We start from the raw sequence: 113,938 nt of genomic DNA, 5'->3' as shown, positions 1-113,938 counted from the left end.
GTGTGATACGGCGCAGGCGAGGGCACGCTCCATTCCAGGCCCTCGGCGCCATCCCAGGGCTTGGCCGGTGCCGGCGTACCCCCACGGATGCACTTGATGACAATGAACAGGAAGAAGATCTGTGTGGCGCCGAACATAAAGGCACCAATGGACGAAACCATGTTGAAGTCGGCGAATTGCAGGTTGTAGTCCGGCACCCGCCGCGGCATACCCGCCAGCCCTACAAAGTGCATGGGGAAGAACGCCATGTTCATGCCCACGAAAGACAGCCAGAAATGCAACTTGCCCAGGGTTTCGTCGTACATGTGGCCGGTCCATTTCGGCAGCCAGTAGTAGGCCGAGGCGAAGATCCCGAAGATCGCGCCGGGCACCAGTACGTAATGGAAGTGCGCCACCACAAAGTAGGTGTCGTGGTACTGGAAGTCCGCTGGGGCAATCGCCAGCATCAGCCCGGAGAAGCCGCCAATGGTGAACAGGATCACGAAGGCCACCGCAAACAGCATCGGCGTCTCGAACGTCAGCGAGCCCTGCCACATGGTGCTGACCCAGTTGAATACCTTCACCCCCGTGGGCACGGCGATCAGCAGGGTGGCATACATGAAGAACAACTCACCCACCAGCGGAATGCCCACCACGAACATGTGGTGCGCCCAGACGATGAACGACAGGAACGCGATGCTCGCCGTGGCGTAGACCATCGAGGTGTAGCCAAACAGCGGCTTGCGCGAGAAGGTCGGGATGATCGAGCTGACGGCGCCAAACGCCGGCAGGATCATGATGTACACCTCGGGATGGCCAAAGAACCAGAACACATGCTGGAACAGCACCGGATCACCGCCACCGGCCGCGCTGAAGAAGCTGGTACCGAAGTGGATATCCATCAGCATCATGGTCACGCAGCCCGCCAGCACCGGCATCACCGCGATCAGCAGGAACGCAGTAATCAGCCAGGTCCACACGAACAGCGGCATCTTCATCAAGGTCATGCCGGGGGCACGCAGATTGAGGATGGTGGCGACCACGTTGATCGCGCCCATGATCGAACTGATGCCCATCAGGTGGATGGCAAAGATAAAGAACGTCACGCTTTCCGGCGCATAGGTGGTGGAAAGCGGCGCATAGAAAGTCCAACCGAAGTTCGGCCCGCCACCGGGGCTGAACAAGGTGGAGACCAGCAGCAGGAACGCCGCCGGCAGCAGCCAGAAGCTGAAATTGTTCATGCGCGGCAGGGCCATGTCCGGCGCGCCGATCATCAGCGGGATCATCCAGTTGGCCAGCCCGACGAAGGCCGGCATCACCGCGCCGAACACCATGATCAGGCCGTGCATGGTGGTCATCTGGTTGAAGAACGCCGGCTGCACGATCTGCAGGCCTGGCTGAAACAGCTCGGCGCGGATCACCATGGCAAACGAGCCACCGAGCAGGAACATGGTGAAGGCAAACCACAGGTACATCGTGCCGATGTCTTTGTGGTTGGTGGTCAGCACCCAGCGCATCAAGCCTTTGGCGGGGCCGTGGGCATGGTCGGCATGACCGTGGTCGATCACAGTGCTCATGGCCGTTCTCCTGCAAGCGAGTGAGCGGGGCGATTCAGGGTATTGGCGTTGAAAGTAGTCATTTGCTTTCGGCCTGTTTCAAAGCCAGCACGTCTTTGGGCGTGACCATGTCGCCTTTGTTATTGCCCCAGGCGTTACGCTCGTAAGTCACCACGGCGGCGATATCCACTTCCGAGAGTTGTTTGCCGAAGGCTGCCATCGCGGTGCCGGGCTTACCGTGGAAGACGATGCCCAGGTGATCGGCGGCGGGGCCGGTGGCGATTTTCGAGCCCTTGAGCGCCGGGAACATCGGCGGCAAACCTTGGCCCTCAGCCTGGTGACAGGCAACGCAGGTGGTGTGATAGACCTTGTCGCCACGGGCCACCAGTTCGTCCAGCGTCCACTCTTTGGAGGTCAGCTCCTTGAGCTTGGCCGCTTCTTCCTTGCGCTCGCCGAGCCAGGTGTCGTAGTCGGCCCGGGACTTGACCTCGACCACGATGGGCATGAAGCCGTGGTCTTTGCCGCAAAGTTCGGCGCACTGGCCGCGGTAGATGCCGGGTTTCTCGACACGGGTCCAAGCCTCGTTGACGAAGCCCGGGATGGCATCGCGCTTGACCGCAAAGGCCGGCACCCACCAGGAGTGGATCACGTCGGCGGCGGTCACCAGAAAGCGCACCTTGGCACCCACCGGCAACACCAGCGGCTGGTCGACTTCCAACAGGTAATGTTCGCCCTTGGTGGCCTGGTTATGAATCTGCTCGGCGGGCGTGGCCAGGTTGCTGAAGAACTCCACATCCTGGCCCAGGTATTTGTAGTGCCACTTCCACTGGTAGCCGGTGACCTGGATATCGATATCCGACTCACTGCTGTCGTAGATGTTGATCAGGGTCTTGGTCGCCGGAATCGCCATGGCCACCAGGATCAGCAGGGGCACGACCGTCCAGAGAATTTCCACCGTGGTGCTCTCGTGGAACTTGGCCGCGACCTGGCCCGTGGATCGCCGGTGCAAAATCATCGACCAGAACATAGCGCCAAACACGACGATGCCGATCACCACACAGATCCAGAAAATGGTCATGTGCAGGTCAAACACGGCGTGACTGACTTCAGTAGCCCCTGGCGCCATATTCGTTGTCCAGGCGGCGTGCGCCTGGCCGAATACCGACCACAACAGGAGGCCCATCCATACGTGTGGATGTCGCGTCATTGCGGGTTCCCCTTTATGTTTCTTGTTATCCCGCCGGTTTGCACCTGCGGCCAAGGGAGCGGCTTCCATACTGCTTACAACCGCCAAGCCTTGCCTGCGCCATGCAGTTGGGCGTCATCAGCTAATTGCGTACAAAATCGAGTATAGACAGCCCTAGCAACCCCGCAATGTGTGGGGGCAAATGAATAGAAACAGACAGACGGACCCCGTAAAATGGGCGGCGGAATCGTTTATCCGACGAACGATGGCATTTCGATATAACGCCTGCGTATAACCATGAAATAATTATGACAAATGCGTCTTAGGCGCTCGTATAAACGAACTACCTTATCCTCTCCCTTTTCCTACGCCTGTTTCACTGGAGCCTTCATGAACACCGCCGCATTGCGCGAGCAGATTTCCCGTGCCCATCAACACGAAGCCAGCACCGGCCAACTTGCCACTCAGTTGGGACAACAATTGCCGCACCTGCACTCGGCCATTTCCCTGGCTGACGGTGATCGCAACATCGTTATGACGCGCTTTGTCACCGCTTACATCGACCTGGTTCCCGATTTGCTGGACGCTGCCAATGACGTGGCCCGCGAGGCCGGAATTGAAAGCCAGATCAAGCCGGTGCTGAAAATCGCCGAACACTTCTTCCTGCAACCCCCCGCGATCCTGGCCGGCCACGAAGGTCTGGACGGCCTGCTGGACGAAGCTTACCTGGCCCATCGCTTGGTGGAGGAGGTCAACGATCTGTATATCAAGCATTTCGGCCAGCCGTTGATTCCGGCGGATACCACCGTGGCCAACGTGATTGCCCATCAATTGATCGGCGAAACATTCGCCAACCAATTGGATGAAGCCGTACACCACGCAGTGGATGAAATGCTCAACGAAGACAGTTTTGCGCTGGAGTCGGTCGAGGCGTACCGCGAGACCCTGAAGAGCCCGAGCACCGAAGCGGCATGGAAGCGCTGGCCGTGCCTGTCGCGCCAGCTTGGGGTTGAACTGGCGCTGGATCAGCCTGCATAAAACTGCCATTTTACGGCGATCAAATGTGGGAGGGGGCTTGCTCCCGATTGGGGTGTATCAGCCAAAGAGATTTTGACTGGTCCACCGCTATCGGGAGCAAGCCCCCTCCCACATTTTATGATCGGGTTTCGTCAGGTAACAGGCGGCGCCGAACCTATCCCCACCGTCGTACGCACTCGGCCTTCCAGCCGGCGCTTCAATCCCCGTGCCTCGATCACCAGCGTCGAGCCCTTGGCCGCATTGGCCCGTCCCCACTCCTCCAGCAATTCCAGACAAGAGTGGTCGATGTAACTCAAGTTACTCAGCGGCACATGCAACGTGGTCCCCGCAGGCACCGCCGACAGCACCTGAGTCAGCGCCGGCACTTTCAGAAAGGTCGCCGCACCCGTCAAGCGCAGCTCCATCTCCCCCTCTTGAGGCAGGTCGATCAAGCTGACTTTCAGCCGCGAAGCCTTGAAGGCCAGTTTGAGCAGCGTAAGTCCGAAGCCCACCAGCACACCGGTCAGCAAGTCGGTGAAGATGATCGCCAGTGCCGTGGCCGCATAGGTGAACATCGGCATCCGCCCGTAACGCCCCAGCGCCTTGAACGCCTTGACGTCCACCAGCTTGATCCCGGTGTACACCAGCACACCCGCCAGGCTCGCGACCGGAATGCTTTGCAGCACGCTCGACAGCAAGAGCACGAAGCCGAGCAACCACAGGCCATGGAACATCGCCGACAAGCGAGTGGTAGCCCCGGCCTGGACGTTGGCCGAGCTGCGCACGATCACGCCGGTCATCGGCAGGGCACCCACCAGGCCGCAGAGCATGTTGCCGACACCTTGGGCAGACAATTCCTTATCGAAATCGGAACGCTGGCCGCTGTGCATACGATCCACCGCTGCGGCAGACAGCAGGGTTTCAGCGCTGGCGATAAACGCTACGGCGAAAGCTGCGATCAACAGCTGTGGGTCAGCCAGGTTGAGCAGATCGCTGGGGCGCAGCCAGTCAATGGCATCCGCGAGATTTTCCGGGACCTCCACGCGCTTGACCTGCAGGGCCAGCACCAGGCTGGTGACGGTCGCCAGCCCCACCCCCAGCAGGGCGCCCGGCACAAAACGCAATTGCCGCGGGCGGAATTTGTCCCACAGGTACATGACCAACATGGTCGACAGACCGAGCAGGCCGGCCTGCCACCCGAGCCCGCCACCCAAGGTCGGAAGCGCTTCAGCCACCGCCGCCGGGAAGCCTGCCAGGTTATCCAGCCCGGATGGCTTGGGCGCCCCATCAAGCATCACATGGATCTGCGAAAGCACAATCAACACGCCGATCCCCGCCAACATGCCGTAGACAACCGCCGGCGCCGTGACACGAAACCAGCAACCCAGGCGCAAACGCCCGGCCACCAGCTGCAGGAAGCCGGCCAGCAGCAGGATCGGCCCCAGCATCATCATGCCGTGTTGGCGCACCAGTTCGAACACCAGTACCGCCAAACCCGCCGCCGGGCCGCTGACTTGCAGCGGCGACCCCGCCAACCAGCCCACCACCAGGCCACCGATGATCCCGGTGATCAGCCCCTTGGCCGGCGGCATACCGGATGCGATCGCAATGCCCATGCACAGCGGCAAGGCAACCAGAAAAACAACCACCGAGGCGAGCAGCTCTCGTGGCAAAACAGCTTTCAATTGAGCAGCACGCATGATGACTCTCCCGAGGCATTCGCCGGGCGCGGTAAAGCCTGGCTGCGTCCATGGCAGCCACCGCGTTACCCGGCAGGGAAGTGTTTTAGAAGCGCGCTTTAGGCGTCGCTGAAGGGATCGGCTCGGTGCCGTTCAGCGGTCGGAACGCCGCTTTGTCCGCATCGTAGGCCCGAATTTCGCTGGTCTCGATGTTGTAGATCCAGCCATGGATAAACAAATGACCATTGGCCATGCGCGAAGCCACGGAAGGGTGGGTGCGCAAATGTTGCAGTTGGGCGATAACGTTCTCTTCGGTCAGCACCGCCATGCTCTCGCCTTCGTTGGCGCAGTCGCAGTTGTCATGGACCATGGTCTTGGCGACCTCGGCGTGACGCAGCCATGCCTTGACCGTCGGCATCTTTTCCAGGCTGTCTGGGTTGAGTACCGCGCGCATCGCGCCGCAGTCGGAGTGCCCGCACACAATGATGTGCTGTACACCAAGGGCAAGCACCGCATACTCGATGGCCGTGGAGACACCACCGTTCATTTGGCCGTAGGGAGGCACCACGTTACCGACGTTACGGGTCACGAACAGGTCGCCCGGGGAGCTTTGGGTAATCAGCTCGGGCACGATGCGCGAGTCGGCGCAGGTAATGAACATTGCCCGCGGGCTCTGGGCCGTGGCAAGTTTCTTGAAGAGTTCTTCCTGCTGAGGGAAGACGTCGTGATGGAAATGCAAAAAACCGTCAACGATGTGTTGCAGCGCTGCATCGGCGGACTCCGCCACAGGGGCTGAAGCCGACGCAGCCAACGGCTGTTTATCCTTGTCACTCATGATTCATCCTCTTGATCAATGCAGGGGAGGGTTCAGGTCAGTTCGACGCCAGGGCAGTGAAATAGTTGTAAAACCACCGCAGAACAGGGCACCGACTCGTCAGTCACTCGCTGAACAAGGTAACCGCTGAAACTTAACTCAAACTGAATGAAACGCTCTAGATCGCGGGTTTCAGTGATGTCAAAAGGCGACTATTCCTACGGTAAATTCACCGCCATCTTCTTCAGTTTACAACAATGTCATCTGTCTGCCCGGTGGGCAGAATGCGGTGCAATCCAGGTTGAATCCTTCGCGTCGGTTCAGCCCCAAACGCTTGATCGCCTTGCTGAAGCGTTGAGCCAGCAAATCGGCAAAGGGCCCTTCACCCCGCATGCGCACACCGAAGCGGCTGTCATACACCTCACCACCGCGTACCTGACGCACCAGGCTCATCACATGAGCCGCACGCTGCGGGTAGTGTGCCGCCAGCCACTCCTCGAACAGCGGCGCCACTTCCAACGGCAGGCGCAGCATCATGTACGCCGCGCTTTGCGCACCGGCCGCATGAGCCTCGGTCAGCAGGTTTTCCAGCTCACTGTCGTTGATCATCGGAATCATCGGCGAGCACAACACACCCACCGCAATACCCGCGTCGCGCATCACCCGAATGGCCCGCAACCGCGCCTTCGGCGCCGCCGTGCGTGGCTCCAGGATGCGCTTGAGCTCGTCATCCAGGCTGGTCAGGCTGATCATCACCGCCACCAGGCGCTGACGGGCCAACTCGGTGAGCAGGTCCAGATCACGCAGGATCAGCGAGCCCTTGGTGATGATCGTCACCGGGTGACGGTAGCGTAGCAGCACTTCAAGGGTTTGCCGCGTGATCCTGTATTCGCGTTCGATAGGCTGGTACGGATCGGTGTTAGAGCCCAGGTTGATCGGCGCGCACACATAGCCAGGCTTGGACAGCTGCTGCTCCAGCACATCGGCCGCATTGCTCTTGGCAATCAGCCGGGTCTCGAAGTCGAGCCCCGGGGACATGTCCCAATAGGCATGGCTGGGCCGTGCATAACAATAGATGCACCCATGCTCACAGCCGCGGTAAGGGTTGATCGAGCGATCGAACGGCAAGTCCGGCGAGTTGTTGCGGGTGATGATGGTCTTGGCCGTTTCGATACGCACTTCGGTGCCTTGAGTGGGCGGCACCTCCTGGTACCAGCCATCGTCCTCGGCCACGCTGACCGTAGGTGCAAACCGGTTGTGCAGGTTGGTGGCCGTGCCCCGACCCCGGGGCGGCAGCGCAGTAGTCATGAAAACGCCTCGATACTGTTTTTATATACAGTATCGAGGCGCGGGGTTGCTGACCAGTGCCGTTGGGCGGCTAGAGTGGGATCAGTGCTTTTGCGTCACCTGCCCCAGATCATCGCCCGACGTGGTGCGCATATCGCTTTTGCGCAGGCCTGCCACATCGCTGGCGTTTACCGGCGCACCTTGGTTGCCCCAGCTGCCACGGATAAAACTGACCACATCGGCCACTTCCTGGTCCGACAGCCGCCAGGCGAATGCCGGCATGGTGAAGGTGGACGGCGCGGTATGCGTCGCCGGCAAGGTACCGCCGTTCAACACAATGTTGATCAACGACGTGGCGTCCGCCGTCTGCACTACAGGGTTACCCGCCAGCGCCGGGAACACCCGCGTATAGCCATGGCCATCGGTGCGGTGGCAGGCCGCGCAGTTGTCGATATACACCGAGGCGCCCGGCTTGCTGTCATCACCTTTCCAAAGCGCCTCGGCCACCTGCTTGTCGTACTGGTGCGGCTGATCCTTAGGGTCCACCGCCGGCAGGCTCTTGAGGTAACGGGCGATAGCGGTCAAGTCATCTTCTGACATGTACTGCATGCTGTGGACGACAACATCGCTCATACCACCGAACACCGCACTGCGGTCACTGCGACCGGTCTTGAGAAACTGCACCAGTTGCTCTTCGCTCCAGCTGCCGAGGCCGTCCTTGTGGTCGCCACGCAGGCTTTTCGCAATCCAGCCCTCCAACGGCGCGCTGCCGGACAGGAAGTCGTTGCCGTCAGTGGCGCTCAGGGCTTTTTCCTGCATGGTCAGGGCACGCGGCGTATGGCAGGCGCCGCAGTGTCCCAGGCCTTCCACCAAGTACGCGCCACGGCTGATCACCGGATCCGCTGCGGCTGGTGACGGTTGCGTCTCGACCGCCGGCGCAAACATCCAGCGCCACGCGGCCAGCGGCCAACGCATACTCAAAGGCCAGGGGATATCGCTGTCCTTGTTCTCTTGGGCGACCGGCTCGACGCCCTTCATGAAATACGCATACAGCGCTTGCATATCGCTATCGCTGACACGCGCGTAGGACGGATAGGGCATCGCCGGGTAAAGCGTACTGCCGTTCTTGGCGACGCCATGGCGCACGGCCTTGTCGAAGTCTTCGAAGCTGTAGTCGCCCAGGCCGGTCTTGTCCGGGGTGATGTTGGTGGAATAGATCACGCCGATGGGCGTTTCCATCGGCAGGCCACCGGCGAAGGGTTTGCCGCCTTTGGCGGTGTGGCAAGCCACGCAGTCGCCGGCACGTGCCAGGTATTCACCCTGCTTGATCAAGTCAGATTCCGCAGCGCTCACCGAGCAGCTGCTGAAGAGCGCCAGGGAGGCGATAACGAGTGCTTTCATGGTCATCGCTCCTTATGCCTGAACCAGTGGGCCGGGGTTTTTCAGGTACTGCTCGCGGATTGCTCGAGCTGACCAATAGGTCAAAGCTGCCACCAGGCCGGTAGGGTTATAGCCCAAGCCCTGTGGGAAAGCAGACGCGCCCGGGACGAACACGTTGTGCACATCCCAACACTGCAGGTAGCGGTTCAACGCACTGGTTTTCGGGTCGGTGCCCATGATGGCGCCGCCGTTGAGGTGGGTGGTCTGGTAAGAGGCGGTATTGAAGTGATCACCGACTTTTTTACCCAACACGGCGATGGCCTTGGGGTTCATCGCCTGTGCGACCTTGCCCATTTTCTCGACCATGAAGCGGTTCATCTTGATGTCGTTTTCCTGCCAGTCGAACGTCATGCGCAGCAGCGGCAGGCCGTAGGCATCGCGGTAAACCGGATCCAGATCCAGATAGTTACTCCGGTAGGATTGATGGGCACCGTGGGCATCCATCGACACCTGGTGGGTGTAGTAATCGGCGGTGGCACGCTTCCAGGCGCTGCCCCAGGCCGGCGTGCCCGGCGGGTTGGAAGTACCGGCAATCGGCCGGCTGCCCGCCTGGTTGACCCACATCGGCGAGCCCCCCACGAAGCCGTGGGGGCCGTGGTCGAAGTTGTCGGCGTTGAAGTCGTCGATGGCCACGCCATTGCCGCCCGCGCCGATGAAGTTGTTGGTGTGGGTGTCCTTATCAAAGAACGCCTTGATGGTGCCCATATTCTGGTAGGCGAAGTTGCGGCCCACCACGCCCTCATTGGTAATCGGGTCGTAGGGTTTGCCGATGCCCGACAGCAACATCAGGCGCACGTTATGGAACTGGAACGCGCCCAGAATCACCAGGTCTGCCGGCTGCTCGCATTCGCGGCCCTGGGCATCGATATAGGTCACGCCGGTGGCTTTTTTCTTGGTGCTGTCGAGGTTGACCTTGAGTACGTGGGAATTGGGCCGCAACTCGAAGTTGGGCACCTGGCGCAGGGCCGGCAGGATGTTCACGTTCGGCGACGCTTTGGAATACATGTAGCACACGTAGCCACTGCAAAAGCCGCAGAAATTGCACGGTCCCATCTGCGCGCCGTAGGGGTTGGTGTATGGCCCCGACGTATTGGCCGACGGCAGGTTGTAAGGCTTGTAACCCACCTCCGTCGCTGCTTTCTGAAACAGTTGTGCGGAGACCGTATTCTTCTGCGCCTCCAACGGGAACGGGTTGGAGCGATCCGGCGCGTAAGGGTTGCCCCCACGGCCTTCGCCTACCAACTGACCTTTGACCGTCCAGGCCTGCCCGGAGGTACCGAAGACTTTTTCCGCATAGTCGAAAAACGGCTCCAGCTCTTCATAGCTGACGCCGAAATCCTGGATGGTCATGTCCTTGGGAATGAAGTTCTTCCCGTAGCGTTCCTCGTAATGGCTGCGCATACGCAACTCGATCGGATCGACACGAAAATGCACGCCCGACCAGTGCAGCCCCGCGCCGCCCACGCCGTTACCCGGCAGGAACGCACCGAGTTGACGGTTGGGCAGGGCCACATCATTCACACTATGGCGAATGGTTACTGTCTCTTTGGAAATGTCCTGGAACAGCTTCTTACGCACGCTGTAGGTCAATTCGTCGATGACCTGGGGATAGTTGCCGTCCGGATAAGTGTCCTGCATCGGGCCGCGCTCCAGCGCTACCACGTTGAGGCCTGCTTCCGTCAGCTCCTTGGCCATGATCGCGCCGGTCCAGCCAAAGCCTACAATCACCGCATCCACTTTCTTCATGATGGTCGCCACGTTTATGCCCTCTCGCCGCGAATGGAAACAGCCGGGAAGGGGTATTGCTCGTTGCGTTCCACCCAATCCATGAAGTCGGCGCGGGCGCCGGGGAAGCCGATCATGGTCCAGCCGACCATGCCTTTATTGCCGCCATGGATCGGGTCGCAGAAGAAACCTTCCTTGGTGTTTTGCAGCAACAGGTTAAAGAACATCTTTGGCGGCACGGCGTCGAAGTGCGCGGCAACTTCGCTGCCGCCAGCCTCCAGACGGCGTAGCATGTCGTCTCGGGTAGCGCTGTCTTGCGCAGCAAAAGCCTTGCCGTTGAACGCTTTCGACCAAGCGTCCGTTGCAGCGATACCCAGGCGATAGATTTCCTTGGGTACCAATTTGCTCTGCCAGCCCATTTCCGGCGGCGCATCGGCGTTGAAGGGACCTTGCATGAACCACAGGGCGCCGCTGGCGTAAGGGGTGTTCATCTGGCGGTCGATATATTCCGGCGCGCCAGCTTCCAGTGCGCCAGGGCCTTGGGCATCAGCCGGAATCAAGCGCTCGACGGCGGCGTTGATGAACGCCCATTCCTCGGCCGTGAAATAGCTCGGCTCATAGGCTTTATCGCTCGTCGCAGGTTTGGCCGGCGCCGCTTGGGCAGGCTCCGGCGTGGCCATCAGCATCGAACCACCCAGGCCGGTGCTGGCAACCGTGACCACCGGGATCAAGGTCAAGGATTTGCGTAGAAAGTCACGCCGGGGGTTGTCTTGATCTTGATCAGACATGGGTATACCTCATCATGTGGGCACGGGTTTGGCAGCCGCTTCTGTGAACGGCTTGTCTTTTTTTAGCGGCATATTGGATACAACCGATCCAATGAGATAGATCGCAGCCGCAATCAATAGTTACAAATGATAGCAGGCTAAGGATGCCGAGGAGAGATTCAGCGACCTAAGTCGCATAAATGGGCGCAAAACAGTGGGAGGGAGCTTGCTCCCGATGGCGGTGTATCAGTAACCAATCAGTTGGCTGACACACTGCTATCGGGAGCAAGCCCCCTCCCACTTTTGGTACGCGTAAGGGTTGTCAGTCTTTTTTTAGCTTGGGATTGGGGAAGAACTGCACCGCCTGCACTTTTGAATCCGCCGGCGCTTTCAATGCCGATGTATTGACCCGCGTGCCCAACTCCTTGGGCACCGAAAGCCCCTGATCATTCAACGTATCGGTATACCCGCAGGCCACGCATTCGCGGTGCGGCACGCTGTCTTCGGTCCACATTTTCAACTTGTCCGGCTCACTGCACGCCGGGCAGACCGCCCCGGCGATAAATTGCTTTTTGGTAATCACAGGCGCTTCACTCATGCTGCCGCGTCCTCACTCAGGCCGCTGTGGCGCAAGAGTGCGTCAATCGACGGCGCCCGTCCGCGGAAGTCGACGAACAGCACCATCGGCGCCTGGGAACCGCCACGCGCCAGGATCGCTTCGCGAAACGCACGCCCGGTCTGGGCATTGAGCACACCGTCTTCTTCGAACTTGGAGAAGGCATCGGCCGAAAGCACTTCGGCCCATTTGTAGCTGTAGTAACCCGCCGCATAACCACCGGCGAAGATGTGCGCGAAGCTGTTGGGGAAGCGGTTGTAGGCCGGCGGACGCATCACCGAGACTTCATCACGTACACCTTCAAGCACCTGCGCCACGCTGCGGCCATCGCCATGAGTGGCGTGCAGCTCAAAGTCGAACAACGAGAACTCCAGCTGACGCACCATCATCAGGCCGGACTGGAAATTCTTCGCCGCGAGCATTTTTTCCAGCAGATCCTGGGGCAGGGGCTCGCCGGTTTCATAGTGGCCGGAGATCAGCGCCAGGCCCTCGGGCTCCCAGCACCAGTTCTCCATGAATTGGCTCGGCAATTCCACCGCATCCCACGCCACGCCGTTGATCCCGGATACACCGGCGTGCTCGACGCGAGTCAGCAGGTGATGCAGGCCGTGGCCGAATTCGTGGAACAGGGTGGTGACTTCATCGTGGGTGAGCAGCGCAGGCTTGCCGCTGTCGGCTGGCGTGAAGTTGCACACCAGGTTGGCGACCGGGCTTTGCAGCACGCCATCGACGGTGCGACGACGATCGCGGGCACCGTCCATCCAGGCACCGCCACGCTTGTTGGCGCGGGCATACAGGTCGAAGAAGAAGCGCCCGACGTGCTCGCCATTTTCTTTGATTTCAAACAGGCGAACGTCCGGGTGCCAGGTGTCGAAGCCCTTCTGTTCGGCAATCTCGATGCCGTACAGGCGTTGCACAATGGCAAACAGGCCGCCCAACACCTTGTCGATCGGGAAGTAAGCACGCAGGGCTTCCTGGGACACGCTGTAGCGCTGCTCACGCAATTTTTCGCCATAGAAACCGCTGTCCCAGCTTTGCAGGTCGGCGCAGCCTTGTTCGGCGGCGTAAGCCTTGAGCTGTTGCAGATCCTGTGTGGCGAACGGCTTGCTGCGTTTGGCCAGGTCCCGCAGGAAGCTCAGCACCTGGTCGCTGGAGTCGGCCATCTTGGTCGCCAGGCTCAGCTCGGCGAAGGACGCGTAACCCAACAATTGGGCCAGTTCCTGACGCAGGTCGAGAATCTGTTCCATCACCGGGCCGTTATCGTTCTGACCGGCATTCGGGCCCTGGTCCGACGCACGGGTGCAGTAGGCCGCGTAGACCTCTTCACGCAGGGCGCGGTCCTGGGCATAGGTCATCACGGCGTAATAGCTGGGGAATTCCAGGGTGATCAGCCAGCCGTCGAGGCCCTTGGCCTGGGCGGCGGCAGCCATTTGCGCCTTGGCCGAGTCGGTCAGGCCGGCGAGGGTGGCTTCATCGGTGACGTGCTTGGTCCAGGCCTGGGTAGCGTCCAGCAACTGGTTGGAGAATTTGCTGCCCAGCTCGGAAAGCTTGCTTTGCACTTCGGCGTAGCGCTTTTGCTGCTCCGGCGGCAGGTCGATACCCGACAGGCGGAAATCGCGCAGGGAGTGTTCCAGAATGGTTTTTTGCGCCACGTCGAAACCGGCGGCCTCGGGGCTGTTGGCCAAGGCGTCGAAAGCCTGGAACAGTTCACGGTTCTGGCCCATCTCGGTGGAGTAGGCACTCAAGGCGGGCAGGCAAGCCTCGTAGGCTTCACGCAACTCGGCGCTGTTGCACACTGCATTGAGGTGGCTGACCGGGCTCCAGGCAGCGCCAAGGCGGTCGTTCAGTTCATCCATGGCCAGGACCAGACCGGCCCATGTCGGATTTTTGCCCTGGCTTTGCAGGATGTCTGCGATAGCCACACGGTTGTCGGCGAGGATCTGTTCGATGGCCGGCTGGACGTGCTCGGCACGGATCGCCGAGAACGGCGGCAGGTCGTAGGACTGCAAAAGAGGGTTGTTCGCGCTCACGGTTGGCACCTTGGCTGAAGAAACATGTAAGAACAAAGATGGGGCCATCTTAATTACAATCAACACCCACCGCAGCTATCAGCAGAAGAGAGAGAGGCTATCGTGACCCTTCGCACCTATCAGAACCACACGCCAACCCTGGGCGCCGGGGCTTTTGTCGATATTTCGGCGGTGGTGATCGGCGATGTCGAAATCGGCCCCGACAGCTCGGTTTGGCCGCTGACCGTGATTCGCGGCGACATGCACCGCATCCGCATCGGCGCACGCACCAGTGTGCAGGACGGCTGCGTGTTGCACATTACCCATGCAGGGCCGTTCAATCCTGATGGTTTCCCGCTGCTGATCGGCGACGACGTGACCATCGCCCACAAAGTCATGCTGCATGGTTGCACGGTGGGCAACCGCGTCTTGATCGGCATGAGCAGCATCGTGATGGACGGCGCCGTGGTCGAGGACGACGTGATCATCGGCGCCGGCAGCCTGGTGCCACCCGGCAAGAAACTCGACAGTGGTTTTTTGTATGTGGGCAGCCCGGTTAAACAGGTCCGCGCGCTGACTGACAAGGAGCGCGCCTTTTTCACCTACAGCGCTGCGAACTACGTGAAGCTCAAGGACCTGCACCTGGCAGAAGGATTCGATCAATGACCCTCAACCACCCAACGGTCCTCTTCGACCTGGACGGCACGCTCACCGATCCGCGTGAGGGCATCACCCGTTCGATCCAGTACGCCCTTGGCAAATTGGGCATCGACGAACCTGACCTGACCAAGCTTGAACACTTCATCGGCCCGCCTCTGCTGCAAGCGTTCATGCACTTCTACGGTTTCGACGAGGCCAAGGCCTGGGAAGCGGTGAATTTCTACCGCGAGCGCTTCAAGGTCACCGGGCTGTATGAAAACCGCGTGTTCGACGGCGTGATGCCATTGCTGGAGGAACTCAACAGCCAAGGGCGCCAACTGTACGTGGCCACCTCCAAGCCATGGGAATTTGCCCGCGAGATTGCGCGGCATTTCGACTTTGCCAAGCACTTCAAGGTGATTTACGGCAGCGAACTGGACGGCACGCGTACCAACAAGGTCGAGTTGATCGCCCACTTGATCCGTGAGGAAGGGCTGGACCCGGCCACAACCTTGATGATCGGTGATCGCAAGCATGACCTGATCGGCGCACGCAGCAATGGGTTGGATTCGGCGGCGGTAGGGTATGGGTTCGGCAGTTTTGAAGAGTTGAGTGCCGAAGCGCCGACCTGGCACTTCGAGACGTTGGCACAGATGCACCAGGCATTTTTGCAGCGCTCTTGAAACCGCTTTCGCGAGCAAGCCCGCTCCCACACTTGAATGTGTTCACATATCAAAATGTGGGAGGGGGCTTGCCCCCGATGAGGCCCTAACGGCCAACCCCTTCCAACTGCCTCAACGCCGCCTTGCGCTGCGCCACCGGCAACCCGCCCAACCTCTCCACCGTCTTATAAAACCTCACCCAATCCCCACCCTCCTGCGCAAACAACGCCGCAAACGCCGGCACCCACCGGTCATACAGCCCGAATGGCAACAGTCGCGCATTGTTCATCGGCTGGTTGATCCAAGCGTCATAGCGCTTGTCGCCACCCCATTGGCTATCACGCATCTGCCGGTATTCAGTGCGCAAGCGCTCGAACTGCGCGGCCTTGGCCTGCCGCATCACCTGCGCCGCCAACGGCTGCGCATACAACGCCTCCAGGCGTTTGCGGGTATCGAGAATCAGCCGGATGAATTGATCGCGTTGCTTCAACGCCGCATCGCTGACAGGCGCCAGGCCCCGTGCCGCCCGCCACTGACGGGTGCCTTCCTGCTCGACGAACGTGGCGAATGACTCGTTGAACTCGGTGTCATCCTTCACGTAGAAACGCTGGTGGGCCAGTTCGTGGAAGATCAGAGTCGCGAGGCGCTCATCACCCCAACTCATCATCGAACTCATGATCGGGTCGTTGAACCACCCCAGGGTGGAATAGGCTTCGACGCCACCGATCGACACGTCCATGCCTTGTTGCCGCAACAGCGCCGCCTCGCCACGCGCCGCGCCTTGGTTGTAGTAGCCGCGATAGGCAACGCAACCGGCGATGGGAAAGCAGTGGTTTTCAGGAGCCAGAGAAAATTCCTGCGTGGCGAAGACATTCCAGACCACATAGGGCCGGCCGATATCGGCGTATAACCGGTAGCTTTGATTATCAGGCAGATGCAAGTGCTCACTGGCAAAGGTGCGAGCTTTTTGCGATTGCACGAGATGCTCGCGCAATAGTTGAGGGCGAGTCTGGTCGGCGATAACTTCGGCAACCGGCTCACTGGCCCGCAATAACTGCCACTGACCGCTCGCCAACTGACTGTAATAACTGACGCTGGAACAACCGCTGAGTAGCACAACCATCAACCCTGGAAGAAAACACCTGATCATGCACCGACTGCTCCTGGGTGATTTATTCGCCAGACTATCGCGCTTGAACGGGATTTTTCCATGGCGCGGCATGTTTATACTCAAGGCTCTTCTCGCGTTGAGTACCTGCCATGCGTCAGTTTCCATTGCCCGTTGCCGCCCTCCTGCTCAGCGCTTGCACTTCGGCCCCCATCCCGCCTGTCGACCCGCAACAGGCCTGGGTGGATTTCACCACGCCGACGCCGGGCTCCAAATTGGTCATGGCTCAGCGCCTGGACGGGAAAAACCTCAACGACGGGCGCTTCTTCCAAATGCCTCCCGGCCCTCACGAGCTGATGGTGCGCTTTGACTTTGAAGTGCCCGCCGGCGGCGGTTTGGGGGGCCTTAGCCAGATGATGTATCGCACCTGTTTCATGACCCTGCAGTACGACCATTTCCAGGCCGGCCAACGCTATGTGCTCGAAGGTCGCTCGCTCGCGTTCACGCCCAACATCCGGCTGTATGACTCAGCGCGCCAGTTGCTGGCCGAAGAACGCAGCGTCAACTGCATCTGAGTCAGTCATTGTTTTTCTGATAGATGATGCGCTTGGTACCGTTTTCGCACGAACCGACGATCATGGCGCTGTCATGGTTCTCGGCTTCTTCGGCAGTGATGATTTCCAGGGTGTAGGACGGAATCGCCTTGGCCTGGATCTTCACTTCGATTTCTTTCCTGAGCTCTTCACAATCTTTTGGCGCGGCCACGGCCGAAGTGGCCAATACACCGCAGATGATTGCCAAGGCAAAACGTTTCATGTGTGTAGCTCCCTGAATGCGCTGCGCACGAGTGTGCGCCTAGGCTGCATGGGCTATTCGACCACATTTTACAAACACGAGTTCTGATTTAACGCACAACTGAAAATGTGGGAGCGGGCTTGCTCGCGAATACGGAGTGTCAGTCCCCGAGATATCGGCTGATCCACCGCATTCGCGAGCAAGCCCGCTCCCACACAAGAGTACTGCTGTGTCAGTTGACCAGCGTGGCATCCAAGGTGATGGTTGCATTCAGCACTTTGGACACCGGGCACCCTTCCTTGGCTTTTTTGCTCAGTTCATCGAACTGCGCCTGGCTCGCGCCCGGGATCTTGGCTTTAAGGATCAGGTGCACGGCAGTGATCGCGAATCCGCCCTCGACCTGGTCCAGGGTCACTTCGGCCTGGGTATCAATGCTGTCAGCCTTGAGCCCGGCATCGCCGAGAATCATGGAAAACGCCATGGAGAAACAGCCGGCGTGAGCTGCGCCGATAAGCTCTTCAGGGTTGGTGCCCTTGCCGCCTTCGAAACGGGCCTTGAAGCCGTAGGGCGCTTCGCGCAGCACGCCGGTTTCAGTGGATATGGAACCCAGGCCTGTCTTCAGATCACCTTCCCAATGCGCGGATGCCTTTTTAACGATACTCATAGCTTTCTCCTCGAACGGTGGTTTTGCGTCAGTAAGGGTTCTGAGGATAGACCCGTGGGCAAAGTTCACCTTGTCGGAGAAACCTAGCAATACAGTAGGAAATTTCGGAGCCACCTATTGAATCTCGGGTATATGCCCTCATTGCATAGAGTATGCACATGCAGCGGCAGGTTTTAGCTCGTTTAAAAAAGCCTGTACGCCCTATTGGAGAAGCAGGCTGATGAAATCGCTGTCCGACGTAAAGTTTTCGACCCTCGACCTGGTGCCCGTGCGTGCCAATGGCAGCCCGGCGCAATCGCTGCGCAATTCCCTGGACTTGGCCCAACACGTGGAAAAGTTCGGCTACAACCGCTTCTGGGTGGCTGAGCACCACAATATGGACGGCATCGCCAGTTCTGCCACTTCAGTATTGCTCGGCTATCTGGCTGGCGGCACCTCGACCATTCGTGTCGGTTCTGGCGGCGTCATGCTGCCTAACCACGCGCCCTTGGTGATTGCCGAACAGTTCGGCACTCTGGAAAGCCTCTACCCCGGCCGTATCGACCTGGGCCTGGGCCGCGCGCCCGGTTCTGACCAGATGACCGCTCGCGCCCTGCGCCGTGAACGTTCCGGCAGTGCCGATGACTTCCCCGAAGACGTAGCCGAACTCATGGCCTACCTGGGCCCGCGTACGCCCGACCAACGGGTGATCGCCGTACCGGGCACGGGCACCAATGTGCCAGTGTGGCTGTTGGGTTCGAGCCTGTTCAGCGCGCAATTGGCCGGTGAGCGTGGCTTGCCCTACGCCTTCGCCTCCCACTTCGCACCGCGCCTGATGCATGAGGCGATTCGTGTGTACCGCAATCACTTCAAGCCTTCGGCGGTACTGGACAAGCCCTACGTGATGCTCGGCATTCCACTGGTGGCAGCCGATACCGACGAACAGGCCGATTACCTGGCCACCTCGGTGTACCAACGCATCCTCGCGCTGATGCGCGGCCAGAGCCTGGTGCAGCGCCCACCGGTAAAAACCATGGACGGCTTGTGGCTGCCCCATGAAAAAGACGCGGTGGGTAGCTTCCTTGGCCTGGCCATGGTGGGTAGCCCGGCGAAGATTCGCGCCAAGCTGGAGGTGTTGATCGAGCAGACCGGCGCCGATGAGCTGATTTTTACCAGTGACCTTTATGAGCACGCCGACCGGATTCATTCCTACGAGCTGCTGGCACAGGTGATGAAGGGCTGAAATCCAAGCGAAAAAAACCGACGCACTTGCGTCGGTTTTTATGTCTGGAGCACGGAATCAACCGCGCTTGTAGACAATTTCCTTGGTGTCGCCGCCGCACGTCCCTACGACGTCACCACCCGCTGCGGCACCTTTATCTACGATTTCCAAAGAGTAATGCGGTACGCCCTTGGCATCGATTTTCGCTGCGATCTCGCTTTTCAGCTCCTCACAGTCCTTGGCTGCCATCGCCGTACCCGCAATGCTCAACAAACCCACCGCCAACAGAAACTTCTTCATCCGTTACTTTCCTTGCGCTGATCAAAAAGAGCGTGCCAACGCTCATCGCATCGGCACGCATTCGTTGTAGCGCAGGTTATGGCAATCGGCCAGCGGGCAAAGTTCAACTGAGCGGATTAACTACTCGCAATTCGGAACCCCACTTTCAGCGTGACCTGGAAGTGCGCGGCCTTGCCATCCTTGATGTGACCACGGGTTTCAGTCACCTCGAACCACTCCAGGTGCTTGATGCTTTTGTTGGCTTCAGCCAGAGCATTGTTGATTGCGTCTTCGATGCTGGTGGTGGAAGAGCCCACCAGTTCGACTTTCTTGTAGGTGTGATGATCACTCATGGCGTTTCTCCTATAGGTCGTCAATCAAGACTAGCAGCGAATGTGCTTACTGCTTCTGGCGACCGCTGGGAGGTGAAAGTTCAGAATTACTGCACTTTCTGAAACCGGCGCAGTCGGTATCTACACACGCCACTCAATCACTTCAGGAGATGTCCACATGGCCAACACTTCTTTACGCAAAGCGTCGCTGGAAAGCATGGAAGCCGAGATTTCGAGCCTGCTCAAATCTTTGGAGAGCCTCAAGGACGACGCGTCCGATGAGTCGCGCAAAACGCTGAAGGCCCTGAAAAGCAATGCCGAGAACGCCCTCAAGCACTCTCGCCACCTGATCAGCGACGCCTATGAAGAAAGCAAAGTCAAAATTCGTGAAACCAGTGCTGCCACCCGTGACTATGCACAAGAGCACCCATGGACTACCGCCGGCGTTGCCGTAGGTGCACTGGGCTTGCTGGCAGCCTACCTGCTGTGCAAGCGCGGTGACTGATTGACCGGTTACACCGGTTGACGCAACAGCTCAGCCTTGAGCCATTGCGCCAACTGCCCGGCGCGCCCGTCTGCGGCGCGCTTGGGTAGCCACAACGCCAGGTGCGCCGGGGTTTCGCTGAAGCCCCACGGCGCCACCAGGCGACCCGCTTGCAGGTCCTCTGCCACCAGTGGTTCTGGCGCAATCGCCACTCCCAATCCTGCTACTGCCGCTTCCAGCAAATAATACAAGTGCTCAAACCCCTGGCCGAGTTTCAACGCGCCGGGCTCGATGCCGTGTTGCCGCGCCCAACTGGGCCAGGCCTGGGGTCGTGAGGTGGTGTGCAACAACGCTTCGCTTACCAATGCCGTTGCTGGAGCCTGACGCAACTGTTCAAAACCTGCGAAACGAGGGCTCAACACCGGGCCGATGCGCTCGCTGGCCAGCTCGTACACCTGCATGTCGGCCGGCCACGGCGGCTCGGCGAATAGCAGCAAGGCGTCCAGGCCTGGCCGCCGGGGGTCCAGATCGCCTTCGCCCGCCGACAGGTGCAGGCGCAAATCTGGCAAGTCCGCATTCAAGCGCCCCAGCCGGGGGATAAACCAGCGCGCCAGCAAACTGCCCGAACAGCCGAGCACGAAGGGCGCGTCGACGCCGCTTTGGGAGAGTTCGGCGCACGCGTCCCGCAGCCGCTCGAAAGCCTCCACGCTGGCATCCCGAAGCCGTACGCCTGCATCTGTGAGTTTAAGGCCACGTCCATCCTTGACGAACAGGCTCACACCCAAATGTTCTTCCAGTACTTTCAACTGCCGGCTGACCGCACCGTGGGTCACGTGCAGTTGCTCAGCGGCTTGGCTGACGCTACTGAAGCGGGCGGTGGCTTCAAAAGCACGCAAGGCATTGAGGGGTGGTAGGTCGCGGCTCATCTGTGAGTTTTCCTGACAGGTTACGGCGATCTTATCGGTTTTCAGGCCAAAGCGTCAGGGGTAGAGTGGCCGTCATTGCCTCTCAACACACATTCATTCCTGGAGCGCCCCATGACCCAGTCCCAGACCGATCTACGCAACGGCCCTGACGCCAACGGCCTGTTTGGTGCGTTCGGCGGCCGCTACGTGGCTGAAACGCTGATGCCGTTGATCCTCGACCTGGCCCGTGAATACGAAGCGGCCAAAGTGGATCCAGCGTTCAATGAAGAGTTGGCCTACTTCCAGCGCGATTACGTCGGACGCCCAAGCCCGCTGTACTTCGCCGAACGCCTGACGGAGTTCTGTGGCGGCGCCAAGATCTATCTCAAGCGCGAAGAGCTGAACCACACCGGCGCGCACAAGATCAACAACTGCATCGGCCAGATCCTGCTGGCACGGCGCATGGGCAAGAAACGCATCATCGCCGAGACCGGTGCCGGTATGCACGGCGTAGCCACCGCTACGGTTGCCGCACGCTTCGGCCTGCAATGCGTGATCTACATGGGCACCACCGATATCGAGCGCCAGCAGGCCAACGTGTTTCGCATGAAGCTGCTGGGTGCCGAAGTGATCCCGGTGGTCGCCGGCACCGGCACCCTCAAAGACGCCATGAACGAAGCCCTGCGTGACTGGGTGACCAACGTCGACAGCACCTTCTACCTGATCGGCACCGTGGCCGGCCCGCATCCTTACCCGGCCATGGTGCGCGACTTTCAGGCCGTGATCGGCAAGGAAACCCGCACCCAACTGCAAGCCCAGGAAGGCCGCCTGCCGGACAGCCTGGTGGCGTGCATCGGCGGTGGCTCCAACGCCATGGGCTTGTTCCACCCGTTCCTGGATGACACCAGCGTCGAAATCATCGGCGTCGAAGCAGCGGGCCATGGCATCGAAACCGGCAAGCACGCCGCCAGCCTCAACGGCGGCGTACCCGGCGTGCTGCACGGCAACCGCACCTTCCTGCTGCAGGACGACGACGGCCAGATCATCGACGCCCATTCGATTTCCGCCGGCCTCGACTACCCCGGCATCGGCCCTGAGCACGCCTGGTTGCATGACATCGGCCGCGTCCAGTACACCTCGGTAACTGATGACGAAGCCCTGGATGCATTCCACAAATGCTGCCGCCTGGAAGGGATAATTCCTGCGCTGGAAAGCGCCCACGCCCTGGCTGAAGTGTTCAAGCGCGCACCCACCCTGCCCAAGGATCATCTGATGGTGGTCAATCTCTCGGGCCGTGGCGACAAAGATATGCAGACCGTGATGCATCACATGGAACAGTCCAAGCAGGAGAAACACTAAATGAGCCGCCTGCAAACCCGCTTTGCGCAACTCAAGGAACAAAACCGCGCCGCCCTGGTGACCTTCGTCACCGCTGGCGACCCGGGTTATGACGCCTCGCTGGCGATCCTCAAGGGCTTGCCGGCCGCCGGCGCCGACGTGATCGAGCTGGGCATGCCCTTCACCGATCCGATGGCAGACGGCCCGGCGATTCAACTGGCTAATATCCGTGCGCTGGACGCCAAGCAAAACCTGGCGAAAACCCTGCAAATGGTCCGCGAGTTCCGCACCGACGACAGCGACACCCCCCTGGTGTTGATGGGCTACTTCAACCCCATTCACAAATACGGTGTGCCGCAGTTTATCGCCGATGCGAAGGCAGCCGGCGTCGACGGCCTGATCGTGGTCGACATGCCACCTGAGCACAACGGCGAGTTGTGCGACCCGGCTCAGGCCGCGGGCATCGACTTTATCCGCCTGACCACGCCGACCACCGATGACGTACGCCTGCCGACGGTGCTCAACGGCAGTTCCGGGTTTGTGTATTACGTGTCGGTAGCAGGCGTGACCGGTGCCGGCGCCGCCACGCTGGAACACGTCGAAGAAGCGGTCACGCGTCTGCGTCGCCACACCGACCTGCCGATCAGCATCGGTTTCGGTATTCGTACACCGGAACAAGCTGCGGCCATTGCGCGCCTGGCCGACGGTGTGGTGGTGGGTTCGGCACTGATCGATCACATCGCCAATGCCGGCAGCGACCAGCAAGCGATCGATGGCGTGCTGAGTCATTGCGCGGCGCTGTCGGCAGGTGTGCGCAACGCACGCAAGTAAGCACCTGCGTTTTGATACTTGCGCTACGCTGAGGGGTGACACCACGTCACCCCAACGCACTTCCATGCCTATTGCCGTCTAACCACCCTCGCAAGCCCCCCGCATTTCTTGCTTCCCGGTCGTTAAGTTAGTTGCATCAGAAGTCATCCCTGGCTCTCAGGAGTACATCATGGCCTTTGATCTCATTACCTCTTCAGACTCCCGTCACTCAACCTTGCAAAAGGGCTTCAACCTGCGCTGGCCGTTGGGCAATGTGCAGGGTCAGTCTTCGCAAAATGGCGCCAACCTGATCTACCTCTGCCGCAGCCCACAAGACATCATTGACGCCGCCGCGCAGGCATTGGCCCTTCCCGAGGGGCGCATCACCGTACGCAGTGGTGGTCATTGCTACGAAGGCTTTGTCGCCAACAAGATGCCCGACAGTCCACTTGAGGTACTGTCGATTCTGGATATCAGTGCGTTGAACCAGGTGGTCTACGACGCCAGCGGGCAAATCGGCTCCGAGCTGGACCCCAGCGCTGCTGAACGCTATAGCTTTCGCCTGGAAGCCGGCGGACAAAACTGGGATGCCTATGTCGCGTTATACAAGCTGGCCAACAAAACCCTGCCCGGTGGTTCGTGTTATTCAGTGGGCCTTGGCGGACATATTTGCGGAGGCGGCTATGGGCTGCTGTCGCGCAAATATGGACTGGTATGTGACTGGCTCAGCGGTGTGGATATCCTGGTGCCCGACAGCCTTGGCAAAGGCCTCGAACCGCGCCACGTTTCTCGCGACAGCACCAATCAGGACGAACTGGACCTGTTCGCCGCGTGTTGCGGTGCCGGTGGCGGACAGTTCGGCATCATCACCAGCTATTACTTCAAAGACCTGCCACCGGCACCGAAAGAGGTACTGTGGCTGGTGTTGGAATGGGACTGGTCCGTACTGACCAAGCCTGCACTCGATAACCTGCTGGCGGCCTATCAATCATGGTTCGCCAGCAATCAAAGCAACACGGACACTTGGGGCCTGGCGACCAAGCTGGAGATGCGCCACCAGCACACAGGCAATGTGACCCTGGGTATTCACTATGTGGACAAGGATGGCGAACTGAACGAGCGAGCCCCTTTCGATGATTTTGTCGACAAGATGCTGACAGCCATCGGGCTACCTGCTACCGAGTCACTGGTGCCGTTTCACGTCATCCATCAGCCGCGTGGTAGCTGCGCGGGACGCACCATCAATTCATTGGAATCCGCCGAGGAAGCTACCCAACGCCTGGATTGGCTGGTATGCCAACAGACATTGAATGGCTCGGGGGACAACCAGCGTGGGCGTTATAAGTCGGCTTATCAGAAGGGCGTGTTCAGCCCTCAAGTGCTGGACGCCATCTGGACCACATTGACCTGGCCAGACCCTGATAACCACCTGACACAAAGCCTCATTCAGATTCAGTCTTTCGGTGGCCAGATCAATGCCGCCAGCGAGCCAGTGCGCAGGGAGTCGTCAGCCGCTCAGCGCTCGTCATACCTCAAGTGGCAACCGCAATGTTACTGGCGCGGCGATAGCGCCGCCTCGGATCAAGCCCATGCCGACTGGATCCGAGGGTTGTACTTCAACGCGTTCGCCGATGATCAGGGCGTACCGGTCAACGACGAGTTTGAAGGTTGTTACATCAATTACCCCGACCTCGATATGACCTACATCGGTGGCAATCCGGCCAATGGCAAAAACCCACAGTGGTACAAGATCTTCTTTCCCGACCTGATCATCGAAAGCCGCCTGCGGCGTACCAAGCAGCGCTGGGACCCACACAACATTTTCCATAACGAAATGTCGGTGCCGTAATCGCGAAAGAAGGGCGACTCCAAGGTCGCCCTTTTTTACAGCTCGATCCGCTCGACTTTACCTACAAGCAATATGTAGGAAAGTGCTCCCAGCAACGCCAGCACCGCGATGTAAGTAATCGCCGGCGCAAACGACGAACCACTGGCCAGAAAGCCAATCACGATGGGCGTAGCGATTGCCGACAGGTTACCGATGAAGTTGAACACGCCTCCGGTCAGCCCAAGCAACCGCGCAGGCGCCAAGGTCGAAACCAGCGACCAGGTGATCGACGCCAGGCCATTGCCGAAAAATGCCACCGCCAGAAACGCGATGACCCACGCCGTGGAGTCCACGTAATTGGCACCGATGATCGCCGTGGAAATCAGCAGCCCACTGATGATCGGCAACTTGCGGGCAAAGCCTACCGAGGCACCACGACGGATCAACCAATCGGAAAACACCCCCGAACACAGCACGCCCACAAAAGCGGCCAGGAACGGCAACGACGCCAACAAACCTGACTGGATAAAGTCCATGCCGCGATATTTCACCAGGTACGTCGGGAACCAGGTCAGGAAGAACCATAGCGTAGAGTTCAGGCAAAACTGCCCCAGGTAGATGCCCCAGAGTTTGCGCTTGCTCAGCACGATACCGAGGTCGACCCAACTGAAGGGTGCCTTGGCCGTTTGCGCCTGCATGTCCACCAGCCCACCACCGTCACGGATCAACTGGATTTCAGCCTCATTGGCGCCTTTGAAATCTTTGGGCTCGCGATACACCGCGTACCAGATCGCGGCCCACAGGATGCCGACGCCACCGGTAACGACAAACACCATGTGCCAGCCGTACTGGTGTTGCAGCCAAGCCAGTACCGGCGTGAGGAACGCCAGGCCGACAAATTGCCCGGAGGTGTAGACGCCGATAGCCGTGGCGCGCTCGCGCTCGGGAAACCAGGTGGTGACCACACGGCTGTTGATGGGATAGGCCGGTGCCTCCAACGCGCCAACGGCCATGCGCAACACGAACAACGCGATAAAGCTGGCGGCGAAACCGAGCATCACGGTGGCAATCGACCACAGCAGCAGGGCGGCCGTATACAGAATGCGCGGCGGCACCCGGTCTACCAGCCAGCCGCCGGGGATTTGCATGGCCGCGTAAGTCCAGCCGAAAGCGGAAAAAATAAGCCCGACCTGCACCGGGTCGATACCCAGCTCGCTGGTCAGCGCAGGCGCGGCAATCGACAGGTTGCTGCGGTCCAGGTAGTTGATCACCACGGTGATGAACAGCAGCACCATGATGAAGAAGCGCTTTCGGCTAGGCGTGACTAAAGAAGCCTGCCCGGTGTGGGATTCAGGGTGCATGGGGTGCCTCTTTTTATGTTTGTTGAGGACAAAACGTGCTGAAGGAACGCGGTCAATGTGGGAGCGCATTCCTTCAGATAAAAATCACCACTCGGCAAAACTGCCGTCGGCGTGGCGCCAGATCGGATTGCGCCAGCGATGGCCGATAGCCGCGCGCTCAATCACGTATTCCTCGTTGATCTCGATGCCCAGGCCCGGGCCGTTGGGGATCTTCACAAAGCCCTGGTCATAGTCGAACACGCCCGGGTCGCGCACGTAGTCGAGCAGGTCGTTGCTTTCGTTATAGTGGATACCCAGGCTTTGCTCCTGGATAAATGCGTTGTAGCAAGCCGCATCCAGTTGCAGGCACGCTGCCAGGGCAATCGGGCCCAGCGGACAGTGCAGGGCCAGGGCCACGTCGTAGGCTTCGGCCATGTTGGCGATCTTGCGGGTTTCGGTAATCCCGCCTGCGTGGGAGGCGTCCGGCTGGATGATGTCGACGTAGCCTTCGCTGAGCACACGCTTGAAATCCCAACGCGAAAACAGGCGCTCGCCCAGGGCAATCGGCGTACTGGTCAGCGGCGCCAGTTCTTTCAATGCTTCGTAGTTTTCGCTGAGCACCGGTTCTTCAATGAACATCAGTTTGTAAGGATCAAGCTCTTTCATCAGCACCTTGGCCATGGGCTTGTGCACGCGGCCATGGAAGTCGACGCCGATACCGACGTTAGGGCCCACCGCATCGCGCACGGCAGCGACATTGGCCAGTGCCAGGTCGACTTTGTCAAAGCTGTCGAGGAACTGCAGTTCTTCGGTGCCGTTCATTTTCACCGCAGTGAAGCCACGAGCCACGGCCTCTTTGGCTGCACGGGCAGTGTCGGCGGGGCGGTCGCCACCGATCCACGAGTACACGCGAATCTTGTCACGCACCTGGCCGCCCAGCAGATCGCTGACCGAGACGCCCAGCGCCTTGCCCTTGATGTCCCACAACGCCTGGTCGATACCGGCGAGGGCGCTCATGTGCACGGCACCGCCGCGATAGAACCCGCCGCGATAGAGCACCGTCCAGATATCTTCAATATTGCGTGGGTCTTTGCCGATCAGGTAGTCGGACAGTTCTTCGACGGCGGCGGCCACTGTGTGAGCGCGGCCTTCGACCACGGGCTCACCCCAGCCAGTCACGCCCTGGTCGGTTTCGACCTTGAGGAAGCACCAGCGCGGCGGGACGATAAAGGTCGTCAATTTGGTGATTTTCATCTCTTGTCTCTCTTATGGATGCAGCGCCTGCGGGCGCGGAACTTGCTATCAGCTCAGGGCTTTCCAGGCGGCGACATAAGCCTGGGCACGGCTCGCGACCTGATCCACTGTCATTCCCGGCTTGAACAACCCGGAGCCCAACCCGAACCCTTTTGCGCCGGCGTCGATAAACACCTGCATGTTGTCCGGCGTAACACCGCCTACCGGCAGCAGCAGCGTGCCCGCCGGCAATACCGCCAGCCACGCCTTGATCACCGAAGGACCGATCTGCTCGGCCGGGAACAGCTTCAATACGTCGGCGCCTTCGGCCAGTGCGGCAAACGCCTCGGTTGGCGTCGCCACGCCAGGCGACAAGTACAGGCCTGCGGCCTTGGCGGCGCGCAGTACTTTGGCATCGCTATGGGGCATGACAATCACCTGTCCACCAGCCGCCTTCACCTGCTCGACCTGTTCAGGCGTCAACACCGTGCCGGCGCCGATCAGGCAATCGGCGGGCAGGCTGTCGCGCAGGGTGCGAATGCTGGTGTACGGCTCCGGCGAATTGAGCGGGACTTCGATCACACGAAAACCCGCGTCGTACAACACCTGGCCGATGGCCTGGGCTTCGTCCGGGCGTATGCCACGCAGGATTGCGATCAAACCGTTTTGCGCGAGTGCTTGCTTGAGCATGTCAGGCCTCCGTTACAGGTTGAGTGAGCCCAGCCGCCACGGCCAATTGCCACAGGCCGCGCTCGGTGGCTTCCTGCGCCAGGCTGACGTGGGCGAAGCCGCAAAGGGCCAGAGCGCGTTGATAGCGGGCGCAGAGTGGGGCGGCGCCAACCAGGATGATCGGCTTGGTTTTGGCGCTGTCTGGCAAACCGGCGAGTTCGTGGCCGATCAACAGGCCGGACAGGTAGTCGGGCTGCTGGTTGGGTGCAAGCTCAGCCGTCAGGCCCAGGGTACGGGCACTGAACAAGGTCGACAGCACGCCACGCCTGCCATCCTTTGAAAGCGCCACGTGCACGCCACGATCAAAGGCCTCGGCCTGGAATTGTTCGCTCGGCTGCTGAGTGCGGCCCAGGATGCTGTGCTTGCTCAATACCGCGAACAGTTCGCCGGTCATGAAGGTGTCGAAATGCGTAATGCAGCCTTCACTCACCTCGACCCATTTGGAGTGGCTGCCGGGCAACCCGATCAGCACTTGGGCCCCAAGCCCCTGCAGCACGCCGAGCACCTGGGTTTCTTCGCCGCGCATCACATTGGGTAAACCCGCTTGCTCAATCACCCCCGGCACAATATGCACATCCACCCCACGCAGGCTGCGCACGCGGTGCAACGCCAAGCCCAGGCTGGCGACATCCACAGGCGTGGCGCAATAAGCCGCCTCGCTCCAACCCTGCGCGCTGCCAACCATACCGCAGGCAATCACTGGCAATTCAGGCTGGGCGTCGAGCCAATCGCCGCAGGCGCTATCGAACGCCAACTCGAAGCCGTCAGTGCAATGAATACCGTTGATGTCCCGTGGCTCGCTGGGCAAATGCATGATGCCCCAGGCTTGCGCGCGCTGTTCCAGCACAACGCCCGCCGAGCCGAGTTTGTAAGCACGAAGGGAGCTGGTCCCCCAATCGAGCGCGATCAATTGCGCCTGCATCGCTTCACCTGAAATGAGTGGGTGCTGAAAAAAGCAGATGGGCGAATATAAACCTACGCGCCGGAATATCTCAATATATAAATATCGATCCCACATAATGAGACGAAGCAAGATTAATCCTACACCGTTCCCTGTTTTTACTTAGGGAAAGGCAAGGCGTTATCTGATAAGGAAAGTTAAAAAACCGACAGATCTAGCTCGCGCATCGCACCCATCCAGATCGCGTAGTCGGTGTGGTCCTTCAGGTCATCGCCGGTTTCAGGGTGCAGGAAGACCACCAGGCCATCGCGGTGCAGCGCCAGCCACGGCAACACCACGCCGATGTATTCCGGCTCGAATGCCAGCTGGCAGCTCCAATCCGGATGCGGGCCCACCGGCCGCTCATGCACACGGCCCATGCGCAACGGGAACAGCCTGGCGGCGTCCTCACACAGCGTGCGCGCCTGGTCGATGGTGCTGGCGTCGAAGTAGATATGGGCGTGATAGCCCTTGATACGTTGCATGACGGACTCCGGATCCACGATGTGCCGATCCTAGACCGCAATCGAAGGCAGGGCCAGCCCGGTCAACGACTGCGCACTGCTGGCCTGTTCCGCCATCAGCCATTGGACAAAACGCTCAACCAACTGCCCGCGGCGTTTGCGCTGGGGTTGCACCACGTAATAACCGAAACGCGAGGTCACCGTGGGGCTGATCGGTCGGCACAGCCAGTTCTGTTCCAGCAGGTTATCCACCAGATGGCGCCAGCCGATGGCAACGCCCTGGCCGGCAATCGCAGCCTGAATCAGCAAGGTGTAGTTGTCGAAGCGCAATTGCCCGGGAGTTGGCGCAGCGGATATACCCAATTGGCGGAACACCCCGCTCCAGTCGAACCATTGGCTGTTGTTTTCCTGACGCAGGTGCAGCAACGGGTACTCGGGCAAGGATTGCACCGTCATCGGCGCGGCCTGAGCCTTGAGCCACTGCGGGCTGCATACCGGGAACACTTCCTCATTGAACAACCACAGGCTGTCGCCCTGCTTGAAACGGCCATCGCCGAACAGCACCGCCACATCGATATCGCTGCGCAAGCTGGCGTGGTTGCGCTCACTGGTAACCAGGCTCACATCCACCTGCGGGTTGGCCTGGTGAAAGCGATGCAGGCGCGGCATCAGCCAATAGGCGGCGAAGGCGAAGTCGGTAGCCACTTGCAGTACTTCGTGCTGGTCCTGTTGGGTGATGGTGCTGAGCCCTTGATTGATGCTTTGCAGGGCGCCCTGTACGTGCTCGAACAACAGCACGCCGGCGTCGGTCAGTTCGATACCGCGATAGATGCGGTCAAACAGGCGGATTGCCAGTTGTTCTTCAAGACGCTTGATCTGCTGGCTGACCGCCGGCTGGGTGGTGCCAAGCTCCATCGCCGCGGCGGTAAAACTGCGGTGGCGCGCCGCCGCTTCGAAGGCTCGCAGCAGATCGAGAGAGAGGTTACCCAGCGCTTCATACATAAGCTGTCGTTATCCTAGGCATTGCTTGTCATGGGCTTTACCCTGATTTCCATGGGCCGCATTCTCATTGGCATAAACACTTACTATGGAATGCCGAGAAACCATGAAGCGCAAGAACATTCTTTTCATCATGGCCGATCAAATGGCCGCTCCCATGCTGCCGTTCTACGGGCCTTCCTCGATCAAGCTGCCCAACCTCAGCCGCCTCGCCGCCCAAGGCGTGGTATTCGAGGCCGCCTATTGCAACAGTCCGTTGTGTGCGCCTTCGCGCTTCACTCTGGTCAGCGGCCAGTTGCCGAGCAAGATCGGCGCCTACGACAACGCTGCCGATTTCCCCGCCGATGTGCCGACCTATGCCCACTACCTGCGTCGCCTCGGCTACCGCACCGCGTTGTCGGGCAAGATGCATTTCTGCGGCCCCGACCAGTTGCACGGCTATGAAGAACGCCTGACCAGCGATATCTACCCCGCGGACTATGGCTGGGCGGTGAATTGGGATGAGCCCGACGTACGCCCCACCTGGTACCACAACATGTCTTCGGTGCTGCAAGCGGGCCCGTGCGTGCGCACCAACCAGCTGGACTTCGACGAGGAGGTGGTGTTCAAGGCGCAGCAATACCTGTTCGATCATATCCGCGAGGACGGTGATCGGCCCTTCTGCCTGACCGTATCGATGACCCATCCCCACGACCCTTACACCATTCCCAAGCCGTTCTGGGACCTGTACGACGACGCCGACATCCCTTTGCCTGCAACGCCGGCGCAAGCAGAGCTGGACCCACACTCCCAGCGTCTGCTCAAGGTCTATGACTTGTGGGATAAACCGCTGCCTGTGGACAAGATCCGCGATGCCCGTCGCGCCTACTTCGGTGCGTGCAGTTACATCGACAGCAATGTCGGCAAACTCCTGCAAACCCTGGAAGACACCGGCCTGGCTGACGACACCCTGATCATCTTCTCCGGCGACCACGGTGACATGCTCGGCGAGCGCGGCCTCTGGTACAAAATGCACTGGTTTGAAATGGCCGCCCGCGTGCCGCTGCTGATCAGTGCGCCGGGCCAATTTGCGGCTGGGCGGGTCACTCAGGCCGTGTCCACCGCCGACCTGCTGCCGACCCTGGTGGAGCTGGCCGGCGGCGAGCTGGACCCACACTTGCCGCTGGACGGTCGCTCTCTGGTCCCGCACCTGCAAGGGCAGGGCGGGCATGACGAAGTGTTTGGCGAATACATGGCCGAAGGCACCATCAGCCCATTGATGATGATTCGCCGGGGCGCCTACAAATTTATCTACAGCGAAGACGACCCTTGCCTACTGTTTGATGTGCGCAACGACCCGCACGAGCGGGAGAACCTCAGCCTGTCAGCAGAACATCGCTCGCTGTTCGAGGCCTTTTTGCATGAGGCGCGGGCCAAATGGGACATCCCGGCGATCCATCAGCAAGTGCTTGCCAGCCAGCGTCGCCGCCGCCTGGTGTTTGAGGCACTGACTCAAGGCACGCTCAAGAGCTGGGACCACCAGCCACAGGTGGATGCCAGTCAGCAGTACATGCGCAACCATATCGACCTCGACGACCTGGAGCGCAAGGCACGTTATCCACAACCCTGCCAAAACCAATAAACAGACAGAGGGAAGGCCATGCAAAAGTTGACCGTGGTACTGAGCATATTGGCGCTGGGCAGCGCCAACGTGTACGCAGACGCTCGCTGTGAAACGGTAAAGATGGCCGATCCAGGCTGGAGCGACATTGCCGCCACCAATGCCATTACCGGCTTTTTGCTGACGGGCATGGGCTACAAAGCCAAGGTCGATACCCTGGCGGTGCCGATCACCTTTGGCGGGCTCAAGGACGGCCAGGTGGATGTGTTTCTCGGCAACTGGATGCCGGCGCAACAAGGTTTTTATGACAAGTTCGTGGCCAACGGCGATGTGGTGCAACTGGCGAAGAACCTCGACGGCACCGAGTTCACCCTCGCGGTGCCGGACTACGTATGGGACGCCGGCGTACGTGACTTTGCCGACCTGAACAAGTTTGCCGACAAGTTCGACAAGAAGATCTACGGCATCGGCTCCGGCGCGCCGGCAAATATCTCGTTGCAGGAGATCATCAAAAAGAATGACTTCGACCTGGGCCAGTGGAAGCTGATCGAATCCAGCGAGCAGGCGATGCTCGCCGAGGTGTCGCGAGCGGTGAAGAAACAGCGCTTCGTCACCTTCCTCGGCTGGACGCCGCACCCGATGAACGTGCAGTTGAAGATGCATTACCTCAAGGGCGGCGAGCAGTATTTTGGCGCCACCGGTAGCGTGTATACCTTGACCCGCAAGGGTTACGCCCAAGCCTGCCCGAATGTCGCCAAACTGCTGACCAACCTGAGTTTCACCCAGGAGATGGAGAACGGCATCATGGCGCAGGTGGCCAACAACAAGGTCAGCAATGCCGAGGCGGCCAAAGCGTGGATCAAGGCCAACCCCGCGGTGCTGGACAAGTGGCTCGACGGCGTGAAAACCCTGGATGGCCAGGATGCGTTGCCCGCGGTCAAAGCCCAACTCTAAGATGCGCCTGGATCCAAATGTGGGAGGGGGCTTGCCCCCGATGACGGCCTATCAGCTATGAATGTATTGGCTGAAACACCGCTATCGGGAGCAAGCCCCCTCCCACAGGGAGCCGGTGTGTACTGATACTCTAAGCCAAACCTTCTACCCGAGCCTGCGATGCCCCGGCCCAACCGCCACACACTCTTCCCCTTCCTCAGCTGGCTCCCGCGCCAAACCCGCGCCAGCGTCGGCCGGGATGCGATCGTCGGCCTCAGTGGCGCCGTACTGGCCCTGCCACAGTCGATTGCCTACGCACTGATCGCCGGCCTGCCACCGGAATACGGGCTCTACGCGGCGATCATCCCGGTCTTGATCGCTTGCCTGTGGGGCTCTTCCTGGCACCTGATCTGTGGGCCCACGGCGGCGATTTCCATCGTGCTTTACGCCAGTATCAGCCCATTGGCCGTGCCAGGTTCCCAGGACTACATCACCCTCATCCTGTTGCTGACCTTCCTCGCCGGGGTGTTCCAGTGGTTGCTCGGCCTTCTGCGCTTTGGCGCGCTGGTGAATTTTGTCTCCCATTCGGTGGTGCTGGGTTTCACCCTGGGCGCCGCGGTGGTGATTGCCCTGGGGCAGTTGCCGAACCTGCTGGGGCTGGACTTGCCGAGCCAGGCCACCGCCCTCAACAGCCTGCTGGCGCTGGTCGACCATGGCGGTGAGTGGGATCGTGCGTCCCTGATCCTCGGGCTCGGCACTTTGCTGGTGGGCGCGCTGCTCAAGTCTCTGGTGCCACGCTGGCCGACGCTGTTGATCGCTTTAGTCCTGGGTAGCCTGACGGCATGGCTGTGGCCGACGATGTTCGGGCATGTGGCGCTGGTCAGTTCGTTTATCGGCCAGTTGCCGCCGTTCAGTCCATTGCCGATGGACCTGGACCTGGTACTGCGCCTGTTGCCCAGCGCGGTGGCGGTGGGGATGCTGGGGTTGGTGACCAGCCTGTCGATTGCGCGCTCACTGTCGGCTCGCTCGCAACAATTACTCGACGCCAACCAGGAAGTGCGCGCCCAGGGTTTATCCAACATCGTTGGCGGATTTTTCTCCGGCTACCTGTCAGCGGGTTCGTTCACCCGTTCGGGCCTCAGTTACGAGGCGGGTGCTTGTTCGCCCCTGGCTGGGGTGTTTTCGGCGCTGTGGGTGGCGTTATTTGCGTTGTTCGGCGCGACGTTGATCGCGCATATTCCCATCCCCAGCATGGCCGCCAGCATCCTGCTGATTTGCTGGGGTTTGGTGGATCATCGAGGGATTCGTGCTTTGTTTCGTGTCAGCCGCGCCGAATTCGTGGTGATGGGCCTGACGTGTGTCGCCACCTTGCTGCTGGAGCTACAAACGGCGATTTATGCCGGGGTGTTGGCATCGCTGTTTTTCTACCTCAAGCGCACTTCGCAACCACGGGTTCAGCAATGGCGCGATGGGGACGAGGATGTATTACGCGTGGGTGGCTCGATCTTTTTTGGCGCCAGCCATTACCTGCAAGTACGCCTGCAAAGTCTGCAGGGCACGCGGGTGGTGATCGAAGCGCAGCAGATCAATTTTATCGACTACTCCGGGGTGGAGATGCTGCATCAGGAGGCGCGACGGTTGGCGCGGTTGGGGCGTAGCCTGACCTTGCGTGGGGCCAGGCCGCAAGTAATCGAAGAGTTAAGAAAACTGGAAGGGGCCAAGAGTTGCCCCCTCCATTTCCAAGATTGAACACGATCAGGCCAATTGACGGCGTAGTTCGGCTAACACCGGCGCTGAATCAGGGCGCACACCACGCCACAGGAAGAAGGCTTCCGCTGCCTGCTCCACCAGCATCCCCAAACCATCCATCGCCACCACAGCGCCGTGTTCCGCAGCCCAGCGGCAGAACGCGGTAGGTTCCTTGGCGTACATCATGTCGTAGCAGAACGTCTTGCCCGGCTCGATCAGGCTGCCGGCAATCGGCGGTACATCGCCTGACAGGCTGGCGGACGTGGCATTGATGATCACGTCCACCGGCTCACGTAGCCAGTCGAAACCACTGGCAGACACCGGGCCCAGGTCGTCGAACAGCTCAGCCAGCAGCTCGGCCTTTTCCACGGTGCGGTTGGCGATGATCAACGAAGAGGGTTGCTGTGCCAGCAACGGCTCAAGTGCACCGCGCACCGCGCCACCGGCTCCCAACAACAGGATGCGTTTGCCTTGCAGGTTCAGCCCGGCGTTGACCGTCAGGTCGCGCACCAGGCCGGCGCCGTCGGTGTTGTCTCCCAACAACGTACCGTCCGCCAGTTTGCTCAGGGTGTTCACGGCTCCAGCGCGCTGGGCACGTTCAGTCAAGGTATCGGCCAAACGATAGGCGTCTTCCTTGAACGGCACGGTCACGTTGGCGCCACGGCCCTGGCGAAAAAACTCACGGGCGCAGTGGGTGAAATCCTCCAACGGCGCGAGCAACGTGCTGTAGTCCAGTTGTTCGCCGGTCTGCTCGGCGAACATACGGTGGATCAGCGGCGATTTACTGTGGCCGATGGGGTTGCCGAACACGACATAACGGTCCATCACACCGCCGCCTTGGCTGCAACGACGCCGAGCCAGTCGCGGTCTTGCAGGAAATAATCGGTGAGGCGCGCCTCTTCGCTACCGGCCTCGGCCTTCCAGTCGTAGCTCCAACGGACCTGGGGCGGCAGCGACATCAGGATCGACTCTGTACGCCCGCCCGACTGCAAACCGAACAGGGTGCCACGGTCATAGACCAGGTTGAATTCGACGTAGCGGCCCCGGCGGAACTCCTGGAACTGACGCTGCTGCTCGGTATACGCCATGGCCTTGCGACGTTGCACAATCGGCAGGTAGGCATCGATATAGGCATCGCCGATGGCACGGATAAAGGCGAAACAGGTGTCGAAGCCCCATTCGTTCAAGTCATCGAAGAACAGGCCACCGATACCGCGAGGTTCATTGCGATGCTTGATGTGGAAATAGGCGTCGCACCAGGCTTTATAGCGTGCGTACACGTCCGGGCCAAAGGGCGCACAAGCTTGCTCGGCCACACGGTGCCAGTGGACGCAGTCTTCTTCGTTGCCGTAATACGGGGTCAAGTCAAAGCCGCCACCGAACCACCACACCGGCTCTTCGCCTTCTTTTTCAGCGATGAAAAAGCGCACATTGGCGTGGGATGTCGGCACATGGGGATTATGCGGATGAATCACCAGTGACACGCCCAAGGCTTCAAACCCCCGACCAGCCAGCTCAGGCCGATGGGCACTGGCGGACGGTGGCAAACCGCTGCCAAACACGTGGGAAAAGTTAACACCGCCTTTTTCGATCACCGAACCGTTCTCGATCACACGGGTGCGACCGCCACCACCGGCAGGCCGGGTCCAGGCGTCTTCGATAAAGCGAGTATCCGTCTCGAAGGTTTCCAGGGCGTTGCAAATGCGATCTTGCAGGTCAAGCAGGTAGGCTTTAACGGCCTCGGTGCGGGTAGTCATGGCATCACCTTGAATCGGGCAAAGCTACGCGAGGCCATCGGGCGTCGGCGGCAAATGGGCGCACAGGATACCACTGCGCCCACATGCCACTGCACTTAGGTGCGCGGCAGTTGACGAAGATCAAGCTTAGGAGTCCGATAGGGGGCTACGCAGATTCGAACCTAAGGAGAAGTGCAGATGGCCAAACGTATCCAGTTCAGCGCCCACGGCGGCCCCGAAGTACTTGAGTATGTGGACTACACGCCAGCGGAGCCTGGCCCACAACAGGTGCGGGTGCGTAACGAGGCCATCGGTCTGAACTTCATCGACACCTATTTTCGCAGTGGCCTCTACGCACCGCCCGCGCTGCCATCGGGCCTGGGCGCAGAAGGCGCTGGTGTAGTCGATGCCGTGGGCAGTGAAGTCACCCAGTTCAAAGTCGGCGACCGCGTGGCCTACGGCAGCGGCCCGCTGGGTGCCTACAGCGAGTTGCATGTGTTGCCCGCCGCCAACCTGGTGCACCTGCCGGATGACATCAGTTTCGAGCAGGCCGCAGGGGCCATGCTCAAGGGCCTGACCGTGCAATACCTGTTGCGCCAGACCTACGAATTGAAAGGCGGCGAAATCATCCTGTTCCACGCCGCTGCCGGTGGCGTGGGCTCCCTGGCCTGCCAGTGGGCCAAGGCCTTGGGCGTGAAGCTGATCGGCACCGTGAGTTCGCCGGAAAAGGCCGCCCTGGCTAAATCGCTCGGCGCCTGGGAAACCATCGACTACAGCAAGGAGAATGTCGCACAACGTGTGCTGGAATTGACTGACGGTAAAAAGGTGCCGGTGGTGTACGACGGCGTCGGCAAGGACACCTGGCTGACCTCTCTGGACAGCGTGGCGCCACGGGGTTTGGTCGTGAGCTTTGGCAACGCGTCGGGCGCGGTGGACGGGGTGAACCTGGGCATTCTGTCGGCCAAGGGCTCGCTGTACGTGACCCGCCCGACGCTGGCGACCTACGCCAACAATCCGGCGAACTTGCAGGCGATGGCGGACGATCTGTTTTCGATGATCAAGAGCGGCAAGGTGCGCATTGATATCAACCAGCGCTACCCGCTGGCGGATGCGGCCAAAGCGCAGACCGAGTTGTCGGCGCGACGCACGACTGGCTCAACCATTCTGTTGCCTTGAGTGCGTCATCGCAGGCAAGCCAGCTCCCACATTTGACCGCGATGACTGATCAAATGTGGGAGCCGGGCTTGCCCGCGATGGCCGTGCCTCGATCTCAGGAGGGGCGCACAACCTCACCTGTCACCAGGTCCCGAATCAGGCTTGGGTTCTTGCGCCCACCCAGCGCGCCACCCAACACCAAGTCCACTTGCCCGCGGAAATACTGCTCCACGCGAATACGCGTGCGTGCCGCCGGGCGCCCCTGAGGGTTGGCCGACGTGGAGATCAACGGCCCGACCTGAGCGCACAAATCCCTCACCAACGGGTGATCAGTGACCCGCAACGCCACGGTGTCATGCATACCCGTGACCCATTCGGGCAACAAGTCCTGGTGGGGCACCAGCCAGGTATTCGGCCCGGGCCAGGTGCTGGCCATGCGATCGATCCAGGTGTCCGGGAAGTCTTCGAACAGGAAGTCGAATTGACGAATGTTGTCCGCTACCAGAATCAGGCCCTTGTCCACCGAGCGGTTCTTGATCGCCAATAGCCGATCCACCGCTTCTTCATTCCACGGGTCGCAACCCAGGCCCCAGACCGCCTCGGTCGGATAGGCAATCACCGCGCCTGCGCGAATTTCCCGTGCGGCTTGCAGCACACGCCACCTGTTGACCATTATTTAATCTCCGGACTAAAGCTCTGGGCAGTTTACCGATCTTCGTTACAAAACCCAGCGCCAAAAACCGGCAGCACCTAAACCTGGCAACGCGCCAGCCAGCGCCCGCTTTCGCAGATGACCTGGCCTTCCAGCTCCAGCTCCGTAAGAGTCGCCAGCACCTGGGACAACGGCCGACCACTGGCAATCGCCAGGGCTTCACTTGTATGCGGCGCAGCATGCAGCAGTGCCACCAGTGGGTGGGTGATCGGCACCGGCGCAGGGCGCGATAACGCCTGCCAACCGCGCAGCGCCTCAAGGATGTGTTCGATGGTTTCCACCAGCACCGCGCCATCACGGATCAGTTGATGGCAACCCTTGGCACCGGGATGGTGAATGGAGCCCGGGATCGCATACACCTCGCGCCCTTGCTCTGCGGCCAACCGTGCGGTGATCAGCGAACCGCTGGCCATGCTGGCTTCCACCACCAGAACCCCCAGCGAGAGCCCGCTGATAATCCGATTGCGCCGTGGAAAATTACCGGCCTGGGGCCCCGCGTCCAACGGAAACTCAGAAACCACCGCGCTGCCTTGGGCAATCATCGCGGCAGCGAGCTTGCGGTGGCGCTGTGGATAAAAATTTTCCAGCCCGGTGCCAAGCACCCCGACTGTACGACCGCCCACCCCCAGCGCTGCCTGGTGTGCTGCGCCGTCAATGCCCAGCGCCAAACCACTGGTGATGACAAAACCGGCGCTCGCCAGGCTGCGGGAAAACGCGGCGGCCGTGTCCATGCCGGGGCGGGAAGCACGCCGGCTACCGACCATGGCCAACTGTGGTTTTTCCAGAATGCCCGGGTCGCCCGCAACGAATAACAGCGGCGGTGCGTCGTCGATCTGAGCAAGCAAGGCCGGGTACTCAGGTTGGTCCCACATCAGCAAATGCTGGGCCGGACGCTCTAACCAGGCCAATGCCGTACTGGCGCCATCACGGATTTGCGGGCTACGCCGGGCATCGGCGCTGATGGCGGGCAACCCGAGGGAACGCCAGGCACTGGCGGGGGCACTGAGGGCCTTGGAGGCGCAGCCGAACGCTTGAATCAATACGTGAAAACGCTTGGGACCCAGTTCTGGCAGCCTGTGCAAGCGTAGTCGGGCTTCCAGCTCTGCCGGAGAAATTTCGCTACTGTTTATCGGATTCATTTGATCATCCTTGACCGGAACAAGCTGTGGATAACTCTGTTGGTAACTTATTTAGCAGGCTATTTATTGCGCTTGTTGGCGGGTCTCGAAACGATCCTTTACAGCCAGCGCGCGTGAAGCACTGAGCACCAAGGCGTAGCTGAGTTTTTCATAGGTGCGAAACACCAGAAGAGTGCCGGCCCGTTCTTCCGGGAGTTGTGTTGGCGTGCCGGTAAGGACGTCTCGCACCGTGGCACCCGCCTTGATCACCGTCAGTAACTGGCCTTCGATCAATCCATCGCGGCGGCCCTTGTTCAGGGTCACGGCGTCCAGCACACCAATCTGCGTGACGCCCCTGGGGATGTCGATGATGTGCCCTGCGATGAATGCCGTTGATTTGGCTGACGCCAGGGTGTTCAGCGCGATCGGAGGTTGGGCACCAAGCAAGCGGTCACCTGGACGGATTTCCTGGGTAACCCGCTGCACCGCCAGGGTGGTGAGGTCGTCGGCGAGCACAAAGCGTGCGGTGCCGATATCGTCGGCATTGATGCCCAGTAGCTCCTGGGTGCCTGGGTCGGTGTAGACCTTGCCTCGACGAAAGATTCCGTAGCTTGGCTGGGCCGGGTCCAGCTGACCGCGAGCATGCACGCGCTCACCGTTGGCCCCCAGCACGCGACCGCCTTGCGCTGCGACGATATAAGGCGCGTTGTCCAGGTCCTGGGGCGTATCGACAATCCGGTTATGCAGTAAAAAGTGCTGGATGGCCTGTTGCGTCGCGTGATCCAGGCGTTCAGTGGGCTTGGGAATCAACGCCATGGCGACGGGGGCCCACAGCAGCAAGACGAGTAGCGATTTCCTCATGGGGTGAATCTCCTTTATTATGTGCGTTCGCGTGAAATGCCTTGGCCCTCGTGGCTTCTGAGCACTTCACACCGGCCGTGTGGGTCCATCCCACCGCCGATTGGTCTTTACCTCACATGTGCAGCAATTACGCTTATGGCTATTTTGAACATCCTCGAATTTCCCGACTCGCGCCTGCGCACGATCGCCAAACCGGTGGCCGTAGTGGACGACAAGGTTCGTCAGTTGGTCGATGACATGTTTGAAACAATGTATGAAGCTCCGGGCATTGGCCTTGCCGCTACCCAGGTCAACGTGCATCTGCGTGTCGTGGTCATGGACCTGTCGGAAGATCGCAGCGAACCCCGGGTGTACATCAACCCCGAGTTCGAACCGCTGACCGATGAGATGGGCGAATACCAGGAAGGCTGCCTGTCGGTGCCGGAGTTCTACGAGAACGTCGAACGCCCGTTGCGCGTGAAGATCAAGGCCCTGGACCGTGATGGCAAACCGTTTGAGCTGATTGCCGAAGGTCTGTTGGCAGTGTGCATCCAACATGAATGCGACCACCTTAACGGCAAGCTGTTTGTCGATTACCTGTCCACGCTCAAGCGGGACCGGATCAAGAAGAAGCTGGAAAAAAAGCATCGCCAGCAAGCTTGATGCCCTTCTTCCAAAGGCTTGCTGCGGCAAGCCTTTTTCTTTTGTGACTGTTTTTAACCGAGAACTCCCATGACCGAGCCATTGCGCATTGTTTTTGCCGGCACCCCTGAATTCGCCGCCGAACACCTCAAGGCGCTGCTTGCCAGCCCTTATGACATCGTCGCGGTGTACACCCAGCCGGATCGCCCGGCCGGTCGCGGGCAAAAACTGATGCCGAGCCCGGTCAAGCTATTGGCGCTTGAACACAACATAGCGGTGCTGCAACCGCCGACCCTGCGTAACGCCGAAGCCCAGGCCGAACTGGCCGCGCTGAAACCGGACCTGCTGGTGGTGGTGGCCTACGGTTTGATCCTGCCCCAGGCGGTGCTGGATATCCCGCGCCTGGGTTGCATCAACAGCCATGCTTCGCTGCTGCCTCGCTGGCGTGGTGCGGCGCCGATCCAGCGCGCCGTGGAGGCGGGCGACAGCGAAAGCGGCGTGACCGTGATGCGCATGGAGGCGGGCCTGGACACCGGACCGATGCTGCTCAAAGTCACCACCCCGATCACCGCGCAAGACACCGGTGGCAGCCTGCACGACCGCCTTGCCGAAATGGGCCCACCTGCCGTAATCCAGGCCATCGCCGGCCTCGCAGCAGGCACCCTGGAAGGCGAGGTACAGGACGACAGCCTGGCCACCTACGCGCACAAATTGAACAAAGACGAAGCGCGCATCGACTGGAGCCGCCCGGCCGTGGAGCTGGAGCGCCTGGTACGTGCCTTCAACCCATGGCCAATTTGCCATAGCACCCTGAACGGCGAAGCCTTGAAGGTGTTGAACGCGACCCTGGCCGACGGCAAAGGCGCCCCCGGCGAGATTATCGGCGCCAGCAAAGACGGGCTGTTGGTCGCTTGCGGTGAGCAGGCGCTGTGCCTGACACGTCTGCAATTGCCCGGCGGCAAAGCGCTGAACTTCAGCGATTTGTTCAATAGCCGCCGTGAGAAATTTGCCTTGGGCACGATCCTCGGGGTGGCCACTCAATGAACCCACGTCTGGCCGCCGCCAAGGCTCTCGCTGCCGTGCTCAACGGCAAGGCTTCGCTGAACAGTTCATTGCCCACGCAATTGGACAAGGTCGAAGACCGGGATCGCGGTTTCACCCAAGACCTGGCCTTTGGCACCGCCCGCTGGCAGCCAAGGTTGTCGGCACTGGCAGCCAAGCTGCTGCAAAAACCGTTCAAGGCGGCAGACGCTGATGTCGAGGCGCTGTTGCTGGTGGGCCTCTATCAATTGCTCTACACCCGCGTACCGGCCCACGCCGCCATCGGTGAAACCGTCGGTTGCGCCGACAAGCTGAAAAAGCCCTGGGCCAAGGCCCTGCTCAATGCCGTACTGCGCCGGGCCCAGCGTGAAAGCGAAGCACTGCTGGCCGAGCTGGAACATGATCCGGTGGTGCGCACCGCCCACCCGCGCTGGCTGCAAAAATCCCTGAAAGCCTTCTGGCCCGAGCAATGGGAGGCTATCTGCGCGGCCAACAATGCGCACCCGCCGATGATCCTGCGGGTCAACCGTCGCCACCATAGTCGTGATGCGTATCTGCAATTACTGGCCGACGCCGCCATCAACGCCACCCCGTGCGTGTACAGCACCGACGGCATCGTGCTCGAAGCCGCCACTGATGTGCGCAGCCTGCCGGGCTTTGCCGAAGGCTGGATCAGCGTGCAGGACGAGGCCGCGCAATTGGCGGCCGACCTGCTCGATTTGGCCCCCGGCCAGCGCGTACTCGACGCCTGCTGCGCGCCAGGCGGTAAGACCTGTCACATCCTTGAGGTTGAAAAAGACCTGGCCGGTGTAGTGGCTGTGGATCTTGAAGCCAAACGCCTGGTGCGCGTGCGGGAAAACCTTGCACGCCTGGGCCTCAGCGCCGACCTGATCGCCGCCGACGGCCGCGACACAGCGACCTGGTGGGACGGCAAGCCATTCCAGCGCATCCTGCTGGACGCACCTTGCTCTGCCACCGGCGTGATCCGTCGGCACCCGGACATCAAGCTGACCCGCCAGCCCGACGACATCGCCGCCCTCGCGGTGCTGCAAGGCGAATTGCTTGACGCCCTGTGGCCAACCCTGGAAGTCGGCGGCATCCTGCTGTACGCCACCTGCTCCACGCTACCCACCGAAAATACCGAGGTCATCCAAGCCTTCCTCGCCCGCACCAGCGGCGCGCGCGAACTGGACCTCGCTACCAGCGCCGGCATCAAGCAGCCCCACGGCCGCCAACTGCTCGCGCAGGAAGGCGGGCACGATGGCTTCTACTACGCCAAACTGATCAAGATCGCCGCCGCACGCGGCTGAATGGGTTTAAGGGAGTGACCGGATGAAAATCATCATCCTTGGGGCAGGGCAGGTCGGAGGCACGCTGGCCGAACACTTGGCCGGCGAAGCCAACGACATCACCGTGGTCGACACCGATGCCGAGCGCCTGCGCAACCTGGGCGACCGCCTGGACATCCGCACGGTACAAGGCCGGGCGTCGTTTCCAACGGTGCTGCGTCAGGCGGGTGCCGACGATGCCGACATGCTTGTGGCGGTGACCAACAGCGACGAGACCAACATGGTCGCGTGCCAGGTCGCTCATACGTTGTTCCACACCCCAACCAAGATCGCCCGGGTGCGCGAAGCGGCCTACCTGACTCGCGCCGGCCTGTTCGATAATGACGCCATTCCGGTGGACGTATTGATCAGCCCGGAACAGGTGGTCACCCACTACATCAAGCGCCTGATCGAAATCCCTGGCGCCTTGCAGGTGATCGACTTCGCCGAGGGCAAGGCGCAACTGGTGGCGGTAAAGGCGTACTACGGCGGGCCGTTGGTTGGCCAACAACTGCGCCAGCTGCGTGAGCACATGCCAAACGTGGAAACCCGCGTGGCCGCGATTTTCCGTCGTGACCGGCCGATCCTGCCCCAAGGCGACACGGTGATCGAGGCCGACGACGAAGTGTTTTTCATCGCCGCCAAGGCGAATATTCGTGCGGTCATGAGCGAAATGCGCAGGCTCGACGAGAGTTACAAACGCATCGTCATCGCCGGCGGCGGGCAGATCGGCGAGCGGTTGGCCGAGGCCATCGAAAGCCGCTACCAGGTGAAGATCATCGAGATGAGCCCGACGCGTTGCAGGCATTTGTCCGACACCCTCGACAGCACTGTCGTACTGCAAGGCAGCGCCTCGGACCGCGACCTGCTGATGGAAGAAAACATCGCCGACGCCGATATCTTCCTCGCCCTGACCAACGATGACGAAGCCAACATCATGTCGTCGTTGCTGGCCAAGCGGCTGGGGGCGAAGAAGGTGATGACCATCATCAACAACCCGGCCTATGTGGACCTGATCCAGGGCGGCGATATCGACATCGCCATCAGCCCCCAACTGGCGACCATCGGTACCTTGCTCGCCCACGTGCGGCGTGGCGATATTGTCAGCGTGCACTCCCTGCGCCGGGGTGCGGCGGAAGCCATCGAGGCGATTGCCCACGGTGATTCGAAGTCGAGCAAGGTGATTGGCAAGGCCATCCGCGATATCGGCCTGCCGCCGGGTACCACCATTGGTGCAATCATCCGCGATGAAGAAGTGATCATCGCCCACGACGACACGGTGATCGCCACTGGAGACCATGTGATTTTGTTCCTTGTGGATAAAAAACATATCCGCGATGTAGAGAAGCTGTTCCACGTGGGCTTGAGCTTTTTCTGATCAAACGGAGTGACCGACATGCTCGAATCCCTGGAAAAAATGCTCGCCAAGGGTGTGGATAATTCGCTGCTGCGCTTCGGCTTGGGCAAGGGTTATCTGGACTTGAAGGACAACGCCAAAGCCGCCGAGCATCTGGGCAAGTGTGTCGAGTTCGATCCGAAGTATTCGGCGGCGTGGAAGCTGTTGGGCAAGGCGCACCAGGCGCAGGGTGACAGTGCCTCAGCACGACAGGCGTGGGAAAAAGGCATTGAAGCGGCCCAGGCCCACGGCGACAAGCAGGCCGAAAAAGAGATGACCGTGTTCCTGAAGAAACTCGATCGCCAGGCTTGATACAGGACTAAATGTGGGAGGGGGCTTGCTCCCGATGGCAGTGTGTCAGCCAATGCATATTTGACTGAACCACCGCTATCGGGAGCAAGCCCCCTCCCACATTGTTTCTATATCGGTCTTGAGTCAGGTGTGAATCAGTACCACCGCGCCTCACCCGGCGGGCGCTTCTTGAAGCGCTTCATGCTCCACATGTACTGGCTCGGGTAGGCGCCCACATAGCGCTCCACCACTTTGCTCATCGCCGCGCAGGAGGTGGCGGTGTCGGTGCTGTACATGTCTTCCGGCGCCGCTTCCAGGATCACTTTGTAGCCTGAGCCGTCCGGCAGGCGCAACGCGTGCAGGAATACGCCAACAGCCTTGTGGCCCGCGAGCATGTTCGGCACGAATTTGCTGGTGAGGGCCTGGGTGGCGAAAAACGGGACGAAGATGCCGGCGGATTCGGCTGGTTCCGGGTCGGCAGGAATGCCTACCTGGCCGCCTTTGCGCACTTCCTTGATCACGCTGAGAATGCCTTCCTTGGTCGACGCCGCCACGCGGTTGCCCAATTGCACGCGTTGTTTGCGCAGCAGTTCGTCCACCGCCTTGAGCTTGGGCGGGCGATAGAAAATGATCGGTTTGCACTGGCTGCAATAGAAGTGGTTCAGCACTTCCCAGTTGCCCAGGTGACTGGTGATACCCACCACGCCTTTGCCCGAGGCCAGGGCTTGGTGCAACACTTCCAGGCCCTCGACTTCCCGCACCAGGTCGATGGAGCGCTGGGCTGGCCAGATCCACGCGCAAGCACTTTCGGTCAGGGACTTGCCGATGTCCATCAGGCTGCGGCCCACCAGGCGCTCGCGCTCGGCCGGGTCCATATCCGGGAAGCATTTGGAGAGGTTGATCCGCACGGTGTCGCGGGAGCGGTTGGGGGTTTTCCACATGATCCAGCCGATGCCCGTGCCGACGGCTTGTACGGCGCGCCAGGGCAGCAGGGCAAACAACCGGAGAGCGCCTACCAGCAAGGCGCCTTTAAACTTTTCCACAGGTCACTCCTGATCGTGTGTGGTGCGCAAAACCGGCATTCTAACCGGCGTTGACCAAGTCCGCGTAACGGTCACAGTCCTGAGTGTGGTCCATGACCATGCCCGAGGCCTGCATGAAGGCGTAGCAGATGGTCGGCCCGACGAAGGTGAAACCGGCTTTCTTCAAGGCGCGGCTCATGGCTTCAGCCTCGGGTGTAATGGCCGGGACGTCGCTGCGATCCTTGAAGTGATTGACCTTGGGTTTACCGCCGACAAATGACCACAGCAACCCCACCGGGTCTTCCAGCGCCAGCCAGGCCGCGGCGTTGCGCCGGGTAGCATTGAGCTTCAAGCGATTGCGCACGATGCCCGGATCCTGCATCAGCGCCTCGATTTCTTCATCGCTTAACCGCGCCAGACGCTGCGCATCAAAGCCGAACAAGACCTTTCGATAATGCTCGCGTTTGCGTAAAACGGTGATCCAGGACAGGCCCGCCTGGAACCCTTCGAGCAAAAGCAACTCGAACAAACCCTGCGCATCGCGCAGCGGCGTTCCCCACTCTTGATCGTGATAAGCCATGTACAGCGGATCTTCAGAACACCAAAAGCAGCGTGGCATAAGGCTCCAGGGAGTGGTGGCGGGGCCGAATCGGGTATACTCCCGCTCTTTAAATCGCAGCCCAAGTAACAGGTGAATTTCGTGAGCCAGCCTACGCCAGCCGTGCGTACCTTCCAAGACTTGATCCTCGCCCTCCAGCAATACTGGGCCGAGCAAGGTTGTGTGGTACTTCAGCCCTACGATATGGAAGTAGGCGCCGGCACTTTCCACACCGCTACATTCCTGCGGGCCATCGGCCCGGAAACCTGGAACGCCGCTTATGTGCAGCCCAGTCGTCGCCCGACTGACGGCCGCTACGGCGAAAACCCGAACCGTCTGCAGCACTACTACCAGTTCCAGGTGGTATTGAAGCCCAACCCGGATAATTTCCAGGAGCTGTACCTGGGCTCGCTGAAACACGTCGGCCTCGACCCACTGGTGCACGACATCCGTTTTGTCGAAGACAACTGGGAATCGCCAACCCTGGGCGCCTGGGGCCTGGGCTGGGAAGTCTGGCTCAATGGCATGGAAGTGACGCAGTTCACTTACTTCCAGCAAGCCGGCGGCATCGAGTGCTACCCGGTGACCGGCGAGATCACCTACGGCCTCGAGCGCCTGGCCATGTACCTGCAGGGCGTGGACTCGGTCTACGACCTGGTATGGGCTGACGGCCCGTTCGGCAAAGTGACCTACGGCGATGTGTTCCACCAGAACGAAGTGGAGCAGTCCACCTACAACTTCGAACACGCCAACGTCGAGAAGCTGTTCGAACTGTTCGACTTCTATGAAAGCGAAGCCAAGCGCCTGATCGAACTCGACCAGCCGCTGCCGTTGCCAAGCTATGAAATGGTGTTGAAGGCGTCCCATACCTTCAACCTGCTGGACGCCCGCCGTGCCATCTCGGTAACTGCGCGCCAGCAATACATCCTGCGTGTGCGCACGCTGGCACGTTCCGTCGCCCAAGCCTATTTGCTGGCTCGCGCCAAGCTGGGCTTCCCGATGGCAACCCCTGACCTGCGTGATGAAGTGTTGGCTAAGCTGGAGGCTGCACAATGAGTGCTCAAGATTTCCTGGTTGAACTGGGCACCGAAGAGCTGCCACCCAAGGCACTCAATACCCTGGCCGATGCATTCCTGGCCGGTATCGAAAAAGGCCTGCAGACTGCCGGCCTGAAGTTTGAAGCCAAAAAAGTCTACGCCGCGCCGCGCCGCCTGGCTGTGCTGCTGACCGCGCTGGAAACCCAGCAGCCGGACCGCAACATCAACCTGGACGGCCCACCGCGCCAGGCAGCTTTCGATGCCGAAGGCAACCCGACACAAGCCGCCCTTGGCTTTGCCAAGAAATGTGGCGTAGAGCTGAGCGAGATCGACCAGAGCGGCCCGAAACTGCGTTTCAGCCAGGTCATCACCGGCAAGCCGACCGCCAGCCTGCTGCCGACCATCGTTGAAGACTCCCTGAACGACCTGCCTATCCCCAAGCGCATGCGCTGGGGTGCGCGCAAGGAAGAGTTCGTACGTCCGACCCAATGGCTGGTAATGCTGCTCGGTGACCAGGTCATTGATTGCACCATCCTCGCCCAGAAGGCTGGTCGTGATTCCCGTGGTCACCGCTTCCATCATCCCGAAAGCGTGCGCATCACTTCGCCGGCCAACTACCTCAACGACCTGCGCGCCGCTTACGTATTGGCCGATGCCAATGAGCGTCGCGAGCTGATCAGCAAGCGCACCGAAGAATTGGCCCGCCTGCAGGAAGGCACCGCCATCGTGCCGCCAAGCCTGCTGGACGAAGTGACCGCCCTGGTGGAATGGCCGGTGCCGCTGGTGTGCTCGTTCGAAGAGCGTTTCCTCGACGTGCCGCAAGAAGCGTTGATCACCACCATGCAGGACAACCAGAAGTATTTCTGCCTGCTGGACGCAGACGGTAAGTTGCTCCCGCGCTTTATCACCGTGGCCAACATCGAAAGCAAGGACCCGCAGCAGATCATCGCCGGTAACGAGAAAGTCGTTCGCCCGCGCCTGACCGATGCCGAGTTCTTCTTCAAGCAAGATAAGAAACAGAAGCTCGAAGACTTCAACCTGCGCCTGCAAAACGTGGTGTTCCAGGAAAAACTCGGCAGTGTCTACGACAAGGCCGTGCGGGTTTCCAAGCTGGCGGCCTACATTGCGCCACGCATCGGCGGCGACGCAGCCTGGGCCGCCCGTGCCGGCTTGCTGTCCAAGTGCGACCTGGCCACCGAGATGGTTGGCGAGTTCCCTGAGATGCAAGGTGTCGCCGGTTACTACTACGCCCTCAACGACGGCGAGCCGGACGACGTCGCCCTGGCCCTGAACGAGCAGTACATGCCACGCGGTGCCGGTGCAGAATTGCCGACCACCCTGACGGGTGCGGCCGTGGCCATCGCCGACAAGCTCGATACGCTGGTGGGTATCTTCGGTATCGGTATGTTGCCCACCGGTAGCAAAGACCCGTATGCCCTGCGCCGTGCGGCATTGGGCGTGCTGCGGATCCTGATCGACAAGAAGCTGGATCTCGACCTGACCCAGGCCGTGGTGTTCGCGGTCGGCCAGTTCGGGACCAAGGTCAAGCAAGCCGGCCTGGCCGAGCAAGTGCTGGAGTTCGTGTTCGACCGCCTGCGTGCGCGTTACGAAGACGAAGGCGTGGACGTTTCCGTCTACCTGTCGGTACGTGCCCTGCAACCGGGTTCGGCACTGGACTTCGACCAGCGCGTACAAGCCGTACAAGCGTTCCGCAAGCTGCCGGAAGCCGATGCCCTGGCGGCCGTGAACAAGCGTGTGTCGAACCTGCTGAGCAAGGCCGACAACCTCGGCAATGCCGACGTTGACCCAAGCCTGTTTGCCGATGCCAAAGAGTTCTCGCTGAACTCCGCCATCGCCAAGGCCGAGAACGCTGTGAAACCGCTGATAGCGGAGCGTAACTACGCTGAAGCGTTGGCGCGCCTGGCGTCTCTGCGTGAGCCGGTAGACGCGTTCTTCGAAGCGGTGATGATCAATGCCGACGATGCCGGCGTGCGGAAAAACCGTTACGCCATGCTCGCGCGTTTGCGTGGCCTGTTCATCAATATCGCTGACATTTCCGTATTGGGTTGATCATGTTGAAACTGCTGATTCTCGATCGGGACGGGGTGATCAACTACGACTCCGACGCTTACATCAAGTCGGTACAGGAGTGGATCCCCTTGCCCGGCTCGATCGAGGCCATCGCGCAGTTGAGCAAAGCCGGCTGGACGGTGGCCATCGCCACCAACCAGTCCGGCATCGCCCGCGGTTACTACGACATCGCCACCCTGGACGCCATGCACGCGCGCTTGCGCACGTTGGTGGCCGAACAGGGAGGTGAGGTGGGGCTGGTGGTTTACTGCCCTCACGGGCCGGATGAGGGCTGCGATTGCCGCAAGCCCAAGCCTGGCATGTTGAAAACTATTGCAGAACATTACAAGGTGCCCTTGGCTGGGATATGGTTCGTCGGGGACAGCCTCGGTGACCTGGAGGCGGCCAAAGCCGTCGACTCTCAGCCAGTTTTGGTAAAGACCGGAAAAGGCGAAAAGACCCAGGCGAAAAACCTGCCGGTAGGCACTTTGATTTTTGACGATCTGGCGGCGGTTGCCGCAGAACTTATTAACAACTAGCCGCCCTCGACTTCCTGACCAAGGATTGTTCGGGAGTGCGCTTTTAACAGGCGGGCCGTGTCCCGCAACGGTAAATGCCGCCATGTCGATCTTGCAGGCCATCAGAACCTTTTTCTTTTACCTGCTGCTGGGCACCAGTTCGTTTCTCTGGTGCACCCTGAGCTTTTTTATTGCCCCCTTCCTGCCGTTCAAGGCGCGTTATCGCTTCATCAACGTTTATTGGTGCCGTTGCGCGTTGTGGCTGAGCAAGGTGTTCCTGAACATCCGTTTTGAGGTCAAGGGCGCAGAAAACGTCCCGGACCAACCCTGCGTGATTTTGTCGAACCACCAAAGCACTTGGGAAACCTTCTTTCTTTCCGCGTACTTCTCGCCCCTGAGCCAGGTGCTTAAGCGTGAACTGTTGTACGTACCGTTCTTTGGCTGGGCCATGGCCATGTTGCGCCCGATCGCCATTGACCGTGACAACCCCAAGGCGGCGCTCAAGCACGTGGCCAAGAAGGGCGACGAGTTGCTCAAGGACGGCGTCTGGGTACTGATCTTCCCCGAAGGTACGCGTGTGCCCTACGGCACCGTAGGCAAGTTCTCACGGGGCGGTACGGCATTGGCGGTCAACGCCAACCTGCCGGTGCTGCCCATTGCCCACAATGCCGGCAAGTTCTGGCCGAAGACCGGCTGGGCCAAACGCGCTGGCACCATCACCGTGGTTATAGGCGAGCCGATGTACGCAGAAGGCGAGGGGCCGCGTGCGATTGCTGCACTGAACGACCGCGCCGCTGCATGGAATGAAGCACAGCAGCGAGCCATGGGTTCCCTGCCTCCTGAGCCCTTGGTAGTCGAGACCCCGGCGATTTGAGGATCTGTGGATAACCTGTGCACGCTTTGTTGGCGAATTGGCTTTTTTGATTCATAACCTTCTGATTTAGCTGCATATTTCTGAAGGTCATAAAATCTCGAAAAACGTGCATAAGTTTTTTCTTCATAAAAAAACCGGTCCTTGTGACCGGTTTTTTATGCACAGCAGAAAAGTCGGTTTTTTAGTCTTCCAACTGCGGCAATAACAGGATGAATGTCGAGCCCTTGCCCAGCTCACTTTCACAAACGATGCGTCCACCGTGCCGTTCCACCACGGCCTTAACCATCGTCAGCCCCAGTCCAAGACCATCACTGCCCTGGGCCGAATCGAAACGCCGGTATTGGCTGAACAGTTCCGGTAAATCCTCGGGGGCAATCCCCGGCCCCTGATCGCTGATGCGGCATTCCAACCAACCCTGTGCACTGCCGTGCCTCAACCTGACGGTAGTGCCGGATGGGGAATATTTGATCGCATTCTCCAGCACGTTGAACAACGCACGGGTAAGCAATGATTGATCGGCATGGATCATGGCTTCATCCGCCTCATCCAGGTCGTTGACCAGATGGATGCCCTTGAGCTGCGCAATCACCGCAACCTGATCAAAGGCGTCCATCACCAGCATGGCGAACAAGGTAGGCTGGAACTGGTAACCGTCAGCCTCGGCCTTGGCCAATTGCACAAAGGATTCGGTAAGGCTCAATGCCCGTCGGACCTGTTGTTCGACCTGGGCAAAGACTGGCGATTCGCCGTTATGCACATCCAGCAGGGCGAGGATCGCCGAATGGGGTGCGCGTAGGTCGTGGGAGAGGAAACGCAGCATGGTCTCGCGATGCTGCTGGGCTTCTCGCTCCTTGCTCAGGTCCGTCAGGCTCAACAGCCATCCGAGGGCGAAGTCACCTTCGGCCGGAAGCAAGGGCGCAAGCTCCATCCGCAGACTGCGCTGGTGGATATCGCGGAACTCAACCAATTCCAGTGCTGACAGGGCAGGGCGTACGCCGTTATGCAGCGGGGGATAACCCAGATCGGCGAGTTGTTCGATGAGGTTTGAATTGACCAGGTCGTTACCAAACACATCACGGGCTACACGGTTGGCCAACAGAATATTGCCCTGTGGGTCGGTTATCAGCGTAGCCACCGGCAGGCACTCCAACCCGTCAGCCATAAAGCGCCGCGTATCACGCGTACGACTGACTGCCTGCTCAAGGGCAAAGATCCGCCCCTGCAACACATCACCCTTGCTGGCGGGCGCACGACGACGCTCCGGCAGCACCTTGGGCTCGTTATCCAGCCGCGCCAGTTCCCAACCAAAGTAGGCCAGGATGACGCTCAGGCGCCGCCAGTTCCAGATGAGATAGCTGAGTAACAGCCCGATCAAACACGCGGCGGGAGACCACCAATGCCCAAGGCGCAGCAATGCCCATGAGCCCACCAGCGCCGCGGTCATGCCACCCAGGGTCATCCACAGGGCGTAGCGAGGGCGATACAGCAGAAGGCCCAGCAGCAAGGTCACCAGGGATGTCGCCAACAGGGCAGCAAGCCATCCGGGCAGGTCGACAATGCTGCGTCCCTGCAACAGACCATTGAGGATATCGGCCTGGATCTCCACTCCTGCGGTCGTGCCGACGGTGGAGGAGAGCGGTGTCACAAAACGATCGGCCATTCCATACGCCGTGGCACCTATCAGAATCAGCCGGCCGCGCAGTGTCTCGGGAGCTACCTCGCCGCGTAATACGCTGAGGTAGGACACGCTGGGAAAGTGGTCATCTTCCGAGGTGAAAGGCACGCGGATTTCATGCTCCTGATGCCACTGCTGGCTGCTGGGCTCCTGGGTCAGGCCCGGCATTACCGGTGCTTGCTCACTCAGCGCAAACGCCAACCATGCCAATTGAGGGAGCGTGCTTCCCGGCGGGCCTTCACGCAGATACACGCTGCGTACGATGCCGTCGCTATCCGCTTCGACGTTGATATGCCCCACGCCCTTGGCGCACTTGAGCAACGGTGACAGCGGCTCTCCTGGCAGGCTGGGACTTACGCTGCTATCACCGACGATGGGCAGCAGTACATTGCCAGCATTGCAGACCGCATCAGCCAACCGTCGTCCATCGGCCCCCTTGCTAGGTTCGCTGAAGACTACGTCAAACAGAATGCCTGCCGGCTGGGCGGCGCTAAGGCGTTCAATCAGATCTGCATGCACACTGCGCGGCCACGGCCATGGGCCGAGTATTTCCAGGCTGGGCGCATCAATGGTGACCAGCAGAATCCGTGGATCCACCGGTAAAGGTGTCAGGCGGCGCAGGCTGTCGTAGAGAGGGTTATTCAGTGCCAGGCCCGGGCTCAAGGACAGGTAAACGGTAAAGGGCAGTAACACCAGACCGATCAGCAGCCATTCACGGACCAACCCGTGGAACAACAGCTGTGCCTGGGTGGGTTGGCGTTTCTCGGCTCTGCGCCATAGTTTCACAGGGCTACCACCGAAAGTATGCGAAGGCATTGATGGTCATCGGGTAAAGGTGCCATAGGCCCGCTCCCTCTCCATGTGGTGACGTTCAACAGTGTTCTGAAACAAGTGAAGCTTATTTCGGTCTCAGTTGAGGACTTTACCCAGAACCGTGCAACAAACCATACCTCACCTTGTTGCAGGGCAGGGTATGAGCGAGTCCTTTTCCTCACAGACAGGAGCCGGTATCTTTGCTTTGAGCATCACGGGATCTTATCAGCGTATCGAGAGATACAAGGATCGTAGAATCCGCCCATAATTGTTCAGATTCAGAGGCTGGCTTTGCACAGTCGCCTCTCATTAAAGCAGTCGTATTTTTTGTAGGAAGGACCCCCATGCGAGTCGCAATACTGGATGACGAGCCCGCCGAGTTGCGACGGGTGGAACAGACACTGCGACAGATTCCCAGCACTGCGGAACAGCCATGGTCGCTGCATTTCTTTGAGCGCGGCGAAGACCTGCTGCGCCAACTGCGGCGGGAAACCTTTGACCTGCTGATCCTGGACTGGCAACTGCCGGATATCTCGGGCATTGCCTTGTTGCGCTGGACCCGCGAACACATGGAATCGCCCCCCGCGGTCATCATGCTCACCAGTCGCGATGCCGAAAGCGATATCGTCACCGCATTGAACAGCGGCGCAGATGATTACGTCAGCAAACCCTTTCGCCCCAACGAGCTCAAAGCACGCGTCAGCGCCGTCCTGCGACGTCACGGCTTGCAGAAGTCGGCTACCCAGGAAGTACAGAGCTTTAATGATCTAACCTTCGACGATGCCGAACTGACCGTCACCCGCGCCGGCAAACCCATTAACCTGACAGAGCGGGAATACCGCCTGGCCAGTTGCCTGTTTGCCAACCTGGCCCGGCCGCTGTCTCGCGAGTACCTGTATGAGCGGTTTTGGAGCCATGAGGAAATGGTCTCGTCACGGCCTTTGGATACCCATATCTACCGTCTGCGTAACAAGCTCGGGCTGACGGCGGATCGCGGCTGGCAGCTGTTGACGATCTATGGATATGGGTATCGTTTGGAGAGTGTGGCGACAACGGCGCAAAGTTGAAATCTTGATGTTCCACGTGGAGCATTTTAAAACGCTTAACCATCACCCAATAAAAAAGGCCAACGCTAAGCGTTGGCCTTTTTGTTCAAGCAGGTTTACCTGATCAGAAATCCAGGTTAGACACCGCCAAGGCGTTGCTCTCGATGAAGTCACGACGAGGCTCGACCGCATCACCCATCAGGGTGTTGAAGATCTGGTCTGCGCCAATGGCGTCTTCGATGGTCACACGCAACATACGACGCTGAGCCGGGTCCATGGTGGTTTCCCACAGCTGATCCGGGTTCATCTCGCCAAGACCTTTGTATCGCTGGATGGTATGGCGCTTGGTGCTTTCAGCCATCAGCCAGTCCAGGGCTTCCTTGAACTCTTTGACCGCTTTCTTGCGCTCGCCACGCTGAATGTAAGCACCATCGTCCAGCAGGGTGCTCAGTTGCGCGCCGAGGGTGACGACCGTTTTGTAATCGTTGCTGCCGAAGAAGTCGCGGTTGAAGGTGACGTAGTTCGACAAACCGTGGGAGATCAGTTCGACCTCCGGCAGCCACACGTTACGTTCGCGGTCTTCGCGCAGGCTGGCTTTGTACACCAGGCCAGACTTCTCAACGGTACGCAGACGCACTTCGTACTGGGCCAGCCAATCCTGCATGGCGGCGTGATCGCCCAACTGCTCCAGGCTCACGGCCGGCAGGTAGATGAAGTGCTCGGTCAACTCCTGAGGATACAAGCGCGACAAACGCTTGAGCGTCTTCATGACCATACGGAAGTCGTTGACCAGACGCTCCAGCGCCTCACCGGAGATGCCCGGGGCTTCGTCGTTCAGGTGCAGGCTGGCATCTTCCAGGGCCGACTGCGTCATGTACTCTTCCATGGCGTCGTCGTCTTTGATGTATTGCTCTTGCTTGCCTTTTTTCACCTTGTACAACGGCGGCTGGGCAATGTAGATGTAGCCACGCTCGATCAGCTCTGGCAACTGACGGAAGAAGAACGTCAGGAGCAGGGTACGGATGTGCGAACCGTCGACGTCAGCATCGGTCATGATGATGATGTTGTGGTAACGCAGCTTGTCGATGTTGTACTCATCACGGCCAATACCGCAGCCGAGTGCAGTGATCAAGGTGCCGACTTCCTGAGAGGAAATCATCTTGTCGAAGCGCGCCTTCTCAACGTTGAGGATCTTGCCCTTCAACGGCAGGATGGCCTGGGTGCGACGGTTACGACCCTGCTTGGCGGAACCGCCAGCAGAGTCACCTTCCACCAGGTACAGTTCGGAGAGGGCAGGGTCCTTCTCCTGGCAGTCAGCCAGTTTGCCAGGCAAGCCGGCGATATCCAGCGCGCCTTTACGACGGGTCATCTCACGGGCTTTACGCGCGGCTTCACGGGCGCGGGCAGCATCGATCATCTTGCCGACAACCAGCTTGGCCTCGTTGGGGTTTTCCAACAGGAAGTCGGAGAAGTACTTGCCCATTTCCTGTTCAACCGCGGTCTTCACTTCGGAAGACACCAGCTTGTCTTTGGTCTGGGAGCTGAACTTCGGATCCGGAACCTTGACCGAGATAATCGCCGTCAGACCTTCACGAGCATCGTCACCGGTGGTGGCGACTTTATGCTTCTTCGCCAAACCTTCCGCTTCGATGTAGGTGTTCAGGTTACGCGTCAACGCAGAACGGAAACCCACCAGGTGAGTACCGCCATCGCGCTGGGGAATGTTGTTGGTGAAGCACAACAGGTTCTCGTTGAAGCTGTCGTTCCACTGCAGGGCGATTTCCACGCCGATGCCGTCTTCACGCTGGATGTTGAAGTGGAACACCTGGTTGACCGCAGTCTTGTTGGTGTTCAGGTATTCAACAAACGCACGCAGGCCGCCTTCGTACTTGAACAACTCTTCCTTGCCGCTGCGCTCATCCTTGAGGACGATGCCAACACCGGAGTTGAGGAAGGACAGTTCACGAATCCGCTTGGCCAGGATGTCCCAGCTGAAGTGGATGTTCTTGAAGGTCTCAGCCGATGGCTTGAAGTGGATCTGGGTACCGGTGGTTTCACTGTCACCAACGATTTTCATCGGTTCCTGTGGCACACCGTGGACGTAAGTCTGTTCCCAGATCTTGCCGCTACGGCGAACGGTGAGAATCAACTCTTCGGACAGAGCGTTCACTACCGACACACCTACACCGTGCAAACCGCCGGATACTTTATAGGAGTTGTCGTCGAATTTACCGCCGGCGTGGAGCACGGTCATGATGACCTCTGCCGCCGAAACGCCTTCTTCTTTGTGCACGTCTACCGGGATGCCACGACCGTTGTCACGCACGGTAATGGACTCATCCGGGTGGATGATAATGCTGATGTCGTCGCAGTGACCGGCCAGAGCTTCGTCGATGGAGTTATCGACCACCTCGAACACCATGTGGTGCAGACCGCTACCATCATCGGTGTCGCCAATGTACATACCGGGACGTTTGCGTACGGCATCCAAACCTTTCAGCACTTTAATGCTGGTCGAGTCGTACGTGTTTTCTTCGCTCATGCCTTCACTCCCGATGGTCGTGGGTCTGGGTGATACGGCCTTGTTCCACGTGGAACAAAGCGACTGGCGTTTCCGTCTGCCAGCCTTCCCTCAATAATTCGTGGTCTACACAGGTAATGAATACCTGGCAGCGTAAGTCTTCCAACAAGCGGCATAGCGAACGGCGGTGCTGCTCGTCGAGCTCCGACGGCAAGTCATCCACCAGATAAATACACTGACCGCGCCTTGCCTGGCTAACCAAGTGCCCTTGCGCAATACGCAGCGCACACACCACCAACTTCTGCTGGCCGCGGGACAAAATATCCGCAGCATTATGTGCACCTAATCTAAGGCGCAAATCAGCGCGTTGGGGGCCGGCCTGGGTGTGTCCGATTTGCTGATCCCGCTGCAGGGACGTCGCAAGCACAGCACTGAGCTCACGGTCTTTATCCCAACCTCGGTAGTAACTCAGCGTCAGCCCCTCGAGGTCCAACAACTCGCTCAAGGTCTGCTCAAAGACTGGTTTCAAGGCTTTGATATAGGCACGACGGTACTCATCTATTTCGTCGCTGGCCAGGCATAGCTCTCGGTCCCAGGCTGCTTGCGAAGCGGCGTCAAGTGTACCATGCCGCAGCCATGAGTTCCGCTGCCGCAGGGCCTTCTGCAGGCGCTGCCAAGTGGCCATGAAGCGGGGTTCCACGTGGAACACACCCCAGTCCAGAAATTGGCGGCGGATTTTCGGTGCACCTTCCAACAGACGGAAGCTGTCGGGGTTGATCAACTGCAACGGCAGAATTTCTGCCAGTTGTGCGGCACTGCGCGCATTTTGCCCGTCGATACGAATCTGAAACTCCCCGCCGCGATCGCGGGATATCCCCAGTGCACTCTGACCACCTTCCGCCAACTCGACTTGGCCAAACACTGTACACGCCAACTGTTCGTACTGAATCACCGGCAACAGGCGGGCACTGCGGAAGGAACGGGCCAGCCCCAACAAGTGGATAGCTTCCAGCACACTGGTTTTGCCACTGCCGTTGGCGCCATGGAGGATATTGATGCGGGGGGAAGGGGAGAAGGTCACCGGGTGCAGATTACGCACCGCGGTGACAGAGACGCGACTAAGGGACATCTAGCTTCTGCTGAGCATGATTACAGGCGCATCGGCATGACAACGTAAGCCGAGTCGTCGTTATCGGATTCTTGCACCAGGGCGCTGCTGTTGGAGTCCGACAGGATCAGGCGAACCTGTTCGGTAGTCATGACGCCCAGCACGTCCAACAGGTAGCTCACGTTAAAGCCGATTTCCAGAGAGCCGCCGTTGTAGTCGACGCCAACTTCTTCTTCTGCCTCTTCCTGCTCCGGGTTGTTGGCCTGGATTTTCAATTGCCCGTTGGCCAATTGCAGGCGAATACCACGGTACTTTTCGTTAGACAGAATCGCAGTACGGCTGAACGCTTCACGCAAGGCCTGGCGATCGCCAATCACCAGCTTGTCGCCACCTTTAGGCAACACACGCTCGTAATCCGGGAACTTGCCGTCAACCAATTTGGAGGTGAAGGTGAACTCACCAGTGGTCGCGCGGATATGGTGCTGACCCAACACGATGCTGACATTGCCGTCCGGCTCGGTGAGCAAGCGCGCCAACTCAAGGATACCTTTGCGCGGAACGATCACCTGGTGACGATCAGGCTGGCCGATATCGGCACGCATCGAGCACATCGCCAGACGGTGACCGTCAGTGGCAACCGCACGAATGATGCCTTCGGATACTTCCAGCAACATGCCGTTAAGGTAGTAGCGCACGTCCTGCTGGGCCATGGCGAAGCTGGTGCGCTCGATCAAGCGACGCAGCTTGCTTTGCTCCAGGCTGCACGTCAGCGAGCCTGGCCCTTCTTCCACGGTTGGGAAGTCATTGGCCGGCAAGGTCGACAGAGTGAACCGGCTACGGCCAGCCTTGACCACCAATTTTTGCTCATCGACCTTGATGTCAATCAGCGCATCGTTGGGCAGGCTTTTGCAGATGTCCATCAGCTTGCGCGCCGGCACAGTGATTTCGCCGGGTTCGGCGGGCTCTTCAAGCTGCACACGACCAACCAGCTCGACTTCCAGGTCGGTACCGGTCAAGGACAACTGCTGGCCTTCGACCACCAGTAATACGTTGGAGAGCACCGGCAAGGTCTGTCGGCGCTCGACGACGCCTGCGACCAGTTGCAGGGGTTTCAACAGGGCTTCGCGTTGAATGGTGAAATGCATGGTCTAGTCCCTTGCCTTAATAAGCTGCGCTGGTGTCATCACGTAGTCAGTGTACGCAGCAGGTTCTTGTAGTCCTCGCGAATATCCGCGTCGGATTCCTTAAGTTCGTTGATTTTGCGGCAGGCGTGCAAGACCGTGGTGTGGTCGCGACCGCCAAACACATCGCCGATTTCCGGCAGGCTGTGGTTGGTCAGCTCCTTGGAGAGAGCCATAGCCACCTGACGCGGGCGTGCAACCGAGCGCGAACGGCGCTTGGACAGCAGGTCGGAAATCTTGATCTTGTAGTACTCGGCCACGGTGCGCTGGATGTTATCCACACTCACCAACTTGTCCTGCAGGGCCAACAAGTCTTTCAGGGATTCGCGAATCAACTCGATGGTGATATCACGGCCCATGAAGTGCGAGTGAGCGATGACCCGCTTGAGCGCGCCCTCCAGCTCACGCACGTTGGAGCGAATGCGTTGGGCAATAAAGAAGGCAGCGTCGTGAGGCAGATCAACCTTTGCCTGATCGGCCTTCTTCATCAGGATCGCAACCCGGGTTTCCAGCTCCGGCGGTTCCACCGCAACGGTCAGGCCCCAGCCGAAACGCGACTTCAGGCGCTCTTCCAAGCCTTCAATTTCTTTCGGGTAACGGTCACTGGTCAAGATGACCTGCTGGCCACCTTCGAGCAGGGCGTTGAAGGTGTGGAAAAACTCTTCCTGGGAACGTTCCTTGCGAGCGAAGAACTGAATGTCATCGATCAGCAAAGCATCAACGGAGCGGTAGAAACGCTTGAACTCGTTGATCGCATTGAGCTGCAGGGCCTTGACCATGTCAGCCACGAAGCGCTCCGAATGCAGGTACACGACCTTGGCGTTCGGGTTCTTCTTTAGTAGGTGGTTACCTACGGCGTGCATCAAGTGCGTCTTACCCAAGCCAACGCCACCATAAAGGAAGAGCGGGTTGTAACCGTGCTTGGGGTTATCGGCGACTTGCCAGGCAGCTGCACGGGCCAGTTGGTTGGACTTGCCCTCGACGAAGTTCTCGAAGGTGAAGGTGCGGTTCAGATAACTGGTGTGCTTGAGCCCACCCTCAACCTGCACAGTGCGCTGTTCGGCACGAACGGGAGCCTGCTGGGAGCTGGCGCCTGCCATCGGATCGAAGCTGTCGCGAGACGGTTCTTCATGCTCTGGCGCATTTTTTTGCGCAGAGGATTTGGACGACGTTGCAGCAGGTGCAGTAGAAGCAGCAACCGGTGCCGCTGCCGCCTGGGCTTGCGATGCCGCTGCAGCCAAAGGCGCGTTCGGCGCAGCACGGGGTGCTGAGCTACGTTTGCTGCCTATTAATAAGGAGAGCACGGGCGCGAGGCCATTGCCATGTTCATCGAGCAATTCGAGAACGCGGCTCAGGTACTTCTCATTGACCCAGTCGAGAACAAAACGATTGGGTGCGTAGACACGCAACTCGTCGCCTTCGGCTTCGACCTGTAGCGGACGGATCCAGGTGTTGAATTGCTGGGCAGGCAGCTCATCGCGCAAAAGCTCAACGCACTGCTGCCAAAGTTCCACTGACACGGATATCCCCTAAGTTGAAAGCCGGTGAGGCAAAAACAGCCGCCATTGTAGCGACCAGCCGCCCACTTATCCACATGTAGGTTGCTCACAGGGCACCCAAAATCAATGTGTTAACCGCAGAAAAGGCGACCAATGGTCTGTGCATAAGCTCTGTGGATAAGCCACCCTGAGCTCGTTGCACAAGTGGGGGCAAAAGTCTGTGGGTAACCGGCCTGTGGATAACAACCCATTCCACGCACAGCTTATCCGATAGCGCAGCACAGGCAGAGCACTGCTTCTCCCCCGTGTTGTCATTCTCTGTACAGCGCGCAGAATAAGGGCTAAAGGCAGTTATCCACAGATGATCGCCTGGCTAGCTTTTATAAGCTTTACAGAAAAGCTTTAAATAACTTCCTTCTTTATTTTTATATCTATGGCATGGCGGATGAAAGCAGAACGGCTCGGAAGGCGGCAAAGATCTAATTGAAGGAAAAGCTGGTTGGAAATTGACCTAGAGGCTTGCTTTCTCTAGAATCGCCGGTCTCTTAAAACGGGGGCCATTCCGGCCCGTTGTGGACGAACCAGGTAACAACGCCATGAAACGTACTTTCCAACCAAGCACCATCAAACGCGCCCGTACTCACGGCTTCCGTGCTCGCATGGCTACCAAGAACGGCCGTGCTGTCCTGTCGCGTCGCCGCGCCAAAGGTCGTGCGCGTCTGGCAGTTTGATAATCCGGTACTGGTGGTGAGTCAGGACTTCAGTCGGGAAAAGCGTCTGCTTACCCCCCGGCATTTCAAGGCAGTCTTTGACTCCCCCACCGGCAAGGTTCCGGGGAAAAATCTCCTGCTCCTTGCGCGTAACAACGATCTTGATCACCCCCGTCTCGGGCTGGTGATTGGCAAGAAGAGCGTCAAGCTCTCCGTTGAGCGCAATCGCCTCAAGCGTCTGATGCGCGAATCGTTTCGCCTCCACCAGGACACTCTGGTTGGTTGGGATATTGTTATCGTCGCGCGCAAAGGCTTGGGTGATGTAGAAAACCCCGAATTGATTCAGCATTTCGGCAAGCTCTGGAAACGTTTGGCTCGTACCCACAAGCCAGCACCAGCAGTCAGCACCGAAACTGTAGGGGTAGACAGCCTTGATGCGTAAACTGGCAATCGTTCCGATCCAGTTTTATCGCTATGCCATTAGTCCTCTGATGGCCAGCCACTGTCGTTTCTACCCCAGTTGTTCCTGCTACGCGTTAGAGGCCATAGAAAATCATGGTCTTCTGCGCGGTGGCTGGCTGACCTTTCGTCGTTTAGGTCGCTGTCATCCGTGGAATCCCGGTGGTTATGACCCGGTTCCACCTATCCCTACCTCCCGTTCTTCTTCGATGGCCGAGTAATCATGGATATTAAACGCACAATCCTGATCGTCGCCCTGGCAATCGTGTCCTATGTCATGGTCCTTAAATGGAACCAGGACTACGGCCAGGCTGCCCTGCCGACTCAGAATGTTGCTACCAATCAGGCTGCGCCGGCTATTCCGGACACCCCGCTGGGTAACAATGCGTCCGCGAGTGCCGATGTTCCCAGCGCGAATGGCGAGACAAGTGCCCCGTTAGAAACGCCAGTGGTCACCAACAAAGACCTCATCCACGTGAAAACGGATGTGCTCGACCTGGCTATCGACCCACAAGGTGGTGATATTGCACAGCTGAAGCTGCCGCTTTATCCACGTCGCCAGGATCATCCGGATGTTCCGTTCCAGCTGTTCGATAACGGCGGTGAACGTACTTATCTGGCGCAAAGCGGCCTGACCGGCACCAATGGTCCGGATGCACGTGCTACCGGTCGTCCGGTTTATTCGACCGAGCAAAAGACTTATCAACTGGCAGACGGCCAGAACCAGTTGAACGTCGACCTGAAATTCAGCCTCGACGGCGTCAACTACATCAAGCGTTTTAGCTTTACCCGTGGTTTGTACGATCTGAAGGTCACTTACCTGATCGACAACACCAGCGACAAAGCCTGGAGCGGCAACCTGTTTGCCCAGCTCAAGCGTGACGCCAGTTCCGATCCGTCTTCCAGCACCGCCACCGGCACCGCGACTTACCTGGGCGCCGCCCTGTGGACAAGTAACGAGCCGTACAAAAAAGTGTCGATGAAAGATATCGACAAGGGCACGCTGAAAGAAACCGTCCAGGGTGGCTGGGTAGCGTGGCTGCAGCACTACTTCGTGACCGCCTGGATTCCGAACAAGGGTGACGCGAACCTGGTTCAAACCCGCAAGGACAGCCAGGGCAACTACATCATTGGGTTCACTGGCCCGGCGTTGACCGTCGCTCCAGGTGCCAAGGCTGAAACCAGCGCTACCCTGTACGCCGGTCCTAAAAGCCAGGCCGTATTGAAAGAGTTGTCCCCAGGTCTGGAATTGACTGTGGATTACGGCTTCCTGTGGTTCATTGCCCAGCCGATCTTCTGGCTGTTGCAACATATCCACAGCATCGTCGGCAACTGGGGCTGGTCGATCATCTTCCTGACCATGCTGATCAAGGGGATCTTCTTCCCACTGTCGGCAGCCAGCTACAAGTCGATGGCGCGTATGCGTGCCGTTGCCCCGAAACTGGCGGCACTGAAAGAACAACATGGCGATGACCGGCAGAAAATGTCGCAGGCCATGATGGAGCTGTACAAGAAAGAGAAGATCAACCCGCTGGGTGGATGCTTGCCTATTCTGGTACAGATGCCGGTGTTCCTGTCGCTGTACTGGGTACTGCTGGAAAGCGTGGAAATGCGCCAAGCGCCGTTCATGCTGTGGATAACTGACCTGTCGATCAAGGACCCGTTCTTTATCCTGCCGATCATCATGGGCGCGACCATGTTTATCCAGCAGCGTCTGAACCCAACCCCGCCGGATCCGATGCAGGCCAAGGTAATGAAAATGATGCCAATCATCTTCACCTTCTTCTTCCTGTGGTTCCCTGCTGGCTTGGTACTGTACTGGGTGGTCAACAACGTGTTGTCGATCTCTCAACAGTGGTACATCACACGTAAGATCGAAGCGGCTACCAAAAAAGCCGAGGCGTAATTTACTCTGTGGATAACCACTCAAGACGCCCCCTAGTGGGGCGTTTTGCTTTCCGTCACTTTTGTTCTGGAACCTGCTGATGAGCGCTCCTCGTGAAACCATCGCTGCTGTCGCCACCGCTCAGGGCCGAGGCGGAGTCGGTATCGTTCGAATTTCCGGCCCCTTGGCGGGCGTTGCGGCCATGGCAATCAGTGGCCGAGAGCTGAAACCCCGTTATGCCCATTACGGCCAGTTTCTGGATGCTGACCAAAGCGTATTGGACGAGGGCTTGGCGATCTATTTTCCGGGACCCAACTCTTTCACCGGTGAAGATGTCCTGGAATTACAGGGGCACGGTGGTCCTGTGGTCCTGGATATGCTCCTGCAGCGTTGCTTGCAACTGGGTTGCCGCTTGGCACGGCCTGGGGAATTCAGCGAACGGGCATTTCTGAACGACAAGCTCGATTTGGCCCAAGCCGAAGCGATTGCGGATTTGATCGAAGCCAGTTCTGCACAGGCTGCACGTAACGCTTTGCGCTCATTGCAGGGGGCTTTTTCCCTGCGTGTGCATAACTTGACCGAGCAATTGATCAGCCTGCGTATTTACGTCGAAGCGGCGATTGATTTTCCCGAAGAAGAAATCGACTTCCTCGCGGATGGCCATGTGTTGGCGATGTTGGATAAGGTCCGTGAGGAATTATCCACAGTCCTGCGTGAAGCCGGGCAGGGCGCGTTGCTACGCGATGGCATGACGGTGGTGATTGCCGGGCGGCCCAATGCCGGAAAATCCAGCCTGCTCAACGCCCTGGCAGGGCGCGAGGCGGCGATCGTCACCGAGATTGCCGGCACTACCCGGGATATCTTGCGCGAACATATCCACATCGACGGCATGCCGCTTCACGTCGTCGACACCGCCGGGCTGCGCGACACCGACGACCAGGTGGAAAAAATTGGTGTGGAACGCGCGCTCAAGGCTATCGGGGAAGCCGATCGTGTGTTGTTGGTCGTCGATGCCACGGCACCGGAAGCTGTGGATCCTTTTGCGCTGTGGCCAGAATTCCTCGAGCAACGACCTGACCCGGCCAAAGTCACCTTGATTCGTAACAAGGCCGACCTGACGGGTGAAGCGATTGCCCTGCAAACCAGTGAGGATGGCCATGTCACTATCAGCCTGAGCGCCAAAGCGGCAGGTGACGGCCTGGAATTGCTGCGTGAGCATCTCAAGGCCTGCATGGGCTATGAACAGACCTCGGAAAGCAGCTTCAGTGCACGTCGCAGGCATCTTGAGGCACTGCGCCATGCCAGTGCCGCCTTGGAGCACGGCCGGGCGCAGCTGACCTTGGCGGGTGCTGGGGAGCTGCTGGCTGAAGATTTACGTCAAGCACAGCAACTGCTGGGAGAAATTACCGGCGCGTTCAGCTCGGACGATTTGCTGGGCAGGATCTTCTCCAGCTTCTGCATCGGTAAATAGACCTTCGTTGTCCACAGACAGGCCATTCGCGCCTGTCTGTTCAGCCCGTTTCAGGGCAACCCAATCCATTTTTTGACTGACTCGCCGAGCAATCGGTGTTTTTCCGTGCGCGCTATTCGCCTCGGCTGGTACTTTTCTGTGGATTAAACCCTGTGAGTAACCGCGCCTGTGCCCAGTTGATAACAGGGCTTGAAACCTGAGTAAAAACCCGTCTGTGGATAACCATCACTTTAATCCACAGGCTTAAAGCACTTATCCAAGGGCCTCATTGGTACATGACCACAGACTTTTGAATCGCTGTACACATTGAATATAAAGGGCTGTAGAGATCTATCCACAGAAACGTTGCTCAGTAGAAATAAACATAAAAACAAAGATTTAATAAATTTCTCTCTTTTAATTTCTATTGTCTGTGATTCATCCACAGCTGGTTAAATTTTGTGCAAAGGGTTCTTTAGGAAGGGCGAAGTCCCTATACTTGCCGCCATAGCTCCAAAACTCTTTCAACAGACAATTCCTGATTACCTACATAAGCAGGCACGAGGTGCGTGGTGGATTTCCCTTCCCGTTTTGAAGTGATCGTCATCGGCGGCGGTCATGCCGGTACCGAGGCAGCACTGGCGTCAGCACGCATGGGCGTAAAAACCCTGTTGCTTACGCACAACGTGGAAACCCTCGGTGCCATGAGTTGCAACCCCGCTATTGGCGGGATTGGCAAAAGCCATCTGGTCAAGGAAATCGATGCCCTTGGCGGTGTAATGGCGATGGCCACCGACAAAGGTGGTATTCAATTTCGCGTGCTAAACAGCCGTAAAGGCCCGGCCGTAAGGGCTACCCGAGCCCAGGCCGACCGCATCCTGTACAAGGCAGCGGTGCGCGAAACCCTGGAAAACCAGCCGAACCTGTGGATATTTCAGCAGGCTGCCGATGACCTGATCGTCGAGCAGGACCAGGTACGCGGTGTCGTCACGCAAATGGGTCTGCGTTTTCACGCAGATTCGGTAGTACTGACCACAGGGACGTTCCTCGGCGGACTTATCCACATCGGTATGCAAAATTATTCCGGTGGTCGCGCTGGTGATCCGCCGTCGATTGCCCTGGCAAAACGTCTGCGTGAACTGCCGCTGCGCGTCGGCCGCTTGAAAACCGGTACCCCGCCACGCATTGACGGGCGCTCTGTGGATTTCTCGGTGATGACCGAGCAAGCCGGCGATACGCCGATCCCGGTGATGTCGTTCATGGGTTCCAAAGAACAGCACCCCAAACAGGTCAGTTGCTGGATTACCCACACCAACGCCCGTACCCACGAAATCATTGCCGCGAACCTTGATCGTTCGCCGATGTATTCCGGGGTAATCGAAGGCATTGGCCCGCGGTATTGCCCGTCGATCGAAGACAAGATCCACCGCTTTGCCGACAAGGAAAGCCACCAGGTCTTTATCGAACCCGAAGGCTTGACCACTCACGAGCTGTACCCCAACGGGATTTCCACCTCGCTGCCGTTCGATGTGCAGATCCAGATCGTGCAATCGATTCGCGGTATGGAAAATGCGCACATCGTGCGTCCCGGCTACGCCATTGAGTACGACTACTTCGACCCGCGTGATCTGAAATACAGCCTGGAAACCAAGGTGATCGGGGGGTTGTTCTTTGCTGGCCAAATCAACGGGACCACCGGTTACGAAGAAGCCGGCGCCCAAGGTTTGCTGGCCGGAACCAACGCGGCATTGCGTGCACAAGGCAAAGACAGCTGGTGCCCGCGTCGTGATGAAGCGTACATCGGCGTATTGGTCGATGACCTGATCACCCTGGGCACCCAGGAACCGTACCGCATGTTCACTTCCCGCGCGGAATACCGTCTGATCCTGCGCGAAGACAACGCCGATCTACGCCTGACTGAAAAAGGTCGCGAGTTGGGCTTGGTCGATGACGCGCGCTGGGCTGCCTTCTGCAAAAAACGTGAAAGCATTGCGCTTGAAGAGCAACGCCTGAAAAGTACCTGGGTTCGCCCAGGCACCGAGCAGGGCGACGCGATCGCGGAAAAATTCGGCACGCCGTTGACCCATGAGTACAACTTGCTCAACCTGCTTTCTCGTCCGGAAATCGACTACGCTGGTCTGGTTGAAGTGACAGGCCAGGGCGCAGAAGACCCACAAGTCGCCGAACAGGTGGAGATCAAGACCAAGTACGCCGGTTACATTGATCGCCAGCAGGACGAAATCGCTCGCCTGCGCGCCAGTGAAGATACCAAGTTACCTGTGGATATCGACTACACCGGGATTTCCGGGCTGTCGAAAGAAATTCAAAGCAAGCTGGGGATAACTCGGCCTGAAACACTCGGGCAGGCTTCACGTATCCCTGGCGTGACCCCAGCAGCTATTTCTCTGTTGATGATTCATTTGAAAAAACGCGGCGCGGGCCGTCAGTTGGAGCAAAGCGCTTGAGTTCGTTGGTCACCTCGCAACACGCCGAAGAGTTATCCACAGGGGCGCGCCAGTTGGGCGTAGCGTTGAACGAAGTCCAGCATGAGTTACTGCTGGGCTACCTGGCCTTGTTGATCAAATGGAACAAGGCCTACAACCTGACCGCAGTGCGTGATCCAGACGAAATGGTCTCGCGCCATCTGCTCGATAGTCTCAGTGTGATGCCGTTCATCGAAAACGGTCGCTGGCTGGATGTCGGCAGCGGCGGCGGGATGCCTGGTATTCCGCTGGCCATCCTGTTTCCCGAGTCGCAAGTGACCTGCCTGGACAGCAACGGCAAGAAAACCCGCTTCCTGACCCAGGTCAAACTCGAACTCAAGCTGGACAACCTGCACGTTATCCACAGTCGCGTCGAAGCCTTTACGCCTGAACAGCCTTTCCACGGAATTGTTTCCCGGGCGTTCAGCAGCATGGAGAACTTCAGCAACTGGACTCGCCATCTAGGCGATCGCGACACGCGCTGGCTGGCAATGAAGGGCGTCCATCCAAGCGACGAGCTGTTAGCATTGCCGGCAGACTTCCACCTCGATAGCGAACACGCCTTGGCCGTCCCCGGTTGCCAAGGCCAACGCCATCTGCTGATACTGCGCCGCACGGCATGATTGGGAACACAAGCAAGAATGGCTAAGGTATTCGCGATTGCGAACCAGAAAGGTGGTGTGGGTAAAACCACCACCTGTATCAACCTCGCAGCATCCCTGGTCGCCACCAAGCGTCGGGTGCTGTTGATCGATCTCGATCCACAGGGCAACGCCACCATGGGTAGCGGTGTGGATAAACACGGCCTTGAAAACTCGGTCTACGATTTGCTGATTGGTGAATGTGACCTGGCCCAGGCCATGCACTATTCCGAGCACGGTGGTTACCAACTGCTGCCGGCCAACCGCGATTTGACCGCGGCGGAAGTGGTGTTGCTGGAAATGCAGATGAAAGAAAGCCGTCTGCGCAGCGCCTTGGCACCTATCCGCGAGAATTACGACTACATTTTGATCGACTGCCCGCCGTCGCTGTCGATGCTCACACTCAACGCGCTGGTTGCCGCCGATGGGGTGATTATCCCCATGCAGTGCGAGTACTTCGCCCTTGAGGGCTTGAGCGACCTTGTGGATAACATCAAGCGTATCGCCGAGTTGCTCAACCCGAACCTGAAAGTCGAAGGCCTGCTGCGGACCATGTATGACCCGCGCCTGAGCCTGATGAACGATGTCTCGGCGCAGCTCAAGGAACATTTTGGCGATCAGTTGTACGACACCGTGATTCCACGCAACATCCGCCTGGCCGAAGCACCAAGCTATGGCATGCCCGCGCTGGCGTACGATAAATCCTCGCGTGGTGCCATTGCCTACCTGGCGCTGGCTGGCGAGATGGTTCGTCGTCAACGCCGCAATTCACGCACCGCTGCAGCCCAGCCAACTTAAGGAATCCCCATGGCCGTCAAGAAACGAGGTCTCGGACGTGGACTGGATGCACTCCTGAGTGGTCCGACCGTCACATCGCTTGAAGAACAAGCGGTGCAGGCCGACGAGCGCGAGCTGCAGCACTTGCCCCTGGACCTGATCCAGCGCGGCAAATACCAGCCACGCCGGGACATGGATCCCCAGGCGCTGGAAGAACTGGCCAACTCGATCAAGGCCCAGGGTGTGATGCAGCCCATTGTGGTGCGCCCGATTGGCGGTGGCCGCTTTGAGATCATCGCCGGTGAGCGTCGCTGGCGCGCCAGCCAACAGGCAGGCAAGGAAACCATCCCGGCGATGGTGCGTGATGTGCCGGATGAAACTGCCATCGCCATGGCGTTGATCGAGAACATCCAGCGTGAGGACCTCAACCCGATCGAAGAAGCGATCGCGTTGCAGCGTTTGCAGCAGGAATTTCAGCTGACCCAGCAACAAGTGGCCGAGGCGGTCGGAAAATCCCGTGTCACGGTTTCCAACTTGCTGCGTCTGATCGCCTTGCCGGAAGTCATCAAGACCATGTTGTCCCATGGCGACCTGGAAATGGGCCACGCTCGTGCTTTGCTGGGTTTGCCGGAAAATCAACAGGTTGAAGGGGCGCGACACGTTGTCGCACGAGGGCTCACCGTTCGTCAGACCGAGGCCCTGGTTCGCCAGTGGCTCAGCGGTAAACCTGCACCGGTTGAAACCGCCAAACCTGATCCGGATATCGCGCGCCTCGAGCAGCGCCTGGCCGAGCGGCTAGGCTCTGCGGTGCAAATTCGCCACGGCAAGAAGGGCAAAGGCCAACTGGTCATCGGATATAACTCCCTCGATGAGCTTCAGGGCGTCCTTGCCCACATCCGCTGAAACATTTGCTTATGTAGCGCGTGATCGGAAATCACTACCCGACAGTTGAATAGGGGCAGAACCGCCCCTATACTCTGCGCGCATTTTGTCGGCACAAATTATGCCAAGTTATTGATTTCCGGCAGCCGACCATTGAGGAGCAAGAGTGATGGAAACCCGCACGCCAAACACGTTGCCGTTCCATCGCTTGGCTGTTTTTCCGGTTTTGTTGGCTCAATTTGTCATTTTGCTGATCGCCGCTTTGGCGCTTTGGTACTGGCATGGAGTCGTAGCCGGATATTCAGGACTCTGCGGAGGCCTGATAGCCTTGCTGCCCAATATGTATTTTGCTCACAGGGCCTTTCGGTTTTCCGGCGCCCGAGCAGCCCAGGCTATCGTGCGGTCTTTTTATGCCGGCGAAGCAGGGAAACTGATTTTGACGGCAGTGCTGTTTGCACTGACCTTTGCAGGTGTGAAGCCATTGGCGCCGCTGGCTGTATTCGGCGTCTTCGTGTTGACCCAACTGGTCAGCTGGTTCGCTCCCCTGCTAATGAAAACAAGACTTTCGAAACCTTAGGGCGTTTGAGGCAACCATGGCAGAAACAACCGCTTCGGGCTATATCCAGCACCACTTGCAGAACCTGACCTTCGGTCAGCTTCCTAATGGCGGCTGGGGCTTTGCCCACACCGCAGCAGAAGCCAAAGAAATGGGTTTCTGGGCTTTCCACCTGGATACTCTGGGTTGGTCGGTCGCATTGGGTCTGATCTTCGTCCTGATTTTCCGCATGGCGGCAAAGAAGGCGACTTCCGGTCAGCCAGGTGCTTTGCAGAACTTCGTTGAAGTATTGGTCGAATTCGTCGATGGCAGCGTGAAAGACAGCTTCCATGGCCGTAGCCCGGTGATTGCACCGTTGGCACTGACCATCTTCGTCTGGGTATTCCTGATGAACGCCGTCGACCTGATCCCGGTGGACTGGATCCCTCAGTTGGCCATGGCGATCTCTGGCGATCCGCACATCCCATTCCGTGCCGTATCCACCACTGACCCGAACGCTACCCTGGGCATGGCCCTGTCGGTGTTCGCGTTGATCATTTTCTACAGCATCAAGGTCAAGGGCATCGGCGGTTTCATCGGCGAACTGACCCTGCACCCGTTCGGCAGCAAGAACATCTTCGTTCAAGCCCTGCTGATCCCGGTGAACTTCCTGCTGGAATTCGTGACCCTGATCGCCAAGCCGATTTCCCTGGCTCTGCGACTGTTCGGCAACATGTATGCCGGCGAGCTGGTGTTCATTCTGATCGCTGTGATGTTCGGCAGCGGTCTGCTCTGGCTTAGCGGCCTGGGCGTAGTACTGCAGTGGGCGTGGGCTGTGTTCCACATCCTGATCATTACCCTGCAGGCCTTCATCTTCATGATGCTGACCATCGTCTATCTGTCGATGGCGCACGAAGAGAACCATTAAGACCAGTCTCGACTAGTCTGATGTCCTTCCCGGTCAAACGGGAAGGTGGCCCAACAGGGCTATGAAACGATTTGTTTTACCGCTTTAAAATCTAAAAAACCTAAACCATACGACGTAAAAGTCGGGAGGAAAGATGGAAACTGTAGTTGGTCTAACCGCTATCGCTGTTGCACTGTTGATCGGCCTGGGCGCCCTGGGTACTGCCATTGGTTTCGGCCTGCTGGGCGGCAAATTCCTGGAAGGCGCAGCGCGTCAGCCAGAAATGGTCCCAATGCTGCAAGTTAAAATGTTCATCGTCGCCGGCCTGCTCGACGCCGTGACCATGATCGGCGTTGGTATCGCACTGTTCTTCACCTTCGCGAACCCCTTCGTTGGTCAACTCGCTGGCTAATCACTCGAATTTTCGAGTGATTGGGGTGATGGACAACGAATGAGCGAGGTGTTGGCGTGAACATTAATGCAACCCTGATTGGCCAATCCGTTGCGTTCTTCATTTTTGTAGTGTTTTGCATGAAGTTCGTGTGGCCTCCGGTCATCGCGGCTTTGCACGAACGTCAGAAGAAGATCGCGGATGGTTTGGACGCTGCCAGCCGTGCAGCTCGCGACCTGGAGTTGGCCCACGAGAAAGTGGGTCAGCAACTGCGCGAAGCTAAAGCACAGGCAGCCGAGATCATTGAGCAAGCCAAGAAACGCGGTAACCAGATCGTCGAAGAGGCTGTTGAAAAAGCCCGCGTCGAAGCTGACCGTGTGAAGGCTTCGGCTCATGCCGAGATCGAACAGGAACTGAACGGCGTCAAAGACGCGCTGCGTGCCCAACTGGGTGCTCTGGCGGTCGGCGGTGCTGAGAAGATCCTCGGTGCCACAATCGATCAAAACGCGCACGCGGAGCTGGTTAACAAACTGGCTGCTGAAATTTAAGCGAGGGCGATCATGGCAGAACTGACCACGTTGGCCCGACCTTACGCTAAGGCAGCCTTCGAGCACGCCCAGGCCCACCAGCAGCTGGCCTCTTGGTCAGCCATGCTCGGCCTGGCTGCAGCAGTGTCGCAAGACGACACCATGCAGCGCGTGCTCAAGGCCCCGCGCCTGACGAGCGCAGACAAGGCCGCCACTTTTATTGAAGTGTGCGGCGACAAGTTTGATGTGAAGGTGCAGAACTTCATCCACGTCATTGCCGAAAACGACCGTCTCCCGCTATTGCCGGAGATCGCCGCTCTGTTCGACCTGTACAAGGCCGAAGCAGAGAAATCGGTAGACGTTGAAGTGACCAGTGCTTTCGCATTGAACCAAGAACAGCAAGACAAACTCGCCAAGGTTCTCAGTGCACGACTCAATCGGGAAGTGCGCCTGCAAGCTTCGGAGGACGCATCCCTGATTGGTGGTGTTGTTATCCGTGCCGGCGACCTGGTTATCGATGGCTCGATTCGCGGCAAAATCGCGAAACTTGCCGAAGCATTGAAATCTTGAGTTTGAAGGGGCAGCAGAGCAATGCAGCAACTCAATCCTTCCGAAATAAGTGAAATTATCAAGGGCCGCATCGACAAGCTCGATGTGACCTCCCAAGCCCGTAACGAAGGCACTGTCGTCAGCGTATCTGACGGCATCGTGCGGATTCACGGTCTGGCCGACGTAATGTACGGCGAGATGATCGAGTTTCCGGGCGGCGTCTACGGTATGGCCCTCAACCTGGAGCAAGACTCCGTAGGTGCCGTTGTATTGGGCGCGTACACCAGTCTGGCTGAAGGCATGAGCGCCAAGTGCACAGGCCGCATCCTGGAAGTTCCGGTTGGTAAGGAACTGCTGGGTCGCGTAGTCGACGCACTGGGTAACCCTGTTGACGGTAAAGGTCCACTGGGCAACACCGAGACCGACGCGGTCGAGAAAGTTGCTCCAGGCGTGATCTGGCGTAAGTCGGTAGACCAGCCTGTACAGACTGGCTACAAGGCTGTCGATGCCATGATCCCGGTCGGCCGTGGCCAGCGTGAGCTGATCATCGGTGACCGTCAGATCGGTAAAACCGCTCTGGCGATCGACGCGATCATCAACCAGAAAGACAGCGGCATTTTCTGCGTCTACGTAGCCATCGGTCAGAAGCAATCGACCATCGCCAACGTGGTTCGCAAGCTGGAAGAAAACGGCGCCCTGGCCAACACGATCATCGTGGCTGCCAGTGCTTCGGAATCTCCTGCGCTGCAATTCCTGGCACCGTACTCCGGTTGCACCATGGGTGAATTCTTCCGCGACCGCGGTGAAGACGCGCTGATCGTTTATGACGATCTGTCCAAGCAAGCAGTGGCTTACCGCCAGATTTCCCTGCTGCTGCGCCGTCCACCAGGCCGTGAAGCCTACCCAGGCGACGTGTTCTATCTCCACTCCCGTCTGCTGGAGCGCGCTTCCCGCGTTTCGGAAGAATACGTAGAGAAGTTCACCAACGGCGCAGTGACCGGCAAAACCGGTTCCCTGACCGCACTGCCGATCATCGAAACCCAGGCTGGCGACGTTTCCGCGTTCGTTCCGACCAACGTGATTTCCATCACTGACGGTCAGATCTTCCTGGAATCGGCCATGTTCAACTCCGGGATCCGTCCTGCTGTGAACGCAGGTGTTTCGGTATCCCGTGTGGGTGGTGCCGCTCAGACCAAGATCATCAAGAAGCTCTCCGGTGGTATCCGTACCGCTCTGGCTCAGTACCGTGAACTGGCGGCATTCGCCCAGTTCGCTTCTGACCTGGACGAAGCGACCCGTAAGCAACTTGAGCATGGTCAGCGCGTTACCGAGCTGATGAAGCAGAAGCAATACGCCCCAATGTCGATCGCTGACATGGCGTTGTCGCTGTATGCCGCTGAGCGTGGGTTCCTGACCGACGTTGAAATCGCCAAGGTCGGCAGCTTTGAACAAGCGCTGATTGCTTACTTCAACCGCGATCACGCCGAATTGATGGCGAAGATCAACGTGAAGGGTGACTTCAATGACGATATCGACGCTGGCATGAAAGCCGGTATCGAGAAGTTCAAGGCCACCCAAACCTGGTAAGCCGCAGCGGGAGCCGCAAGGCTCCCGCTTGCTAACCTGATAGGTGTTACATGGCAGGCGCAAAAGAGATTCGCAGTAAGATTGCGAGCATCAAAAGCACGCAAAAAATTACCAGCGCCATGGAAAAAGTGGCGGTCAGCAAAATGCGCAAGGCACAAATGCGCATGGCTGCTAGCCGTCCTTATGCGGAGCGTATCCGCCAGGTAATTGGGCATCTGGCCAACGCCAACCCGGAATACCGCCACCCGTTCATGATCGAGCGCGCCGTCAAGCGTGCAGGTTATGTGGTAGTGAGCAGTGACCGTGGTTTGTGCGGTGGTCTGAATACCAACCTGTTCAAGGCCCTGGTCAAGGACATGGCGGTAAACCGCGAAAACGGCGTCGAGATCGATCTGTGTGTGGTGGGTAGCAAGGGTGCGGCCTTTTTCCGCAACTTCGGCGGTAACGTCGTTGCAGCTATCAGCCATCTGGGTGAAGAGCCGTCGATCAATGATTTGATCGGCAGTGTGAAGGTGATGCTGGATGCGTACCTGGAAGGCCGTATTGACCGCCTTTCCGTGGTATCCAACAAGTTCATCAACACCATGACCCAGCAGCCAACCGTGGAGCAATTGATTCCACTGGTGGCGACTCCGGATCAGGAACTCAAGCACCACTGGGACTACCTCTACGAACCAGACGCCAAAGAGCTGCTTGATGGCTTGATGGTGCGCTACGTGGAGTCGCAGGTGTACCAGGCGGTGGTCGAGAACAACGCAGCTGAACAAGCGGCGCGGATGATCGCGATGAAAAACGCTACCGATAACGCCGGTGATCTGATCAGCGATTTGCAGCTGATCTACAACAAGGCGCGTCAGGCTGCGATCACCCAAGAGATCTCGGAAATCGTCGGCGGCGCTGCCGCGGTTTAACGGTTCAAATATTCAGAGGATCCAGCTATGAGTAGCGGACGTATCGTTCAAATCATCGGCGCCGTTATCGACGTGGAATTTCCACGCGACAGCGTACCGAGCATCTACAACGCGCTGAAAGTACAAGGCGCGGAAACTACCCTGGAAGTTCAGCAGCAGCTGGGCGACGGCGTAGTTCGTACCATTGCGATGGGTTCCACCGAAGGCTTGAAGCGCGGTCTGGACGTTGTCGACACTGGCGCTGCCATCTCCGTACCGGTCGGTAAAGCGACCCTGGGCCGGATCATGGACGTACTGGGCAACCCGATCGACGAAGCTGGCCCGATCGCTACCGAAGAGCGCTGGGGCATTCACCGCGCAGCACCTTCGTTCGCAGAACAAGCGGGCGGCAACGACCTGCTGGAAACCGGCATCAAGGTTATCGACCTGGTTTGCCCGTTCGCCAAAGGCGGTAAAGTCGGTCTGTTCGGTGGTGCCGGTGTAGGCAAGACCGTAAACATGATGGAACTGATCCGTAACATCGCCATCGAGCACAGCGGTTATTCCGTGTTCGCAGGTGTGGGTGAGCGTACTCGTGAGGGTAACGACTTCTACCACGAGATGAAGGACTCCAACGTTCTGGACAAAGTGGCACTGGTTTACGGTCAGATGAACGAGCCGCCGGGAAACCGTCTGCGCGTAGCACTGACTGGCCTGACCATGGCCGAGAAGTTCCGTGACGAAGGTAACGACGTTCTGTTGTTCGTCGACAACATCTACCGTTACACCCTGGCCGGTACTGAAGTATCCGCACTGCTGGGCCGTATGCCTTCTGCAGTAGGTTACCAGCCGACCCTGGCTGAAGAGATGGGCGTTCTGCAAGAACGTATCACTTCGACCAAGGAAGGTTCGATCACCTCGATCCAAGCGGTATACGTACCTGCGGATGACTTGACCGACCCGTCGCCAGCCACCACCTTCGCCCACTTGGACGCCACCGTCGTTCTGTCCCGTGACATCGCTTCCCTGGGTATCTACCCAGCGGTCGATCCACTCGACTCGACTTCGCGCCAGCTGGATCCGAACGTGATCGGCCAGGAGCACTACGACACCGCTCGCGGCGTTCAGTACGTGCTGCAGCGTTACAAAGAACTGAAGGACATCATTGCGATCCTGGGTATGGACGAGCTGTCGGAAGCCGACAAGCAGTTGGTAAACCGTGCTCGTAAGATCCAGCGTTTCTTGTCGCAGCCGTTCTTCGTGGCTGAAGTCTTCACCGGTGCCTCGGGTAAATACGTTTCCCTGAAAGACACCATTGCTGGCTTCAAAGGCATCCTCAACGGTGACTACGACCACCTGCCAGAACAAGCGTTCTACATGGTTGGCGGCATCGAAGAAGCGATCGAGAAAGCCAAGAAACTGTAATCCAGGCGCCCGGCAACGGGCGCTCATCAGGTTGAGGCAATCAGATGGCTATGACAGTCCATTGCGATATCGTCAGCGCGGAAGGGGAAATTTTCTCCGGTCTGGTCGAGTTTGTAACAGCGCACGGCGACTTGGGTGATCTTGGTATCGCCATGGGTCACGCCCCGCTGATCACAAGCTTGAAGCCAGGTCCGATCACTCTGACCAAGCAAGGCGGGGAAAAAGAGGTGTTCTACATCTCTGGTGGTTTCCTCGAGGTTCAGCCGAACATGGTCAAGGTACTTGCCGACACCGTGCAACGTGCTGGCGACCTGGATGAAGCCTCCGCTCAGGAAGCCGTCAAGGCTGCCGAGAAGGCCCTGAACGAAAAAGGCGCAGACTTCGACTACAGCGCTGCTGCAGTTCGTCTGGCCGAGGCTGCAGCTCAGCTGCGCACGCTCCAGCAGATCCGCAAGAAGTAAGCGGCCTTGCCGTTACACTTCATGCGTGATTGATTAAAAAGGGTGGCCTCGGCTACCCTTTTTCTTTTTTTGCAAAACACTTCTTTGGTCTGAACCCGGACCGCCCAGGATTGGTAGCCATTCATGTCTCTTGAAATCGTCATTCTCGCCGCAGGCCAGGGCACCCGTATGCGTTCAGCCCTGCCCAAGGTGCTGCACCCGGTCGCGGGTAACTCCATGCTGGGTCATGTTATCCACAGCGCCCGGCAATTGGACCCGCAACGTATTCATGTGGTGATCGGCCACGGTGCAGACGTGGTCCGTGAGCGTCTGGCTGCGGACGATCTGAATTTCGTATTGCAAGACAAGCAACTGGGCACCGGCCACGCTACCGCGCAAGCTGTGCCCTTCATTACCGCCGACACGGTGCTGATCCTCTATGGCGATGTACCGCTGATTGAAGTAGAAACCCTGCAACGACTGCTCAAGCACGTAGTGCCTGGCCAGATGGGCTTGCTCACCGTTGAGTTGGACGACCCTACCGGCTATGGCCGCATCGTGCGCAATGCCGACGGCAAGGTTGCCGCGATCGTCGAGCACAAGGACGCCAGTGAAGCCCAGCGCGCCATTACCGAAGGCAACACCGGCATTCTTGCCGTACCTGCCGATAAGCTGGGCGACTGGATGAGCCGTCTGTCCAACAACAATGCCCAGGGCGAGTACTACCTCACCGATGTCATTGAGATGGCCGTCAGCGATGGCCTGGTGGTCGCCACTGAGCAGCCCCACGACCCGATGGAAGTGCAGGGCGCCAACGACCGCAAGCAGCTTGCAGAGCTGGAGCGTCACTACCAGTTGCGTGAAGGCCTGCGTCTGATGGCCCAGGGCGTGACCCTGCGTGACCCGGCGCGTTTCGATGTGCGTGGCGACGTAACAGTAGGCCGCGACGTGCTGATCGATATCAACGTGATCCTCGAAGGCCGGGTGATCATTGAAGACAATGTGGTCATCGGCCCGAACTGCGTGATCAAGGACAGCACCTTGCGCAAAGGCGTGGTCGTCAAGGCCAACAGCCATGTCGACGGTGCCGTGATGGGTGAGGGCAGCGATGCGGGGCCGTTTGCGCGCTTGCGTCCAGGTAGCGAGCTGGGGGCCAAGGCCCATGTGGGTAACTTTGTCGAACTGAAAAACGCACACCTCGGCGAAGGTGCAAAAGTCGGTCACCTGACTTACCTGGGCGATGCCGTCATCGGCGCCCGCACCAACATTGGTGCCGGTACCATCACCTGCAACTATGACGGTGCCAACAAGCACCAGACCACCATTGGTGAAGACGTGTTCATCGGCTCCAATAACTCGCTGGTTGCTCCTGTGACCATCGGTGATGGTTCCAACACCGCAGCAGGCTCGACCATCAACCAGGATGTGGATAAGTCCCAGCTGGCTGTAGCCCGCGCCCGTCAACGCAATATCGACGGTTGGAAACGCCCGGTAAAAATCAAGAAGACCTGAGTTATCCACAGCCTTGGCAGCGTCAAAACTCCAATGTGGGAGGGGGCTTGCTCCCGATGGCGGTGTGTCAGTCACCTGATGAGTTGACTGGTTCACCGCCATCGGGAGCAAGCCCCCTCCCACATTTGCCGGTGTTGTTTCGAAAAATAGTTATCGCCCCCGCTTGACGATCTTTCGCCAATAGGTTTTGATTGCCTTCGTTATCTTTCGGAACGAAACTTATCACTGCCATGTCGAAACGAAATACTCCCCAGCGACGCCACAATATCCTGACCTTGCTCAATGAACAGGGCGAAGTCAGCGTGGACCAACTGGCCAAGCGTTTCGAAACTTCGGAAGTCACCATCCGCAAGGACTTGGCCGCCCTCGAAAGTAACGGCCTGCTTCTGCGTCGCTACGGTGGCGCAATCACCATGCCCCAAGAGCTGGTGGGCGACGCCGCCCAGCCCATCTCGGCCTACAAGCGTGCCATCGCACGTGCGGCCGTGGTGCGCTTGCGTGAACATGCGCGCATCATCATCGACAGCGGCAGCACCACCGCCGCCATGATTCCGGAACTCGGTCATCAACCCGGGCTGGTGGTTATGACCAACTCCTTGAATGTGGCCCGCGCCCTGAGCGAACTGGAACATGAACCGGTGCTGTTAATGACCGGCGGTACCTGGGACCCGCATTCGGACTCGTTCCAGGGGCAGGTTGCCGAGCAGGTGCTGCGTTCTTACGATTTCGATCAGTTGTTCATTGGCGCCGACGGCATCGACTTGCAGCGCGGCACCACCACCTTCAACGAACTGCTGGGCCTGAGCCGGGTGATGGCTGAGGTCGCCCGTGAAGTGGTGGTGATGGTCGAGTCCGACAAGATTGGCCGCAAGATTCCCAACCTGGAGCTGCCCTGGAGCAGCGTCCATACCCTTATTACCGATGATCGCCTGCCACTTGAGGCCCGCGACCAGATCCAAGCCCGCGGCATTACGCTGATATGCGCGGCAGTCATCTAGGAGAAACACCATGTGTGGAATTGTTGGCGCAGTCGCCGAACGTAACGTAACTGCTATCCTGATCGAAGGCCTCAAGCGCCTGGAATACCGCGGCTATGACAGCGCAGGCGTGGCTGTCTTCACCAACGCCGGCAAGCTGGAGCGTATGCGCCGCCCGGGCAAGGTCAGCGAGTTGGACCAGGCTCTGGCCGGCGAGCCTCTGGCGGGTCGCCTGGGTATCGCCCACACCCGTTGGGCCACCCACGGCGCGCCGTGCGAACGCAACGCCCACCCGCATTTTTCCGGTGACCTGGCGGTGGTGCACAACGGCATCATCGAAAACCACGAAGTGCTGCGTGAGCAACTCAAGGGCCTGGGCTACGTGTTCACCTCGGACACCGACACCGAAGTGATCGCCCACCTGCTCAACCACAAGCTCAAAGACCACAGTGACCTGACCACGGCCCTCAAGGCCACAGTCAAAGAGCTGCACGGCGCCTACGGCCTGGCCGTGATCAGTGCCAGCCAGCCTGACCGCTTGGTTGCCGCGCGCAGTGGCAGCCCATTGGTAATCGGCTTGGGCCTGGGCGAGAACTTCCTTGCCTCCGACCAACTGGCCCTGCGCCAGGTGACCGACCGTTTCATGTACCTGGAAGAAGGCGATATTGCCGACATCCGCCGTGAAAGCGTACAGATCTGGGACGTTGACGGTCAGTCGGTCGAGCGTGAAGCCGTGCAATACCGCGACGGTGCCGAAGCCGCCGACAAAGGCGAGTTCCGCCACTTCATGCTCAAGGAAATCCACGAGCAGCCATCCGTGGTGCAACGCACCCTGGAAGGTCGCCTGAGCCAGAACCAGGTGCTGGTCAACGCCTTCGGCCCGCAAGCCGCCGAACTGTTCGCCAAAGTGCGCAATGTACAAATCGTTGCCTGTGGCACCAGCTACCACGCCGGTATGGTCGCGCGTTATTGGCTGGAAGAATTGGCCGGCATCCCCTGCCAGGTCGAAGTCGCCAGCGAGTTCCGCTACCGCAAAGTGGTGGTGCAGCCAGACACCCTGTTCGTGACCATCTCCCAGTCCGGCGAAACCGCCGACACCCTGGCTGCCCTGCGCAACGCCAAGGAGCTGGGCTTCCTCGGCAGCCTGGCCATCTGCAACGTCAGCATCAGCTCCCTGGTGCGTGAATCCGACCTGACCCTGCTGACACAGGCTGGTCGCGAAATCGGCGTGGCCTCCACCAAAGCCTTCACTACCCAATTGGTAGGCCTGTTGTTGCTGACCCTGTCCCTGGGTCAAGTACGCGGCACCCTCGCCGAGGGCGTCGAAGCCACTCTGGTGGAAGAACTGCGTCGTCTGCCGACCCGCCTGGGTGAAGCCCTGGCCATGGACAGCACCGTGGAAAAAGTCGCCGAGCTGTTCGCCGACAAGAACCACACCCTGTTCCTCGGCCGTGGCGCGCAATACCCGGTGGCAATGGAAGGCTCGCTGAAACTCAAGGAAATCTCGTACATCCACGCCGAAGCCTACCCGGCCGGCGAGCTGAAGCACGGCCCATTGGCCCTGGTGGATGACGATATGCCAGTGGTTACCGTGGCGCCGAACAACGAACTGCTGGAGAAGCTCAAGTCCAACCTGCAGGAAGTACGCGCCCGTGGCGGCCAATTGATCGTCTTCGCAGATGAAAAGGCAGGCATGACCAATGGCGAGGGCACCCACGTGATCAACATGCCGCACATCCACGACACGCTGTCGCCGATCCTCTACACCATCCCGCTGCAGTTGCTGTCGTACTACGTTGCGGTGCTCAAGGGCACCGACGTTGACCAGCCGCGTAACCTGGCTAAGTCGGTGACGGTGGAGTAAGGCTTACTGACGTACCCAAAAGGGGCTGTTTTCAACAGCCCCTTTTTTACGTTTTGGATTCGCTTAATTCAAGGATGCGTACTGATGCAACACCCTTCTGCTACTGTCCACGCACGTTTGCACGATCGTCGGTTTGCGGTCGCGAACAACGCCCAAGGGGTGTCCGGCACCGGCACCGTGTTTCATTACCAAATCGAAGATGGCGTGATTTCGAGCACTTACCACGGTGGCCGGATTCGCGTGGGCACGCAGGTCGGGCGGGTGACCGGTGCAGAGACCATCGAGCTGCTATTTCAGTGCGTAACCCTGGAAGGTGAACTGCGCGCGGGGTGGTCACGTGGCACGGTAGGCGTGGATCACGCCGGGCGCACCACGCTGAGTTTCGTTTGGGGCTGGCTATCGGGTGCGATAGGCGGAGGGGAGTCTAGCTATGTCGAGATCACTGCTGCACCAGTTTCAGACTTTGCTTAAACCCTGAAAGCACCACAAGTCCAAGGTGGGAGGGGGCTTGCTCCCGATTGCGGTGTATCAGCCAGCATAGGCAGTTACTGACAAACCGCTATCGGAGGCAAGCCTCCTCCCACATTTTGATCTTCATTGGTGCTGAAAAAGGGATGGGGTCAGGTCCACCAGTACCGCACAAGATGAAAGAAAATCGGCGCCGCAAAGCACACCGAATCCAGCCGATCCAGCATCCCACCGTGCCCTTCGATCATGTGCCCCCAGTCCTTCACGCCGCGGTCACGCTTGATCGCTGACATCACAATCCCGCCGGCAAAGCCCAGCAAGTTGATCAGCAGCGCGATCAGGAACGACTGCCAAGGGTTGAACGGCGTGGTCCACCACAGCGCTGCACCGATCAGTGAAGACAACAGGATCCCGCCGACAAAACCTTCCACGGTTTTCGACGGTGACAGGTTGGGCGCGATCTTGTGTTTGCCGAACAGCTTGCCGCATACGTACTGCAGCACGTCCGAGAGTTGCACCACGATCACCAGGTAAGCGATCAACAACAGGTTACGGCCTTCGTAGCCGGGGATGTCCAACGTCAGCAGGGCAGGGACGAAGGACACGCAGAACACCGCGATCATCAGCCCCCATTGCACCTTCGAGGCGCGTTCCAGGAAGTGTGTGCTGTCGCCGCCAAGGGAGGCGAGGATCGGCAGCAGCAGGAACACGTACACCGGGATGAAGATCGAGAACAGCCCATACCAGTCGGCGTAGATCAGCACGTATTGCAGCGGCAGGGCCAGGTAGAACGCGGCCACCAGGGCCGGGTAGTCGCTGCGCCTGGTGGGTGTGAGAGTGAGGAATTCACGCAGGGCGTAGAACGACACGGCGTAGAACAGCAGGATCACCGCACCGGTGCCGAGCCACAAGGCGATGCCGATCACCACCACCATCACCCACCAGGCGTTGATGCGGGCGTTGAGGTTGTCGATGACTGCGTTGGGGCTGCCACGGGTGCGCAGCTTGAGGATCAGGCCGATCAGCGAGGCGATGACCAGGATCGCGCCGATGCCGCCGAACAACATCAGGGTTTGGCTATCCATTTCAGGAGTGCTCCGGGGCGAGGGCGAGCAGGGCGGCGCGGGTGCGGGCGAGGAATGCGGCTTTGTCTTCGCCTTCTTCCAATTGCAGGGGGGCACCGAAGCTGGTTGTGCATAACAACGGCAGTGGCAGCACGCGCCCTTTGGGCATAACCCGGTTGAGGTTGGCTATCCACACGGGAACCAACTCGGCCTGTGGGTAACTTTTTGCCAGGTGATACAAACCGCTTTTGAACGGCAGCAAGCCATCCTCAAGATTACGCGTGCCTTCTGGAAAGATGATCAGCGAGTCACCGCCTTCCAGAGCCGCGAGCATGGGCAGCAATGGGTTATCCACAGGCTCTTTGCGCTCGCGGTCGATCAGCACGCCATTGAACACCCGGTTGATGATGTAGCGGCGCAGCGCGCTCTTGTTCCAGTAATCACTGCCCGCCACCGGGCGTGTGAATTTGCGCAGGTTCTGCGGCAGCGACGCCCACACCAGCACGAAGTCACCGTGGCTGCTGTGGTTGGCGAAATAGATGCGTTGCACCGGTACTGGCGCGCACCCCAGCCACAGGCTGCGAGCGCCGGTGACGGTGCGGGCCATGGAGGTAATCAGCGTGGCGACCACGGGTTCGAACATGGGAATTCCTTATCCGGCGAAAGGCAGCCAAGGGCTGGCGAGGATGACGCCCAAAGTCAGCAGCGCTTGCGCGCCCAGCAACCAGGCTTGTTTACGCAATAGTTTAAGGGCGCCACGGCGGCGTTCGGTCCACGGCCGACCGGCTCGCTTGGACGATTGCAGGCCGAGGGTTTGCAGGGCCTGGTCAAGGTCTGGAGTGCGGGTAACGTCGCGGGCCAGCATGGCGAACAGGTCGGCGTCGAAGGCCACTCGCAGCGCCCAGTACTTTTGCAGCAGGCCCAGCACGATCATCCACAGGGCCAGCAGCAGGCAGATCGTCGAGATACTGGCCAACAACAATTGGGCGAGGCCGAACAGTATGCCGAGCAACGTCAGGCCTGTGGATAACTGATCCAGGGAACGGCCACGGCGTAGAAGGCTGGCAACTATCTGGAGTTCCATATCAGGGTGCATGGTGCAAACCCTCCAACGCTTTACGGTGTGCGGGGTGCAGGACCACAGAGGCCCGTGCTGTACGAATAATAGCCAGTGCTTCATCGACCGTGGCGGCTCGGCCAGTATTCAGCAGCCAGGCGGCGACAGCAGTGGCGCTACGGGAGTAACCGAGGGCGCAGCACACCAGCAAGGGGCCGCTCGTTCGCAGGCGTTCAATGGCGTGTGCGGCTTTCAGGCATTCGTCGGCTGTCGGGGTGACGAGGTCCAGTACCGGCACGCAGGCATAAGCGCGGCCCAGTGGATTAATCGGCAGTTCGGCGCACAGATCGACAATGGCCCTGAACGAGCCCTGCTCGCTGGCCGTAGGAATGCGCCCCAGCCAGACGTTATCCACAATCAGGTCCGGCTGTGGATGTTTGCGTGTCCACAGCCGCGAATTGACCCACGCACCCGCTAAATAAGGCGCATACAACCAGCGGGCTGCAGGCGTAAGGCGGCCATCCGCACGTTTTTGAAAGCCCGACGCGCCGATCACAAGGTAGTTGGCGGTGATCAAACCCAGGGAAACCGCTGGCCACAGCAGCCACAGCCAGCCGCCGCCCAGTACCAGGGCAAGTGCCAGCAGTAATAGCGTGCCCAGCCCGTAGCGCACAGCCAGGCGCCAGCGTTGGGTATCCCGCGTCAACCGCGCACTCAACAATGGGCTCGGGTGCTCCACTGGCCATAACCACACGCACAGCCACCCCGCGAGGGCGCCTGTGGGTAAGTCGATAAAGTGATGTTGATAAGTGGTCAGCACCGAGATGCCGATCAGCGCAAACCAGCCGTTCACCACCCAGCGCCAGCCCCCCTGGGTGTGCCGCTGGTACATGACCCACAGGATCACCAGCAGTGCGATATGCAGCGAAGGTGCCTGGTTGAACGGTTTGTCGAAACCGGCCAGCACCGCGAATAGCCAGCCAAACACCCCGTCCAGCTCTGGCCGCTCAAAGGTGAAGCGCAGCGGCCAGATCAGGAAGCAGCTGACGGCAATCACCTGCGCACTCAGCAGGCGCAGTGCATGTTGTTTCAGCTCATGCCGTGTATTGGGCAGCAGCAGAGAGAAGCCGTAGAGCAGGTCGATGGACCAATAGGGCACGATGGTCCAGGCCCAGAACGGCATATGGCTTTCCCAGCCGAACACCAGCGTGCCGACGTCGCTGCGCTGGCTGGTGACCCAGGTGGCGAAGCCGTAGGTGCTGAAAAACAGCGGCGCCAACAGCAGCAGCCAGAGCACCGCTGGTTTCAATAAGCCGGGTTCGCGCATGTTCAGATCTTCTGTGCCAGGGACACAGTGAAAATGCCCCATTCATCCACGCGCTGGGTGATCTTGCGAAAGCCTGCGGCTTCAACCAACTGGTCCATTTCCGCCTGGCTGCGCCGACGCATCACCCAGGCCTGGCCCTGGCGGTGGCTGGTGAGCGCGCGGGCAATCAGCTCCAACTGCGGGTGCCACGGCTGCCCGGTGTAGACCAGGTAACCCCCCGGCTCCACGGCGTCGGCCAGCCCCGCCAGTGAACCACCGACCATGGCGTTATCGGCGAACAACTCATACAGGCCAGACACCACGGCCAGGGTCGGCTTGGGGTCCAGGGCGGCCAGGTCAGCGCGGTCGAACGCATCGCCTTTGACGAACTGGGCGATGTCCCCCAAGCCCTTCTCGCGAATCAGCGCGCCACCGTCGCGCACGTTGATGTCGCTGTAGTCGCGCAGCAGGATCGACTCCGGCAACGGCGATACGCCCTGCAAGGCTTCAAGGATGTAACGGCCGTGGCCGGCGGCGATATCGACGATACGGACCTCGCGGTGCTCGTCACGCAGCTTGGTCATGGCCAGGCGCAGCAGTTCCTCGACGTTCAGCTTGCGCTGGCGAATACCGCGCCAGCCAATGGAGTTGAGGTAGTTGGTGTCGATCATCCGCCCCAGCCCGCCCTTGCCGGTAGGCTTATTGCGATACACGTAGTCCAGCGTGCTGCCGGAGTCGAAACCGGTGTCGAAGCCCAGTTTCACGCCGTCCGACAGGTTCTTGCCCAGGCCCATGCTGGCGCGGGTCATGCGCCAGTAGAGGTCGCGCAGGGAATTGCGTGGCAGTGGCGCGGCGAGGGATTCGGATTCGGCGCACGTGGCGCCGAGTTTATCGGCGTCCAGTAGAGAGGCGCGGTCCAGCGGGTGTACGAAGTTCTGCAGGATAAAGCGTTTGGCGCTGCTCACGGCCACGGCTCGGTCACGTTCACCGAGGGTGTCGTGGAAAAACCCAGGGAGGATATGCAGCTCTTTTTTCAGGCTGCCGAGGCGGTCGAAAAATTGCTGCTGGGGTTTACGGTGCACCACAAAATCGGAGCCGGAGATAAGCAACTGGATTGGCACCTGGATCGCCTGGGCGTCGGCTACAACCCGGTCGGCCGCTTCGTACAGGCCAAGCAGCACATTCACCGAGATGGCTTTGGTGATCAGCGGGTCGCTGTCGTAGGACGCCACCCGTTCCGGGTCATGGCTGAGGAACTTGGCCTTGACGTAGCTGTTGACGAAAAAGTTGCCGCGAAACCTGCGCATCAGGGCCAGGCCCGGGCGGGCGAAGGGCACGTACAGCTTGACCTTGAAGGCGGGCGAGGCGAGCACCAGGGCGCGGATCTTCGGCGCGTAATCGTGAACCCAGGTGGCCGCGATCACTGCGCCGACGCTTTGGGCGATCACGGCCAGGTTTTGCTCTTCGATGCCGTAGGTGGCGCCGATATGGTCGCAGAAGGTCTGCACATCACGGGCACTGGTGGCAAAGCTGGGGCTGTCGCCGCGCTCGCCGGGGGATTGGCCGTGGCCGCGGGCGTCCCAGGCGAAGAAATCAAACCCCGGCAAGTCCAGTTCATCCACCAGGTGGGCAATACGTCCGGAGTGCTCATGGCCGCGATGGAACAACAGGATTGCCTTGCGCGGCCCGGCGTCTGCCGTGGCCGGCCAGTGCCGGTAGAAAAGCTCGACGCCATCATGGGTACTGAAGGTGTGCTCTTGCTGTTCGCGCATCGCAAATTCCTTATGCAGAAGGGGGAGTTTGTGGCTGTTCTTTGAGGCCCTGGCGCACCCGGTTGACCAAGGTATAGGCGAGCAGGGCGGCGACCAGCCACATCACCGCCTCGACCCAACCGGCGCCGAGCCAGCCCAGCGCCACGCCGGTGGCCAGTACACCCAGTACAAAAGCCCGATCACTCTTGCCCATCGGCCCGTCATAGCGACGCGAGGCGCCCACCATCGGCCCCAACACACCGGCGTACTCGCTGAAGACCGCAAGCAGTGTCACCAGCACCACCGGCACCGGGCTCACGCCGGGGATCAGGGCAAAGGGCAGGATCAGCGCGCTGTCGGCGATCACATCGCACAGTTCATTGAGGTAAGCGCCGAGGCGTGACTGCTGGCCGAACTCCCGAGCGAGCATACCGTCGATGGCGTTGAGGGCCATGCGCACGATCATCCATAAAGGGATCAACGCAAACAGCCAGAGGTGTTGGGCGAAGCCTGCGATCAACAACCCCACCAGCAGGGAAATAACGCCGGCCAGCACGGTGATCTGGTTGGCGGTGGTGCCGTTGTCGTAGAGGCGCTGCACAAGCGGGCGCAGCAGGTTTTGAAACCGCGGTTTGAGTTGGTAGATGGAAATCATGGGGTGGCGCTTCCTTGTCCGTGAACCCGCGAAAAGCTGTTTCGGAGTGTGCCGATTAATCGCAGCCGACACCAGTGATGGCTCGTGTTTATAGGGGGTTAGTCACACTCCAGAGAGCACAGCAAAACAAATGTGGGAGGGGGCTTGCCCTCGATTGCGGTGTATCAGTAACTAATCAGTCGACTGACACACTGCTATCGGGGGCAAGCCCCCTCCCACAAGGGATTCAGAGTGGATGCAAAAGCGAACAAAAATTTCACGCTTCGTGTTATATCGTAACGAATTGTGTGCAAGTGGGCATTGAGCGGATGCAGGTGGATTTAGAAGCTGACGGCGCCTCCGTAGAAGGCCTGGCGCGTTTTCAGCAAGGGCTGTTCCATGCCCGTCGGTTACGCCAAGCGGGTATCAGCCTGACGACCCTGGCGATCAGCGGATGGGTGTTGGCGCTGTTCGTGGCGTTGTTTGCGCCACTGTCGATCTGGCCGGTGGTGTTGATCAACTGCGCTTCGGCCCTGCTGCTGTTGGTGGCTGGGTTGCAGTCGGCCTGGTGGGTGGCTGATTGGCGTGCCCAGGCGCTGGAGGTGCCGAGCGCTGAGTTGATTGAGCAACCCATTGAGCCCACTGCCTGGCACAAGGGGCTGATCAACCGTTTCGGCAACGGCCTGCTGGCGCAGGTTGGCGCACCGGTGCTGTGGTTGGCGGGCTGGTCGTTGCTGGCGTTGGTCAGCGTTATCCAGTTCTGGAACCTGGCCTTGCCTGCTGCGGCCATCGGTCAGTCCGCCAGCATCGGTGCGGCGCTGGCATTGGGGCTGGCTTTTGGCTTGCTGGTGTTCGAGCGTCGCCTGGCCCAGGAAACCGCCGCCCAGTGGCCGGAAGCTTCACAGCTGGCGCAGTTGAGTCGGGTGGCGATTATCTGCCTGGTGCTGAGTGCCATCTGCCTGTTGTTTGCCAATGCCGAGTCGGTGTGGCCGCTGCGTCTGGCGACACTCGTCGGCCTGTTGCCGGCGCTGGTGGCGCTGGAGTTCCTGCTGCGGGGCGTGCTGTCGCTGTTCAGCCCGCGCCAGCCGCGCCTTGAGCCGCGCTTGATGGCGCAGAGTTTTATCGCCGGCCTGCTGCGTTGGCCGCCACAACCGTTGCTGGCGTTGCAGCATGAATTGCACAACCGTTTTGGCATCGACCTGCGCCAGATCTGGGCCTTCACCTACATGCGCCGGGCTTTCCTGCCGGTGTTGCTGGTGGTGCTGACGGTAGGCTGGGCGCTGACCGGCGTGCATGAAGTCCCCCTGCAAGGGCGTGGGATTTATGAGCGCTTCGGCAAACCGGTCGAGGTGTTCGGCCCCGGCCTGCATACGGGTTTGCCGTGGCCGCTGGGTCGCGTACTCAACGTGGAGAACGGCGTGGTGCATGAGTTGGCGACCAGCGTCAGCGAAGCCGCCACACCGGAGCTGGCCGCTGCCGAAGGCCCGGCGCCGTTGATTGCCAACCGCCTGTGGGACGCCAGCCATGTGAATGACAAATCCCAGGTCATCGCCAGCAGCAGCGGCGATAAGCAGGGCTTCCAGATCGTCAACATGGACGTGCGATTTGTCTACCGCATCGGCCTCACCGACCAGGCTGCGCTTGCCGCCACTTACAACAGCGCGGACATACCCACCCTGATCCGCAGCACCGCCAGCCGCATCCTGGTGCATGACTTTGCCTCGCGCACTCTCGACGAATTGCTCGGTGAACAACGCACCAGCCTCGCCGAGGAGATTGGCCGAACGGTGCAAGCAGACCTGCACACCCTCGACAGCGGGGTGGAGATCCTCGCCACGGTGGTTGAAGCGATCCACCCACCGGCTGGCGCCGCCAATGCTTACCACGGTGTGCAAGCCGCCCAGATCGGCGCCCAGGCACTGATCGCCCGTGAACGTGGCGCGGCCAGCGAGCAGACCAACCAGGCGCTGCTGCAAGCCAGCACCGTCCGTGATCAGGCCCAGGCCGGCGCCCGCGAAGTGAATGCCGGCGCGCAAGCGGCGAACCTGCGCTTTGCCGCCGAACAAAAAGCCTATGCCGCTGCGGGCCAGGCTTTCGTGCTGGAACAGTACCTGAGCCAACTGAGCCTGGGCCTGGCCCACGCCAAGCTGCTTATTCTGGATCATCGTTTGGGCGCCGACAGTGCGCCGACGATTGATCTGCGTTCTTTTACTTTGCCCGCCGATCCACTGGCGCCGCGCAAAGCCGTTCAATAAGGAGTCTGTCTGTTGAGCGCTCATTCTCACGATCACGGTCATCACCATCATCACGGCCACCACCATCACCACCATGGTGATGAACAAGCGGCCGGGCCTTTCCCTTGGCGGCGCATGGCCTGGGCGGCGTTACTGGTGCTGTTTGCCGTGGCAGCGGCGAGCCTGGTGCAGGTGCGCTCCGGCGAGGCCACGGTGATTACCCGCTTCGGCAACCCCGCGCGAGTGCTGTTGGAGCCGGGCCTGGGCTGGCGCTGGCCGGCGCCATTCGAAGCGGCGATCCCGGTGGACCTGCGCCTGCGCACCACGTCCAGCGGCTTGCAGGATGTGGGCACCCGCGATGGCCTGCGGATTATCGTGCAGGCCTATGTGGCGTGGCAGGTGCAGGGCGATGCCGACAATGTGCAGCGCTTCATGCGCGCAGTGCAGAACCAGCCGGACGAAGCGGCGCGGCAGATCCGCACCTTCGTCGGCTCGGCGCTGGAAACCACGGCGGCCAGCTTTGACCTGTCCAGCTTGATCAACACCGACGCCAGCCAAGTGCGCATCGCCGATTTTGAAGCGCAGTTGCGCCAGCAGATTGATCAACAATTGCTCGCCACCTACGGCGTGCGCGTGGCGCAGGTCGGCATCGAGCGCCTGACATTGCCTTCGGTGACACTCACCGCCACGGTTGATCGTATGCGCGCCGAGCGGGAAACCATCGCCACTGAACGCACCGCCGTGGGCAAGCGCGAAGCGGCGCAAATCCGCTCCGCCGCCGAGCGTGATGCGCGCATTGTGCAGGCCGATGCGACGGTGAAAGCCGCCGATATCGAAGCGCAATCGCGGGTAGAAGCCGCGCAGATTTATGGCCGTGCCTACGCGGGTAATCCGCAGCTGTACAACCTGCTGCGCTCGCTGGATACCTTGGGCACGGTGGTCACGCCGGGTACCAAAATCATCCTGCGCACCGACGCCGCGCCGTTCCGCGCCCTGGTGGATGGGCCGAAGGACATCCAGCCATGAGCGAACGCGGCAGTCCCGACAGCCCTTGGATTCAGGCCGGGCGCCTGACCTTCCTGGCGCTGTACGCGGTCACTGTGTTGGCGGCGTTGGCCTGGGCCTTTTCCAATGTGCGCCAGATCGACCCGCAGAATCGCGCGGTGGTCCTGCACTTCGGCGCCCTTGATCGCATTCAGAACGCCGGGCTGTTGCTGGCCTGGCCGCAGCCGTTCGAGCAGGTGGTGTTGTTGCCGGCGGCGGACCGGGTGATCGAGCGCCGAGTGGAGAACCTGCTACGTTCCGACGCGGCGCTGCAGGCTGATCGCGTGGCCAGTTTCGCTACGCCGTTGAGCGATGCCCTGGCCGGTTCCGGCTACCTGCTGACCGGCGATGCCGGGGTGGTGCAGTTGGATGTGCGGGTGTTCTACAAGGTGACCGAGCCCTATGCCTTCGTGTTGCAGGGCGACCACGTGTTGCCCGCGCTGGATCGGTTGGTGACGCGCAGTGCCGTAGCCCTGACGGCAGCGCGGGATCTGGACACCATCCTGGTAGCACGCCCGGAACTGATCGGCAGCGACAACGGCGCCGCCGAACGCCGCGAGCGCCTGCGCGGCGATCTGGTGCAAGGCATCAATAAACGCCTGGCCGATTTGGCCGCCAGCGGTTTGGGCCTGGGCATCGAAGTCACCCGCATCGATGTGCAATCGAGCCTGCCGGGCCCGGCGGTGAATGCCTTCAACGCAGTGCTGACTGCCAGCCAGCAAGCGGATAAAGCGGTGGCCAACGCCCGCACCGAAGCGGAAAAACTCACCCAGACCGCGAATCAGGAGGCTGACCGCCAGGTGCAAGTCGCCCACGCCCAGGCCAGCGAACGCTTGGCCAATGCCCAGGCGCAAACCGCTACCGTCGCCAGCCTCGCCCAGGTCAAAGACCCCGGCTTGCTGTTGCGCCTATACCGCGAACGCCTGCCGAAGATTCTCGGCCAGGCGGGTTCCGTGACCACCGTCGACCCCAAAGACGACTCCCGCTTGATCATCCAGGGAGCCGAACAATGAGCGCACCCATGCTGACCTCGGCCGAACAGCGCAGCGCTGCCCGGCAATTGACCCTGGCCATGCTCGCCCTTGGGTTGCTCGTGCTGGGCCTGGTGTGGCGCTGGCTGGCGCCGGACCAGAACGGTGTGAGCCAATTGCTGCTGGGGGTGGCATCGCTGTTGGTGGCGGTGCCGGTAATGCGTTCGGCCTGGTACAGCCTGCGCTTTCCCAGCTTGCACGGCATCACTGACCAACTGATTGCCCTGGCCATGCTTGGCGCCTGGGCCACCGGCGATCTGCTCACCGCCGCGTTGTTGCCGATCATCATGATCTTCGGCCATGTGCTGGAAGAGCGCAGCGTGATCGGCTCCCAGGAGGCGATCCATGCCCTGGGCAAACTCACCCGCAGCCACGCCCGTTTGGTACAGGCTGACGGAACCATCACCGAAGTGGATAACGCCACGCTGAACCCCGGTGATATCGTCGAAGTGCGCGCCGGCGACCGCGTGCCGGCCGATGGCGTGGTGCTGTCCGGCCAGGCGAGCCTGGACACGGCACCAATCACCGGTGAGTCGGTGCCGTTGGAAGCCAGCGCGGGTGTGCAGGTGTTTGGTGGCGCGATCAACCTTGATGGTCTGCTGCGCCTTGAAGTGACGCGCACTGGCAACGAATCGACCCTGGGCAAAGTCATCGCACTGATGCAGAACGCCGAGCGCTCCAAGCCGCCGATCACGCGGCTGCTGGAGCGTTATGCCGGTAGCTATATGGTGTTGGTGCTGTTGCTGGCGGCGGTCACCTGGTTCGTCACCAACGATGCGCAGGCGATGCTGGCGGTGCTGGTGGCGGCGTGCCCGTGTGCCTTGGTGCTGTCGGCGCCGGCCACGGCGATTGCCGGGATCGCCGTGGCGGCGCGTCATGGGATTCTGATTCGCAGCTCGGCGTTTCTCGAAGAATTGGCTGACCTGACCTCGTTGGTGGTCGACAAGACCGGCACCCTGACCTTTGGCACCCTGCGTTTGCAGTCCATCGAGACCACCGCACCGGATCGCCAGGAGCTGCTGAACCTGGCGGCCAGCCTCGGCTCGGCGAGCAGTCACCCGGTCAGCCGAGCGTTGGCGGGGTTGGCGACTCAGGAGCAGTTACTGGCGCTCACCGACATTCGCGAGCGTCAGGGCCTGGGCGTGGTCGCACAGACCGAACAGGGCGAAGCGGCGCTGGGGCGGCCGGAGTTGTTCGAACAATTGGGCATCGTCACCAGCGGCGTTCCCAACCATGACGGCCCTATTGCCGGGTTGGCGTTGAACGGCGATTTCCTGGCCTGGCTGTTGCTGGCCGACAGCGTCAAGCCGGAGGCGCGCCAGGCCCTGCAAGAGTTGCGTGATTTGGGCCTGGGCCGCCAGTTGCTGCTGACCGGCGACCGCCAAAGCGTGGCCGACAGCCTGGCGCTGGAGGTGGGCATCAGTGATGTCGAAGCCCAAGCCTTGCCGGAAGACAAGCTCAACCGCGTGCTGGGTGAAATCAGCAGCGGCTTCCGGCCGATGGTGGTGGGCGATGGCATCAATGATTCGTTGGCGCTCAAGGCCGGTGTGGTTGGTGTGGCGATGGGGGCGGGCGGTGCCGATATCGCACTCGCATCGGCGGACGTGGTGTTGATCGGCAGCGACTTGCGCCGCCTGGGTACCTGCGTGCGCTTGAGCCGCCAGTGCCGGCAGACGTTGCAGGTGAACGTGATCATCGGCCTGGGCTGGACGTTGGCCATTGTGGTGTTCGCGGCCTTTGGCTGGCTGGGCGCGGCGGGTGCCATGATTGCGGCGGTGCTGCATAACCTCAGTACCTTGCTGGTGCTGGGTAACGCTGGGCGGTTATTACGCTTCCAGGAGCCGCTGTTGAAGCTTGATGAATAATTTCAGAAATATTTGCACACGGCTGTAACGCCGATGGGGGGCCTCACTCTAGTGGTGTGTCGAGACTGAACAATCCGTTCGGACCGACTTCACCACTGATCATGAGGAATACAACAATGAGCATTAAATCCGCTGCTGCTGGCGCCGCCCTCGCGATGGCTGCCGCCACTATGTTTGCCGGTGTGGCCACTCAGGCACACGCAGCCGATGCCACTGTGCATTGCTATGGCGTCAACGCTTGTAAAGGGCAGAACGACTGCAAGACCAAAGATCACGCGTGCAAAGGTCAAGGTTCCTGCAAAGGCCAGGGCTTCCTGTCCATGAGCAAGGCGATGTGCGACGAGAAGGGCGGTACCGTCGGCGAGTAACGGCAACCGAGTGCAACCGCAGCGACCGCCCCCCGTCGCTGCGGACACTTTTCCTGGAGCGTCTTATGCCCACTTCTTTTTCGAGCCTCGGTTACGGCCTGGGGCTGCGCAGTGAGTACTACCAGCAGATCCTCGAACAGTCGCCGGCCGTGGATTGGTTCGAAGTGATCTCCGAGAATTATCTGGTGCAGGGCGGCAAAGCCTTGTACTACCTGGATGCGATAGCCGAGCGTTACCCCGTGGTAATGCACGGGGTGTCCTTGTCCATCGGTGGGCCCCATGCCCTCGATACCGATTACCTTGCGCAAATCAAACAGCTCTCCGAGCGCATCCAGCCGGCCTGGATTTCCGATCACCTGTGCTGGAGCCGCGGCAGCGCGCATCAGCTGCATGACCTGCTGCCGCTGCCCTACACCGAAGAAAGCCTCTATCACGTGGCCGGTCGTGTGCGTCAGGTGCAGGACGTGTTGCAGCGCCCGCTGGTGCTGGAAAACGTCTCCAGCTATGTGCGCTCCAAGGCTGATGAGTTCACCGAGTGGGAGTTCCTCAACGCTTTGGCCCACCTGAGCGGGTGCCAGTTGTTGCTGGACGTGAACAATGTGTATGTGAGTGCGCGTAACCATGGCTTTGATGCCTGGACGTTTATCCGCAACCTGCCGCCCGAGAGCATCCGCCAACTGCACCTCGCCGGGCATATGGACTACGGCGACTATGTGGTCGACACCCACGACCATCCCGTGTGCGACCCGGTGTGGGCGCTTTACCAACAGACCCTGGAGCATTTGGGGCCGGTGTCGACGCTGTTGGAGCGCGATGATCATTTCCCGCCGTTCGAAGAATTGCTCACTGAGTTGAGCAAGGCCCGCGAGCTGGCAGCCAGTGCCCTGGCCAGGAAATCGCTATGCGCCTGATCGACTGGCAATTGGCTTTTGAAGAGCACCTGTTATCTGAACCTTGCGCGGCCAACAGCAGCTTTGCCGCCACCTTGCTGGGGGGGCCGACCCTGGATGTGGACACCGGCCTGGCGATTTACCACAACGCCTATCTGTCGCGATTGAAGGAAGTGCTGTGCCATGACTTCAGCGCTATCCGATATTGGCTGGGGGATGATGAATTTGCCGCGCTGAGCGAAGCCTACATTCGCCGTTACCCCTCGGCCCACTACAGCCTGCGTTGGCTCGGTGAGCGCTTTTCGATGTTTATCCTTGAGCACTTGGTCGCAGAACACAGTGCGCCGCTGGCTGAGTTGGCGCGCCTGGAGTGGGCGTTTACCCTGGCGTTCGATGCACCCCAGGGTACGCCGCTGACCGTGAATGACATGGCGCAATTGGCGCCTGGGGACTGGCCGGCGCTACAGGTAAGCCTGGCGCCTTCAGTGCAGCATTTGCTGTGCCGTTTCAACACGGTGGCGATCTGGCGAGCCAGCAAGGATGCATCGGGTTTTCCCGGCAGCAAGGCGCTGGACCCGATGCAAATCTGCCTGGTATGGCGTCATCAGAATGTGTGTCACTACCGCAGCCTGGAGCCGGACGAGGCCTGTGCACTGGCAGGGATGGTGACTACCGGCTGGAATTTTTCAGAACTGTGCGCAGAGTTGGCAGTCACTTATTCAGAGGGTGCGTCGCTGCAAGCGGCCACATGGCTGAAACAGTGGATCCAGGACGGTTTGCTTGAACTCCGAGCCCCATAGAGACGTGCTATTAAATCGATAGCCTCCTACTTTGTCTTCGGATGGTCTACCCTCACTCCAGACGTCTGAAACAAGGGGGGATTACTCATGCTCGCGCAACTTCCACCGGCCTTACAGAATCTTCAGCTACCGTTGCGTCTTCGACTCTGGGACGGCCATGAATTCAACTTGGGTCCTGAGCCCAGTGTGACGATTGTGGTCAAGGACCCCACGATGGTGTCCAAGCTGACCCACCCAACGCTCGATTCACTGGGCGAAGCCTTCGTCGAAGGCAAACTGGAGCTGGAAGGCTCCATCACCGAGGTGATCAGGGTATGTGACGAGTTGAGCCACGCCTTGATCGATGACGACGAAGGCAGCCGTCCGGTGCGCTCGATCCACGACAAGGCCACCGACGCGGCGGCCATTTCCTACCATTACGACCTGTCCAACGAGTTCTACCAACTATGGCTGGATCAGGACATGGCGTATTCCTGCGGTTATTTCGAAACCGGCAGCGAATCCATCGACCAGGCCCAGCAAGACAAATTCCGTCACCTGTGCCGCAAACTGCGGCTGCAGCCGGGCGAGTACCTGCTCGACGTTGGGTGTGGTTGGGGCGGGCTTGCGCGGTTTGCGGCGCGGGAATTCGGAGTCAAGGTGTTTGGTATCACCTTGAGCAAGGAACAGCTGGCGCTGGCCAGGGAGCGGGTGAAAGCCGAAGGCCTGGAGGATCAGGTCGACCTGCAACTGCTCGACTACCGCGACCTGCCCCAGGATGGCCGCTTCGACAAAGTGGTGAGCGTGGGTATGTTCGAACACGTCGGCCACGCCAACCTGGCACAGTACTGTCAGACGCTGTTCGGTGCCGTGCGTGAAGGCGGCCTGGTGATGAACCATGGCATTACCGCCAAACATACCGATGGCCGCCCGGTAGGCCGAGGCGCCGGGGAGTTTATCGAGCGCTACGTATTTCCCAACGGCGAACTGCCTCACCTGGCGATGATGACTGCCGAGATCAGCGAGGTCGGGTTGGAAGTGGTGGATGTCGAAAGTTTGCGCTTGCACTACGCCCGCACGTTGGACCATTGGAGCGAGCGCCTGGAAGACAATCTGGAAGCGGCGGCAAAGATGGTGCCGGAGCAGGCGCTGCGCATCTGGCGGCTGTACCTGGCCGGTTGCGCTTATGCGTTTGCCCGGGGCTGGATCAACTTGCACCAGATATTGGCGGTCAAACCCCATGCCGATGGTGGTCATGAACTGCCGTGGACGCGGGAAGATCTCTACCGCTAACCCGATTTTCCAGAACACTGAAGATCCAAATGTGGGAGGAAACTTGCCCCCTCCCACATTTTCCCTGCGTTGTCTGTTAGAGAATCGGTGAGATCAAGCGCGCCACCCGCATCCCCAACTGTTGCAGGCGTCGCGTCTCGCGGCTTTCTTCCTGACTGACTTCATGGGACAGGGCAAAATCGTCCAGCAGCATGTGTTCAACCTGGCTGGCGAAAGCCTCATCCACTGTCAGCAACATCACTTCGAAATTCAGTCGGAACGAACGGTTGTCCATGTTGGCGCTGCCAATGGCGCTGATTTCGCTGTCTACCAACACCACCTTCTGATGCAGAAACCCGGGCTTGTAGCGGAACACCCGCACACCTGCGCGCACGGCTTCGATGGCGTAAAGGCTGGAGGCGGCATATACGATACGGTGGTCGGGCCGCGATGGCAGCAACAGGCGCACGTCCACCCCGCGCAATACCGCCAGGCGCAGTGCGGCGAATACGGCTTCGTCGGGGACGAAGTACGGGCTGGTAATCCATACCCGCTCGGTCGCGGCGTGGATGGCCTCGACGAAAAACAGCGAGCAGGTTTCATAGGGGTCTGCCGGGCCACTGGCGAGCAGTTGGCAGAGCACGCCGTCTTCGGGGTAGGCATCCGGCAGGATCAGCGGCGGCAGTTGCCGCGCCGCCCAGAACCAGTCTTCGGCAAACGACTCCTGAAGGCAGGCCACCACTGGGCCGGTGACCTGTACATGGGTATCGCGCCATGGCGCCAGCGGCGGCTTTTTGCCCAAGTACTCATCGCCCACATTGTGCCCGCCGACAAAGCCGGTGATACCGTCCACCACCACGATCTTGCGATGGTTACGGAAGTTGACCTGGAAACGATTGAGCCAGCCGCTGCGGGTGGCGAACGCCTTGACCTGCACCCCGGCGTCGCGCAGCGATTGTACGTAGCGATGGGGCAGGGCGTGGCTGCCGATGCGGTCGTACAGCACGTAAATGTCGACGCCCTGGGCGGCCTTTTCCTTCAATAGCACCTGCAATTGGCGGCCAAGCTCATCGTCATGGATGATGAAAAACTGGAACAGCACGGCGGTCCTGGCGTTGCGAATCGCCTCGAAAATCGCGCCAAAAGTAGCCTCGCCATTGATCAACAGGCGCACTTCATTATTGGCCAGACACGGCATGCGCCCGAGCTTGGGCATGGCTCGCAGGGAGGCATAGGCACTGGAGTTGCGCGCCGCGAGCGCTTCCTCTACCCACGGGCGCCAATTCAGTTCGGCGATCGCCGTGTGCATTTCCTGGTTGGCCTGGCGGCGGGCCTGGATGTACGCGTCGAAGGTGCTGCGGCCGAAGATCAGGTAAGGGATCAGCGTCAGGTAAGGCATGAACATCAGCGACAAGGCCCAGGCGATCGAGCCTTGGGCGGTGCGGACAGTCAGTACCGCGTGAATTGCGGCGAGGCTCCCGAGAACGTGCAGCGTGGCAATGAAGTAGGCGAGCAGGTGCGGGCCAAAGAAATCCATGAACGACGTAACTCCAGGCAGTCCAGTGCGTAACAGACCATGAACCGCTGCGAATGTCGCTATTTTATTTGCCGTGCAACACTGGCCGCTTTACGACGTCTAACGCCGACAATTACCCAGGAGTTACCCGATGAATGCTCGTCTGCTTGGTTTGGCCATGGTTGTTGGTTTGTCGCTGCCGGTGGCGGCGCAGGCGCAGATGCTGGCGCCGGGCTTGTGGGAATTGACCACCAGTAATATGAAAGTCGATAACCAGGACCTGCCGGACCTGTCGCTGATCCTCGGTCAGCTCAAGCAACAAATGACTCCTGAACAGCGCGCCATGCTCGAGAAGCAAGGCATCAACATGGCCGGTAAGGGTGTGCAGGTGTGCCTGACCCCAGCCCAGGTTGCCACCGATTCCATCCCGCTGACCGACCCGCAATCGGGCTGCAAGCAGGAAGTGACTGACAAGACCGGCAACCAATGGAAGTTCCGTTTCAGCTGCCCCAAAGCCCAGGGCACTGGTGTAGCGACCTTCCAAAGCCAGAAGGAATTCACCACCACCGTCAACGGTACGTTCAATGCCACCGGCATCCAGCAGAAGGGCAGCCTGGACAGCCACGCTCAGTGGCTGGGCAACGATTGCGGTACGGTCAAACCCCGCGCTTAACGCAGAAAATGCAGGGGCAAGCCCTGGCAACTGTCGACCACCTGGCCGTTGTGCCAGGCCAGGTGGCCGGACACCAGCGTGGTGCTCACGCTGTGACGAAAGCTGCGCTCTGCAAAGGGTGTCCAGCCGCAACGGGCGAGAATCGGTTGGCTGCTGACCGGTTTGCCCTGAGGCTCAGGTTTGATCAACACCAGATCGGCCCAATAGTCTTCACGCAGGTAACCGCGATCAGGAATGGCAAACAGGTCGGCCACACGATGACTGGTTTTCGCCACCAGTGTGGTCAGAGGCAAATGCCCGTCGGCCACCAACTCCAATAGTGCCGGCAGGGCGTGCTGCACCAGGGGCAAACCCGAGGGTGCTTCACGATAGCCCAATTGTTTTTGCGCCCAGGTATGCGGCGCATGGTCAGTGCCAATCACATCCAGACGATCACTTAATAACGCCAGGCGCAGCGCGTCGCGGTCGGCGCGTGTCTTGATGGCCGGGTTGCATTTGATCTGGTGGCCGAGGCGGTGATAGTCGCGATCGTCGAACAGCAGATGATGCAGGCAGACCTCGGCGGTGATGTGTTTTTCGGCCAGGGGCTTGTCTTCGAACAACGCGAGTTCACGGGCGCTGGTCAGGTGCAGCACGTGCAGTCGCGTGCCGTGGCGCTGGGCCAGTTCCACGGCATACGATGACGAGCGATAACACGCTTCGGCGTCGCGGATCAGTGGATGAGCGACAGCGGGAATGCGCTCGCCAAAACGCTCGCGCAAGCGTTGCTCGTTGGCCAGGATGCTCGGAGTGTGTTCGCAGTGCGCGAGCAGAATGGTCGGCACGTCGGCAAACAAACGTTCCAGAATACGTGGGTCGTCCACCAGCATGTTGCCGGTGGAGGCGCCCATGAACACTTTGACTCCAGCCACTTCACAGGGGTCGAGGCCGGCGACGATATCCAGATTGTCGTTGCTTACGCCAAAGTGAAAGCCGTAGTTGGCCACTGAGTGCAACGCAGCACGGTGCTTCTTATCGGCCAAGGCTTGCAGGTTCAAAGTGGCTGGCTGGGTGTTGGGCATGTCCATGAAGCTGGTGATACCGCCGGCCACCGCGGCACGGGATTCGCTGTAGAAACTGCCTTTGTCTGGCGCGCCGGGTTCGCGAAAATGCACCTGGTCATCGATCATTCCCGGCAGCAACCACTGGCCTTTGGCGTCGATTTCCACCGGTTCGTCAGCGCCTTCAATGCTGGCGGCAATCTTCTCGATACGGCCATTGGCGACCAGCACGTCGGCGTCGAATACCTGGCCCTCGTTGACCAGGCGGGCGTTGCGTATCAGCAGGCGACTCATGGTTCAGAACTCGTTTTGCAAGGCTTTGTAGCCGCGCACCAGGTCGACGTTGGTGCGTGCCACGTCTTCGGAAAACTCCGAGGCACTGACACTCACCGGCGGGAATTGCGACAGGTCGGTGTTAGGCCCGATGCGGGTGGTGGAGGGCACGTAGAAGGCCGCGGGCAGGTCGCGGCCATCGACCACCGAGTTGTGGCGCACCACGCAGCCATCGCCGACGGCGCAATTGAACAGCACGCTGTTGAAGCCGATGAACACGCGGTCGCCAACTGTGCAGGGGCCATGGACGATGGAACGGTGGGCGATAGAGGTGAACTCGCCAATGGTCACCGCCGCGCCGGACTTGGAGTGGATCACCACGCCGTCCTGGATATTGGAGTTCGCGCCGATCGTGATCGGGTCCATGGCGCCGCTGGCATCGACTTCGTCGGCGCGGATCACGGCGTACGGGCCGACGAAGACGTTCTCGCCGATGATGACCTTGCCGCAGATGATCGCGGTCTTGTCGACGTAGGCTGACTCGGCAATTACCGGCAGGTCACCTGAAGGATTTTTGCGGATCATGGTTTGCTCAACGCCGCGCACAGGGTGTTCAGGTTGTATTCGAACAGCCCGATAAAGGTGCTGGCCGGGCCTTGAGCGGCGAGGGCGTCGGAGTACAGCGTGCCGCCTATCTGCGCGCCGCTTTCATCGGCAATCTGCTTGAGCAGGCGCGAGTCCTTGATGTTTTCGATAAACACGGCTTTGACCTTGTCTTTACGGATCTGGGTGATCAGCGCGGCGACTTCGGCGGCCGACGGGTCACGCTCGGTAGACAAGCCCTGGGGCGCGAGGAATTGGATGCCATACGCCTGGCCCAAATAGCCGAAGGCGTCATGGGAGGTGACGATGCGGCGGTTGCCTGAAGGCAGTGCAGCGAACTTGGCTTTGGCCTCAGCCAGCAGGCTGTGGATTTGCTTAAGGTAAGCCTGGCTGTTGCGCAGGTAGTCGGTTTTATTGGCAGGGTCGGCGGTCACCAATGCCTTGGTGATGTTGCTCACATAAATTTCGGCGTTGGCCAGGTTGTGCCAGGCGTGTGGGTCGGGAATGGTCTCGCCGTCTTCCTCCATGGTGTGCGAGATCACGCCTTTGCTGGCGGTGACGACCGTAGCGGTGGTTTCAGTGCTGGTGACCAGGCGATCCAGCCACGGCTCGAAACCTAGACCGTTCTTGATGATGACCTTGGCCTTGAGCAGCGCTTTGGCGTCATCCGGTGTGGGTTCATAGGTATGAGCATCGGCGTCCGGGCCGACCATGTTGCTGATCTGAATATGGTCGCCACCGATCTGGTGGGTGATGTCATCGAGAATACTGAAGCTGGTGACTACCTGGAGTTTGTCTGCGGCGTGAGCCATCGACAGCGGCAGCAATAGACTGAACAACACAAGAAGAGCGCGCATCGGGAAACACCTCATGAGAATGTAGGCAAAGGTGGGCGGCGCAATAAGCCATGCACCGGACCGAATACCACGGACAACACATATCCAGCGCCCGCCACCAACACGATCGCCGGGCCGCTGGGCAGTGAGTAGTAGAACGACAGCAGCAAACCCAGCCACACCGACAGGCATCCCAGCACCGCCGATACCGCGATCAACACCGGCAGGCGTCGGCTCCAGAAGCGTGAAGCGATGGCCGGCAGCATCATCAAACCCACCACCATTAGTGCGCCGATGGCTTGAAAACCGATCACCAGGTTCAGCACCACCAGGGTCAGGAACAGGCCGTGGGCCAGTGGGCCAAGGCGGCTGACGGTTTGCAGGAACAGCGGGTCAAGGGTGTCGAGCAGCAGGGGTTTGTAGATCAGTGCCATGGCGATCAGGCTGAAGCTGGACACCCAGAGCATTCCGGTCAGTGTGGTTTCGTCCACGGCCAGGGCGGAGCCGAATAACAGGTGCAGCAGGTCCAGGCGTTTGCCGGCAATGCCCAGGATCAATACACCGGCCGCGAGCGAAATGGGGTAGATGGCGGCGAGGCTGGCGTCTTCGCGCAGGCCGGTGCGGCGGGTAATCCACGCCGCCAGGCCGGCCATGCTCAGGCCTGCGCCGAGGCCGCCGAGGGTCAGGGCGGGCAGGCTTAGCCCTGCGAGCCAGAAGCCCAGTGCGGCGCCCGGCAGAATGCCGTGAGCCACGGCGTCACCGATCAGGCTCATGCGTCGCAGGATCAGGAACACGCCCAAGGGGGCGGTGCTACATGCAAGCACCAACCCGCCGATCAGTGCGCGGCGCATAAACACGAAATCCTGGAATGGCATCCACAGGTGAGCGGTGAGGTGCATTAGGCCACCTGCATCTGTGGTTGCGGGCGGATCAGCTCTTTGCTGGGGCCGAACACGCAGCCGGTGTTTTTAAGCTGCAGCACGTGCTGGGTGTGGTGACGCACGGACGCCAAGTCATGACAGACGACCACCAGCGTGCGGCCTTGGTTGTGCCAGGTATGGATGTGTTTCCAGCACAGTGCCTGGCCGTCTTCGTCGAGGGCGGCGTGGGGTTCGTCGAGCAGCAGGATGGAGGAGTCGGCCAGGCTCATACGGGCGAGCAGGGCGCGTTGCAGTTCGCCACCGGATAACGCCATCAGCGGGCGCTGTTCCAAACCGCTGAGACACCAGTCGTCCAATACGGCGTGCAGGCGCTCGTTGCGTTCATGTGAATTCAGCTGGGTGCCCCAGAAGCCGGCAGCCACCAACTCTTGCAAACTGATCGGAAACTGACGATCCAGGTGCTGTTGCTGGGGCAAGAACGACAAGCCGCCGCGACGTGGAACATCGACACGCACCTTGCCCGTCAGCGGCTTTTGCAACCCGGCGATCACTTTGACCAGGCTGCTCTTGCCGGTGCCATTGGCGCCGATAATCCCCGTGAGGCTACCTTTTTCCAGCGTCAGGTTCAGCGCCGGCGTCAGTGGTTGGCCGGGGGCGCCCCAGCGCAAAGCGTGGCAGGTAATCATGCAAAGTCTCTCGTCCAACGGCTTTCAGCCACCGCATCGTGGGCGTGCAGGCTTTCAGCGTGGATCACTTTGAGGTGGAAGGCTTTGACGGCATCCGAGCGCTTCAAGGCGAGGTTCAAGCGGCGAGCGGCATCTTCGCAGAACATGAGGTTCTGTCCGTTAGCCAGGGCGAACGCTTGTTCATCCGCACGTTTCACCGCGGTTTGTACGGCAGTGCCCAGAGCTGCTTCGGCAGCGTTGATCAAGTCGACTATCGCCAGATCGTCACCCTGCAGCTGAACGTTTAACTGCGCGGTACTGCGTTGGCTATGGGGCGTGGCCACAATACCGTGGGCGCTGCCCAGCCAGCTCAACACGTCTTCATGCTGCAGAGGAGTGTCGGCAAAATCTTCGAGAAACTGCTGCTGAATCAGCTGTCTGGCCAGGGCAGCGGAGCAAGGGCAGGTTGAGGAATAAGTAACGTCAATTTTTAGTTCCACGTGGAACATCTGATTTTCCAGACGCGCTTCGATGCTGACCGGATAGCTTTTCCACCCCTCCAAAGGGCTGACCAACGCTGGGCGTTTTAACAACAGATTTGTGTGAATACGCAGGTAGGCGTTCTTAGATAAATCTTCATGTGTGTCGAGAAAACGCTGCAGTACATTACGCAAAAGTGCAGATGTAAGGGGTTGCTGTTCGAGCATTTCCAACGCCAGGTAGAGGCGTGACATATGAATGCCACGGGCCGTGCCGTCGTCCAGGCTTACGCCCGCATCGGCGGTAGCGGCCAGGTGTTGGCCGCCGAGCAGCACAGGCAGGGCAATGCCGCACATGCCCACCCAGTCGAGTGGCAAGGCTTGGCGTGAAGCCTGCGCGGCGATATCCGGCAGAGTCAGCGCATTCATGAGCAGGTCCATCGTTGGAAATGATTAGTCATGTTATAGTATAACAATAACTGCCACGATGAAATTTCTGTCCCAGCCTTTGTTCAGTCCTGTCGAGTAGGGATGCTCCTTTATCTGCGGTATATGTCATGTACAGACGTCAGCTCCTTAACCTACTGCTTGTCAGCCCCTTGTTCACGTTGCCTTTGGGGGCCTACGCCACGCAGATCCGCAATGCGCGGCTGTGGCGTTCGGACGATAAGCTGCGGCTGGTGTTCGACCTTAGCGGCCCGGTGCAATACAAGACGTTCTCCCTGACGTCGCCGGACCGCCTGATCATCGACTTGAGTGGCGCCGGCCTCAGCGGCGACTTTTCCCAACTGGCGCTGAAGAACAGTGGGATTACCTCGATCCGCTCCGGGCATTTCGGCAAGAGCGATACGCGTATCGTCCTGGATTTGGTCGCGCCGATGCAGCTCAACAGTTTTGTGCTGCCGCCCCAGGATGGCCAAGGCCATCGCCTGGTACTGGACCTGACCAACGCCACGCACGCGCCCCGTCAAATCGCTGCTGACCCGGCGCCCTTGGTGGTGCCGGTGGACAAGGCGCATCCCAAACGCGACATCATTGTGGTGGTTGACCCCGGCCATGGCGGCAAAGACCCGGGCGCCGTCGGCTCCAAGGGCCAGCGCGAAAAAGATGTGGTGCTGTCGATCGCCCAGTTGCTGGCGAAACGTTTGAAACGTGAAAAAGGTTTTGCCGTAAAGCTGGTGCGCAACGACGACTTCTTCGTACCGCTGCGCAAGCGCGTGGACCTCGCCCGCAAGCACAAGGCCGATATGTTCATCTCGGTGCACGCCGACGCCGCGCCACGGCTTACTGCATCGGGCGCTTCGGTGTATGCGTTGTCGCAAGGCGGTGCCACTTCTGCCACGGCGCGGTTCATGGCTCAGCGCGAAAACGGCGCAGACCTGTTGGGCGCCACCACGTTACTCAATCTGAAGGACAAGGACCCGATGCTGGCCGGGGTAATTCTCGACATGTCCATGAACGCCACCATCGCCTCCAGCCTGCAACTGGGCAGCGCGGTATTGGGCAGCCTGCAAAGCATCACCAGCCTGCATCAGAAGCGGGTGGAACAGGCAGGGTTCGTGGTGCTCAAGTCACCGGACGTGCCTTCGATCCTGGTGGAGACCGGGTTTATCTCCAATGCACGGGACGCCCAGCGGCTGGTGACGGCGCGTCATCAACAAGCGGTGGCGGATCGGCTTTTTGAAGGGTTGAAACAGTACTTCCAGAAGAACCCGCCCATCAACAGTTACATGGCTTGGGTGCAGGAACAGCAGAAAACCCAGGCTTAACAGCCGGTCATTCGGTTACAGGTGAACTTGGCGCTGGCGCCGCCTGAACTGGAAAACCGGTTGATGGTGGTCCAGCCCACGCGACGTGTGTAGCCAACCCACGCCTCGCCATCCGATGCCAACCCGGTGAAGAACGTCAGTTGCCCGTAGCGGCTATTGGTCTGTGCCCAATAGCGTTTGCCGATCACTTCGAAACCGCGCAGGTAAGTGATGTTGCCCGCAGTCGCCACGCTGTAGGCATTGCCCAGCGGGTCCACGCAAGCCAGCAGGGTGGCGCTGCGGGTGCAGTTGGCCAACGGGCTTGGGACTTGGGCGCAGGCAGGTCCTGCGGTTGCCAATAGCAGGGCGCACAGCACGTATCTCATCGTGTTTCTCGGGGGGCGAAAGTGATCAAGCATTGCGCCCTTCGTCGTGAGGAGCAAGGGAAGTTGGCTTATTTATATTGTTATACTATAACATAAATGCACAGCCCCACCCGTGAACCGATTCCCATGACCGAACAAGAATTGCTGGCCCAACCGGCTGCTGACTACATGAATGAAGCCCAACAGCGCTTCTTCCGCGAGCTGCTGCTGGCTCAGCGCAATGAACTGCAGGCCCGTATCGACACGCAGTTCCAAGTGCTGCGCGAGCAGGAAACCAATAGCGACCTGGCGGATATCGGCAGCGCTGAAGAGCAGCGCCAGTGGCAGTTGCGCCTACTGGAGCGGGAAAAAAAGCTGTTGGACAAGATCGACGATGCCCTGGAACTGCTGGCCCGCGGTGAATACGGATGGTGCCGGGAAACCGGCGAGCCCATCGGCCTGCAACGCCTGCTCCTGCGCCCCACCGCAACCCTGTGTATCGAAGCCAAAGAACGTGAAGAGCTGCGCGAACGCCATAAACGGGCAGTTTGACCGGCCAACCCTGATGAGGAATACCTGATGCCCAATCGTCTCCCCGTGACCGTGTTGTCCGGCTTTCTCGGCGCCGGTAAAAGCACACTGCTCAACTATGTCCTGCGCAACCGCGACAACCTGCGGGTGGCGGTGATCGTCAACGACATGAGTGAAATCAACATCGACGGCAGCGAGGTGCAGCGCGACGTCACGCTCAATCGTGCCGAAGAAAAACTGGTGGAGATGAGCAACGGCTGCATCTGCTGCACCTTGCGTGAAGACTTGCTGGAAGAAGTCGCCAAGCTCGCCAAGGAAGGGCGTTTCGATTATCTGCTGATCGAATCCACCGGTATCTCCGAGCCGCTGCCCGTGGCCGAAACCTTCACCTTTCGCGATGAAAACGAGCAAAGCCTGGCCGACATTGCACGCCTGGACACCATGGTTACCGTGGTCGATGGCATGAACTTTCTGCTCGACTACCAGGCCGCCGAAAGCCTGGCTTCCCGCGGCGAAACGCTGGGTGAAGAAGATGAGCGCTCTATCACTGACCTGTTGATCGAACAGATCGAATTCGCCGACGTCATCCTGATCAGCAAAATCGACCTGATCAGCAGCCGCGAGCGTGAAGAATTGATGGCCATCCTCGAGCGCCTCAACGCCCAGGCGGAAATCATCCCGATGGTCATGGGCGAGGTGGCGCTGCACAAGATCCTCAACACCGGCCGTTTCGACTTCGAACGCGCTGCCCAGGCGCCGGGTTGGTTGCAGGAGCTGCGCGGTGAGCATGTACCGGAAACCGAAGAATACGGTATTGCCTCCACCGCTTACCGTGCGCGCCGCCCCTTCCATCCACAGCGGTTTTTTGATTTTATCGATCGCCCTTGGGTGAACGGCAAACTGTTGCGCTCCAAGGGCTTCTTCTGGTTGGCCAGCAAACATCAGGACGCCGGCAGTTGGTCCCAGGCTGGTGGCTTGATGCGCCATGGCTTTGCCGGACGCTGGTGGCGCTTTGTGCCCAAAAGCCAATGGCCCCAGGACGAGGAAAGCGTGGCGGCGATCATGGGCAACTGGCAACTGAGCACGGGGGACTGCCGCCAGGAGCTGGTGTTTATCGGGCAAAACATCGACTTCAACCTGATGCGTGCGGAACTGGATGCCTGCTTGCTCAATGATGAAGAAATGGCCCTGGGTGTCGAAGGTTGGCGCCAGCTGCCTGATCCTTTCGGCCCTTGGTATGAGCAGGTCGCCTGATGCTGGCCCCGGTTATCCCCCTGCGCCCCGTGATCCGCCAGACGTGTGGGCAAACTCCGTTGGCACTGTCCGATATCCTCGAAGATGGCGTCAACCTGGCGCTGTGGCAACGTCAGTTGCCCCTGCATATCGCCGAGTTCGGCGCCTTGCTGGTGGCGCTCAATGAGCCGCTCGCCGAATCCCTGGTGATTGAGCTCGACAACGAGGACGCCGTGCCGAACTTGCAGGGCCTGGCATCCAGTTGTCGCGATCTTGAGGGTTACGAAGGTTTTATCGCCGATGTGTCATGGCTGGTCAGTGCATTTGCCTGCCTGCTCGGCGCCAAGCGTATTGGCGTACGTTTGCGGCTGTTGGACAAGGCCATGTGCCCGCGTTTTCACGTTGATCATGTGCCGGTTCGGCTGATCACCACCTATGCCGGTATCGGCAGCCAATGGTTGCGCGAAGGTGTGATGGATCGCCGCAAACTGAGCCAGGCGGACGCCGAACCTACCGAGCGTATCGAGCAGATCCACTGCGGTGAGGTGGCGCTGCTCAAGGGCACCAAATGGCATGGTAACGAAGGGCATGGCCTGATCCATCGTTCGCCAGCGCTCAAGGCCGATGAGCGCCGGTTGATCCTGACGCTGGATTGGCTGGCGTAACCGCGTAGGATCAAACGCTCTACACGGCCAGAATGATGTTTCCAATGTTGCAGAACATACCCACCCATGTGATTGCCGGCCCATTGGGCGCCGGCAAGACCAGCCTGATCAAGCACCTGCTCGCTCAGCGCCCGGCCAACGAGCGTTGGGCGGTGCTAATCAACGAATTTGGCCAGATCGGCCTGGACGCTGCCTTGCTGACTCAAGACGCTGACGGCGTCGCCTTGGGCGAGGTAGCGGGTGGGTGCCTGTGCTGTGTGAATGGTGCACCGTTCCAGGTAGGCCTGGGCCGTTTGCTGCGTAAGGCCAAACCGGATCGGCTGTTTATCGAACCTTCGGGTTTGGGTCATCCCGCGCAGTTGCTCAAACAACTACGGGAAGCGCCATGGCAAGACGTGCTGGCCGTGCAGCCCAGCGTGCTGGTGCTGGATGCCCAGGCGTTGGCAGCAGGCAAGCCCTTGCCGCAGGCACAGCAAGCGGCGCTGGCAAGTGCTGGCCTGCTGGTGTTGAACAAGGATGAGGCCCTGAATGCCGCGCAGCGTCAGGCGATTGAACGGCAGTTACCCGATTGCGCGATTTACTGGACACGCCAGGCTCAGCTGCCAATCGACCAGTTGCCGGGCTTGAATGCGCAGGCCCAAGCGGCTGTGGATAACTTGGCGGCGCCTGAAGGCCTCGCGCAAATGCCGGCCATCTGGAGCGATCCTGCCTTGCCCATCTGTTTGAGCCAGGGCCAGGAGGGGGGGTGGAGTATCGGCTGGCGATGGCACCCCAGCCAGCAATTTGATGTCAGCCGTCTGCATCGCTGGCTATCAAGCCTCGACTGGCATCGTGCCAAACTGGTTATCCACAGCGGCGAAGACTGGGTCTCGGCCAACGCTGTGGATAACAGCGTTTTAACCTGGCAACCTAGCGAATGGCGACGGGATTCACGTATCGAATTGATCTTCAGCGAACCACGGGACGTGGCCGCATTGCAGGCGGCGCTGGCAGCCTGCCGCTACTGACGGTTCTTGGTGGCGTGGTCCTGGCGCCATTGGCTCAATTCGATCACTTCGGCGCTAGGCAGTGGCTCCTTGGCTTCGAACGGGTAGGGTGCCAGTTCGATCTGCGCACTGTGGGCGCCGAATTGGGTGATCGTCCCGGCATGGCGGGTCTCCCCGGTCACGGTGAATTCGAAATTATAGACGCGTGCCAGGCGCCGCCGGCCATTGGCATCCTTGACGAAACCAATGCGTTTGAGCGCAACCGCACCATCGAGCAATTCGATATCAAGCTTGGCGCAATGCTGCTTGACCCGCTCCAGTGCCCGCTCACGCAGGCCGTGGTTGTGCCAAACCCAGGCGGCGCCAGTCGCCAGCAGCATCAGCACGAAGATGTTTCCCAGGGTCAGCATTCCATGAACTCCAACAAAGTGAGAGCAGCTTAACTGCGTCGCCGGTCTGTCGTACAGGCTGCGTTTAGTCGCATACTGCGCGGCCAGAATTTCAACGGCTTTACGGAAATCTCCCGCATGAAACGCACACCTCATCTGCTTGCGATCCAGTCTCATGTGGTCTTTGGCCACGCCGGAAACAGCGCCGCCGTGTTCCCCATGCAGCGTGTGGGAGTGAATGTCTGGCCGCTCAATACGGTGCAGTTCTCCAACCACACTCAGTATGGACAGTGGGCGGGCGAAGTGTTGGCGCCGCAGCAAATTCCGGCCCTGGTAGAAGGCATTGCCGCGATTGGTGAGCTGGGCAACTGTGACGCGGTGCTGTCCGGCTACCTGGGCAGCGCCGATCAGGGCCGTGCAATCCTTAGCGGCGTGGCCCGTATCAAAGCGATCAATCCGAAGGCGCTGTACCTGTGCGACCCGGTGATGGGCCACCCGGAAAAGGGTTGCATCGTGCCCCAGGAGGTCAGCGATTTCCTGCTCGATGAGGCTGCGGCCATGGCAGATTTCCTGTGCCCCAACCAACTGGAACTGGACAGCTTTGCCGGGCGCAAGCCGCAATCGCTGTTTGATTGCCTGGCCATGGCCAAGGCGTTGCTGGCCCGCGGGCCCAAAGCGGTGCTGGTCAAGCACCTGGATTACCCAGGCAAACTGCCGGAAGGTTTTGAAATGCTGTTGGTGACGGCTGAGGGCAGTTGGCACTTGCGTCGGCCGCTGCTGGCGTTCCCGCGTCAGCCGGTGGGTGTGGGTGACCTGACGTCGGGCCTGTTCCTGGCGCGGGTGCTGTTGGGCGATAGCCTGGTGGCAGCCTTTGAATTCACCGCCGCAGCGGTGCATGAAGTGTTACTTGAGACCCAGGCCTGCGCCAGTTATGAACTGGAACTGGTGCGGGCCCAGGACCGTATTGCCCACCCTCGTGTGCGCTTCGAAGCCACACCGATCAGTTTGTAAGCACAGGGAGCCCGTGGGTTTACAAATTACGGCGCGTCGGCTTTGATCTCCCGGTAACGCTTTTCCAGCTCCTGACGAATCTGCCGACGCTGCTGGGCCTGCACAAAGCGGCGCTTGTCCTCGCTGTTCTGCGGTTGCAGCGGCGGCACGGCGGCAGGTTTGCGCTGGTCGTCCACGGCCACCATGGTAAAGAAACAGCTGTTGGTATGGCGCACCGAGCGTTCACGGATGTTCTCGGTCACTACCTTGATGCCCACTTCCATCGATGTATTGCCGGTGTAGTTGACCGACGCGAGGAAAGTCACCAGTTCACCGACATGGATCGGTTCGCGAAAAATCACCTGGTCCACCGACAGCGTGACCACATAACGACCGGCATAACGGCTGGCGCAGGCGTAGGCCACTTCGTCGAGGTACTTGAGCAGCGTGCCGCCGTGGACATTGCCTGAGAAGTTAGCCATGTCAGGGGTCATCAGTACCGTCATCGACAGCTGGGCGTTTCCGGGTTCCATAGCACACTCACGGGTTGTAGGCATTGGTTGGGGGGAGGGCACCTCTGCGGGTGCTGGAGTCTTTGCAGCGCCATCCCTAACGGGACGCTGGTGGGCAGCTTGCCGTCACGCGTGCATCGATCTGTTTCCATATATTGCACCGGCTTTTCAGCAGAAGTCGCGGTGTTAACCTTCAAAAGCCCATCTCAGGGCATTTCTTACGATCAAGGCAGACTTTTCCTTCCGCTCTTTGCGACCGTACAAAGGCGGCCGGAAGTGGGAAAAGCGCTGGTACCTCAAGGAGTCCCTCGCCATGCACGCCATCAGCTTTATCCAGGACCTGGCCGTGATCATGCTGGTGGCAGGGGTTGTGACCATCCTGTTTCACCGCCTCAAGCAGCCGGTGGTGCTGGGCTACATCGTCGCTGGCTTTATTATCGGGCCGCATACCCCGCCGTTTGGCCTGATCCACGATGAAGACACGATCAAGACCCTGGCTGAGCTAGGGGTGATTTTCCTGATGTTCTGCCTGGGCCTGGAGTTCAGCCTGCGCAAGCTGTTCAAGGTGGGCGCCACGGCGTTTATCGCGGCCTTCCTGGAAATCGTCCTGATGATCTGGATTGGCTATGAGATTGGCCGCTGGTTCGACTGGAGCACCATGGACTCGCTGTTTCTCGGCGCGATCCTGGCGATCTCCTCGACCACCATCATCGTCAAGGCCCTCAATGACCTGAAGATGAAAGACCAGCGTTTCGCCCAGCTGATTTTCGGGGTATTGATCGTCGAGGACATTCTCGGCATCGGCATCATTGCCCTGCTGTCGAGCATCGCCGTCAGTGGCACGGTCAGCTCAGGCGAAGTGTTCTCCACGGTCGGCAAACTCTCACTGTTCATGATCGTCGCGCTGGTGATCGGCATTTTGCTGGTGCCGCGCCTGCTGGCCTACGTGGCCAAGTTTGAAAGCAACGAAATGCTGCTGATCACCGTATTGGGCCTGTGTTTCGGCTTCTGCCTGCTGGTGGTGAAGCTGGAGTACAGCATGGTGCTCGGCGCCTTCCTGATTGGCGCGATCATGGCTGAATCCCGTCAGTTGATTAAGATTGAGCGCTTGATCGAACCCGTTCGCGACATGTTCAGCGCGATCTTCTTTGTGGCAATTGGCTTGATGATCGACCCGCAGATCTTGCTGCAATACGCGTGGCCGATCGCCGTGATCACCGTGGCTGTGGTACTGGGCAAAATGCTCTCCTGTGGCCTGGGCGCTTTTATCGCTGGCAATGATGGTCGTACTTCGTTGCGGGTCGGTATGGGGCTGTCACAGATTGGCGAATTTTCTTTCATCATCGCAGCGCTGGGGATGACTTTGCAGGTGACCAGCGACTTCCTGTACCCGGTGGCCGTGGCTGTTTCGGCAATCACGACCTTGCTCACCCCCTACCTGATTCGCGGGGCTGACCCGCTGTCGTTGAAGATCGCAGCGGTAATGCCCAAGCGCATGAGCCGGGTATTCGGACTGTATGGCGAATGGCTGCGCAGCATCCAGCCCCAGGGCGAGGGTGCAATGCTGGCGT

The 113,938-nt window shown here is 59.7% G+C and carries 111 protein-coding genes (2 of these 111 running past the window's edge); 61 read left to right on the top strand and 50 right to left on the bottom strand.

Annotation, left to right across the window (positions count from 1 at the left end; translation table 11 throughout):
• Both ctaD and coxB read right to left on the bottom strand, forming a co-directional pair.
• Positions 1-1,556: the 5' portion of a cytochrome c oxidase subunit I gene (gene ctaD / locus E3O56_RS02460; protein WP_005783425.1), read on the bottom strand. 28 nt of this gene lie to the left of the window's left edge; the window shows 1,556 of its 1,584 coding nt (coding positions 1-1,556); the start codon lies at positions 1,554-1,556; its stop codon lies off the left edge, out of view.
• A 58-nt stretch (positions 1,557-1,614) separates the two neighbouring features.
• On the bottom strand, positions 1,615-2,742 hold the full coding sequence (coxB, locus tag E3O56_RS02455) for a cytochrome c oxidase subunit II (protein WP_005783424.1): 1,128 nt from the start codon (positions 2,740-2,742) through the stop codon (positions 1,615-1,617).
• Between the two features lie 369 nt (positions 2,743-3,111).
• Here coxB and E3O56_RS02450 point away from each other — a divergent pair, with 369 nt between their 5' ends.
• Positions 3,112-3,759 carry a hypothetical protein gene (locus E3O56_RS02450; protein ID WP_223017812.1) on the top strand — a complete coding sequence of 216 codons (648 nt, stop codon included), beginning with the start codon at positions 3,112-3,114 and terminating at the stop codon, positions 3,757-3,759.
• A 131-nt stretch (positions 3,760-3,890) separates the two neighbouring features.
• On the opposite strand, the gene E3O56_RS02445 is transcribed toward E3O56_RS02450, so the two are convergent.
• From E3O56_RS02445 to prlC, 8 genes are all read right to left on the bottom strand, one after another.
• Entirely contained in the window at positions 3,891-5,438 is a 1,548-nt protein-coding gene (locus E3O56_RS02445; RefSeq protein ID WP_216090519.1) for a SulP family inorganic anion transporter, read from the bottom strand.
• Between the two features lie 85 nt (positions 5,439-5,523).
• Positions 5,524-6,252 carry a carbonic anhydrase gene (locus E3O56_RS02440; protein ID WP_005783421.1) on the bottom strand — a complete coding sequence of 243 codons (729 nt, stop codon included), beginning with the start codon at positions 6,250-6,252 and terminating at the stop codon, positions 5,524-5,526.
• 228 nt (positions 6,253-6,480) lie between these two features.
• Positions 6,481-7,539 (bottom strand): PA0069 family radical SAM protein, encoded by a 1,059-nt coding sequence (locus E3O56_RS02435; RefSeq protein ID WP_032878571.1) that lies wholly within the window; start codon positions 7,537-7,539, stop codon positions 6,481-6,483.
• Between the two features lie 81 nt (positions 7,540-7,620).
• Positions 7,621-8,919 (bottom strand): cytochrome c, encoded by a 1,299-nt coding sequence (locus E3O56_RS02430; protein WP_032878572.1) that lies wholly within the window; start codon positions 8,917-8,919, stop codon positions 7,621-7,623.
• Between the two features lie 12 nt (positions 8,920-8,931).
• Positions 8,932-10,716, bottom strand: coding sequence for a GMC family oxidoreductase (locus E3O56_RS02425; RefSeq protein ID WP_005783418.1), 1,785 nt, complete (start codon positions 10,714-10,716; stop codon positions 8,932-8,934).
• Between the two features lie 2 nt (positions 10,717-10,718).
• A complete protein-coding gene (locus tag E3O56_RS02420; RefSeq protein ID WP_032878573.1) occupies positions 10,719-11,471 on the bottom strand; it encodes a gluconate 2-dehydrogenase subunit 3 family protein in 753 nt (250 codons plus the stop codon).
• A 301-nt stretch (positions 11,472-11,772) separates the two neighbouring features.
• Positions 11,773-12,048, bottom strand: coding sequence for a YheV family putative zinc ribbon protein (locus tag E3O56_RS02415; RefSeq protein WP_248127758.1), 276 nt, complete (start codon positions 12,046-12,048; stop codon positions 11,773-11,775).
• A complete protein-coding gene (gene prlC, locus E3O56_RS02410) occupies positions 12,045-14,144 on the bottom strand; it encodes an oligopeptidase A (protein ID WP_177327405.1) in 2,100 nt (699 codons plus the stop codon). The genes E3O56_RS02415 and prlC overlap by 4 nt, the downstream gene beginning before the upstream one ends.
• A gap of 54 nt (positions 14,145-14,198) precedes the next feature.
• On the opposite strand from prlC, the gene E3O56_RS02405 reads away from it, so the two are divergent.
• Positions 14,199-14,741: a gamma carbonic anhydrase family protein gene (locus E3O56_RS02405; protein ID WP_005783413.1), complete on the top strand. Its 543-nt coding sequence runs from the start codon at positions 14,199-14,201 to the stop codon at positions 14,739-14,741.
• On the top strand, positions 14,738-15,397 hold the full coding sequence (locus E3O56_RS02400) for an HAD family hydrolase (RefSeq protein WP_103734086.1): 660 nt from the start codon (positions 14,738-14,740) through the stop codon (positions 15,395-15,397). The genes E3O56_RS02405 and E3O56_RS02400 overlap by 4 nt, the downstream gene beginning before the upstream one ends.
• A gap of 85 nt (positions 15,398-15,482) precedes the next feature.
• Here the strand turns inward: E3O56_RS02400 and E3O56_RS02395 are convergent, their stop codons facing one another.
• Positions 15,483-16,526 (bottom strand): aminopeptidase, encoded by a 1,044-nt coding sequence (locus E3O56_RS02395; protein ID WP_248127756.1) that lies wholly within the window; start codon positions 16,524-16,526, stop codon positions 15,483-15,485.
• Between the two features lie 110 nt (positions 16,527-16,636).
• Here E3O56_RS02395 and E3O56_RS02390 point away from each other — a divergent pair, with 110 nt between their 5' ends.
• The gene (locus E3O56_RS02390; RefSeq protein WP_005783410.1) at positions 16,637-17,059 is read left to right on the top strand and encodes a hypothetical protein; all 423 of its coding nucleotides are present in this window, start codon (positions 16,637-16,639) and stop codon (positions 17,057-17,059) included.
• A gap of 1 nt (position 17,060) precedes the next feature.
• Here the strand turns inward: E3O56_RS02390 and E3O56_RS02385 are convergent, their stop codons facing one another.
• Entirely contained in the window at positions 17,061-17,300 is a 240-nt protein-coding gene (locus tag E3O56_RS02385) for a DUF1161 domain-containing protein (RefSeq protein ID WP_005783409.1), read from the bottom strand.
• 211 nt (positions 17,301-17,511) lie between these two features.
• Complete coding sequence (locus E3O56_RS02380) at positions 17,512-17,943, bottom strand: OsmC family protein (RefSeq protein WP_003187311.1); 432 nt, start codon at positions 17,941-17,943, stop codon at positions 17,512-17,514.
• A gap of 220 nt (positions 17,944-18,163) precedes the next feature.
• On the opposite strand from E3O56_RS02380, the gene E3O56_RS02375 reads away from it, so the two are divergent.
• Entirely contained in the window at positions 18,164-19,165 is a 1,002-nt protein-coding gene (locus E3O56_RS02375; protein WP_078822708.1) for an LLM class flavin-dependent oxidoreductase, read from the top strand.
• Positions 19,166-19,222: 57 nt separating this feature from the next.
• Here E3O56_RS02375 and E3O56_RS02370 read toward each other — a convergent pair whose 3' ends face one another.
• Positions 19,223-19,444, bottom strand: a complete 222-nt coding sequence (locus E3O56_RS02370) for a DUF1161 domain-containing protein (RefSeq protein ID WP_032878581.1) — start codon at positions 19,442-19,444, stop codon at positions 19,223-19,225.
• A gap of 116 nt (positions 19,445-19,560) precedes the next feature.
• On the bottom strand, positions 19,561-19,776 hold the full coding sequence (locus E3O56_RS02365) for a dodecin (protein WP_005783406.1): 216 nt from the start codon (positions 19,774-19,776) through the stop codon (positions 19,561-19,563).
• Between the two features lie 157 nt (positions 19,777-19,933).
• Here E3O56_RS02365 and E3O56_RS02360 point away from each other — a divergent pair, with 157 nt between their 5' ends.
• Positions 19,934-20,260, top strand: coding sequence for a DUF883 family protein (locus tag E3O56_RS02360; RefSeq protein WP_003187304.1), 327 nt, complete (start codon positions 19,934-19,936; stop codon positions 20,258-20,260).
• Between the two features lie 8 nt (positions 20,261-20,268).
• On the opposite strand, the gene E3O56_RS02355 is transcribed toward E3O56_RS02360, so the two are convergent.
• Complete coding sequence (locus E3O56_RS02355; RefSeq protein WP_248127754.1) at positions 20,269-21,165, bottom strand: LysR family transcriptional regulator; 897 nt, start codon at positions 21,163-21,165, stop codon at positions 20,269-20,271.
• Positions 21,166-21,276: 111 nt separating this feature from the next.
• Between E3O56_RS02355 and trpB the strand changes: the two genes are divergently transcribed.
• From trpB to E3O56_RS02340, 3 genes are all read left to right on the top strand, one after another.
• Positions 21,277-22,503: a tryptophan synthase subunit beta gene (gene trpB / locus E3O56_RS02350; protein WP_005783404.1), complete on the top strand. Its 1,227-nt coding sequence runs from the start codon at positions 21,277-21,279 to the stop codon at positions 22,501-22,503.
• The gene (trpA, locus tag E3O56_RS02345; RefSeq protein WP_005783403.1) at positions 22,504-23,313 is read left to right on the top strand and encodes a tryptophan synthase subunit alpha; all 810 of its coding nucleotides are present in this window, start codon (positions 22,504-22,506) and stop codon (positions 23,311-23,313) included.
• A gap of 169 nt (positions 23,314-23,482) precedes the next feature.
• Positions 23,483-25,141 (top strand): BBE domain-containing protein, encoded by a 1,659-nt coding sequence (locus tag E3O56_RS02340; protein WP_248127752.1) that lies wholly within the window; start codon positions 23,483-23,485, stop codon positions 25,139-25,141.
• A gap of 35 nt (positions 25,142-25,176) precedes the next feature.
• On the opposite strand, the gene E3O56_RS02335 is transcribed toward E3O56_RS02340, so the two are convergent.
• From E3O56_RS02335 to E3O56_RS02310, 6 genes are all read right to left on the bottom strand, one after another.
• The gene (locus tag E3O56_RS02335) at positions 25,177-26,481 is read right to left on the bottom strand and encodes an MFS transporter (RefSeq protein ID WP_078822703.1); all 1,305 of its coding nucleotides are present in this window, start codon (positions 26,479-26,481) and stop codon (positions 25,177-25,179) included.
• Between the two features lie 84 nt (positions 26,482-26,565).
• The gene (gene dgoD / locus E3O56_RS02330; RefSeq protein WP_005783400.1) at positions 26,566-27,714 is read right to left on the bottom strand and encodes a galactonate dehydratase; all 1,149 of its coding nucleotides are present in this window, start codon (positions 27,712-27,714) and stop codon (positions 26,566-26,568) included.
• 48 nt (positions 27,715-27,762) lie between these two features.
• Positions 27,763-28,383 carry a 2-dehydro-3-deoxy-6-phosphogalactonate aldolase gene (locus tag E3O56_RS02325; RefSeq protein ID WP_005783399.1) on the bottom strand — a complete coding sequence of 207 codons (621 nt, stop codon included), beginning with the start codon at positions 28,381-28,383 and terminating at the stop codon, positions 27,763-27,765.
• Position 28,384: 1 nt separating this feature from the next.
• Positions 28,385-29,344, bottom strand: a complete 960-nt coding sequence (locus tag E3O56_RS02320; protein ID WP_032878585.1) for a 2-dehydro-3-deoxygalactonokinase — start codon at positions 29,342-29,344, stop codon at positions 28,385-28,387.
• Positions 29,345-29,520: 176 nt separating this feature from the next.
• The gene (locus tag E3O56_RS02315; protein ID WP_032878586.1) at positions 29,521-29,847 is read right to left on the bottom strand and encodes a DOPA 4,5-dioxygenase family protein; all 327 of its coding nucleotides are present in this window, start codon (positions 29,845-29,847) and stop codon (positions 29,521-29,523) included.
• Between the two features lie 30 nt (positions 29,848-29,877).
• Positions 29,878-30,828, bottom strand: coding sequence for a LysR family transcriptional regulator (locus E3O56_RS02310; protein WP_032878587.1), 951 nt, complete (start codon positions 30,826-30,828; stop codon positions 29,878-29,880).
• Positions 30,829-30,931: 103 nt separating this feature from the next.
• On the opposite strand from E3O56_RS02310, the gene betC reads away from it, so the two are divergent.
• From betC to E3O56_RS02295, 3 genes are all read left to right on the top strand, one after another.
• On the top strand, positions 30,932-32,446 hold the full coding sequence (betC, locus tag E3O56_RS02305; RefSeq protein ID WP_005783394.1) for a choline-sulfatase: 1,515 nt from the start codon (positions 30,932-30,934) through the stop codon (positions 32,444-32,446).
• Between the two features lie 18 nt (positions 32,447-32,464).
• Positions 32,465-33,379, top strand: coding sequence for a choline ABC transporter substrate-binding protein (choX, locus tag E3O56_RS02300; RefSeq protein ID WP_032878589.1), 915 nt, complete (start codon positions 32,465-32,467; stop codon positions 33,377-33,379).
• A gap of 159 nt (positions 33,380-33,538) precedes the next feature.
• Entirely contained in the window at positions 33,539-35,107 is a 1,569-nt protein-coding gene (locus tag E3O56_RS02295; RefSeq protein WP_032878591.1) for a SulP family inorganic anion transporter, read from the top strand.
• A 6-nt stretch (positions 35,108-35,113) separates the two neighbouring features.
• On the opposite strand, the gene aroE is transcribed toward E3O56_RS02295, so the two are convergent.
• Entirely contained in the window at positions 35,114-35,932 is an 819-nt protein-coding gene (gene aroE, locus E3O56_RS02290) for a shikimate dehydrogenase (protein WP_032878592.1), read from the bottom strand.
• Positions 35,932-36,864: an oxygen-dependent coproporphyrinogen oxidase gene (hemF, locus tag E3O56_RS02285; protein WP_103734096.1), complete on the bottom strand. Its 933-nt coding sequence runs from the start codon at positions 36,862-36,864 to the stop codon at positions 35,932-35,934. The genes aroE and hemF overlap by 1 nt, the downstream gene beginning before the upstream one ends.
• Before the next feature lie 177 nt (positions 36,865-37,041).
• Here hemF and E3O56_RS02280 point away from each other — a divergent pair, with 177 nt between their 5' ends.
• On the top strand, positions 37,042-38,019 hold the full coding sequence (locus E3O56_RS02280) for a quinone oxidoreductase (protein ID WP_248127750.1): 978 nt from the start codon (positions 37,042-37,044) through the stop codon (positions 38,017-38,019).
• 94 nt (positions 38,020-38,113) lie between these two features.
• On the opposite strand, the gene E3O56_RS02275 is transcribed toward E3O56_RS02280, so the two are convergent.
• The 3 genes from E3O56_RS02275 to E3O56_RS02265 form a co-directional block, all read right to left on the bottom strand.
• The gene (locus E3O56_RS02275) at positions 38,114-38,671 is read right to left on the bottom strand and encodes an L-threonylcarbamoyladenylate synthase (RefSeq protein ID WP_032878595.1); all 558 of its coding nucleotides are present in this window, start codon (positions 38,669-38,671) and stop codon (positions 38,114-38,116) included.
• 77 nt (positions 38,672-38,748) lie between these two features.
• On the bottom strand, positions 38,749-39,849 hold the full coding sequence (gene dprA, locus E3O56_RS02270) for a DNA-processing protein DprA (protein WP_248127748.1): 1,101 nt from the start codon (positions 39,847-39,849) through the stop codon (positions 38,749-38,751).
• A 63-nt stretch (positions 39,850-39,912) separates the two neighbouring features.
• On the bottom strand, positions 39,913-40,689 hold the full coding sequence (locus tag E3O56_RS02265; protein ID WP_248127746.1) for a peptidoglycan-binding protein: 777 nt from the start codon (positions 40,687-40,689) through the stop codon (positions 39,913-39,915).
• Positions 40,690-40,824: 135 nt separating this feature from the next.
• Here E3O56_RS02265 and def point away from each other — a divergent pair, with 135 nt between their 5' ends.
• The 5 genes from def to E3O56_RS02240 all read left to right on the top strand — a co-directional run bounded on the left by def (position 40,825) and on the right by E3O56_RS02240 (position 45,387).
• Complete coding sequence (gene def / locus E3O56_RS02260) at positions 40,825-41,331, top strand: peptide deformylase (protein ID WP_005783383.1); 507 nt, start codon at positions 40,825-40,827, stop codon at positions 41,329-41,331.
• Between the two features lie 69 nt (positions 41,332-41,400).
• Entirely contained in the window at positions 41,401-42,354 is a 954-nt protein-coding gene (fmt, locus tag E3O56_RS02255; protein ID WP_248127744.1) for a methionyl-tRNA formyltransferase, read from the top strand.
• A complete protein-coding gene (gene rsmB, locus E3O56_RS02250) occupies positions 42,351-43,661 on the top strand; it encodes a 16S rRNA (cytosine(967)-C(5))-methyltransferase RsmB (protein ID WP_032878600.1) in 1,311 nt (436 codons plus the stop codon). The genes fmt and rsmB overlap by 4 nt, the downstream gene beginning before the upstream one ends.
• A 22-nt stretch (positions 43,662-43,683) precedes the next feature.
• On the top strand, positions 43,684-45,057 hold the full coding sequence (gene trkA / locus E3O56_RS02245; RefSeq protein WP_014716287.1) for a Trk system potassium transporter TrkA: 1,374 nt from the start codon (positions 43,684-43,686) through the stop codon (positions 45,055-45,057).
• Positions 45,058-45,075: 18 nt separating this feature from the next.
• Positions 45,076-45,387 (top strand): tetratricopeptide repeat protein, encoded by a 312-nt coding sequence (locus E3O56_RS02240; protein ID WP_223017804.1) that lies wholly within the window; start codon positions 45,076-45,078, stop codon positions 45,385-45,387.
• A gap of 134 nt (positions 45,388-45,521) precedes the next feature.
• On the opposite strand, the gene E3O56_RS02235 is transcribed toward E3O56_RS02240, so the two are convergent.
• Together E3O56_RS02235 and tag are read right to left on the bottom strand one after the other, a co-directional pair.
• On the bottom strand, positions 45,522-46,409 hold the full coding sequence (locus E3O56_RS02235) for a lysophospholipid acyltransferase (RefSeq protein WP_005783378.1): 888 nt from the start codon (positions 46,407-46,409) through the stop codon (positions 45,522-45,524).
• Positions 46,410-46,449: 40 nt separating this feature from the next.
• Positions 46,450-47,007 (bottom strand): DNA-3-methyladenine glycosylase I, encoded by a 558-nt coding sequence (tag, locus tag E3O56_RS02230; RefSeq protein WP_005783377.1) that lies wholly within the window; start codon positions 47,005-47,007, stop codon positions 46,450-46,452.
• Between the two features lie 81 nt (positions 47,008-47,088).
• Between tag and glyQ the strand changes: the two genes are divergently transcribed.
• The 4 genes from glyQ (at position 47,089) to E3O56_RS02210 (ending at position 51,485) form a co-directional block, all read left to right on the top strand.
• Positions 47,089-48,042, top strand: a complete 954-nt coding sequence (gene glyQ / locus E3O56_RS02225; RefSeq protein ID WP_003213601.1) for a glycine--tRNA ligase subunit alpha — start codon at positions 47,089-47,091, stop codon at positions 48,040-48,042.
• Positions 48,039-50,093 carry a glycine--tRNA ligase subunit beta gene (glyS, locus tag E3O56_RS02220; protein WP_032878605.1) on the top strand — a complete coding sequence of 685 codons (2,055 nt, stop codon included), beginning with the start codon at positions 48,039-48,041 and terminating at the stop codon, positions 50,091-50,093. The genes glyQ and glyS overlap by 4 nt, the downstream gene beginning before the upstream one ends.
• A complete protein-coding gene (gene gmhB, locus E3O56_RS02215) occupies positions 50,093-50,632 on the top strand; it encodes a D-glycero-beta-D-manno-heptose 1,7-bisphosphate 7-phosphatase (RefSeq protein ID WP_177327431.1) in 540 nt (179 codons plus the stop codon). The genes glyS and gmhB overlap by 1 nt, the downstream gene beginning before the upstream one ends.
• A gap of 82 nt (positions 50,633-50,714) precedes the next feature.
• The gene (locus E3O56_RS02210; protein WP_005783374.1) at positions 50,715-51,485 is read left to right on the top strand and encodes a lysophospholipid acyltransferase family protein; all 771 of its coding nucleotides are present in this window, start codon (positions 50,715-50,717) and stop codon (positions 51,483-51,485) included.
• A gap of 181 nt (positions 51,486-51,666) precedes the next feature.
• On the opposite strand, the gene E3O56_RS02205 is transcribed toward E3O56_RS02210, so the two are convergent.
• Positions 51,667-53,946, bottom strand: coding sequence for a CHASE2 domain-containing protein (locus E3O56_RS02205; RefSeq protein WP_248127782.1), 2,280 nt, complete (start codon positions 53,944-53,946; stop codon positions 51,667-51,669).
• A 371-nt stretch (positions 53,947-54,317) separates the two neighbouring features.
• On the opposite strand from E3O56_RS02205, the gene E3O56_RS02200 reads away from it, so the two are divergent.
• Complete coding sequence (locus E3O56_RS02200; protein ID WP_005783372.1) at positions 54,318-55,040, top strand: response regulator transcription factor; 723 nt, start codon at positions 54,318-54,320, stop codon at positions 55,038-55,040.
• Between the two features lie 103 nt (positions 55,041-55,143).
• On the opposite strand, the gene gyrB is transcribed toward E3O56_RS02200, so the two are convergent.
• Genes gyrB through dnaA form a run of 4 tightly spaced genes read right to left on the bottom strand, consistent with a single transcriptional unit; the run spans position 55,144 to position 61,349 of the window.
• Positions 55,144-57,561 (bottom strand): DNA topoisomerase (ATP-hydrolyzing) subunit B, encoded by a 2,418-nt coding sequence (gyrB, locus tag E3O56_RS02195; RefSeq protein ID WP_005783347.1) that lies wholly within the window; start codon positions 57,559-57,561, stop codon positions 55,144-55,146.
• 4 nt (positions 57,562-57,565) lie between these two features.
• Positions 57,566-58,669 (bottom strand): DNA replication/repair protein RecF, encoded by a 1,104-nt coding sequence (gene recF, locus E3O56_RS02190; RefSeq protein WP_032878606.1) that lies wholly within the window; start codon positions 58,667-58,669, stop codon positions 57,566-57,568.
• Between the two features lie 20 nt (positions 58,670-58,689).
• The gene (dnaN, locus tag E3O56_RS02185; RefSeq protein ID WP_005783345.1) at positions 58,690-59,793 is read right to left on the bottom strand and encodes a DNA polymerase III subunit beta; all 1,104 of its coding nucleotides are present in this window, start codon (positions 59,791-59,793) and stop codon (positions 58,690-58,692) included.
• 38 nt (positions 59,794-59,831) lie between these two features.
• Positions 59,832-61,349, bottom strand: a complete 1,518-nt coding sequence (dnaA, locus tag E3O56_RS02180; protein ID WP_032878608.1) for a chromosomal replication initiator protein DnaA — start codon at positions 61,347-61,349, stop codon at positions 59,832-59,834.
• Positions 61,350-61,924: 575 nt separating this feature from the next.
• Here dnaA and rpmH point away from each other — a divergent pair.
• From rpmH to E3O56_RS02070, 22 genes are all read left to right on the top strand, one after another.
• Positions 61,925-62,059 (top strand): 50S ribosomal protein L34, encoded by a 135-nt coding sequence (gene rpmH / locus E3O56_RS02175; protein WP_003213577.1) that lies wholly within the window; start codon positions 61,925-61,927, stop codon positions 62,057-62,059.
• A gap of 16 nt (positions 62,060-62,075) precedes the next feature.
• Positions 62,076-62,480 carry a ribonuclease P protein component gene (rnpA, locus tag E3O56_RS02170; RefSeq protein WP_003177079.1) on the top strand — a complete coding sequence of 135 codons (405 nt, stop codon included), beginning with the start codon at positions 62,076-62,078 and terminating at the stop codon, positions 62,478-62,480.
• Positions 62,473-62,718: a membrane protein insertion efficiency factor YidD gene (gene yidD / locus E3O56_RS02165; protein ID WP_019816912.1), complete on the top strand. Its 246-nt coding sequence runs from the start codon at positions 62,473-62,475 to the stop codon at positions 62,716-62,718. Before rnpA ends, yidD begins: the two co-directional genes overlap by 8 nt.
• A 2-nt stretch (positions 62,719-62,720) precedes the next feature.
• Positions 62,721-64,403 carry a membrane protein insertase YidC gene (yidC, locus tag E3O56_RS02160; RefSeq protein WP_005792609.1) on the top strand — a complete coding sequence of 561 codons (1,683 nt, stop codon included), beginning with the start codon at positions 62,721-62,723 and terminating at the stop codon, positions 64,401-64,403.
• A 79-nt stretch (positions 64,404-64,482) separates the two neighbouring features.
• The gene (gene mnmE, locus E3O56_RS02155) at positions 64,483-65,853 is read left to right on the top strand and encodes a tRNA uridine-5-carboxymethylaminomethyl(34) synthesis GTPase MnmE (RefSeq protein ID WP_032878611.1); all 1,371 of its coding nucleotides are present in this window, start codon (positions 64,483-64,485) and stop codon (positions 65,851-65,853) included.
• A 551-nt stretch (positions 65,854-66,404) separates the two neighbouring features.
• Positions 66,405-68,297 (top strand): tRNA uridine-5-carboxymethylaminomethyl(34) synthesis enzyme MnmG, encoded by a 1,893-nt coding sequence (gene mnmG / locus E3O56_RS02150; protein ID WP_005792607.1) that lies wholly within the window; start codon positions 66,405-66,407, stop codon positions 68,295-68,297.
• On the top strand, positions 68,294-68,938 hold the full coding sequence (gene rsmG / locus E3O56_RS02145) for a 16S rRNA (guanine(527)-N(7))-methyltransferase RsmG (protein WP_248127742.1): 645 nt from the start codon (positions 68,294-68,296) through the stop codon (positions 68,936-68,938). The genes mnmG and rsmG overlap by 4 nt, the downstream gene beginning before the upstream one ends.
• 18 nt (positions 68,939-68,956) lie before the next feature.
• Positions 68,957-69,754: a ParA family protein gene (locus E3O56_RS02140; protein ID WP_005792605.1), complete on the top strand. Its 798-nt coding sequence runs from the start codon at positions 68,957-68,959 to the stop codon at positions 69,752-69,754.
• Positions 69,755-69,763: 9 nt separating this feature from the next.
• Positions 69,764-70,636, top strand: coding sequence for a ParB/RepB/Spo0J family partition protein (locus E3O56_RS02135; RefSeq protein ID WP_016970690.1), 873 nt, complete (start codon positions 69,764-69,766; stop codon positions 70,634-70,636).
• A gap of 148 nt (positions 70,637-70,784) precedes the next feature.
• Positions 70,785-71,192 carry a F0F1 ATP synthase subunit I gene (locus E3O56_RS02130; protein WP_010565865.1) on the top strand — a complete coding sequence of 136 codons (408 nt, stop codon included), beginning with the start codon at positions 70,785-70,787 and terminating at the stop codon, positions 71,190-71,192.
• 16 nt (positions 71,193-71,208) lie between these two features.
• The gene (atpB, locus tag E3O56_RS02125) at positions 71,209-72,078 is read left to right on the top strand and encodes a F0F1 ATP synthase subunit A (protein WP_003195886.1); all 870 of its coding nucleotides are present in this window, start codon (positions 71,209-71,211) and stop codon (positions 72,076-72,078) included.
• Positions 72,079-72,211: 133 nt separating this feature from the next.
• Positions 72,212-72,469, top strand: a complete 258-nt coding sequence (gene atpE / locus E3O56_RS02120; protein ID WP_002555987.1) for a F0F1 ATP synthase subunit C — start codon at positions 72,212-72,214, stop codon at positions 72,467-72,469.
• 56 nt (positions 72,470-72,525) lie between these two features.
• Positions 72,526-72,996: a F0F1 ATP synthase subunit B gene (locus E3O56_RS02115; RefSeq protein ID WP_003195835.1), complete on the top strand. Its 471-nt coding sequence runs from the start codon at positions 72,526-72,528 to the stop codon at positions 72,994-72,996.
• Positions 72,997-73,008: 12 nt separating this feature from the next.
• Positions 73,009-73,545, top strand: coding sequence for a F0F1 ATP synthase subunit delta (locus E3O56_RS02110; protein ID WP_003195833.1), 537 nt, complete (start codon positions 73,009-73,011; stop codon positions 73,543-73,545).
• A 21-nt stretch (positions 73,546-73,566) separates the two neighbouring features.
• Positions 73,567-75,111: a F0F1 ATP synthase subunit alpha gene (atpA, locus tag E3O56_RS02105; RefSeq protein ID WP_003195831.1), complete on the top strand. Its 1,545-nt coding sequence runs from the start codon at positions 73,567-73,569 to the stop codon at positions 75,109-75,111.
• A gap of 50 nt (positions 75,112-75,161) precedes the next feature.
• The gene (gene atpG, locus E3O56_RS02100; RefSeq protein ID WP_005792602.1) at positions 75,162-76,022 is read left to right on the top strand and encodes a F0F1 ATP synthase subunit gamma; all 861 of its coding nucleotides are present in this window, start codon (positions 75,162-75,164) and stop codon (positions 76,020-76,022) included.
• Between the two features lie 27 nt (positions 76,023-76,049).
• Complete coding sequence (atpD, locus tag E3O56_RS02095; RefSeq protein WP_003195827.1) at positions 76,050-77,426, top strand: F0F1 ATP synthase subunit beta; 1,377 nt, start codon at positions 76,050-76,052, stop codon at positions 77,424-77,426.
• A gap of 44 nt (positions 77,427-77,470) precedes the next feature.
• Positions 77,471-77,887, top strand: a complete 417-nt coding sequence (locus tag E3O56_RS02090) for a F0F1 ATP synthase subunit epsilon (protein ID WP_005792601.1) — start codon at positions 77,471-77,473, stop codon at positions 77,885-77,887.
• A 123-nt stretch (positions 77,888-78,010) separates the two neighbouring features.
• On the top strand, positions 78,011-79,378 hold the full coding sequence (gene glmU / locus E3O56_RS02085; RefSeq protein ID WP_248127740.1) for a bifunctional UDP-N-acetylglucosamine diphosphorylase/glucosamine-1-phosphate N-acetyltransferase GlmU: 1,368 nt from the start codon (positions 78,011-78,013) through the stop codon (positions 79,376-79,378).
• A 230-nt stretch (positions 79,379-79,608) separates the two neighbouring features.
• Entirely contained in the window at positions 79,609-80,376 is a 768-nt protein-coding gene (locus tag E3O56_RS02080) for a DeoR family transcriptional regulator (protein ID WP_032878617.1), read from the top strand.
• A 10-nt stretch (positions 80,377-80,386) separates the two neighbouring features.
• Positions 80,387-82,219, top strand: coding sequence for a glutamine--fructose-6-phosphate transaminase (isomerizing) (gene glmS, locus E3O56_RS02075; RefSeq protein ID WP_005792598.1), 1,833 nt, complete (start codon positions 80,387-80,389; stop codon positions 82,217-82,219).
• 84 nt (positions 82,220-82,303) lie between these two features.
• Positions 82,304-82,690: a hypothetical protein gene (locus tag E3O56_RS02070; RefSeq protein WP_032878619.1), complete on the top strand. Its 387-nt coding sequence runs from the start codon at positions 82,304-82,306 to the stop codon at positions 82,688-82,690.
• A gap of 149 nt (positions 82,691-82,839) precedes the next feature.
• On the opposite strand, the gene E3O56_RS02065 is transcribed toward E3O56_RS02070, so the two are convergent.
• Genes E3O56_RS02065 through E3O56_RS02040 form a run of 6 tightly spaced genes read right to left on the bottom strand, consistent with a single transcriptional unit; the run spans position 82,840 to position 88,520 of the window.
• Entirely contained in the window at positions 82,840-83,772 is a 933-nt protein-coding gene (locus tag E3O56_RS02065) for a phosphatidate cytidylyltransferase (RefSeq protein ID WP_248127738.1), read from the bottom strand.
• Position 83,773: 1 nt separating this feature from the next.
• Positions 83,774-84,394, bottom strand: coding sequence for a lysophospholipid acyltransferase family protein (locus tag E3O56_RS02060; protein ID WP_223017799.1), 621 nt, complete (start codon positions 84,392-84,394; stop codon positions 83,774-83,776).
• Between the two features lie 9 nt (positions 84,395-84,403).
• Positions 84,404-84,847, bottom strand: coding sequence for a hypothetical protein (locus E3O56_RS02055; protein ID WP_032878622.1), 444 nt, complete (start codon positions 84,845-84,847; stop codon positions 84,404-84,406).
• Positions 84,837-86,135 (bottom strand): phosphatase PAP2/dual specificity phosphatase family protein, encoded by a 1,299-nt coding sequence (locus E3O56_RS02050; protein WP_248127736.1) that lies wholly within the window; start codon positions 86,133-86,135, stop codon positions 84,837-84,839. The genes E3O56_RS02055 and E3O56_RS02050 overlap by 11 nt, the downstream gene beginning before the upstream one ends.
• A gap of 2 nt (positions 86,136-86,137) precedes the next feature.
• Positions 86,138-87,886: a bifunctional alpha/beta hydrolase/class I SAM-dependent methyltransferase gene (locus E3O56_RS02045; RefSeq protein ID WP_248127734.1), complete on the bottom strand. Its 1,749-nt coding sequence runs from the start codon at positions 87,884-87,886 to the stop codon at positions 86,138-86,140.
• A gap of 10 nt (positions 87,887-87,896) precedes the next feature.
• The gene (locus E3O56_RS02040; protein WP_078822683.1) at positions 87,897-88,520 is read right to left on the bottom strand and encodes a CDP-alcohol phosphatidyltransferase family protein; all 624 of its coding nucleotides are present in this window, start codon (positions 88,518-88,520) and stop codon (positions 87,897-87,899) included.
• A gap of 308 nt (positions 88,521-88,828) precedes the next feature.
• Here E3O56_RS02040 and E3O56_RS02035 point away from each other — a divergent pair, with 308 nt between their 5' ends.
• The 8 genes from E3O56_RS02035 (at position 88,829) to cfaB (ending at position 98,003) form a co-directional block, all read left to right on the top strand.
• A complete protein-coding gene (locus E3O56_RS02035) occupies positions 88,829-90,754 on the top strand; it encodes a protease modulator HflK (RefSeq protein ID WP_032878627.1) in 1,926 nt (641 codons plus the stop codon).
• Positions 90,755-90,763: 9 nt separating this feature from the next.
• Positions 90,764-91,759, top strand: coding sequence for a protease modulator HflC (locus tag E3O56_RS02030; RefSeq protein ID WP_164699557.1), 996 nt, complete (start codon positions 90,764-90,766; stop codon positions 91,757-91,759).
• On the top strand, positions 91,756-92,790 hold the full coding sequence (locus E3O56_RS02025; RefSeq protein WP_248127732.1) for a protease modulator HflK: 1,035 nt from the start codon (positions 91,756-91,758) through the stop codon (positions 92,788-92,790). The genes E3O56_RS02030 and E3O56_RS02025 overlap by 4 nt, the downstream gene beginning before the upstream one ends.
• Entirely contained in the window at positions 92,787-94,673 is a 1,887-nt protein-coding gene (locus E3O56_RS02020) for a cation-translocating P-type ATPase (RefSeq protein ID WP_103734107.1), read from the top strand. The genes E3O56_RS02025 and E3O56_RS02020 overlap by 4 nt, the downstream gene beginning before the upstream one ends.
• 116 nt (positions 94,674-94,789) lie before the next feature.
• Entirely contained in the window at positions 94,790-95,041 is a 252-nt protein-coding gene (locus E3O56_RS02015) for a hypothetical protein (protein ID WP_078822679.1), read from the top strand.
• A 65-nt stretch (positions 95,042-95,106) separates the two neighbouring features.
• Complete coding sequence (locus E3O56_RS02010) at positions 95,107-95,952, top strand: DUF692 domain-containing protein (RefSeq protein ID WP_216090506.1); 846 nt, start codon at positions 95,107-95,109, stop codon at positions 95,950-95,952.
• Positions 95,943-96,731, top strand: coding sequence for a DNA-binding domain-containing protein (locus E3O56_RS02005; protein WP_148853766.1), 789 nt, complete (start codon positions 95,943-95,945; stop codon positions 96,729-96,731). Before E3O56_RS02010 ends, E3O56_RS02005 begins: the two co-directional genes overlap by 10 nt.
• Before the next feature lie 87 nt (positions 96,732-96,818).
• A complete protein-coding gene (cfaB, locus tag E3O56_RS02000) occupies positions 96,819-98,003 on the top strand; it encodes a C17 cyclopropane fatty acid synthase CfaB (protein ID WP_005792585.1) in 1,185 nt (394 codons plus the stop codon).
• Positions 98,004-98,079: 76 nt separating this feature from the next.
• Here cfaB and cls read toward each other — a convergent pair whose 3' ends face one another.
• Positions 98,080-99,519, bottom strand: coding sequence for a cardiolipin synthase (gene cls / locus E3O56_RS01995; RefSeq protein WP_005792584.1), 1,440 nt, complete (start codon positions 99,517-99,519; stop codon positions 98,080-98,082).
• Positions 99,520-99,649: 130 nt separating this feature from the next.
• Here cls and E3O56_RS01990 point away from each other — a divergent pair, with 130 nt between their 5' ends.
• Positions 99,650-100,171: a DUF3617 domain-containing protein gene (locus E3O56_RS01990; protein WP_005792583.1), complete on the top strand. Its 522-nt coding sequence runs from the start codon at positions 99,650-99,652 to the stop codon at positions 100,169-100,171.
• On the opposite strand, the gene E3O56_RS01985 is transcribed toward E3O56_RS01990, so the two are convergent.
• The 6 genes from E3O56_RS01985 to folE2 are packed head-to-tail and all read right to left on the bottom strand — an operon-like array spanning position 100,168 to position 105,377.
• Complete coding sequence (locus tag E3O56_RS01985) at positions 100,168-101,505, bottom strand: dihydroorotase (protein WP_248127730.1); 1,338 nt, start codon at positions 101,503-101,505, stop codon at positions 100,168-100,170. The two genes, E3O56_RS01990 and E3O56_RS01985, sit on opposite strands and share 4 nt — an antisense overlap.
• A gap of 3 nt (positions 101,506-101,508) precedes the next feature.
• Positions 101,509-102,069, bottom strand: coding sequence for a DapH/DapD/GlmU-related protein (locus tag E3O56_RS01980; RefSeq protein ID WP_005792581.1), 561 nt, complete (start codon positions 102,067-102,069; stop codon positions 101,509-101,511).
• Positions 102,066-102,944: a metal ABC transporter substrate-binding protein gene (locus tag E3O56_RS01975; protein ID WP_032878640.1), complete on the bottom strand. Its 879-nt coding sequence runs from the start codon at positions 102,942-102,944 to the stop codon at positions 102,066-102,068. Before E3O56_RS01975 ends, E3O56_RS01980 begins: the two co-directional genes overlap by 4 nt.
• An 11-nt stretch (positions 102,945-102,955) precedes the next feature.
• Complete coding sequence (locus tag E3O56_RS01970; RefSeq protein ID WP_248127728.1) at positions 102,956-103,822, bottom strand: metal ABC transporter permease; 867 nt, start codon at positions 103,820-103,822, stop codon at positions 102,956-102,958.
• Entirely contained in the window at positions 103,822-104,490 is a 669-nt protein-coding gene (locus tag E3O56_RS01965; RefSeq protein ID WP_248127726.1) for an ATP-binding cassette domain-containing protein, read from the bottom strand. Before E3O56_RS01965 ends, E3O56_RS01970 begins: the two co-directional genes overlap by 1 nt.
• On the bottom strand, positions 104,487-105,377 hold the full coding sequence (gene folE2 / locus E3O56_RS01960; protein ID WP_248127724.1) for a GTP cyclohydrolase FolE2: 891 nt from the start codon (positions 105,375-105,377) through the stop codon (positions 104,487-104,489). The genes E3O56_RS01965 and folE2 overlap by 4 nt, the downstream gene beginning before the upstream one ends.
• Positions 105,378-105,505: 128 nt before the next feature.
• Here folE2 and E3O56_RS01955 point away from each other — a divergent pair, with 128 nt between their 5' ends.
• Positions 105,506-106,717, top strand: a complete 1,212-nt coding sequence (locus E3O56_RS01955; protein ID WP_248127722.1) for an N-acetylmuramoyl-L-alanine amidase — start codon at positions 105,506-105,508, stop codon at positions 106,715-106,717.
• Here the strand turns inward: E3O56_RS01955 and E3O56_RS01950 are convergent.
• The gene (locus E3O56_RS01950) at positions 106,714-107,082 is read right to left on the bottom strand and encodes a hypothetical protein (RefSeq protein ID WP_032803757.1); all 369 of its coding nucleotides are present in this window, start codon (positions 107,080-107,082) and stop codon (positions 106,714-106,716) included. The genes E3O56_RS01955 and E3O56_RS01950 overlap by 4 nt on opposite strands.
• 126 nt (positions 107,083-107,208) lie before the next feature.
• Between E3O56_RS01950 and dksA the strand changes: the two genes are divergently transcribed.
• The 4 genes from dksA to E3O56_RS01930 are packed head-to-tail and all read left to right on the top strand — an operon-like array spanning position 107,209 to position 110,497.
• A complete protein-coding gene (gene dksA / locus E3O56_RS01945; RefSeq protein WP_032881172.1) occupies positions 107,209-107,613 on the top strand; it encodes an RNA polymerase-binding protein DksA in 405 nt (134 codons plus the stop codon).
• 27 nt (positions 107,614-107,640) lie between these two features.
• On the top strand, positions 107,641-108,846 hold the full coding sequence (gene zigA, locus E3O56_RS01940; protein WP_005792573.1) for a zinc metallochaperone GTPase ZigA: 1,206 nt from the start codon (positions 107,641-107,643) through the stop codon (positions 108,844-108,846).
• Positions 108,846-109,490, top strand: a complete 645-nt coding sequence (locus tag E3O56_RS01935; RefSeq protein ID WP_032878648.1) for a DUF1826 domain-containing protein — start codon at positions 108,846-108,848, stop codon at positions 109,488-109,490. Before zigA ends, E3O56_RS01935 begins: the two co-directional genes overlap by 1 nt.
• Before the next feature lie 44 nt (positions 109,491-109,534).
• Positions 109,535-110,497 (top strand): CobW-like GTP-binding protein, encoded by a 963-nt coding sequence (locus E3O56_RS01930; protein WP_103734118.1) that lies wholly within the window; start codon positions 109,535-109,537, stop codon positions 110,495-110,497.
• Here E3O56_RS01930 and E3O56_RS01925 read toward each other — a convergent pair.
• The gene (locus E3O56_RS01925; RefSeq protein WP_005792570.1) at positions 110,491-110,886 is read right to left on the bottom strand and encodes a DUF3301 domain-containing protein; all 396 of its coding nucleotides are present in this window, start codon (positions 110,884-110,886) and stop codon (positions 110,491-110,493) included. The two genes, E3O56_RS01930 and E3O56_RS01925, sit on opposite strands and share 7 nt — an antisense overlap.
• A 117-nt stretch (positions 110,887-111,003) precedes the next feature.
• Here E3O56_RS01925 and pdxY point away from each other — a divergent pair, with 117 nt between their 5' ends.
• A complete protein-coding gene (gene pdxY / locus E3O56_RS01920) occupies positions 111,004-111,876 on the top strand; it encodes a pyridoxal kinase PdxY (protein ID WP_032878650.1) in 873 nt (290 codons plus the stop codon).
• 26 nt (positions 111,877-111,902) lie between these two features.
• Here pdxY and E3O56_RS01915 read toward each other — a convergent pair whose 3' ends face one another.
• Positions 111,903-112,388: an acyl-CoA thioesterase gene (locus E3O56_RS01915; protein WP_003195747.1), complete on the bottom strand. Its 486-nt coding sequence runs from the start codon at positions 112,386-112,388 to the stop codon at positions 111,903-111,905.
• A 292-nt stretch (positions 112,389-112,680) separates the two neighbouring features.
• Between E3O56_RS01915 and E3O56_RS01910 the strand changes: the two genes are divergently transcribed.
• Positions 112,681-113,938, top strand: partial view of a cation:proton antiporter gene (locus E3O56_RS01910; RefSeq protein WP_248127720.1) — the 5' portion only. The gene runs 506 nt beyond the window's last position; 1,258 of the gene's 1,764 nt are visible here — the first part of the coding sequence; its start codon is at positions 112,681-112,683; its stop codon lies beyond the right edge, outside the window.

Source organism: Pseudomonas sp. W2Aug9 (genome assembly GCF_023127755.1).
Lineage (GTDB): Bacteria > Pseudomonadota > Gammaproteobacteria > Pseudomonadales > Pseudomonadaceae > Aquipseudomonas > Aquipseudomonas synxantha_A.
The sequence above is the reverse complement of the archived record's forward strand: the minus strand, read 5'-3'. Positions and strand labels throughout refer to the sequence as shown.

Bases quoted from the DNA above. Each gene is read 5' to 3' on its own strand.
- coxB (WP_005783424.1), bottom strand. From the start codon at position 2,742: ATGACGCGACATCCACACGTATGGATGGGCCTCCTGTTGTGGTCGGTA.
- E3O56_RS02450 (WP_223017812.1), top strand. From the start codon at position 3,112: ATGAACACCGCCGCATTGCGCGAGCAGATTTCCCGTGCCCATCAACAC.
- E3O56_RS02445 (WP_216090519.1), bottom strand. From the start codon at position 5,438: ATGCGTGCTGCTCAATTGAAAGCTGTTTTGCCACGAGAGCTGCTCGCC.
- E3O56_RS02440 (WP_005783421.1), bottom strand. From the start codon at position 6,252: ATGAGTGACAAGGATAAACAGCCGTTGGCTGCGTCGGCTTCAGCCCCT.
- E3O56_RS02435 (WP_032878571.1), bottom strand. From the start codon at position 7,539: ATGACTACTGCGCTGCCGCCCCGGGGTCGGGGCACGGCCACCAACCTG.
- E3O56_RS02430 (WP_032878572.1), bottom strand. From the start codon at position 8,919: ATGAAAGCACTCGTTATCGCCTCCCTGGCGCTCTTCAGCAGCTGCTCG.
- E3O56_RS02420 (WP_032878573.1), bottom strand. From the start codon at position 11,471: ATGTCTGATCAAGATCAAGACAACCCCCGGCGTGACTTTCTACGCAAA.
- E3O56_RS02415 (WP_248127758.1), bottom strand. From the start codon at position 12,048: ATGAGTGAAGCGCCTGTGATTACCAAAAAGCAATTTATCGCCGGGGCG.
- prlC (WP_177327405.1), bottom strand. From the start codon at position 14,144: ATGGCCCCATCTTTGTTCTTACATGTTTCTTCAGCCAAGGTGCCAACC.
- E3O56_RS02400 (WP_103734086.1), top strand. From the start codon at position 14,738: ATGACCCTCAACCACCCAACGGTCCTCTTCGACCTGGACGGCACGCTC.
- E3O56_RS02395 (WP_248127756.1), bottom strand. From the start codon at position 16,526: ATGATCAGGTGTTTTCTTCCAGGGTTGATGGTTGTGCTACTCAGCGGT.
- E3O56_RS02390 (WP_005783410.1), top strand. From the start codon at position 16,637: ATGCGTCAGTTTCCATTGCCCGTTGCCGCCCTCCTGCTCAGCGCTTGC.
- E3O56_RS02385 (WP_005783409.1), bottom strand. From the start codon at position 17,300: ATGAAACGTTTTGCCTTGGCAATCATCTGCGGTGTATTGGCCACTTCG.
- E3O56_RS02380 (WP_003187311.1), bottom strand. From the start codon at position 17,943: ATGAGTATCGTTAAAAAGGCATCCGCGCATTGGGAAGGTGATCTGAAG.
- E3O56_RS02375 (WP_078822708.1), top strand. From the start codon at position 18,164: ATGAAATCGCTGTCCGACGTAAAGTTTTCGACCCTCGACCTGGTGCCC.
- E3O56_RS02370 (WP_032878581.1), bottom strand. From the start codon at position 19,444: ATGAAGAAGTTTCTGTTGGCGGTGGGTTTGTTGAGCATTGCGGGTACG.
- E3O56_RS02365 (WP_005783406.1), bottom strand. From the start codon at position 19,776: ATGAGTGATCATCACACCTACAAGAAAGTCGAACTGGTGGGCTCTTCC.
- E3O56_RS02360 (WP_003187304.1), top strand. From the start codon at position 19,934: ATGGCCAACACTTCTTTACGCAAAGCGTCGCTGGAAAGCATGGAAGCC.
- E3O56_RS02355 (WP_248127754.1), bottom strand. From the start codon at position 21,165: ATGAGCCGCGACCTACCACCCCTCAATGCCTTGCGTGCTTTTGAAGCC.
- trpB (WP_005783404.1), top strand. From the start codon at position 21,277: ATGACCCAGTCCCAGACCGATCTACGCAACGGCCCTGACGCCAACGGC.
- trpA (WP_005783403.1), top strand. From the start codon at position 22,504: ATGAGCCGCCTGCAAACCCGCTTTGCGCAACTCAAGGAACAAAACCGC.
- E3O56_RS02340 (WP_248127752.1), top strand. From the start codon at position 23,483: ATGGCCTTTGATCTCATTACCTCTTCAGACTCCCGTCACTCAACCTTG.
- E3O56_RS02335 (WP_078822703.1), bottom strand. From the start codon at position 26,481: ATGCACCCTGAATCCCACACCGGGCAGGCTTCTTTAGTCACGCCTAGC.
- dgoD (WP_005783400.1), bottom strand. From the start codon at position 27,714: ATGAAAATCACCAAATTGACGACCTTTATCGTCCCGCCGCGCTGGTGC.
- E3O56_RS02325 (WP_005783399.1), bottom strand. From the start codon at position 28,383: ATGCTCAAGCAAGCACTCGCGCAAAACGGTTTGATCGCAATCCTGCGT.
- E3O56_RS02320 (WP_032878585.1), bottom strand. From the start codon at position 29,344: ATGCAGGCGCAATTGATCGCGCTCGATTGGGGGACCAGCTCCCTTCGT.
- E3O56_RS02315 (WP_032878586.1), bottom strand. From the start codon at position 29,847: ATGCAACGTATCAAGGGCTATCACGCCCATATCTACTTCGACGCCAGC.
- E3O56_RS02310 (WP_032878587.1), bottom strand. From the start codon at position 30,828: ATGTATGAAGCGCTGGGTAACCTCTCTCTCGATCTGCTGCGAGCCTTC.
- betC (WP_005783394.1), top strand. From the start codon at position 30,932: ATGAAGCGCAAGAACATTCTTTTCATCATGGCCGATCAAATGGCCGCT.
- choX (WP_032878589.1), top strand. From the start codon at position 32,465: ATGCAAAAGTTGACCGTGGTACTGAGCATATTGGCGCTGGGCAGCGCC.
- E3O56_RS02295 (WP_032878591.1), top strand. From the start codon at position 33,539: ATGCCCCGGCCCAACCGCCACACACTCTTCCCCTTCCTCAGCTGGCTC.
- aroE (WP_032878592.1), bottom strand. From the start codon at position 35,932: ATGGACCGTTATGTCGTGTTCGGCAACCCCATCGGCCACAGTAAATCG.
- hemF (WP_103734096.1), bottom strand. From the start codon at position 36,864: ATGACTACCCGCACCGAGGCCGTTAAAGCCTACCTGCTTGACCTGCAA.
- E3O56_RS02280 (WP_248127750.1), top strand. From the start codon at position 37,042: ATGGCCAAACGTATCCAGTTCAGCGCCCACGGCGGCCCCGAAGTACTT.
- E3O56_RS02275 (WP_032878595.1), bottom strand. From the start codon at position 38,671: ATGGTCAACAGGTGGCGTGTGCTGCAAGCCGCACGGGAAATTCGCGCA.
- dprA (WP_248127748.1), bottom strand. From the start codon at position 39,849: ATGAATCCGATAAACAGTAGCGAAATTTCTCCGGCAGAGCTGGAAGCC.
- E3O56_RS02265 (WP_248127746.1), bottom strand. From the start codon at position 40,689: ATGAGGAAATCGCTACTCGTCTTGCTGCTGTGGGCCCCCGTCGCCATG.
- def (WP_005783383.1), top strand. From the start codon at position 40,825: ATGGCTATTTTGAACATCCTCGAATTTCCCGACTCGCGCCTGCGCACG.
- fmt (WP_248127744.1), top strand. From the start codon at position 41,401: ATGACCGAGCCATTGCGCATTGTTTTTGCCGGCACCCCTGAATTCGCC.
- rsmB (WP_032878600.1), top strand. From the start codon at position 42,351: ATGAACCCACGTCTGGCCGCCGCCAAGGCTCTCGCTGCCGTGCTCAAC.
- trkA (WP_014716287.1), top strand. From the start codon at position 43,684: ATGAAAATCATCATCCTTGGGGCAGGGCAGGTCGGAGGCACGCTGGCC.
- E3O56_RS02240 (WP_223017804.1), top strand. From the start codon at position 45,076: ATGCTCGAATCCCTGGAAAAAATGCTCGCCAAGGGTGTGGATAATTCG.
- tag (WP_005783377.1), bottom strand. From the start codon at position 47,007: ATGCCACGCTGCTTTTGGTGTTCTGAAGATCCGCTGTACATGGCTTAT.
- glyS (WP_032878605.1), top strand. From the start codon at position 48,039: ATGAGTGCTCAAGATTTCCTGGTTGAACTGGGCACCGAAGAGCTGCCA.
- E3O56_RS02210 (WP_005783374.1), top strand. From the start codon at position 50,715: ATGTCGATCTTGCAGGCCATCAGAACCTTTTTCTTTTACCTGCTGCTG.
- E3O56_RS02200 (WP_005783372.1), top strand. From the start codon at position 54,318: ATGCGAGTCGCAATACTGGATGACGAGCCCGCCGAGTTGCGACGGGTG.
- gyrB (WP_005783347.1), bottom strand. From the start codon at position 57,561: ATGAGCGAAGAAAACACGTACGACTCGACCAGCATTAAAGTGCTGAAA.
- recF (WP_032878606.1), bottom strand. From the start codon at position 58,669: ATGTCCCTTAGTCGCGTCTCTGTCACCGCGGTGCGTAATCTGCACCCG.
- dnaN (WP_005783345.1), bottom strand. From the start codon at position 59,793: ATGCATTTCACCATTCAACGCGAAGCCCTGTTGAAACCCCTGCAACTG.
- rpmH (WP_003213577.1), top strand. From the start codon at position 61,925: ATGAAACGTACTTTCCAACCAAGCACCATCAAACGCGCCCGTACTCAC.
- yidD (WP_019816912.1), top strand. From the start codon at position 62,473: ATGCGTAAACTGGCAATCGTTCCGATCCAGTTTTATCGCTATGCCATT.
- yidC (WP_005792609.1), top strand. From the start codon at position 62,721: ATGGATATTAAACGCACAATCCTGATCGTCGCCCTGGCAATCGTGTCC.
- mnmE (WP_032878611.1), top strand. From the start codon at position 64,483: ATGAGCGCTCCTCGTGAAACCATCGCTGCTGTCGCCACCGCTCAGGGC.
- E3O56_RS02140 (WP_005792605.1), top strand. From the start codon at position 68,957: ATGGCTAAGGTATTCGCGATTGCGAACCAGAAAGGTGGTGTGGGTAAA.
- E3O56_RS02135 (WP_016970690.1), top strand. From the start codon at position 69,764: ATGGCCGTCAAGAAACGAGGTCTCGGACGTGGACTGGATGCACTCCTG.
- E3O56_RS02130 (WP_010565865.1), top strand. From the start codon at position 70,785: ATGGAAACCCGCACGCCAAACACGTTGCCGTTCCATCGCTTGGCTGTT.
- atpB (WP_003195886.1), top strand. From the start codon at position 71,209: ATGGCAGAAACAACCGCTTCGGGCTATATCCAGCACCACTTGCAGAAC.
- atpE (WP_002555987.1), top strand. From the start codon at position 72,212: ATGGAAACTGTAGTTGGTCTAACCGCTATCGCTGTTGCACTGTTGATC.
- E3O56_RS02110 (WP_003195833.1), top strand. From the start codon at position 73,009: ATGGCAGAACTGACCACGTTGGCCCGACCTTACGCTAAGGCAGCCTTC.
- atpA (WP_003195831.1), top strand. From the start codon at position 73,567: ATGCAGCAACTCAATCCTTCCGAAATAAGTGAAATTATCAAGGGCCGC.
- atpG (WP_005792602.1), top strand. From the start codon at position 75,162: ATGGCAGGCGCAAAAGAGATTCGCAGTAAGATTGCGAGCATCAAAAGC.
- atpD (WP_003195827.1), top strand. From the start codon at position 76,050: ATGAGTAGCGGACGTATCGTTCAAATCATCGGCGCCGTTATCGACGTG.
- E3O56_RS02090 (WP_005792601.1), top strand. From the start codon at position 77,471: ATGGCTATGACAGTCCATTGCGATATCGTCAGCGCGGAAGGGGAAATT.
- glmU (WP_248127740.1), top strand. From the start codon at position 78,011: ATGTCTCTTGAAATCGTCATTCTCGCCGCAGGCCAGGGCACCCGTATG.
- E3O56_RS02080 (WP_032878617.1), top strand. From the start codon at position 79,609: ATGTCGAAACGAAATACTCCCCAGCGACGCCACAATATCCTGACCTTG.
- glmS (WP_005792598.1), top strand. From the start codon at position 80,387: ATGTGTGGAATTGTTGGCGCAGTCGCCGAACGTAACGTAACTGCTATC.
- E3O56_RS02070 (WP_032878619.1), top strand. From the start codon at position 82,304: ATGCAACACCCTTCTGCTACTGTCCACGCACGTTTGCACGATCGTCGG.
- E3O56_RS02065 (WP_248127738.1), bottom strand. From the start codon at position 83,772: ATGGATAGCCAAACCCTGATGTTGTTCGGCGGCATCGGCGCGATCCTG.
- E3O56_RS02060 (WP_223017799.1), bottom strand. From the start codon at position 84,394: ATGTTCGAACCCGTGGTCGCCACGCTGATTACCTCCATGGCCCGCACC.
- E3O56_RS02055 (WP_032878622.1), bottom strand. From the start codon at position 84,847: ATGCACCCTGATATGGAACTCCAGATAGTTGCCAGCCTTCTACGCCGT.
- E3O56_RS02050 (WP_248127736.1), bottom strand. From the start codon at position 86,135: ATGCGCGAACCCGGCTTATTGAAACCAGCGGTGCTCTGGCTGCTGCTG.
- E3O56_RS02045 (WP_248127734.1), bottom strand. From the start codon at position 87,886: ATGCGCGAACAGCAAGAGCACACCTTCAGTACCCATGATGGCGTCGAG.
- E3O56_RS02040 (WP_078822683.1), bottom strand. From the start codon at position 88,520: ATGATTTCCATCTACCAACTCAAACCGCGGTTTCAAAACCTGCTGCGC.
- E3O56_RS02035 (WP_032878627.1), top strand. From the start codon at position 88,829: ATGCAGGTGGATTTAGAAGCTGACGGCGCCTCCGTAGAAGGCCTGGCG.
- E3O56_RS02025 (WP_248127732.1), top strand. From the start codon at position 91,756: ATGAGCGAACGCGGCAGTCCCGACAGCCCTTGGATTCAGGCCGGGCGC.
- E3O56_RS02020 (WP_103734107.1), top strand. From the start codon at position 92,787: ATGAGCGCACCCATGCTGACCTCGGCCGAACAGCGCAGCGCTGCCCGG.
- E3O56_RS02015 (WP_078822679.1), top strand. From the start codon at position 94,790: ATGAGCATTAAATCCGCTGCTGCTGGCGCCGCCCTCGCGATGGCTGCC.
- E3O56_RS02010 (WP_216090506.1), top strand. From the start codon at position 95,107: ATGCCCACTTCTTTTTCGAGCCTCGGTTACGGCCTGGGGCTGCGCAGT.
- E3O56_RS02005 (WP_148853766.1), top strand. From the start codon at position 95,943: ATGCGCCTGATCGACTGGCAATTGGCTTTTGAAGAGCACCTGTTATCT.
- cfaB (WP_005792585.1), top strand. From the start codon at position 96,819: ATGCTCGCGCAACTTCCACCGGCCTTACAGAATCTTCAGCTACCGTTG.
- cls (WP_005792584.1), bottom strand. From the start codon at position 99,519: ATGGATTTCTTTGGCCCGCACCTGCTCGCCTACTTCATTGCCACGCTG.
- E3O56_RS01990 (WP_005792583.1), top strand. From the start codon at position 99,650: ATGAATGCTCGTCTGCTTGGTTTGGCCATGGTTGTTGGTTTGTCGCTG.
- E3O56_RS01985 (WP_248127730.1), bottom strand. From the start codon at position 101,505: ATGAGTCGCCTGCTGATACGCAACGCCCGCCTGGTCAACGAGGGCCAG.
- E3O56_RS01980 (WP_005792581.1), bottom strand. From the start codon at position 102,069: ATGATCCGCAAAAATCCTTCAGGTGACCTGCCGGTAATTGCCGAGTCA.
- E3O56_RS01975 (WP_032878640.1), bottom strand. From the start codon at position 102,944: ATGCGCGCTCTTCTTGTGTTGTTCAGTCTATTGCTGCCGCTGTCGATG.
- E3O56_RS01970 (WP_248127728.1), bottom strand. From the start codon at position 103,822: ATGCACCTCACCGCTCACCTGTGGATGCCATTCCAGGATTTCGTGTTT.
- E3O56_RS01965 (WP_248127726.1), bottom strand. From the start codon at position 104,490: ATGATTACCTGCCACGCTTTGCGCTGGGGCGCCCCCGGCCAACCACTG.
- folE2 (WP_248127724.1), bottom strand. From the start codon at position 105,377: ATGAATGCGCTGACTCTGCCGGATATCGCCGCGCAGGCTTCACGCCAA.
- E3O56_RS01955 (WP_248127722.1), top strand. From the start codon at position 105,506: ATGTACAGACGTCAGCTCCTTAACCTACTGCTTGTCAGCCCCTTGTTC.
- E3O56_RS01950 (WP_032803757.1), bottom strand. From the start codon at position 107,082: ATGAGATACGTGCTGTGCGCCCTGCTATTGGCAACCGCAGGACCTGCC.
- dksA (WP_032881172.1), top strand. From the start codon at position 107,209: ATGACCGAACAAGAATTGCTGGCCCAACCGGCTGCTGACTACATGAAT.
- zigA (WP_005792573.1), top strand. From the start codon at position 107,641: ATGCCCAATCGTCTCCCCGTGACCGTGTTGTCCGGCTTTCTCGGCGCC.
- E3O56_RS01935 (WP_032878648.1), top strand. From the start codon at position 108,846: ATGCTGGCCCCGGTTATCCCCCTGCGCCCCGTGATCCGCCAGACGTGT.
- E3O56_RS01930 (WP_103734118.1), top strand. From the start codon at position 109,535: ATGTTGCAGAACATACCCACCCATGTGATTGCCGGCCCATTGGGCGCC.
- E3O56_RS01925 (WP_005792570.1), bottom strand. From the start codon at position 110,886: ATGCTGACCCTGGGAAACATCTTCGTGCTGATGCTGCTGGCGACTGGC.
- pdxY (WP_032878650.1), top strand. From the start codon at position 111,004: ATGAAACGCACACCTCATCTGCTTGCGATCCAGTCTCATGTGGTCTTT.
- E3O56_RS01915 (WP_003195747.1), bottom strand. From the start codon at position 112,388: ATGGAACCCGGAAACGCCCAGCTGTCGATGACGGTACTGATGACCCCT.